This window comes from Streptomyces melanosporofaciens, from assembly GCF_900105695.1.
Taxonomy (GTDB): domain Bacteria; phylum Actinomycetota; class Actinomycetes; order Streptomycetales; family Streptomycetaceae; genus Streptomyces; species Streptomyces antimycoticus.
In genome coordinates this window covers 9,730,346-9,845,688 of the sequence record NZ_FNST01000002.1, presented here as the reverse complement: position 1 = coordinate 9,845,688, position 115,343 = coordinate 9,730,346, and the positions used below count along the sequence as shown (strand labels likewise).

Genomic DNA, 115,343 nt, shown 5'->3' with positions numbered 1-115,343 from the left:
CGCCCTTGACATGCGGATACCGGTACTCCGGCAACGGGATGCCATCGCGGATGACGCGATTGGCGAACGACCGCGGAGTGGCGAGAATCCGCCAGAACTCCGCCCCGGTCAGCGGCGCCTCGACAAGCGCGTCCGGCTCCAGTGCGGCGATCAGCTCGCTCACGCTGAGCAGATCCGGGTGCAGCCGCAGAACACGCGACAGAGCGGTCGAACCGCAGCGTCCGGTCCCCACGACGAAGGTCAGCGGCCGTAACGTCACCCCAGGTGCCCCTTCCGTCTCGACGGCTACCGCCGTTGTCTACCCATCGCCGCCACCACGCATCCCCGGCCACTTCCGTCACGGATGGGGTCCGCCGCCACGGATGGGATCCGCCCGCGCTCTTGAGGTCGGCTCTGCGTGACCGTACGTTCCACCGGACGGCCACCACAGGACACACCCCCCACACCGCGGGGTCCGACACTGGGTCCGTCACCGCACCTTCAAGACCTTGGAGGAGCCATGCCCGCACCTGTGTTCAGCCGCCGTCACGGTATGCGCGTCGCGGTCGCGGCGGCCGCCGCGCTTCCGCTCGCCTCCCAGCCGCAGTACGTGGCCACGGCGGTCGCCGCCGCCCCGGTCGCCCCCGCCGACGGTCCGCGGCTGGCCGCCATGACCTTCAATCTGCGCTACGCCGCCGACAGCGAGCCCAACTCCTGGGGCCGGCGCCGCCCCGTCATGCGGGAGCTGCTGCGCCGGGCCCGGCCCCATCTGCTGGGCACTCAGGAGGGGCTGTACGGCCAGCTCCGCGATATCGCCCACGACCTCGGACAGCGCTACGCGTGGATCGGCACCGGGCGGATGGGGGGCAGCCGCGACGAGTTCATGGCCGTCTTCTACGACACCGGACGGCTCGAGCCCGTGGAGTACGACCACTTCTGGCTCTCCGACACCCCGAATGTGATCGGCTCCAACACCTGGGGCGGGGCCGTGGTCCGGATGGTCACCTGGGTGCGCTTCCACGACCGGCGGACCGGCAGGGAGTTCTACGCCCTCAACACCCATCTGGACCACCGCAGCCAGAACGCCCGTGAGCGCGCCGCCGCTCTGATCACCGAGCGGCTCGGCGGGCTGGACTCCGCGCTCCCCCGCATCGTCACCGGCGACTTCAATGTGGCGGCCCATGGCAACCCGGTCTACGACGCCATGCTGAACGGCGGCACGCTGGTGGACTCGTGGGACACCGCCGAGCGGCGCGGCCCGCTGTACGGGACGTTCCACGGCTTTGGCCCGCTGGTCCCGGACGGCGACCGGATCGACTGGATCCTGACCTCACCCGGTGTGCGCACCCACCAGGCCGTCATCGACACCTACTCCGGGGACGGCCAGTACCCCAGCGACCATCTGCCGGTGCGGACCGTCCTGGAGCTGTGACGCGGGGCGGCCGCGCCGGTGCCGTGATGCCGTCGATCCGCTCCCGCCGGGGGCGGATCGAGCGGTTCGCGCCACGCTGTGCGGCGTCCCGCCACGTTCGCAGAGCCTGCTCAGCGGCTGGATGCCGCGGCGGAGATCCCCCGCAGCCGCAGCAGGGCCGCCGCGGCCAGCAGGGCCACACAGCCCGTGAAGATGAGCCCGGCGGAGCGCAGCCCGACCGCGAGCGACAGCGCCCCCACGCCGATCACCGGAATCGAGATCGCCAGATACATCAGCACGAACAGGGCGGAGGTGACCTCGGCGCGCCGGTCGGCCGGGCTGCGCTCCGTCACCACCCGTACGGCGGCCAGGAACGACAGCCCCTGACCCGTCCCCGCGATCACGGCGCCCAGTACCAGCAGCGCCAGCGACGCGATCGCCAGCGAGACCGCGATGGCCGCCATACCGGCCACCAGTACCGCGCACCCTCCGGGCAGCGACCGCCCCGGGCCCAGCCGGCGACCCAGCGCCTGCCCGGCGACCGAGGCGGCGAACACGGAGAACACCACGGCACCGGCCACCGCGAGATTGCTCTCCCCCTCCACCTCGCTCAGGAACGTGGGCGACACGGAGGTGAACAGGCCCAGCGTGGCGAAGCCCGCGAATCCCGCCATGGCCGCGGCCGCGAACGTCGCGCGCATCTCCTTGGGCACCCGCAGCCGCTGCGGCCTCAGCGGCGGGCGACCCCGGGTCCGTACGGTCTCCGGGAGAGCGAGCACCACGGCGGCGGCCACCGCCACCAGCACCAGGTCCACCACGAACACCACCTTCAGCGGCGCCGGGGCGTACTGCGCCAGCACACCCGCCAGCAACGGGCCGACACCGAGACCGCCCAGGTTGGCCCCGGTCGCGAGGAGGGTGGCGGCGCGGCGCCGGCGCTCGGGGGCCAGCTCGATCACCATCACGGTGGCGGTGCCGGTGGCCAGACCGGCGGACAGCCCCGACAGGGTGCGGCCCGTGAACAGCTCCGGCAGTCCGCCGGCGAGGAGGAAGCACACCGCGCTCAGGCCCGACAGCGCCAGCGCGGCCAGCAGGACGGGCCGTCGCCCGATGAAGTCGGACATGCGTCCGAGCAGCAGCAGCGCGACGATGACCCCCGCCGCGTACACCGCGAAGATCACCGTGACCATGAACGAGGAGAAGCCGAACTCCCGCTGATAGAGCGAGTAGAGCGGGGTGGGCAGCGTCGTACCGCACATCGTGACCACGAAGGCGTAGGCGGCCGCGAGGAACGGCCATCCCCTGTCCACGTCCTTGCGGCTGTCCATACGACCCGATTCCACCACACATCACCTGTCCGTCAAACGCGGTGGCGCGCCGCCGCCTTCCTGGCGGGTTACGTGCGGTAGCGGGGCATCCCGTCATTCGGCCCTGATCGCATGCGGCAGGATGGCACCTCATGCCGGAGCCGTACACCTGTACGCCCGGCGCAGCCCGTACAACCCAGGCACGAGCAGGTGACAACGTGATCCCACAGAACTCCAGACCGGGGGCCGCACCGACGACCGCGGGCCGCACGGCCGGTTCTGACGCGCTTTCCGGCATAGCGGACGGTGGCCGATGAACCGGGCCCTGACGTTGCACGATGTCATCATCGTCGGGGCTGCGCTGGTCTGCGGCGCGGCCGGTGGTGTGCTGTTGCGTGTGGCGCTGCGCTGGCTGGGTGAGCGGGCCCGCTCCACCCGGTGGAGCGGCGACGACATCATCGTCGACACCCTGCGCACACTGGCGCCGTGGGCGTCGATGGCCGCCGGTGTCGCCGCCGCGGCCGCCGCGCTGCCGCTGACCTCCACGGTCGGCCATGACGTCAATCAGACGCTGAAGGCCGTGCTGATCCTGGTCAGCACGGTCACCGCGGCGCGGGTGGTGGCCGGTATGGTGCGCTCGCTCGCGCTGTCCCGCTCCGGGGTGGCGGGAACGGCCACCATCTTCGTCAACATCACGCGGATCGCGGTGCTGGCGATGGGCGTGCTGATCCTGCTGGAGACGCTGGGCGTCTCGATCGCCCCGCTGCTCACCGCCCTGGGCGTGGGCGGTCTGGCGGTCGCCCTGGCCCTCCAGGACACCCTGGCCAATCTCTTCGCGGGGGTGCACATCCTGGCCTCCAAGACGGTGCAGCCCGGCCACTACATCCGGCTCAGCAGCGGGGAGGAGGGCTATGTGGTCGACATCAACTGGCGCAACACGGCGGTGCGGCAACTGTCGGACAACCTCGTCATCATCCCGAACGCCAAGCTGGGCAACACCATCATGACCAACTTTCACCAGCCCGAGCAGCAGATGTCGGTCATGGTCCAGGCGAGGGTCGGCTACGGAAGCGATCTGGACCATGTCGAGCGGGTGACCATCGAGGTCGCCGGGAAGGTGATGTCCGGCGTCGAGGGCGGGGTCGTCGACCACGAGACGAGCGTGCGCTTCCACACCTTCGGAGAGTCCGGCATCGACTTCTCGGTGTTTCTGCGGGCCCTGGAGTTCAGCGACCAGTACCTCATCAAGCATGAGTTCATGAAGGAGCTGCACCGCCGGTTCCGCGCCGAGGGCATCGAGATCCCGCTGCCCACGCGTACGCTCGTCCTGCCCGACCAGGACCGGCTGACGCTGCCGGACCGTTCGGCGATCTGACGCCGTCAGGGCAGCAGCCGCCGCTCGGTGGCCACCGCCACCGCCCCGGCCCGGGTCTCGACCCCCAATTTCCCGTAGATCCGTCCCAGATGGGTCTTGACCGTGGCCTCGCTGATGAACAGGGTCCGGGCGATCTCCCGGTTGCCCACGCCGCGGGCCAGGTGCCGGAGGATGTCACGCTCCCGCTCGGACAGCGCGGGGCGCGGGCTGCGCATCCGGGCCAGCACCCGGTCGGCGACCGGGGCGGAGAGCGCGGTACGGCCGGAGGCGGCGTTCCGGATCGCCGCGAACAGCTCCTCCGGCCGCTCGGCCTTGAGCAGATAGCCGGTGGCCCCGGCCTCGATGGCACGGGTGATGTCGGCGTCGGTGTCGAACATGGTGAGCACCAGGACACGGGGCGCGGGCGGGTCGCCGGAGACCAGCCGCCGGGTGGCGGTCACCCCGTCCATGCCCTCCCCGAGCTGCAGATCCATCAGCACCACATCGGGTCGGAGCCGGTCGGCCATGGCGAGGGCCTCCTCGCCGCTGCCCGCCTCGCCGACCACCTCGATGCCGTCGGTGCTGGCCAGCAGCGCCCGCAGCCCGGCCCGCACCACGGCATGGTCGTCGCAGAGCAGCAGCCTGATGGCGGAGACGGGCGGGAGCGGGCTCGCGGCCGCATCCGCGCTCGGGGCAGGGCCTGACGACGGGGACGGGATGGCACTCATGCCGTGGCCTCCACGGGACGGTCGGGGACGAGGGCGGGAAGGGGCTCGACGGGGATCGCGGCCGAGACGACCGTCCCCTCGCCCGGTGCGGATTCGACGGTGAGCGTGCCGCCCAGCTGCCGTACCCGGACCCGCATGGCCGGCAGCCCGTGCCCGCGCGACCGGTCCGCTTCGGAAGTGGGGACGGCGTCGGTGTCGAAGCCTCGGCCGTCATCGGCGATGTCCAGACAGATCTGGTCGCCCATGCAGGTCAGGGTGAGCGCGGCCCGGTTCGCCCCGGCGTGCTCCCGCACATTGGCCAGCGCGCCCTGGGCGATGCGCAGCAGCGCCGCCTCCACTCGCTCGGGCAACGGTCCGAGGGGTCCGTCGAGGTGGAAGTCCACCGTCTGCCCCGCGCCGCTCTCCCGTGCGGCGAGCGCGCCGAGCGCCTGGGCCAGGGAGCGCTCGGCGAGGTCGGCCGGGGCCAGGTCCTGGACGAACCGGCGGGCCTCGGCGAGGCTGCGGGAGGCGATCTCCGCCGCCTCGCGCATATGGCCTCTGGCCGCCTCCGGGTCCGTCTCCCAGGTGCGGTCGGCGGCCTGCAGCAGCATCCGCTGGCTGGACAGGCCCTGGGCGAGGGTGTCATGGATCTCCGAGGACAGCCGCTGGCGCTCGGCCAGGATTCCCGCCCGCCGCTCGGTCGCGGCCAGATCGCGGCGGGTGCGGACCAGATCGTCGATCAGCACCCGCTGCCGCGCCGACTGGCGTCGCAGATGGATGAGGACGGCGGCGGCCACGGCGGCGATGGCGGGCGGCGCGATCAGCGCGTTGGGGTCGAAGCCGTCGTGCATGAACCGCAGTTTCGAGGCGACGACGAGCGCGGTGAGCACGGCGGCCAAGGGCACCGCGAACCGGGTGGGCAGCGTGTGCAGACCGGTGAAGAACAGCGGCATGGCGCACCATGCGGCGCTCGGCGCGAGGACCAGCAGCGCGACCCAGGCGGCCAGTACCGCTGTCAGCCAGACCAGATAGCGGCCGGAGGGCCGGCCGCCGGGGCTCGGCGCGGGCGCCGGCCACCGGCCGGGCAGATAGAGCGCGCCGAAGGCCACGAAGAGGGCGACGACCCAGCCGTTCGGCGAGGTGCCGGTGTCCCGGATCAGATAGCGGACCAGCGAGGCGCCCAGCAGCAGGAAGAACGCGATGTGCAGGACCGCCGTCAGCCACCGCTCATCCGGATCGTCCACCCCGTCGGTCCCGGACCGCCCGGACCATGCCGACCACATGCCCGACCACCGCGCCCGCCCTGACCGCCCGACCGCTCCGACCGCCGACCACACCCCGGCCCCTCCCTGCTCTCCCGGTTTCACTCCGGACCTCTCCGGCTCTTCTGGGTTCACTCCCTCAGCCAGTCCTAACCCGCCGCACCGGACGCCGCATCATCCGATCGGTTGACATGGCGATCACCCGGACCGCCTCCGGACCAGGACCGCTCCGCTGATCCGCGCCGGCGCCACGGCGCCGAGGCTGGTACCGACAACAGCGACGCGGGAACGCATGGTGCGCCGCGTCCGTACGACGATCACGAGAGAGCCCACATGCCCGCCAAGAAACTCAGCGTCAACCGCTCCGCCCTCGGCCACCGGGTCTCCTACGCGCTGCGCCACCCGCAGCGGGTACCGCGCCATCTGGTCCGCGCCACCCGGGACGCCTGGCTGCGCTACCGCTACCCGGACCACGTCGCGTACTACCGCGCGGTGATGCGGTCCGACACCCGCACCAGCCCGGAAGCGGCGGTCGGCAGCCGCAGCCATGAGCGGTGGCTGGCGCTGGGCGCGATGCAGTTCGACTATCTGCTCGACCACGGTCTGCGGCCGGAACACCGGATGCTGGAGATCGGCTGCGGCAATCTGCGGGCAGGCTGGCGGTTCATCAGCCATCTGGAGCCGGGCCACTACTACGGCGTCGACATCTCGCCCGAGATCCTCGCCGCCGCGCAGGACACGCTGGTGCGCGAGGGGCTGCAGGACCGCCGTCCCACCCTCACCCCGGTGCGCGATCTGACGCTGCGTTTTCTGCCCGACGCCCACTTCGACGTGGTGCACGCGCACAGTGTCTTCTCGCACTCGCCACTGCCCGTCATCGAGGAGTGCCTGGCCCATGTCGGCCGCGTCCTGGCACCCGGCGGCTGGTTCGACTTCACCTTCGACCGCACCGAGGGCGTCGAACACCAGGTGCTGCGGGAGGACTTCTACTACCGCACCGAGACGCTCATCGCGCTGGCGGAGAAACACGGTCTGGCGGCCCGGTTCATGGCGGACTGGGAGGAGCTGCCGCACGGCCAGTCGAAGATCCGCGTCACCCACCGCGAGGGCGCGCGGACGTCCTGACCCGCCGTTCCTCAGCCGGTGCTCCCGCCGCGGAGGCCGACTATTCGGTGACGCAATACCTCAGGCATATGTTGACGTTCAATCGGGCCTTGAGGTTCCACTGGGATCCTGTGACACACTTCATATCGCAGCACAGAGGACAAAATCGTTGCTTGGGAGTGCCGTAGACTTTTAGTACGTACTGTTGCGTGGTGGATAGACGAATACATGGAGCACCAAGAGGTCACTCATGCAGCCCTTCGTACTGAAGCACGCAATCCCTGCCGAGCGGTCGTCGGGCAGTGTTCCCTACGCCTATAACGCCGCCCTGCAGTTGAATGTCCTCTCCGACGGCCGCCCGGCCATCGCCGACCGGGCGGTGCTGTTGGCCACCGGCACGACCACGTCCACAGCTGGTTCGAAGACGCACTTCGACGACTGACCTGCGCATACGTCGATGACGGTACTCATCCTGACCTGTCGCCAGGATGTCACGGCCGACTTGGTGGTGGCAGAGCTGCGCGAACAAGGCGTCCCTCTGGTGCGTTTCGATCCGGCCGACCTTCCGGATCAGGCCGGGCTGTCGGTCGAATTCGATCGCGGTGACTTCACGGGATATCTGTCGACCGAGGGACGCCTCGTCAGCATCCACGGTGTGCGGTCCATCTGGGTGCGCAGGCCGGGGCGGCCCGCGGCCCACGCGGCGAATCCATCGGAGTGGCTGACGGCCGAGTGCGGACAGGCGCTCTACGGGATGCTCTACGCGACAACGGCCCGCTGGATGAACCATCCGGCGGCCGCCGAACCGGCCCGGCACAAACCGTTCCAGTTGCGGGTCGCCCAGCACAGCGGTTTCGCCGTGCCCTCGACTCTGGTCACCACCTATCCGCGCGCGGCGCGTGATTTCGCCGTCCAGTGCACGGACATCGTGGTGAAATCCGCGTCCGGTCCGCCGACCGTCGATCCGCCGGTCGCACTGCCTACTACCCGTATCGGACCGGACACGGATTTCTCCGATGTCGCGGCCGGGGCGACCCTTCTTCAGCGGTACATTCCCAAAGCGGCCGACATCCGGCTGTTCTGCGTCGGCAGCGAGTTATTCGCCGCACGGAAGACCGCCGCCTCGGGGCAGGTGGACGGGCGCTATGGATGTCATGGACACCACTGGGAAGCCGTGGATGTGCCCGCCAGAATCTTGCGCGCCGTTCATGAGTACATGGCTCTCACCGGTCTCGCCTACGGGGCCTTCGACTTCGCCGAGGACGCCGAAGGTCTTTGGTGGTTCCTGGAGTGCAACCAGGGCGGCCAATTCGGCTTTGTCGAGCTGGAGACCGGTCAGCCCATCGCGGCGGCGGTCGCGTCCTGGCTGGCGGCGCCCGGTGCCACCCATCGGTGACGTCCGGGCCCGGAGCACCGTGCCTCCACAGGCGGGGCGGATGGTCACCGGGCCGGCGTGCGAGGGCGGTCCCGTCCCCGTTCGCGCCGGCCCGGGGCGCCCGCGAGCACCCCTGCGCACAGACCGTGACGGCCGGCTACGCAAAGGGTCGGCGCTGCGCCGGACCGGCCCGTCGGTCGTATGCTGAACCGAGAGTCCGCGTTACCCAGGGTTTCAAGCCCCTCCCTCAGCGCGGGAGGTTCCGATGACCGTCGCCGACAGCATCCGCCGCCCGACGGACGTGTCCCGCTATGTGCCGATCGCCGAACACGGTCTGATCGGCGATCTGCGCACCGCCGCGCTCGTCGATACCAGCGGCACCATCGACTGGTACTGCCCGGTCCGGTTCGACGCGCCCAGTGTGTTCGCGTCGATCCTGGACGCCGACCGCGGTGGTGCGTTCCGGCTCACACCGGAGGTGCCCGCCCGGACGAAGCAGTTCTACTTCCCCGACACCAACATCCTCATCACCCGCTTCTTCGCGGACGACGGGGTCGCCGAGGTCCAGGACTTCATGCCGATCGTGGACGACTCGCGCGAGGCGGACCGGCACCGGCTGATCCGCCGGGTGCTGTGCGTGCGCGGATCGCTGCCCTTCACCGCACGGGTGGCGCCCCGTTTCGACTACGCCCGGCAGTCGCATACGGTGCGCGCCGAGGAGGGGCTCACGATCTTCGAGTCCCCGGAGCTGTCGCTGGCGCTGACGTCCAGCGTCACCGTGGAGACCGACGGGGCCGATGTGGTCTCCACGTTCAAGCTGGTCGAGGGCGAGGCCGCGGTCTTCGCGCTCGACCGGATCGGCGGCACGGTGCAGCCGCGGCACTGCCCGCAGGCGGAGGCGGAGGAACTGTTCGACGCCACCGTGCGCTACTGGCGCCGCTGGCTCTCGCAGTCCCGCTACCGCGGGCGGTGGCGGGAGATGGTGCACCGCTCGGCACTCACCCTCAAGCTGCTCACCTACGCGCCGACCGGCGCCATCGTGGCGGCCCCGACGACCAGCCTGCCCGAGCAGATCGGCGGCGAGCGCAATTGGGACTACCGCTATGTGTGGGTCCGCGATGCCGCGTTCTGCATCTACGCGCTGCTGAGGCTGGGTTTCACTCAGGAGGCCGAGGCGTTCGTGCGGTTCCTGTCCGAGGACATCAGCTTCGATGACGGCCCCGGCGGCCCGATGCAGATCATGTACGGCATTGACGGCCGCAGCGAGATCCCCGAGCAGATGCTCCCCCATCTGGAGGGCCATCAGGGCTCCTCCCCGGTCCGGGTCGGCAACGCGGCGGTCCACCAGCTCCAGCTGGACATCTACGGAGCGCTGGTGGACTCCCTCTATCTCTACGACAAATGGGGGCAGCCGCTGGCCAGCGATCACTGGGACACCGTCAGCGACGCGGTCGGCTGGGTCTGCGACAACTGGGACCGGCCCGATATGAGCGTCTGGGAGACCCGCTCCGGCCCGCAGCATTTCCTGTACTCGCAGCTGATGTGCTGGGTCGCGATCGAGCGGGGGATGCGCATCGCCCGCCACCGCGGCCTGCCCGCGGACATGGCCCGCTGGTCGAAGGCGCGCGATGACATCTACCGCCGGATCATGCGCTGCGGCTGGTCGCCGCGGCGGCGCGCCTTCGTGCAGCGCGAGGGCGAGGAGGTGCTCGACGCCTCGGTGCTGATGATGCCGCTGTCCAAGTTCATCTCCCCCACCGACCCCAAGTGGCTGTCCACGCTGGACGCGCTGGGCGAGGAGCTGGTGTCCGATTCGCTGGTCTACCGCTACGACCCCACGGCCAGCCCGGACGGGCTGCGCGGTGAGGAGGGCACCTTCTCGATCTGCTCGTTCTGGTACGTCGAGGCGCTGTCCCGGGCCGGACGGGTGGACGATGCGCGGCTGGCCTTCGAGAAGATGCTCACCTACGCCAACCATGTCGGGCTGTACGCGGAGGAGATCGGCCGCACCGGTGAGCAGATCGGCAACTTCCCGCAGGCGTTCACCCATCTCGCGCTCATCAGCGCCGCGTTCAACCTGGACCGGGCCCTGGGCTGACCCCTCGGCCACGGCGGACCGCTGGATAGAGTGGTCGGCCATGGGAAACGGGGAGGCCGCCGTGCCGGAGCACGGCGGCCAGGGCAGCACACAGACCGCGTGGCAGGCGCCCAGCGCGATCGAGCGGGAGCTGTACGAGGCGAAGGCCCGCGGCGACTGGTCGGCGTACTTCGATGTGCTGGCGCGTACCGAACTCTTCGTCGCCGATGCGTACTCCCGTCTCCGGGCGCGCCCCGGGACGGTGCTGTTCACCCCGTACTGGTATCCCCAGGTGCAGGCCAACTGCCTGCCCCTCTTCACCGAGGGCATGCTCCCCGCGCCCCATCCGGAGACCGTCTATCTCTCCTACTCCTTGGGGTGGTTCGCCACGGAGTGGGAGCCCGGCGACCCGCCGTGGATCGTGGTCAACCCCGGCAGTCCGTGTGAGACGTTCTTCCCGACCTCCCCGGCGCACCGCGCGCTGTGGAGCGGCCACGCCGAGCACGCCGCCGACGGTGAGGGCCGCGCACACGCGCCCATGGAGCTGCGCGGGCTGTGGGTGGGCGGGCCGACACAGGGCCCGGTGGCCCATGGACTGGCCTGCGGGGCGTTGCTGTTCGTCAAGAACGGCGAGCTGTGGAACGCCATGGCCTACCACGGCGGCGGATACACCCGTGAGCGGACCCGGCTCAAGGAGTGGTGGGGCATCACCGGCCGGGAGGAGTGGCAGCGCATCCAGGAGCTGCTGCTGGGCGCCGAACTGATCAGCGGTGTCTGGGAGTTCGCGCTCGGGGTGCGCCGCACCCTGGCCCTGGACTTCGCCGGCCCGGTCGGGGTGGACCACTGGCGGACGGTGGCCGAGCGGGTACTGCGGCGCACCGCCGCCGAGCCCGGCGAGGTCCGGATCACCCCCGACGGGGTCACCAAGGCGGAGCCCCGGGACAGCGCGGAGGTGGAGGCGCAGGTGGCCGGTGTGCAGCGGCTCATCGGCCGGATCGCCCGCTATGAGGCCCGGTTCCGTGCGGACGGCCTGCTCGCCGAGGGGAAGTTCGTCCGCACGGTGGAGGCGTGGGACTACGGGCGGGCCTCGGGGATGGCCCGCTGGGGGCTCGCCGCACGGTTCTGCTCCCTCGACGAGGCCGAGCGCGCGGTGCTGCGCGCGGGACGGTCGGCGCAGGCCAACTACCGCTCCTGGGAGGAGTTCTCCGCCGCGTACATCCTCGGGCGGTGTCTCCACTTCGACGACGAGGAGTTCGGTGAGTGGTACGAGGACATGCTCACCGCGCATCGCATCCTCACCACCGATCCGGAGAGCCCCTGGCTCACCCTTCCCTGGAAGTGATCCGGGCGGAACCCGGGCGTCGGACCACGTGTCACCGGCCGCCGACGCGGTCCTCGGCCAGCACCCGGGCCATGGTGCGCTCGGCCAGAGCGGTGATGGTGACGAACGGGTTGACGCCGATGGAGCCCGGGATGAGGGATCCGTCGGTCACATAGAGCCCGTCGTAGCCGGTCACCCGGCCGTACGCGTCGGTGGCCCGGCCCAGGACACAGCCGCCCAGCGGGTGGTAGCAGAAGTCGTCGGCGAAGGCCCGGGTGTCGCCGAAGAGGTCATAGCGGTAGATGGTGGCGTTGGCGGAGTTGACGCGGTCGAAGAGGGCCTTGGCCGCGGCGACGGAGGGCGCGCTCTGGGCGCGGGTCCAGTCGAGCACGGTGGTGTCCTTGGCCGCGTCATAGGTGAAGGTGGCGCGCTCGGGGTTCCGGGTGATGGCGAGGTAGAGGCTGACCCAGGTCTCGAGGCCGGCGGGCAGCGGGGCGATCTCGGCGAAGACCGGGTTGGCGGTGTCGGACCAGTCGTCGATCGCCAGCACCGGGATGGTGGACTGCTGGGCGCCGGTCGGGTGCCACACATGGTTGGCGCGGCCGAGCATGACATTGCCGTTGCCGCCCCAGCCCCGGCCGACCTCCTCGCTCAGCTCGGGCAGGGCGCCGGTCTCGCGGGCGCGCAGCAGGAGTTCGGTGGTGCCGAGGCTGCCCGCACCGAGGAACAGCGAACCGCAGGTGATCTCGTCGGTGGAGACGACGGTGCCGGTGGTGTCGATGCGCTCCACGGTGAGGACATAGCCGCCGTCGGGTGCCCGGCGCAGGGACCTGACGCGGCTGAGGGTGTGCAGGGTGACCTGGCCGGTGCCGAGCGCGGACGCGAGATAGGTCTTGTCGAGGCTGCGCTTGCCGAAGTTGTTGCCGTAGATGACCTCCTGGGCGAGCGCGGACTTGGTCGCCGTTCCGTCGGCCTCGCGCCGCATGTAGCCGAAGTCGTAGACATTGGGCATGAGGACGGTCTTCAGGCCCGCCCTGGCGGCCTGGGCGCGGGCGACGCGGGCGTAGGTGTACCACTCCGTGGCCTCGAACCACGCGGAGGGCACGGTGGTGGCGCCGAGCATGCGGTTGGCCAGCGGGAAGTAGGTGTCGTACATCGGGTCCGCGGCCACCTGCGGCAGCATCTGCTGGAAGTACGCGCGCGACGGGGTGACCGCGATACCGCCGTTGACCAGCGAACCGCCGCCGACCCCGCGCCCCACGTAGACGGACATGCCGGGGAAGCGGACGCGGTCCAGGACGCCGGGGTAGGGGGTGATGTCCTTGTTGATGACGTCCAGCCACAGAAAGGTGGACAGGGGCGCCTCGGTTCTGCTCTTGAACCACATGGAGCGCTGATCGGGGGCGGTCATCGAACAGTGGACCCGGCCGTCGGAACCCGGGGTGTCCCATAACCGCCCCATCTCCACGACGAGGGTTCTGATGCCCGCCTCGCCGAGCCGGAGCGCGGCCACGGCCGCGCCGTAGCCCGAGCCGACGACGACGGCGGGGAAGTGGTCGGCGCGCTCGGCGGCGGCCGCCGGGGCGAGGCCGATGCGGGTGAGTCCGAGGGCCGCCGCGCTCTGCAGGGCGGCCAGACCGAGAATGTGACGACGCGTCAGATTTGCTGTCATGGCGGCATGATGGGTGGAATCGCCGGAGGTCGCCATGGTGTGGCGCAAGGTCCTTTTCGTCAGTCTTTTTCGCCGGTCTTTTCGGCACCGGAGGGCTTGCGCGACTTCTCGTTATTTATCAATTACTGTCGCACCCGAGCTCCTCGATCCCAGCGTCCGGAACGGCGCTCCGGGTCCACGTACGGCGCCACCCAGCGCGGTCGCAGGGCCACTCTCCGTATCCACTGCGACCATGGATGACGCGGACCGGGTGCCATCCCGTACGCCATCCACGAGAACTCGATCACACCCCGGGCGTCCTGCGTGGTACGCGGCAGTAGTGTTCGCCGACAAGCGTGTGTTGTAGGTACCGGGCAGGTAGAAGGGATCGGGCATGTTCCGCAAGGTGCTGGTCGCCAATCGTGGAGAGATCGCCATTCGCGCCTTCCGCGCCGGCTATGAGCTGGGCGCGAGAACCGTAGCCGTGTTCCCGCATGAGGACCGCAACTCGCTGCATCGGCTCAAGGCCGATGAGGCGTATGAGATCGGCGAGCCGGGCCATCCGGTGCGGGCCTATCTCTCCGTCGAGGAGATCGTCCGCGCGGCGCGCAGTGCGGGCGCGGACGCCGTGTATCCCGGATATGGCTTTCTGTCCGAGAACCCCGATCTCGCACGCGCGTGCGAGGAGGCGGGGATCACGTTCGTGGGGCCCAGCGCGCAGATCCTGGAGCTCACCGGGAACAAGGCGCGCGCGGTGGCCGCCGCCCGCGCGGCCGGGGTGCCGGTGCTCGGCTCCTCCGAGCCGTCGACCGATGTGGACGAGCTGGTCCGGGCCGCGGACGAGCTCGGCTTCCCGGTGTTCGTCAAGGCCGTCGCCGGTGGTGGCGGGCGCGGGATGCGCAGGGTCGAGAACCGGGAGACGCTGCGTGAGTCCATCGAGGCGGCGGCGCGGGAGGCCGAGTCCGCCTTCGGCGATGCCACGGTCTTCCTGGAGAAGGCGGTGGTGGAGCCCCGCCATATCGAGGTGCAGATCCTCGCCGACGGGCAGGGCGATGTCATCCATCTGTTCGAGCGCGACTGCTCGGTGCAGCGGCGCCACCAGAAGGTGATCGAACTGGCGCCGGCGCCCAACCTCGATCCCGAGCTGCGGGCGCGGATCTGCCAGGACGCGGTGAAGTTCGCCCGGCAGATCGGCTATCGCAATGCGGGCACGGTGGAGTTCCTGCTCGACCGTGAGGGCCGCCATGTATTCATCGAGATGAATCCGCGGATCCAGGTCGAGCACACGGTGACCGAGGAGATCACCGATGTCGATCTGGTCCAGTCGCAGCTGCGGATCGCCGCCGGCCAGACGCTGGCCGACCTCGGCCTCGCCCAGGACACCGTGTATGTGCGAGGTGCGGCGCTGCAGTGCCGGATCACCACCGAGGACCCGGCCAACGGCTTCCGCCCGGACACCGGGATGATCAGCGCGTATCGCTCACCGGGCGGCTCGGGCATCCGGCTGGACGGTGGCACCACCCACTCCGGTGCGGAGATCAGCGCCCACTTCGACTCGATGCTGGTCAAGCTGACCTGCCGGGGGCGGGACTTCGCGACCGCGGTCGGCCGCGCCCGGCGTGCGGTGGCCGAGTTCCGCATCCGCGGCGTATCCACGAACATCCCCTTCCTCCAGGCGGTGCTGGACGATCCGGACTTCCGGGCCGGGCAGGTCACCACGTCGTTCATCGAGCAGCGGCCGCATCTGCTGACCGCGCGTCACTCCGCCGACCGCGGTACCAAGCTGCTCACCTATCTCGCCGATGTCACGGTGAACAAGCCGCACGGCGAGCGGCCCCATCTGATCAACGCGACCACCAAGCTGCCCCGGTGCCGGACACCGAGCCGCCCGCCGGCTCCAAGCAGCGGCTCACCGAGCTGGGCCCGGAGGGTTTCGCGCGGTGGCTGCGCGAGTCGCCCACGATCGGTGTCACCGACACGACCTTCCGGGACGCGCATCAGTCGCTGCTGGCCACCCGGGTCCGCACCAGGGACCTGCTGGCCGTGGCCCCGGTGGTGGCGCGGAGCGTGCCGCAGCTGCTGTCGCTGGAGTGCTGGGGCGGGGCCACCTACGACGTGGCGCTGCGCTTCCTCGCCGAGGACCCGTGGGAGCGGCTGGCCAAGCTGCGCGAGGCGGTGCCCAACATCTGTCTGCAGATGCTGCTGCGCGGCCGTAACACCGTGGGCTACACGCCGTATTCCACCGAGGTGACCACCGCCTTCGTACAGGAGGCCACGGCCACCGGGATCGACATCTTCCGGATCTTCGACGCGCTGAACGACATCGGGCAGATGCGGCCCGCGATCGACGCGGTACGGGAGACGGGCTCGGCCATCGCCGAGGTGGCGCTCTGCTACACCTCCGATCTGTCCGATCCCTCGGAGCGGCTCTACACCCTCGACTACTATCTGCGGCTCGCCGAGCAGATCGTGGACGCGGGCGCGCATGTGCTGGCCATCAAGGACATGGCGGGGCTGCTGCGCGCCCCGGCCGCGGCCACGCTGGTCTCCGCGCTGCGCAGGGAGTTCGACCTGCCGGTGCACATCCACACCCATGACACCGCCGGCGGTCAGCTCGCCACCTATCTCGCGGCGATCCAGGCCGGCGCGGACGCGGTGGACGGCGCGGTGGCCTCCATGGCGGGCACCACCTCCCAGCCGTCGCTGTCGGCGATCGTGGCCGCCACCGACCACTCCGACCGGCCGACCGGGCTCGACCTCGAGGCGATCGGCGGCCTGGAGCCGTATTGGGAGGCCGTGCGCAAGATCTACGCACCGTTCGAGGCGGGCCTCGCCTCGCCGACCGGGCGGGTGTACCACCATGAGATCCCCGGTGGTCAGCTGTCCAATCTGCGCACCCAGGCCATCGCGCTCGGCCTCGGCGACCGCTTCGAGGACATCGAGGCGATGTACACCGCCGCGGACCGGATGCTGGGCCATCTGGTGAAGGTCACCCCGTCGTCGAAGGTGGTCGGCGATCTCGCGCTGCATCTGGTGGGGGCGGGGGTATCGCCGGAGGACTTCGAAGCGGATCCGGGCCGGTACGACATCCCGGACTCGGTCATCGGGTTCCTCCGCGGCGAGCTGGGCAATCCGCCGGGCGGCTGGCCCGAGCCGTTCCGCAGCAAGGCGCTGGAGGGCCGCGCCGCCGCCAAGCCGACGGCCGCGGAGCTGTCCACGGAGGACCGGGAGCAGCTGGAGAAGGATCCGCGGGCGACGCTGAACCGGCTGCTGTTCCCCGGCCCGACCAAGGAGTTCGAGGCGCATCGACAGGCCCACGGCGACACCAGCGTGCTGGACAGCAAGGACTTCTTCTACGGGCTGCGCCCGCGGCATGAGTACACGGTGGACCTCGAGCCCGGGGTCCGGCTGCTGATCGAGCTGGAGGCCATCGGCGACGCCGACGAGCGCGGTATGCGCACGGTGATGGCCTCGCTGAACGGGCAGTTGCGCCCGGTCCAGGTGCGGGACAACTCGGCGGCCTCCGACGTACCGGCCACCGAGAAGGCCGACCGGAGCAACCCCGGCCATGTGGCGGCGCCCTTCGCGGGTGTGGTGACACTGGCGGTGGCCGAGGGCGATCAGGTGGAGGCCGGTGCCACCGTGGCGACGATCGAGGCGATGAAGATGGAGGCCACCATCGCGGCCCCGAAGGGCGGGACCGTGTCGCGCATCGCCATCAGCGCGATCCAGCAGGTGGAAGGCGGCGATCTGCTGGTCGCCCTCGGCTGAGCCGCAGCGCCGACGAGCCGCCGCCACCGGTCCCCCGGCCCTCGGGTCAGGGGTGCTCGGTGGCGGCGGCTTCGTATGCCCGCAAAAAAGTGTCCACGGCGGACCGGGCGACCGTGCGCGTCTCGGCGGCGGAGACCTTGCGGGTGCCCAGCCGGGACCGCGCCTCCATGGGGCCGGTGAGCAGCGCGAGCAACTGCTCCGCCGCCTGCGCCGGATCGCCCGGCCGCAGCCGCCCGGCCAGCGACAGCCGGGCGAGCCGGTCCGCCAGCGCCTCACCGAGCCGGATGGCCGTACGTCCCTGGACGATCTCGATCAGATCGGGGAAGTCGGCCGCCTGGGCGTAGGTGAGCCGCCGCAGGGCACGGGACCGCTCACCGCAGCACACCTGGAGCATCCGGTACGCCATGTCCTCCAGGGCGGCGCGCAGATCGTCCCCGGGCTCGCGCAACCGCTCGACGACCGCGAGGTTCTCCGCCATCACGGCGTCGGCCGCGGCCTCCATGGCGTGGCGGAACAGGGTCTCCTTGTCGGTGAGGTGGTTGTACACCGTGGGCTTGGCGACACCCGCCTCATCCGCGATGTCCTGGACACACGCCTGTCCGTAGCCCCGGCGGGCGAAGACGGTGAAGGCGGCGTCGAGGATCGCCTGCCGCTTGTCGATACGTCCTCGCGAGACCTTCCGCCCGGACGAGGCTGTCACTGCCGTCATCGGCGCATCGTATCCCACAACAGGCCGCACTGAACTCGTCGGTTCAGATTTCCCAACTCCCTTGCCCATTGACGCAACGGGACATTAATTTGAACCGGCCAGTTCATCTACGAGGGGAACACCCCATGCTGCTCAATGTGTTGCGGTTCAGCTTCAAGGACGGCACGACCGAGGAGGACAAGGCCAGGGTGCTGGCGGCGATGCGCCGCACGGGCGCGCTGGAGTCGGTCGCGTTCTCCACCGCCGGCCAGTTCCTCGGCGACTCGGCCGAGGGCTTCACCCATGCCTACTGCGCGGCGGTGGCCGATCTGGCGGCACTGGACCGGTATCTCCACGACCCGTTGCATATCGCGGGCGACGACGAGATCCTTCCGCATCTCGCGAAGCTCTCGGCGTTCCAGCTGTCGGACGACATGGACCCGGCGCTCGGCGAACAGGTCATGGGGATGCATCTGAAGAAGGTGGCGATGTACCCGCAGTGGGGTCAGGCGCTCGACGCGATCTCCGACCTCGGGGGCCCGTCCGGGAGCTCTTCCACCGGCTGACCCCCGGGTGGCCGCGCCGCCGCACGGCCCGGCAGCCTGGCGGCCGGCAGCGCACCGGCCGCGGCCACGGCCGCGAGGACCGTCAGCGCCGGCCCCATCGCCGAGAGGAAGACGTCGGCCGCCCAGCCCGGCCCGTCGCCGGGCGGCCGTCCGGTGGCGCCGCCCGGCCCGGCCACGCTCATCAGCGTGGTCGCGGCCGCGACGCCCAGTGCGGGGCCGATGTTCATGGCGGTCTGCTGGAGCCCGCCCGCCACCCCGGCGGCGTCCACGGACGCGTCGCGCACCACGACGGTGGTCGCGGTGACCATCACGGTGGCGAAACCCGCGCCCAGCACGAGGAAACACCCTCCGATCGCCCCGGCGCCCGAGTCCCGGCCGAGACGGGACATCAGCAGCACACCGGCCGCCACCAGAACCATCCCCGCGACCGTCGTCCGGCGAGGTCCCTGACGGCGCATCAGCAGCGCCGCCACCGGCGCGCCCAGCACCATCATCACCGCCAGCGGGAGCGCCCTGAGCCCGCTGGCGAGCGGATCCAGCGCGAGCACGTCCTGCAGATAGTAGGTGCCGAGGAAGAGCGCCCCGAACAGTGCGGCCGACGCGGACACCAGCACGCCGAGCGCCGGGCCTGCGGTGGCCGACCGCAGCAGACCCGGCGGCACCAGCGGATGTTCCGTACGGCGCTCATGCCATACGAAGACGCCTCCGGCCACCACGGCGGCCGCCGGCCCGAGCGCGGTCGCCGCCGTCCAGCCGGTTCCGGGGACGCCGACGAGCGTGTGCACCAGCCCGGCCAGCGCCACCGCGAGCAGCGCGGCACCGGGCAGATCGAGCCGCGGCCGGGCGGTCTCGCGGGGCGCCATCGGGGCCCGGACGGTGAGTGCCGTCAGGCCCATGGCCAGGGCGGGCGCGACATTGAGGAAGAACACCGCCCGCCACCCCAGATGGGTGGTCAGCGCCCCGCCGACCAGCGGACCCGCCGCGGCCGCCAGCCCAATGGCGCCGGTGCGCACCGCGAGGGGCCTGCCGAGCCGGTCGGGCGGATACGCGGCGCGCAGCATGCCGAGGGTGGCGGGTTGGAGCAGCGCCCCGAAGACCCCCTGGGCGACCCGCAGCCCGATCACCCAGCCGATGCCGCCCGCGAGCCCGATGCCCGCCGAGGCGGCGCCGAAGCCCAGCATCCCGATGGCGAAGACACGCCGATGGCCGTAGCGGTCGCCGAGGCGGCCCGCGAACACCAGCAGACTCGCCACGGCGATCAGATATCCGGTACTGGTCCACTGGACCTGGGCGAACGTGGCATGCAGATCCCGCTGCAGCCGGGGCTGGGCGACGGTCAGCACGGTGCCGTCGAGAGCGACGATCACGGCCCCGGTGACACTGCCGGCGAGGGTGAGGCGTCGTGTGCGCGGGGCACTCATCGGGCCTCCGGGCCGAGGTGTGCGTCGAGCGCGGCCCGCAGCAGCGGCTCGACGTCATCCACTCCCACCGCGAGCTGAAGGCTGCCCCAGCCCCACAGTTGGGCGATGCCGTGCAGATTCGCCCACAGCGCGCCCGCGACGATCCGTGGCTCGGCGCCGGATTCCGGCCGCACTCCGGCCACCAGGTCGACGAGAGTGGCGAAGAGCGGCAGGCTCGTCTCCCGCAGGCCGAGCTGGTCGCTTTCCAGGAGATCGTGGCGGAACATCAGCTCGAACATGCCGCGGTTGGTCAGCGCGAAGTCGAGACAGCTCCGCGCCAGAGCCGTCAACTGCCCGCGTGGATCGCCCTCATGAGCGGCGATGGCCGCACCGGCCTGGTCGGCCAGGCTCTCGAAGCCGCGTCGCGCGATGGCGGACAGCAGGGCCAGATGCGTCGGGAAGTAGCGCCGCGGCGCCCCATGGGACACCCCGGCCTGACGGGCGATCTCCCGCAGCGAAAGGGCCTGCGCCCCCTCCGCCTCCACCAGCCCCACTCCGACGTCCACCAATCGGGACCGGAGACCCGAGTCCTGCTCACGCTCAGCCATAGACACTGTCTACCAGAGTGGAGTAGACAGTGTCTACGCGTTCAGAATCGCGAATGAATGACCATCATCAGAGACCAGCAGCTCTGCGAAGCATCTAAAAAGGGGCAACGATGTTCATCCATATGAATTCCATTCTGAGGCAAAGAACCGTCCGCGAGCCTTGACGGTCCATTTGGTCCGGTCCAATGTGCGTGGTGCGCCATGAGCACGCCGCTCCTTTACCGGATCAGGAAGGAAGTCAACGACCATGGCTGAACCCCTCGTTCCCCGCTCGTTAAGCCGCCGCCGGGTCCTCGGCTCGATGGCCGCGGCCGCCGTCGGAACACCGATCGCCCTCGGGCAACTGGCCTCGGGGCCCACCCCGGCCTCCGCCGCCTCCCGGGCCGCGGCCGCGCAGTTGCTCTGGCATCCGAACCCGTCCAGCGCCGGGCTCAAGGCGTTCGAGGGCATCGAGGCCGACCGGGGCAACGCACACCCCGACCGGGACTATGTGGTCGTCGAGGGCGGTGACCACTACCGCTTCAACATCTGGAAGGACGACCGGGACACCACCGGTGGCGGCGACCGCCAGCGCACCGAGTCCAAGGGCATGGTGCAGGACGGCACCACCCTGAAGATGCGCGACGGTGAGACATGGACCATCAGCTACGAGATGTTCATGCCCACCTCGCTGCACGGTACGAGCAAGTTCACACACATCTTCCAGACCAAGACCCCGGCGGACAACGGCGGTCCGTACATCACCCTGGACCTGGGTCGCAGCGGCAGCACGGAAACACTGCGGGCCCGTGCGTACGCCAACTCCGGCTCACCGGACATCGCCTCGACCAATCTGTCGCCGCTGCGCAACAAGTGGATCACCATCGAGTGGACGCTCACCATCGGCTCGAAGGGCAAGGCGGCCTTCGTGGCGCGCAACGGCACCGGGTCCGGCGCCCCGGTCGCGGTCCAGGGCAGTATGTCCAACGTGAAGATGCCGGACCAGGACGACTACCAGCGGCCCAAGTGGGGCATCTACCGCTCGGTCGAGAGCGCCTCGTCGGACATCCTCGACACCTATCTGCTGTTCCGGAACTTCCAGGCGTCCAAGGCCTAGCCGACGTCCGCTCCCGCGGCGGTGACACGGGGCCGGGGCGCCGCCGGCCCCGTGTCACCGGCCGTCGAACACGTCGGACACGTCACATACGTCGGACGCGCCGGTCACCGGCAGATGGCGCGCCACCGACGCGTTGAGCCGCTCCAGGAACTCCGTCAGCCGGGCGAGGTCCTCGTCCGGCCAGTCCGCGACGGCCTCTCCCAGCAGCCGTGTCCGCCGCTCGGCCGCCAGCGCGATATGGCGGCGCCCGGTGTCGGCCAGCTCCACCCTCCGTACCCGCCGGTCCACGGTGTCCCGCACCCGGGTCACCAGCCCTGCCGCCGTCAGCCGGTCGACGACACGCACGGCGCGGGCCCGGTCGGTCAGCAGCAGGGCGGCGATGTCGGACACGGCGGGGCGACACCGGAGGCGGGGTCGTTCAGCACCGGGCCCAGTGGCCGGGCACCGTTCACCTTCACCAGCTTCGGCGACCAGGGCACACCCACGGTGGGCAAGTTGAACGGGCCCAAGCCGCCGAAGATCACCGAAAAGCTCACCTATCTCGACGACAACCTGGGCTCGCCCACGCCAATGACGTGACCACCGCCGTCGAGCGGGTCGCGCCGCTGTTCCATCTCATCAACGGCGATCTGTGCTACGCCAATCTCTCCGAGGACCGGCGGCGCACCTGGTCGGACTGGTTCGACATGACCAGCCGGTCCTCGCGGTTCAGTCCGTGGATTCCCGCGGCCGGCAACCACGAGAACGAGCTGGGCAACGGACCGATCGGCTTCGCCGCCTGCCAGGCGTACTTCTCGCTGCCCGGCAACGGCGGCGACGCCGAGATCCAGGGGCTGTGGTACGCCTTCACCGTCGGCTCGGTGCGCGTCGTGAGCCTGGCCAATGACGACGTGGCCTCTCAGGACGCCGGGAACACCTATGTGCGGGGCTATTCCGGCGGCGCCCAGCGGCGCTGGCTGGAGGCCGAGCTCGCACGGGCCCGGGCCGACCGGGACATCGACTGGATCGTCGACACCCCGCGGTGCAATGTCATCACCGGTGTCGGAGCCACCGGTGCGAATGGCCATAAGACCCCGGTCTATGTGACGGAGGCGGCCCCGCGGCCGGCGGTGCGCGACCGGGTGAACCCCTACGGCTTCGCCGCGTTCTCCGGCGACCCCGGCACCGAACCGGGCGGGCACGGCGCCGATGAGGGCATGAGGTGATCCGTATCGGGAACGCGGGAGGGCATGCAGACGCTGAACCGATGGGAACGGGCGATAGAGCGCTGGGAGGAATCGCTGCTGGCCAAGGTGGTCCGCAGCGAGCCCGTCGAACTCCTCGGCGCGCTCAAACGTGAATGCGACAGCCACGCCGTGGTGTGCGGACCGACCCGGGTGGTGGTGCCCAACGTCTATGACGTCGAGCTGGCCGACGCGGTCCATGAGGAGCTCACCCGGCGTGGCTGTCAGGTGGGACAGGAGCTGACGGACCAGCTGGTGCGTCATGCGGAGGACAAGGGCTATGAGTGGGCCGGCCCGCTCACCGTGCACGTCTCCCGGTCCGGCCGGGTGCCCAACGGCAGGTACCGGGTGGCGGGCCGGCCCATGGCCCATATCCGCGCGGACACGTTCGCCGACGCGCCGGCCTAGTGCCTCAGCGGGGCAGTCCGCCCGGGTCGGTGGCCCAGGTGGTGTCGGGCCGGTCGGCCAGGTCGAAGGAGAGCGAACCGCCCTGGCGCAGGAACGAGCCGTCGAGCCATGAGGTGGCGTTGGGCCTGCCGTTCACCCGGACCGCGTGCACATAGAGATGGCTGTCCGACGCGTCCGGGGCGCCGATGGTCAGGGCGCGCCGCTGCCCCGCCGGGGCGATCACCGCGCGGGGGAAGAGCGGTCCGGTGAGCAGGGCCTCGGCACGCCCCGGGGCCTGGGGATAGATGCCGAGCGCCGCGAACACGTACCACGCGGACATGGTGCCCAGGTCGTCGTTGCCGGGCAGCCCCTTCGGCCCGGTTCCGTAGACGGTGGCGACGATCTGGCGCACCGTCTCCTGGGTCTTCCAGGGCTGCCCGAGCGCGTTGTAGAGCCAGGGCGCGTGGATGCCCGGTTCGTTGGTGGGGTCGTAGCGGAGCGGATCGCCACCGCGGACCGACCAGGAGCCGTCGGGCTGGTGGAAGAAGCCGTCCAGCCGGGCCGCCGCGCTCTCGCGTCCGCCCATGGCCCCGGCGAGGCCCTGGACGTCCTGCGGCACCATCCAGGTGTAGGTGGCCGCGCTGCCCTGGGCGAATCCCCGGTCGGACGCCGGGTCGAAGGGGGTCACCCAGGAGCCGTCCCGGTTTCTGGCCTGGATGTAGCCCGCCGTACCGGTGGCCTCGGGGTTGAACACATGGCGCCAGTAACCGCCGCGCGCGCCGAGCTCATCGGCCACCTTGGTCCGGCCGAGCAGCCGGGCCCAGCGGGCGAGCGCGTCGTCGGCGACGGAGTCCTCCAGGGTCTCCGCGGCGCCGCCCCAGCAGTGGCAGGCGTCCTGCGCCGCGTACCCCGAGTCCAGGTACTGGGCGAGGTTCGGGCGCTGGCCCTCGCACTGTCCCGGGCAGCCCTTGTCGGAGAGCCCGTCGGGATGGGGGACGGTGGCCTGGCGGTAGAGGGAGTCGAAGGCGCCCTTGGCGTCGAAGTTCCGTACCCCCATGGCATAGAAGGTGGCGAGCGTGGCGGCGGAGGGGTCGCCCGTCATCACATGGGTGGCGCCGCTGATGTGCACCCAGCGGTCCCACACCCCGCCGTTGTGCCGGGCGAAGTTGAACAGCGACTGGGCGAAGTCCCCGGCCACCCGGGGCTGGAGCAGGGCGAGCAGCTGCACCTGGGCGCGGTACTGGTCCCAGCCGGAGAAGTTGCTGTACTGCGCCGTCTGCCCGCGCTCGAGGCGGTGCGGTGTGCCGTCCATGCCCGGGTACCGGCCGTCGGCGTCGCTGATCAGGTTGGGCTGCTGCAGCGCGTGGTAGAGGGCGGTGTAGAACGCGGTGCGGCGCGGCTCGCTGCCGCCGCTGATCCGGATGGCGCGCAGCCGGCGGTCCCAGGCGGCTCGTCCGGCCGCCGCCACATCGGCGACGCTCGCCCGGGGCGCTATCTCGGCGCGGAGGTTGGCCTCGGCGCCCGCGAGGGAGACGTACGAGATGCCGAGCCGCATCCGGACATCGTTGTCCCGCGTGGTGTCGAAGCCGACGTATCCGCCGGAGCCACGCCCGGCCCGGTCGGCGCCGGTGAGATAGCCCTCGCCACCGTCGGCGGTGGTGGCGCCGGGCGAGAGCCGGTCGTTCTCCCAGGTGCCCACGGTGGAGAAGGCGCGGTCGAACGAGGCGCTGAAGTAGAGGCGGTAGTACGTCGTGCGGTTGTTCTCACCGCCGTTGGCGCGCCGTCCGCAGAACGCGCCGGTCAGCACCCAGCCGGTGACCTTGCGCCGCTCGGCGTCGATCTCGATATGGGCGTTCTCGCTGCCGTTGAGGGAGTTGGAGGTGCGGAACAGCAGACGGGCCGGGGCGTCCCGGGGGAAGGAGAAGTCGGCGACACCGGCCCGCTCGCTCACCGCGAGATCGGCGGCGGCACCCGAGTCGAGGCCCACCCGGTAGCGGCCGGGCTCGGCCTTCTCCTGGTCGTGCGAGAATCCGGCGGCGTACTTCTGGTCCTTGGTGTCGGCGGTGGGCGAGCTGTCGACCTCGCCCACGAACGGCATGATCGGCACATCGCCCGCGGCTCCGGGGTGGCAGCCCGCGCCGTTGACATGGGTGAGGCTGAAGCCCCGGACCCGGGTGGTGTCGTAGGAATAGCCGTTGGCCGCCGCGGTGTTGGTCTGGTCGCCCGCGGTGCTGGTCGGGGACCAGGCGATCATGCCGAACGGCAGATTGGCGCCGGGGTAGGTGTTGCCGCCGCCCGCCGAGCCGATCAGCGGGTCCACGTAGTCGACGGGGTGACGTACCTCGTCGGCCTGTGGCGCCGCGCTCGCCGCGGGGGCCTCGACGAGCGGGGCGAGCAGTGCGCCGATCGCCACCGCCACTCCCCCGCCGACCAGCGCCGATCGGCGCCCGAGTCTCTTTCGCCGCGTTCTGTGCGTCTCCATCGGGGATCACGCCCTTCCGTGTGTGGGTGTGAATCTAGAGGCGCACGGTGACGGTGGAGTGAACCGGAGGGCGGCGAGGGGCGGGTGGCATCGGGACCGGTCCCCGGGACCCGGGTCTACGGTTCCCGCCATGCGGATCACATGGAGACTCGGCCTCGGCTTCCTCGCCGTCTCGGTCCTCGCCCTCCTGGCCGCCCTGACGAGTCCGTCGTGGCCCCGGGAGCGGGTCGCGGACGGCGGCTCGGCCGCCGGCGCGCCGACGGGGTCGCCCGCCACCGTGCCGGGTGCCGTGCCCTGCACTCTGTACGCGGCCACCCCGCGGGAGGCGGCGCGCCGGGCGAGGCCGGGGGACACGGTCTGCTTCGACGGCGATCTGTCCCGGCAGCGGCTGGTGATCACCAAGGGTGGAAGCCGGAAGCACCCGATCACCTATGCCGGGGGCGGTGACGCCGTGGCCGGCATCACCATCGAGGCCGACGATGTGATCGTCGAAGGGTTCCGGTCCGTCCGCCCGGAGGCGCCCGGGATCGAACTGACCGGCCACCGCGTCACCGTGCGGAACAACACCGTGATCGGCCCGCGGGGCGGGGACGGCGACGGTATCCGGTTCTTCGGCGATGACCTGACCATCGCGTACAACACCGTCCGCGACACCGACAACAGCCATGGCCGGCACGCCGACTGCATGCAGACCTTCGCCAGCGACACCCCGCCCAGCCATCGGGTCCGCATCGAGAACAACCGCTGCGAGAAGGTGGACAACATGTGCCTGATGGCCGAGGGCCCGAACGACGGCGAGGGCGACGGCCTGGGCACCACCGCCGACTTCACCATCCGGGGCAACCACTGCGAGACGCTGCGCGCCTCCCAGGCCGTGATGTTCGAGGACGTACAGAACGCCACCATCACCGGCAATGTGTTCGCCGCCCCACCGACCACGCCATCGGCCTCGCCTACCACTCGACCGGCGCCCGGGTCGACGGCAACAGCCTGCACTCCGGTATCCGTTACGAGGTGGGCATCGACGATTCGTCCAGGGCGGGTTACCGGGGCCCTGAGCCGGGTGGTCTGCCGTAGGAGCCCCTGGGAGGAGGGGCCGGGGGGAGCGGGGGCGCGGGGTTCTCCCGCTCCCCCCGGTGAGCGGGACGCCCGGTCATGCGGCGCCCGCCGCGTCGCGTGCCGCCGCCAGATCGGCCACCAGGCGTTCCTCGACCGGGACGCCGGAGTCGGAGTACTGCCCGGACAGGCACACCGGGCCCGCTCCGCCGACTGGCCGAGCGCCGCCGACCAGTCGGCCAGCCCGTCGGGGCCCGGTACGAACAGAGAAATGTCATGGTGTCAGCGGCCTCCGAGCACGCTCATGGTGATGCCTTCCACTGGCTGATGAACTTGAACACCGCCAGGGTGGCGATGGCCGGGACGGCGAGCGGGATGATGACCCGGATGAAGGTCTGCCAGCGGTTCGCCCCGTCCAGGCGGGTGGCCTCCTCGTAGTCGCGGGGAACGCCCAGGAAGAACTGGCGGAGCAGGAACGCCCCGAGCGCGGCCACGGCGTCCGTTACCGCGAACTGGCCCCCGCCGACGCCCACTCCGTCACCCTCCACGCCTGCCGGAGTCCCGACAGCCCGAACCCGGCCCTCCAGCGGCTGGTGGACGTCCTCACCCGGGAGCGCCTGGGGAGCGGCGCCGTGACGCATGAGTTGGGAGGTGGCTGTGAGATAGGCCATACGCGGCCGAAGTAGCGGCTCAAAGACGTATAAACAACCGCTGCGCCATTGAGCACAGACCCTCCGCGGTCCGTATTCGCCGGTGCAAGCACGGGCAGACACTGCTCTGCACAACGACCGGCGTCCCCGCCAGGAGGCTCTATGCGATCCCGGTACTTCGTGACAGGTACCTCCCTCCTCATAGGTTCCGTGGTGGTCACCCTCGGCGTGATCATGTCGCCCGCCCTGACGGGTGTGCAGCAGGAGAACCAGACCAACCTGGCGAAGACGAACTCGACGCAGTACGGACCGCTCACCGGGGCCGACAAGGAGTTCGTGGTCAAGGTCCGGCTCGCCGGTCTGTGGGAGTACCCCGTCGGTGAGTTGGCCCTCAAGAAGGGCACCACGGCGGCGGTCAAGACAGCCGGTGAACATCTGATCGTGGGGCATGCGCAACTGGACGACGCCTCACGGGACATCGCACCCAAACTCGGCATCACCCTGCCCAACAAGCCCACGCCGCAGCAGCAGGGCTTCCTGGACACCCTCACGGCCGCCACGGGCAAGGACTTCGACAGCCAGATGGCCCAGATCCTGCGCATCACCCACGGCCAGATCTTCAGCTCCATCGCCAAGATCCGGGCGACCAGCAAGAACACCCTGGTGCGTCAGCTCGCCACCCAGGCCAACAACACGGTGCTGGACCACATCACGCAGATGGAGAACACCGGGATGGTCGACTACGAGCGGCTTCCCGCGCAGATCACCGAGACTCCGACCCAGGGTCCGGACTTCACCAAGCCGGTGATGCCCAAGCCCGGGGAGCCGATGGTGGTCCTGAAGAAGCCGGCCTCGCTCGAAGGCAAGGGCGAACCGCCCACACCGTCCCCGCCCGCCCCGGTCGACGACGCCCCGGGCTCCTCGGCCTCCCCGGCCACTCCGGGCGCCGCCGTCTCCCCCTCCGCACCCGCCGTTCGGTAACGCACCGTCAGGACAGCGCAGACAAGCCGGGTGAAACGCGGGCGGTTTCCGCCACATCGGTACCGTCAAATCTCGCCACTCTGTGCGGCACAGGGGTGCGAAACAGCCCCGGGAGAGCCTCGTGGGCACCCCTGTCGGGCACCGCGCCGCGTTCCGGCTCCCTGCGCATGCGTACTCGACCATCGCACGACCGTCTACTGACCCATCGACCATGCCTGCAATGTGACGGTGGAATATGCGCCCGTCCGTCTGTGGCCCGGTGGTCCCCGAAGCCGCTATGAATCCGTACAGAGGGCCGGTGACCGGGCCCGGCGTGGCACCGACAGGGGCTGCCGAGGCGTACGGGGCCCATGAGGCGGCGGACCCTACTACACGCCCTCCACCATTTCCGAGCATTACCGGATTTAACCCCCAACTGCTGAACCCTGCGTAACCTCTCCGTCACTGGCGAATCGCCCCCGGTGGGCGCCCGCCACGGGCGACGCAGGAAAGGGGAGGCCGCATGCCCGGAATCGACGAGTGCTTGCTGGAAGCGATGACCGTGAACGGCGCGCGCGCAGCCGCCGTGATCGAGTGGACCAGCGGACTCGCACTCGGCATGGTCGGCGAGGTCCGCGACGAGGACCCCGAGGCCACGGCGGCGGAGACGGCGGAGCTGGCCCGGATGGCCGCCGAGCAACGGGCGTTCGCCGCGCTGGGCCCCGGCGGCGCGAAGGGCGGCTCCGGGAGCGGCCCCGACGCGGACGATACGGACGGGGAGCCCGCCGTCGAGGACGTCATCGTCACCACCCGCACCTGCTACCACCTGCTGCGCTTCGTCGACACGGCCTTCGACAGCGGCGTCTTCTTCTATCTCTGGCTCGACCGCCGGGAGGGGAATCTGGCGCTCGCCCGGATGCGGCTGCGCGATATGTGCGGGCGTCTGGCGCTGATATGAGCATGCCTCGCCGGGCCGGTGGGCGAGCCGGCCACGCGCCCAGCCTCGCCGGGCTCGCCGCCGAGCGGGCCAGCGGCGCCCTGCTGTGCGACGCGGGCATCGTCTATCTCCGGGACGGCCAGGTGGTGCACGCCGAAAGCCCCGTGGCCCCCGGGATCGAGGTGCTGCTCACCACCGGTGGGCGGCTGACCGCCGACAGCTGGCGGGAGGCGGTGGGCCGGACGGGACCGGACGGCGGGGTCGGGCGGTTCCTCGTCGACAGCGGCCGGCTGTCGGACGCGGAGCTGGAGATCTGCCATCTGGGCGCGCTGTTCGACGCGGCGTACTTCGCCCTCGGGCACGGCAGCGGCCCCCGCGGCTTCCGGCGGGGCGCGGCCCACTGGCTCGGACCGGTGCGCGCGGTGGGCGCGGTCGCCGTCGAGCGCGAGACCCGGCGCCGCGGCAAACTGCTGGACTCCCTGTGGCCGTATCCGCAGGTGGACACCGAGGCGGTGGTGCTCCGCCGCCCCGATGGCCGCGCCCCGGCCGCGACCCCCCGTCAGCGCGCGGTGCTGGCGCTGGCCGACGGGGTGCGCACCCCCGCCCGTATCGCGCGGGAGCTGGGCCGTCCCGCCTTCCACACGCTGATCGACATACGGCGGCTGGCGGCGGCGGGCCATCTCGCCACACCGCGGCCCGCCCGTCCGGGGCCTCCGGGCCGCCCCGATCTGCCCGCCCGGTCCGGCGCCTGCGCGCCGCCCGCCCCGGACCGCGGTCCCGCCGCGGCCGCCTTCGCCGACCCCGATACCGACCTGCTGCGCCGGCTCCGCGACGCCTTGGAGGCAACGCTGTGATTCCCCCGACCGACCCGCCCGCCCCGTGCGCGGCGTCATGAGACGCAGCCTGCGGCAGCGCACGGAGCGGAAGTGGCTGCTGGCCGCCGAGCCCGACGTACTGGAGGAGCTGCGCCGGCTGCGGGCCCGGGTGACCCATGTGACCGGCGCCCTCGCCGCCACCAGCGACGGCGTGGTGCTGGCGCATGACACGGCCGTCGAGGCCGAGGGCGTGGCGGCGCTGACCGCCGCGGCGCTCGGGGTGGCGCAGTCGCTGGCGGGCGCCACCGGGCGGGGCGCCTTCCGTGAGCTGCTGGTCCGCGGCGAGAACGGCTATGTGGCCACCTATGCCGCGGGTTCCACGGCCGTGCTGACCGTGCTGGCCGGTGACCGCACCAACGTCGGCCGCCTCCATATGGAGGCCCGCCGCTCGGGCGCCCGGCTCGCCGACCTGGTGGGCGTCGCCCTCAGCAGGGCCGAGCAGCCGCAGCCCTGACCACCACGACCCTTCCCCGCCCGGCGCGAACACCCGCGCCGGCACCCGACCGGACATCAATGACATCGAAAGGAACAGCCACGATCATGGCGAACACCCAGACCGCGCTCAAAGAGGCGATGACGTCCATCGAGGGCGCCCTCGGCGCCGCGCTGGTCGACTACTCCAGCGGGATGGCCCTCGGCACCGTGGGCGGCGGAAAAGAACTCGACCTGACGGTGGCGGCCGCGGGCAACACCGATGTGGTGCGCGCCAAGGTGCGGACCATGGAACAGCTCGGTCTGCAGGACTCCATCGAGGACATCCTCATCACCCTCGGCACCCAGTACCACCTGATCCGGCTGCTGAAGGGCCGGGACAGCCAGGGCCTCTTCCTCTATCTGGCGCTGGACAAGAACCGGGCCAATCTGGCGATGGCACGGCACCAGCTGCGCAGGATCGAGGTCGAGCTGGAGGTCTGAGGCCCGGGCCGTACGGCCCCCGATACGGGCGCGGGGGGCCGCTCGACGAGCGGCCCCGCCGTCTGACCGGCCCGGTCGGCATGCGCGGGGTCACCGCACTCAACGCACCAGGCAGGGACGCTTGTTGTCGAAGGCCCAGCCCGGAATGAGATAGCGCATGCCGGCCGCGTCGTCCCGCGCCCCCAGCGCCTTCTCCTGGTAGAGGGCGTGGGCGGCGAGGAGCCGGTCGCGGTCGAGCCGGATCCCGAGCCCCGGGGCGTCCGGGATGGCGATCTCACCGCCGGTGATCCGCGGCGGCTCGACGGTGAGCCGCTCCAGTCCCTCCTGCCAGATCCAGTGGGTGTCCAGGGCGTTGTACTCGCCCGGGGCGGCGGCTCCGCAGTGGGCCACCATCGCCAGGGAGATGTCGAAGTGGTTGTTGGAGTGGCATCCCCAGGTCAGCCCCATCTCATGGCAGAGCTGGGCCACCCGTACCGACCCCTGCATGGTCCAGAAGTGGGGGTCGGCCAGCGGGATGGAGACGGACTGCAGCGCCAGTGCGTGGGTCATCTGCCGCCAGTCCGTGGCGATCATGTTGGTGGCGGTGGGCAGTCCGGTGGCGCGCCGGAACTCCGCCAGGATCTCCCGGCCCGAGTACCCGTCCTCGGCCCCGCACGGGTCCTCGGCGTAGGCGAGCGTGCCGAGCAGCGGCCGGCACAGCTCGATCGCCTCGCGCAGCGACCAGGCGCCGTTGGGGTCGAGGGTGATGCGGGCGTCGGGGAACCGCTCCTTGAGCGCGCGTACCGCCTTGACCTCCTCGTTTCCCTCCAGGACGCCGCCCTTGAGCTTGAAGTCCTTGAAGCCGTAGAGGTCGTAGGTGGCCTCGGCCTGGCGGACGATCGCCTCGGGGGTCAGCGCCTCCTCGTGGCGGATGCGGTACCACTCCGCTTCGGCGCCGGGTTCGCGGACGTATTCCAGGTCGGTCCGGTCGGGGTCGCCGACGTAGAACAGATAGCCAAGGACCCGTACCGCGTCCCGCTGCTGACCGTCGCCCAGGAGCGCCGCGACGGGCACCTCCAGATGCTGGCCCAGCAGGTCCAGCAGGGCCGACTCGACGGCGGTGACGGCGTGCACGGTGGTGCGCAGATCGAAGGTCTGGGTGCCCCGGCCCCCGGCGTCGCGGTCGCCGAACCGCCGCCCGATCTCGCCCAGCACCCGCTTGTAGTCGCCCACCCGCGCCCCGACGACGAGGGATTCGGCGTCGCGCAGCGTCTGGGTGATCTTCTCACCGCCCGGGACCTCCCCCAGTCCGGTACGGCCCTCGGAGTCCTCGAGGACGACCACGTTGCGGGTGAAGTAGGGGCCGTGGGCGCCGGAGAGGTTCAGCTCCATGCTGTCCCGGCCGGCGACCGGATAGACGGCGAACGAGGTGACGGTCGGCTGGCTCATCGTGGCGTCCTTGGGTCGATGTCGGAGGGGTCGAACAGGGAGGGTTCAGGTGTCGCACAGGGAAGGTTCAGACAATGGCCTCGATGGCCAGCACACCGCCGAGGCCGAGGACCGCGAGCACGGTGGTGTAGGTGGTGCGCGCCTTGATGGCGTCGATGACGGAGAGGTTGAAGTACTCCTTGAACATCCAGAAGCCGGGGTCGTTCACATGGCTGAAGGCGATCGATCCGCAGGAGACGGCGAGGACCATCAGCTCGGGGTGGACTCCGCTGTTCTCCAGGAGCGGCTGCACCACACCGGCGGCGGTGACCACGGCGACCGTAGCCGATCCGAGTGCCACCCGCAGGACGACGGCGATGAGCCAGGCGAGGATGATCGGCGAGATGGACCAGTCGTGCGTGAGGTCCTTGATGTAGTCGGAGATCCCGCCCTCGACCAGGACCTCCTTGAAGGCGCCGCCGGCCCCGATCACCAGCAGGATCATCGCCATCGCCTGGGCCGCCGAGTTGCAGGAGGCGCTGACCTCGGCCAGGCTCCGGCCGATCCGGGGGCCGAACGCCCACACCGCCAGCAGCAGGGTCAGCAGCAGGGCGATCGGCGCGGAGCCGATGAAGGTGATGATGTGCAGGGCGGGGCTGTCGCCGGATACGGCCATGTCGGTCACCGCGGCGCCGGCGATCAGCACCACCGGGACCAGGGCCACCGACAGCGACCAGCCGAGGCCCGGCATCTCCTCCTCGGTGAAGGTGCGCTCGCTGACCAGGCCCTTGGGGATCTCGGGGTCCATCCGCCGGACGAACGGAAGCCGCGGCCACACCAGGGCGATCAGCGCACCGGCCGGAACGGCGATGAACAGCCCGTAGAACAGGGTCAGGCCGACGGAGGCGTGAAAGGTCGAGGCCACCGCGGTGGGCCCGGGGTGCGGCGGCAGAAAGCTGTGCATGGTCGAGAGGGCGATCGACATCGGAAGCCCGACCCACAGCAGGTTCTTCCGGGTGACCCGGACGATGGTGAACGCCACCGGCACGATGATGACGAAGGCCACCTCGTAGAACATGGTCACGCCGATGAGCATGGCGGTGACCACCATCGCAACCTGGACCCAGCGCAGTCCGAAGGTGTCGATGAGGGTGTTGGCTATCCGCTGGGCCGCGCCGCAGTCGCCCATGACCCGGCCGACCATGGCGCCGAGACCGACGACGAGCATGGTGTCGCCGATCTGGCCCCCGACGCCCTCTCCGAGGACATCGGGGATCTTCTCCACCTCGACCCCCTGCACCAGCGCGACGCCGACGGCCACGAGGAGCAGGGCGATGAAGCCGTTGAGCTTCAGCTTGGTCATGAGGAACAGCAGGATCACCACGCTGATTCCGACGACGACGAGAGGCATGTCTTCAGTTCCCCTTTGAACTGCGGCCGGTGAGCTGGAGGCTCGAGCGGATCGCCACACGGGCCCAAGGAGTCCACGTACATGCACTCCGTCTATATATGAAGATGGAGGCTAGAGGGGTGAACACCGCCGGTCAATGGGTGTTGTCCGGGGATTCGCGATCGACGCCGGTGCGAACCGGACTTACCGGGCGCCGAATTCGGCCTTGGCACCCGTCCAGGCGCGGGCCTGCTCGCTGAGGGTGATGCCGAGGCCGGGCCGTGCGGACACCCGCATCCGGCCGTCGCTGATCTGCAGCCGCTCGTTGAACAGCGGCTCCAGCCAGTCGAAATGCTCCACCCACGGCTCATGCGGATAGGCGGCCGCGAGATGGAGGTGGATCTCCATCGCGAAGTGCGGGGCGAGTTGCAGATGGTGCTGCTCGGCGAGGGTGGCCAGCTTGAGGAACTGGGTGATGCCACCGATGCGCGGTGCGTCGGGCTGAATGATGTCCGCCGCGTCGTGGCGTATCAGCTCCCAGTGTTCGGCGACGCTGGCCAGCATCTCCCCGGTGGCCACGGGGGTGTCCAGCGAGGCGGCGAGGGCCGCGTGGCCCGGTGCGTCATAGGCGTCCAGCGGCTCCTCGATCCAGACCAGGCCGAACTCCTCGAAGGCACGCCCCATGCGCTGTGCGGTGGGCCGGTCCCACTGCTGATTGGCGTCGACCATCAGCGGCACATCGTCGCCCAGGTGCTCCCGTACGGCGGTCAGCCGGCGCAGGTCCTCCTTGCCGTCCGGCTGCCCGACCTTGATCTTGATACCGCCGATTCCGCTGGCCAGAGAGGCCGTGGCGTTCTCCAGAACCTGCTCGGTCGGCGTGTGCAGAAAGCCGCCCGAGGTGTTGTAGCAGCGGACGGTGTCGCGGTGCGCGCCCAGCAGCTTGGCCAGCGGCAGCCCGGCCCGCTTGGCCTTGAGGTCCCACAGGGCGATGTCGAAGGCCGCCACCGCCTGGGTGGACAGCCCGCTGCGGCCCACGGAGGCACCGGCCCACACCAGCTTGGTCCAGATCTTGCCGATGTCGCTCGGGTCCTCGCCGAGGAGGGTGGGCGCGATCTCCTGGGCGTGCGCGAACTGGCCGGGCCCTCCCGCGCGCTTGGAGTAGCTGAAGCCGATGCCCTCGTGTCCCTCCTCGGTGGCGAGTTCGACGAAGAGGAAGGCCACCTCCGTCATCGGCTTCTGGCGCCCGGTGAGCACCTTGGCGTCGCTGATGGGCGCGGCCAGAGGAAGGACGACCGAGGACAGTCGGATCCAGGAGACCCGGTCGAGGGTTGCCTCACCTGCCTGCTGCGCGGTGTGCGTTGCCGTATGCGATGTGGTCACCACGTGTTGTCCCTGTGTGTGGGCCCGTATGCGGGCGGTGGATATCGCCGGATCCGCCCCGGGGCGGCCGGCGAGCTCCTTTGCAAGCTAAGGTCGCCAGACGATCTACGTCTAACTTAAAATTGGCATGCGTTGATACCGGGAGAGCATCGTTGTTCACGCTCATGCAACTCATCAGCTTTGTGACGGTCGCCGAGGAGCTGCACTTCACCCGGGCCGCGGAGCGGCTGAAGATGACCCAGCCGCCGCTGAGCCGCCAGATCCAGCTACTGGAGACCGAGTTGCGGGTCCAGCTGCTGGAGCGCACCAACCGCTCGGTGCGGCTCACCCCCGCGGGACGTGCCTTCCTCACCGAGGCCCGCCGCATCCTGCGCCAGTCCGAGCACGCCGTTCTCGCCGCCCGGCAGGTGGCGACGGGCGAGGCGGGGTCCATCGCCATCGGCTTCACGGCGGCCAGCGCCCACTCCGTACTCGGCACCCTGCTGGAGATCGCCCGTGCGGCCATGCCGGGCGCGGAGATCACCCTGCGCGAGATGGTCACCCGGGACCAGCTCGAGGCCGTCACCGAACAGAGCCTGGACCTGGGCCTGGTACGGCCCTCGGTCACCGGACCGGATCTGCGGTCCCGGCCCGCGGCCCGGGAGCGGCTGCTCGCCGCCCTGCCGACGGGACATCCGCTGGCGGCGGGCGAAGGGCCGCTCCAGGTGGCCGACTTCGACGGGCAGGACCTGCTGATGTACTCGCCCATCGAGGCGCGCTACTTCAACGAGCTGCTCATCAGCATCTTCCGCGCCGCACACGCCACCCCGGTCTTCTCCCAGTACCTGAGCCAGGTCCACACCATCCTGGCCCTGGTGAACGGCGGCTGGGGCGTGGCCCTGGTCCCGGAGACCGCCGCCCGGCCGCGCTACCCCAACATCGTCTTCAGATCGGTGGAGCTGACCACTCCGGAGCCGGTAGAACTCAACCTCGTGTGGCGCAAGAACAACGACAACCCGGCCCTGCACGCACTGCTCCGCCACGCGGCCGCCCTCCTCCCCGCCCAAGAAGCCTGACCGCCGGGAAGTACGGTGCGGCCGTCACCGCAGTGGCGATGCCGCTGATCGCGGTCACGTCCTGAGGCCCCGACCAGTCATGAGTCCCGGCCACGCCATGGAAAGGAGCTCTTCCCATGACCACTCCCCCGGCCACTCCTCGCGCACGACGCGTCGCGGTGCCCCGGGCGCCGGCGGCCCGTGACGATCTCGCGGACGCCCACTACGCCTCGGCGTTCGCCTTACCGGTCCCGCGGGCCGGGGCCCTGACCGCCGAGCGGTGGGCGCGGGCCGCGCCGATCCACCACCGGACGGTTCCCCGGCTCCTCCGGCGCGCGGCGCGCGATGCCGTGTCGACCGGGGAAACCACCCGCGGTGACGGCCGGTTGCCGTAGCCCCCGGTCGCGTCGCCCGGCCCGGCGGCCCGAGCTACGCTCAAAAGGGAGGGACTCGGTTCGCCTTCGAAGGGAACGTTTCCGTGTCCGTCACATCACGCGCGTCGACTCCGGCGCCGCTGCCCAGACATCGCGACTGCCCCTTCGACCCGCCCGGTGCCTACGAGGCGCTGCGCGAGGAGGGCGGGGCCGGCCGGCTGGCCTTTCCGGACGGCAAGGTGGGCTGGCTGCTCACCCGGCACGAGGACGTGGCGCAGTTGCTGGCGGACGACCGGTTCAGCTCGGACCGCCGCCGGACCTCCTCGCCGGTGCACGCGTTTCCGGTCCGCCCGGACGATCGCCGCATGCTGGGCTCGTTCATCGGCATGGACCCACCCGAGCACACCCGCTACCGGCGGCTGCTGAGCAAGTGGTTCACCGCCCGGGGGATGCGGCGGCTGCAGCCCCGGATCGAGGAGATCGTCGACGGTCACCTGGCCGCGATGGAACGCGCCGGCCCACCGGCCGACCTGGTCACGGCCTTCGCCCAGCCGATCCCGTCGCTGGTGATCTGCGAGCTGCTGGGGGTGCCGTACGAGGACCGGGCCGACTTCCAGCGGTGGGCCACCGTTCTGCTCCGGATCGGCCAGGGCGAGGACGAGGTCTACGCGGCCCGGGACGCGCTGTGGGAGTACATGCGGGAGCTGATCGGCACCAAGCGGCACCGGCCGGACGAGGCGCTGCTCTCCCGTCTGGTCAACGGCGAGCACGGCGCGCCCGGCGGTTCCGGCACCGCCACGGCGGCCGGGCTGACCGACGAGGAGCTGACCGGTGTGGGGCTGCTGCTGCTCATCGCGGGCCATGAGACGACGGCGAACATGCTGGCCCTGGGCACCTACGCGCTGCTGCGCCACCCCGGGCAGTCGCGGCTGGTGCGGGAGCGGCCCGAGGTGATCGACCACGCGGTCGAGGAGCTGCTGCGGTATCTGACCATCGTCCAGTTCGGGACGGTACGGGTGGCCCGGGAGGATCTCGAGATCGCCGGGGCGCGGGTGCGGGCGGGGGAGACGGTCGTCGGGTCGCTCGCCTCGGCCAACCGGGACCCCTCGCGCTTCGCCGATCCCGACACCCTGGACGTCACCCGCGAGACGGCCGACCAGATCGCCTTCGGCCACGGCATCCACCAGTGCCTGGGCCAGCATCTGGCGCGGATGGAGATGCGGACCGGCTTTCCCGCCCTGCTGCGGCGCTTCCCCACGCTGCGCCTGGCGGTGCCGCCCGACGAGGTGCCCCTGCGCCACGACATGCTGATCTACGGTGTCCATCGGCTCCCGGTCACCTGGGACCGGGTCGTCGGTTAGGCGACCGGCAGGTCCGCCCACCAGGTGATGCCCTCATGGCAGGAGTGGCTGCCGTGGCGCGTGGACAGCGCGGTGACGATCCCGAGCCCGCGGCCGTGCTCATCGGGCTCGATGTCCTCGTCCGCCCGCTGACCGGCGGGCACCGGGCCGCCGTCGGTGACCTCGATGCGCAGGCCGGCGGAGCCCTCGCACTCGGTCCAGCGCAGCCGCAGCACGGCCGGGGGCAGGGCATGCAGGATCGCGTTGGTGACCAGTTCCGAGATCACCATGAGCGCTTCGTCGAGGCAGTCGGCCGACAGCTCCCATTCGGTCAGCAGCGCGTGCGCCCGCCGCCGCACGGTGGCGACGGCCTCGCAGATGTGCGGGACCGGGAGGACATGGCCGTCTCCCTCGTCAGCCGGGGGCCGTTCCGGGACCTCGTCGCGTGTCGCCACCGGCGCCAGCAGGGGGTCCGGTTCCGGCGCCTGGGAGCCGATGAGACGGGCGCCGGTGAAATCGACGGTCTCCGCGGCCTGCCCGGTGACGCCGGGCTTCGGGTAGCTCAGTTGTTCCGCCACGTCTCCTCCTCTCCGAGCCGGGTGGGTTGTCTGTGCCGGGCACCCTTCGGGTCACCTTTTGGCATCCTGGTCTTCTTGTCCCGATACGGACGCTATGGCCCCTATCCATCGGGGTCAACGAATCCGAGTCGGCATTACCGAACGTTTGGCGTTTTTGCCGACAGGCTGTGCCACTCACCGAAGAGCTACGATCGCGTCATGGCCGGCCCGGTGCAGTCCATCGAGCGGGCGGCGGCGATTCTGCGGCTGCTCGCCCAGGGCTCCGGTCGGCTCAGTCTGGGCGAGGTGGCCGCCTCGCTCGGCCTCGCGAAAGGCACCGCGCACGGCATTCTGCGCACGCTGCAGAGCGTCGACTTCGTCGAACAGGACAAGGCGACGGGGAAGTACCAGCTCGGCGCGGCGCTGCTGCACCTGGGGACCAGCTATCTCGACATCAACGAGCTGCGGTCCCGCTCCATCAACTGGACCGACGCCCTGGCCGCCCGCAGCGGTGAGGCGGTCCGTCTCGGAGTGCCCCTGGAGGGCAAGGTCCTCATCGTCCACCACGTCTTCCGGCCCGATGACACCTTCCAGACCCTGGACGTGGGCTCGCTGCTCCCCCTGCACGCCAGCGCGCTGGGCAAGATCCTGCTGGCGTACGGGGCGACCCCTCTGGAGCCGCTCATGGAAACCGAACCCGAGAACTACACCCGTCATACGCTCGTCTCTCCCCAGCAGCTCAGCCGGGCGATGGGCGAGATCCGCGAGAACGGGTGGGCGGTCGCGACCGAGGAGATGATGGTGGGCGAGGCCGATATCGCCGCGCCGATCCGCGGGCAGGGCGGCCTGGTGGTGGGTGCCGTCGGCATCTCCGGCGCCGTCGACCGCCTCTGCGACAGCAAGGGCCGCCCTCATCCCTCACTCGTCGGGCTGACGCGCGACGCCGCCCGTGCGATCTCCCGCGATCTCGGCGCGGCCCGCTGGTGACGCCCCATGCCCTGCTCGAACCCGCCCGAAGGCAGGCCAGGCCATGGTTGAACGCTATGTGATGTCCATCGACCAGGGCACCATGTCCACCCGGTGCATCCTCTTCGACCACCAGGGACGGCTGGTCTCGGTCGGCCAGCGAGAACATGAGCAGTACTTCTCCAAGCCCGGCTGGGCCGAGCACGACCCCGCCGAGATCTGGTCCCATCTGCGCCGTGTGGTCGTGCCCCGGGCCCTGGAGGGCGCGGGAATCCGGCCCGAGCAGATCGTGGCCATCGGCATCGCCAATCAGCGCGAGACCACGGTGGTCTGGGACCGGCGCACCGGCGTACCCGTGTGCCACGCCATCACCTGGCAGGACACCCGTACCAGCGGCTATGTCGAGGAGCTGCGGCGGACCACCGGTGACGACTTCTTCCTCGAACGCTGCGGACTGTCGCCCACGACCTACTTCTCCGCCCCACGGCTGCGCTGGCTGTTCGACCATGTCGACGGCCTGCGCGAGCGCGCGGGACGCGGGGACGTGCTGTTCGGCACGATGGAGAGCTGGCTGATCTGGAACCTCACCGGCGGGCCCGACGGCGGACTGCACCTCACCGACGCCACCAACGCCAGCCGCACCATGTTGATGAACATTCGCAGCCTGACCTGGGACGACGAGCTGCTGGCCTATTTCGATGTGCCCCGGGCGATGCTGCCGGAGATCCGCCCTTCCGCCGAGTGCTACGGCATGGCCCGCGCGCTGCTGCCGCAGGTCCCGATCTGCGCCGCGCTCGGCGATCAGCAGGCGGCGCTGTTCGGGCAGACGTGTTTCGCCAGCGGCGAGGCGAAGTGCACCTACGGCACCGGCAGCTTCCTCCTGCTCAACACCGGCACCGAGCTCGTACGATCCCGGCACGGGCTGCTGACCACGGTGGGCTACAAGGTGGGCGACGAGCCGACGGTCTACGCCCTGGAGGGCCCGATCGCCGTCACCGGCTCGCTGGTGCAGTGGTTCCGCGACCGCCTGGGCATGATCCACAGCGCCCCCGAGATCGAGACCCTGGCCCGCGGCGTCGAGGACAACGGCGGCTGCTATATCGTCCCCGCCTTCTCCGGGCTCTTCGCCCCGCACTGGCGCAGCGACGCGCGCGGGGTGATCGTCGGGCTGACCTCGTACATCACCAAGGGGCATCTGGCCCGGGCCGTGCTGGAGGCCACCGGGTGGCAGACCCGGGAGGTGGTCGACGCCATGAACGCCGACTCGCCCCAGCCGCTGCGGCAGCTGAAGGTGGACGGCGGGATGACGTCGAACAATCTGCTGATGCAGTTCCTGGCCGATGTCCTGGACCTGCCCGTGGTGCGCCCCATGGTCTCCGAGACCGTCTCCCTCGGGGCCGCCTACGCCGCCGGGCTCGCCTCCGGCTACTGGCCCGATCTGGAGGGGCTGCGCCGCAACTGGCACCGCGCGGCCCAATGGATGCCCACGATGGACCCCGCGCGGCGGGAGGCGGAGTACGAGAACTGGCAGCGGGCGGTGGAACGGTCACTGGGCTGGGCCGGGACGTAGCCCGGGGCACCTTCCCGGGCGGGCCGGGCCGGGCCCCGTCGGCCCCCCGGAGAAGAATCGACCGCGAGGGGGACGTGTGAGTTCCATGAGGCGGGGTATTCGAGCCAGCCGCGGCTGTTGAAACCAGTCGCTCTGGGACCCAGAAACCCATGAAGACCCAAAACCCGATCCATGGACGGAATCATGACCAGCCCTTCCGATGAAAACGTCTCCGCCACCCAGCAGGCCCTCGGCGAGCTGGCGGCCGACCGGGCGGACGAGTCGGCGCTGAACACCCTTGCCAACAGTGAGGTCCTCCTCCCCTCCGCCGAGAGCGCGGAGGAGACCGACCCCCAGGCCGTGACCCTGCCCGTGTTCCAGCAGGAGGACGGCGCTCAGCTGGTACCGGTCTTCACCACTCCGGCCCGGATGCACCAGGCCCTGCCCCAGATCGAGCGGTACCACCTGGTGCCGCTGGGCGCACTGGCCCAGGGATGGCCCTCCGAGGAGCTCTCCCTGACCATCGACGCGGGTGCCCCGGAGGCCGTCACCCTCTCGGCCACCGGCGTACGGAGCCTGCTCAGCGGCTCCGGTCCGGCCGCCTGACCTTTATGGCCGCGGCGGCCCGTGCCCCTCTCTCCACGGGCACGGGCCGCGGCGATGCCCGGAAACCGCGGCCGCCCCTCGTCCCTCCCCCGCGATGGCGACGGATCGCCGTGGGCCGCCCGTCGATTGGTCACCTTCCCGATCCATCGTCTACCGTCCCGTAGACATTCACTGGTTACGGAAACACCGGCGGGACGCATCACGTGAGCGCGATCAACATCGGACAGGCCGTGGTTCTCGGCGTCGTCGAGGGGGTCACGGAGTTCCTCCCGGTCTCCTCCACCGGTCACCTCAAGATCACTGAGGGGCTGATGGACATCCCGGTGGACGACAAGTCCGTCGTCGCCTTCACCGCGGTGATCCAGGTCGGTGCCATCGCCGCCGTCCTGCTGTACTTCTTCCGCGACATCCGGCGCTTCGCCACCGCATGGGGACGCGGACTGGTCAACCGCGAGGAGCGGTACCACCACGACTACAAGTTCGCCTGGTGGGTCATCTACGCCACCATCCCCATCGTGGTCGTGGGTCTGGCGGCCAAACCGCTGATCGAGGGCCCGCTGGCCTCCCTGTGGGTGGTGGCCGCCTCGCTGATCGTGGGCAGCGGGCTGATGTGGCTGGCCGACCGGATGGGCCGCCACAAGCGCGGGGAGGACGACACCAGCGTCAAGGACGCGATGCTGGTCGGCTCCTCGCAGATCCTCGCGCTGCTCTTCCCCGGCTTCTCCCGCTCGGGCGCCACGATGGCCACCGGCCTCCTGCTCGACCTGGACCGCCTGGCCGCCACCCGGCTCTCCTTCTTCCTGGGCATTCCGTCGCTGACCGGCGCCGGTCTCTACGAGCTCAAGGACGCCATGGGCGGTGGCGTGGACACGGTGCCGCTCGCGGTGGGCACGGTGGTGTCCTTCGCCGTGGCCTATGCCTCCATCGCCTGGCTGCTGAAGTTCGTCGCCAAGCATTCGTTCAACGCCTTCGTGATCTACCGGATCGTCATCGGCCTGGTGCTGTTCGGACTGCTCGGCTCGGGCGCCCTCAGCGCCTGACGCCGCCGGTGAGCGCTCTCACCCGCCGGACGCCGTCCCCCGGCCACTGACCGGATAGTCGACATAGCCGCCCGCCCCGCCGGTGTAGTACGTGCCCGGGTCGCCAGCCGCCAGCTCGTGGTCCAGGGCGAACCGGGCCACGAGATCGGGATTGGCCACGAAGTGCGTGGCATAGGAGACGGCGTCCGCGAGCCCCGCCTCGATCACGGCGTTCCCACTCTCCCGGTCGAAGCCGTGGTTGGCGATCAGCGGCCCGTCGAAGAGGCGCCGGTAGCGGGCGAAGGCGTCCTGGCCGGGGGCGGCGCCCGGGGCGGCGGGGGCCGGTCCCCGCAGGTGCAGATAGGCCACGGGGCGGTCGCACAGCTCCGCCACGAGCGCGTCGTAGTCGGCCAGCGTCCGCTCATCGGCGGTGAACCGCTCGGCGGTCCAGTACGGCGACAGGCGGACGCCCACCCGGCGGCCGTCCCAGGCCGCCGCCACCGCGTCGACGATCTCCATCAGCAGTCGTCGCCGTCCGGCCGGGTCGTGGCCGTAGGCGTCGTTGCGGCGGTTCAGCAGCGGATTGAGGAACTGCGGGATCAGGAACGAGCCGAGGGCGTGGATCTCGACCCCGTCGAAACCGGCGCGGCGGGCGTTCGCCGCGGCGGCGCCGTACTCCGCGACCGTGTCCCGGATGTCCGTGATCGTCATCTCCCGCGGGGTGACCGTCCCCTTGGGCCCGCCGGGCGTATAGGAGCGCTCCCGAGGGTCGACCGCCGAGGGACCGGCCGGAAGGGCTCCCCCGAGGTGGTCGGGGTGCGAGGCGGCGCCGGTGTGCCACAGCTGCAGCACGATCCGGCCGCCGTGGGCGTGGACGGTGTCGGTGACCCGCCGCCACCCGCCGACCTGCTCCTCGCTGTAGACACCGGGGACGTTCGGGAAACCGATGGCCCGCTCGCTGACCCAGGTCCCCTCGGTGATGATCAGCCCGGCCCCGGCCCGCTGGCCGTAGTAGGCCGCGTGCATACCGTTCGGGACCAGCCCCTCGCCCGTGGCCCGGGCCCGGGTCATGGGAGCCATCACCACCCGGTTGGGCAGCCGGAGGTCCCCCAGGTCCAGGGGGCGCAGCAGCGGCTGGTCCAGGGCGGTCGGCCAGCTGGTGGTGCTCATGGTGTCTCTCCTCGTCACCTCGGCCTGGTCACCCCGGCCGCGTGGGATACGTCTGAAGAGGTGACGGAGCGCGGCGAGGAAAGGTGACCGATGGACGGGCGGACGCCGGGGGACGGACAGCACCCGCAGGACGGGCTGGCGGAGCGGTTCGAGACGCACCGCGGTCAGCTGAGGGCGGTCGCCTATCGGATGCTCGGATCGCTCAGCGAGGCGGACGACGCCGTCCAGGAGACATGGCTGCGGCTCAGCCGCGCCGACGCCGAGGCGGTCGGGAACCTGTCCGGCTGGCTGCGCACGGTCGTCTCCCGGATCTGCCTGGACATGCTGCGCTCCCGCACCGCGCGCCGGGAGGAACCGGTCGGGCAGGAGCTGCCCGACCTGCCCCGGGAAAGCGGGGACGGCGGCGATCCCGAGGTGGAGGCGGTGCTGGCCGACTCGGTCGGCAGGGCGCTGCTCGTGGTGCTGGACACGCTGGGCCCGGCCGAGCGGATCGCCTTTGTACTGCACGATGTGTTCGCGGTGCCGTTCGACCGGATCGCGCCCATCGTGGAGCGCTCACCGGTCGCGGCGAAGAAGCTCGCCAGCCGCGCCCGCCAGAAGGTGCGGGGCAGCGCGGCGGTGCCCCGCGCCGAGCTGGACCGACAGCGGCGCACCGTCGACGCCTTTCTCGCCGCCGCCCGAGGCGGCGACATGGAGGCGCTGCTCGCGGTGCTGGACCCGGAGGTCGTACGGCGTGCCGACCGCGCCGCCCTGCCCGAGGGGGTGCCGACGGTGACCCGCGGTGCGCGGGCGGTGGCGGAGGAGACCGCCGGGTTCGCGCCGAGGTCGCGGTTGGCGGAGCCGGCACTGGTGAACGGGGCGGTGGGGATCGTCGTGGCCCCGCGCGGCCGGCTGCTGCTCGCCCTGACCCTCTCCGTCGAGGACGAGCGGATCACCGCGTACGAGGTGATCGCCGACCCCGGGCGGCTGAGCCGTCTCGAATTGGGTCTCCTCGACGACGTACGGCCTCACGTAATCTCGGCCCATGGGTGATGTGTTGCCGTATCTGATCGTCGCCGGGGTGCTCGCCGCGCTCATGGGCTTCCTCGGCTGGGTGGCGTCCCTCGCCCGCCGCCGCGGCGCGACCGGCGCTGCCCTGCGGGCGGCCCTGGCCTCGCATGACGAGGCGTTCCGGGTGACCGCCCATGACTCCCACCACGAGATCCTGGCGCAGGCGGAGCGCAAGGCGCCGATCCTCTCCCCCGACGGCCAGTGGACGCCGAGCCACGCCCTGGCCGGTCCGGGTGGCCGGCGGCCCTCCGGACCACGGGCTTCCCGGACCCGGCGGGGACTGCTGCGCCGGTGGGGCCGCCGGGTGCGGGGGCACTGACGGCCCCGGTGAGTCGGCGCGCCCGCGGGCGGCCACGGGGTGGTCGGCGGGGCCTGGGACGCGGCCACGAGGTAATCGGCGGGGCTAGGACGCGGCCGCGGGGTAGTCGGCTCCGAGGGTGACATCGCGCCAGGCGTCGAAGCCGGTCCTGAGGGAGTCCAGCCTGGCCTGGGCGATGTCGTAGGCGGCCTTGCCCAGCAGCAGCCGCAGTGGGGGCTCCGCCGCCTGCACCGCGCCGATGATGGCCTCGCTCGCCCGGGCCGGGTCCCCGGGCTGGTGGCCGTAGGTGGCGAGGGTGCTGGTGCGCCGCGCGCCCGCGCTCTCGGCGTAGTCGTCGATGGTGACGGCGGACTGCCGCATGGAGGGGCCGGACCAGTTGGTGCGGAAGGCGGCGGGTTCGACGATCGTCACCTTGATGCCCAGCGGGGCCACCTCGGCGGCGAGCGATTCGGAGAGGCCCTCCACGGCGAACTTGGTGGCGTGGTAGTAGCCGGTGGCGCCGAAGGCGGCCAGGCCGCCGAGGGAGGAGATGTTCACGATGTGGCCGGCGCGGCGGGCGCGCATGCCCGGCAGCACCGCCCGGGTGACGTCCACCAGGCCGAAGACATTGGTGTCGAACAGGGCCCGGACCTCCTCGTCCTCGCCCTCCTCCAGAGCGGCGAGATAGCCGTAGCCCGCGTTGTTGACCAGGACGTCGATCAGGCCGAAGGCGCTTTCCGCCTGCTTGACGGCCTCCGCCACCTGGTCCTTGTCGGTGACGTCGAGGGCCAGGGCCAGCGCGCGGTCCCCGTGCCCGGCGACGATGTCGGCCAGCCGGCCGGGGTCGCGGGCGGTGACCACCGCGCGGTGGCCGTGGTCGAGGACGGCGGTGGCGAGTGCCCGGCCCAGACCGGTGGAACAGCCGGTGATGAACCAGACGGGCGAGTCGATCACAGTCATACGGAAGAGTCCTTCGTCGTGGTGCTCATGGTGTCGTGAGTCGTCTCCACCGCGTCGGCGGCGAGGCTGCCCAGCAGGGACAGCGCCTGTTCGGACGGGCTGCCCGGTTCGGCCTGGTAGACGACGAGCTGCTGGCCGGGGGCGCTGTTCACGGTCAGTGCCTCGTACTCCAGCGTCAGCTCTCCGACCAGCCGGTGCCTGAAGCGCTTGGTCTCATGGGTCTTCTGACGGATGTCATGGCGGGCCCACAGCCGCCGGAACGCCTCGCTCTTGAGCGACAACTCACCGACGACCGCGATCAGTTCGGGGTCCTCCTCGTCGATTCCGGCCGCCGCGCGGAGTCCGGCGACGGTGTTGACCGCCACCCGCTCCCAGTCGGGATAGAACTCCCGCGCGTCCGGGTCGAGGAAGACCAGCCGCATCAGGTCCCGGCTGTGGGTGTGCCCGTCGAACAGGGCCCTGCCCAGGGTGTTGTGGGCCAGTACGGTCAGACAGCGCCCCAGGACGACGGCCGGTGTCCGCGGCCAGCCCTCCATCATCCGCAGCAGGGTCGGGCTCACCCGCTCCCGCCGCGCGGCCGGGCGGCGTCGGCCGGGGGCCGGACGGGCCAGCCGGTGCAGATGGGCGACCGCGTCCTCCTCCAGCACCAGGGCCCGGGCCAGCGCCTCGACCACCTGCGCCGAGGGATGCCGCTCCCGGCCCTGCTCCAGCCGGATGTAGTAGTCGGTGCTGACGCCCGCCAGCAGGGCGACCTCCTCGCGGCGCAGACCCGCCACCCGGCGCCGGCCACCGGGCAGGATGTCCACGTCCTCGGGCCGCACCAGTTCACGGCGGGCGCGCAGAAAACGCCCCAGAGGGTTCTCGCTGTCCATGAAATCGAGCCTAGACCTGGGAAAGCGGCATCCGGAGCCCGTAAGGTGGCCGCGCTACTCCTAGTCTGGGCCGGGAGGTGCCCGCCCATGGCCGGCGGATCGCACGACCGCGGATCGCACGACGACGGATTACGAGACCACCGAGCGCAGGACCACGGACCTCCGGGCCATGGACCACCGGGCCACGGAGCGCCGGAATTCGGGGAGCGCAGGGTCGACCGGGGCCCGTACGGAGACGGCTGCCCGGTGCGTCGGGGGCCCGACGGGATCTGGCAGGTGTCCGGCTACGAGGAGGCCCGCGCCGTCCTGCGCAGCACCGCCACCGTGCAGGCCGGGCTCGGCATCGAGACGGTGGAGAAGCTGCCGTCCCGGTTCCGGCGGCCGGTGCTCTACCGGGACGGTCCCGAACACCGCGAGGACCGGCGGCAGACCGCCCGGTTCTTCACCCCGCGCCGGGTCGACGAGCACTATCGCGAGGTCATGGTCCGGGTGGCGGAGGCACAGATCGACACCATCCGGGAGACCGGCCGGGGTCTGCTCGCCGATGCGGCCTTCCATCTGGCGATCGAGGTGGCCAGCGCCGTGATCGGCCTGACGGAGAGCCGGCCCGGGATCCGGCGGCGGTTGGAGCGCTTCTTCCCCGAGAAGTTCGGCACCCCGGGGCTGACCAGCCTGCACGGGGTTCGCTGGCTGCTGCGGCAGAACGCCGACTGGCTGCGGATCTACTGGGGCGATGTCCGCCCGGCCGTACGCGCCCGGCGGCGACGGCGGCGCGACGATCTGATCTCGCATCTGCTGGACGAGGGGTGTTCGGCCGGCGAGATCCTGGGCGAGTGCATCACCTTCGCCGCCGCGGGCATGGTCACCACCCGGGAGTTCGTCAATGTGGCCGCGTGGCATCTGTTCGGTGACGCCGCCCTGCTGGCGCGGTACCGGGCCGCCGACGAGCCCGGCCGGATCGCCATCCTGCAGGAGATCCTCCGGCTCGAACCGGTCATCGGCCGGCTCCGCCGTCGTACCACCGCCCCGCTTCGGCTGCCCGGCGGCAGCCAGGATCCGGGCGCGGAGGTGACGGTGCCGGCCGGGGAGCTGGTCGATGTCCTGCTCCACCGGGCCAATCTCGACGGCCGTACGGTGGGCGAGCGGCCGGAGCGGCTCCGCCCGGGCCGCCCGATGGCCGCGGGCGCGGGTGCGCCGGGGCTGTCCTTCGGTGACGGTGCGCACAAATGCCCCGGAGCCGCCATCGCGCTCCTGGAGACGGATGTCTTCCTCGGCCGGCTGTTCGCCCTGCCCGGTATCCGTATGGCGGCCCCGCCCAGGGTCGGCTTCAAGGACGAGATCGCGAGCTATGAGCTGCGCGGCTGCGAGGTCGTACTCGCGGGCCGACCCTGACCGCCACCGCCCCGCCGACCGCCCGAGCGACAGGAGGAACCATATGACCGAGTCCCCGGCCCCGATCCAGGGCCACTGCGACCCCCGGTTCACCGGAGTGCGGGCCGCCTTCGAGGCGAACTTCCGCGAACGCGACGAGCTGGGCGCCGCGGTGGCCGTGCGGATCGGCTCGGAGACCGTGGTGGATCTGTGGGGCGGCTGGGCCGACGGCGGGCGCACCCGCCCCTGGGAGCGGGACACCCTGGTCAATGTGTGGTCGACCACCAAGGGGCCGGCGGCACTGTGTGCCCATGTGCTGGCGGACCGCGGGCTGTTGGACCTGGACGCGCCGGTGGCCGCGTACTGGCCCGAGTTCGCCGCGGCCGGCAAGGGCTCGCTGCCGGTGCGGTATCTCCTCTCGCACCGGGCGGGGCTGGCCGGGTTGCGGGAGCCGCACAGCGTGGCCGAGCTGTACGACTGGGAGCTGACCACCGCCCGGCTGGCCGCGGCCGAGCCGTGGTGGGAGCCCGGCAGCCGGAGCGGCTATCACGCGCTCACCTACGGCTTTCTGATCGGCGAGGTGGTCCGGCGGGTCAGCGGGCTGCTGCCCGGCGAGTTCCTGCGGCAGGAGGTCACCGGGCCGCTGGGCATCGACTTCACCATCGGACTTCCGGAGAAGGAGGCCGGCCGGGCCGCCGAGCTGATCGGTCCGCGGGCCGGGCGGCCGGGCGGTGAACAGGCCGCGGCGGGGCTGCGGTTCACGCCCGTCGCCCTGGCGGCGCTGGCCAATCCGGTGGTCGGCGCGGCCGAGGCCAACAGCCGGGAGTGGCGCGAGGCCGAGCTGCCGGCCCTCAACGGCCATGGCACGGCCCGCGCCATCGCCGAGCTGTACGGCATCCTCGCCCGCCGCGGTGTGGCCGACGACCGCCGGGTGCTGTCCCCGGAGGCCGCCGAGCGGGCCCGCGAGGGCCAGGGTTCCTGCCGGGACCTGGTCCTGGGCGAGGCGCTCGGCCGGGACACGGAGGTGGCGCTGGGGGTGTGGCTGAGCGGTGCGCACGGCTCGTACGGCCCCAACCCGCGCGCCGCCGGCCATGACGGCTTCGGCGGCTCCTGCGGGCTCGCGGACCCGGAGGCGGAGCTTTCCCTGGGCTATGTGATGAACCGTATGGGCCCGCATATCGTCGACGACCCGCGGAAGATGGCCCTGGTGGAGGCGGTGTACGCGGCGCTGTGACCGGCGGGCGGCCCGGCCGTGGCTGTGCCGCCCCGCCCCAGCCGGGCCGCCCGGCCGTGGCTACGCCTCTCGTGAGCGTTTCAGCAGCGCCAGGGAGCAGACGAGGGACACCGCCACCAGCGCCATCTGGTAGATCACGACCGGCACGATCGAGCCGCCGGTCGAGCGCAGCAGCCACTCGCCGACCAGGGGTGCCGTACCACCGATGAGCGCCGAACACAGCTGGTAGGAGAGGGAGATACCGGTGTAGCGCACGGAGATCGGGAAGGCGGCGGCGAGCAGTCCCGCCAGGATCGCGTAGTTCATCGCGCCGGTGATGCCCAGCAGACAGATGCCGAGCGCCACGATGACCGGCTGGGTCGTCGAGACACAGGCGTACATCACGGGCACCAGAGCGAAGTTGAGGCTCAGCAGGGCCGCCACGGTGCGGCGCGGGCCGAAGCGGTCGGCCAGCAGCACCCCGAGGGGCTGGGTGAAGAACTGGATGACGCTGTAGACGAGCAGCACGTTCAGCATGGTGGAGCGATCCATGCCGAGGCTGCCGGTGGACCAGGACAGGACGAAGGTGGTGATGAAGTAGGTGGCGGCGATGCCGATGGAGCTGGCGAGCACGCCGAGGGCGAGGGTTCCGGGGTGGCGGGTGACCAGCTCCCGCAGGGGGACCTTCGCGACCCGCTTCTCATCCCGCAGCCGGGCGAACTCCGGGGACTCCTCGACCTTGAGCCGCACCACGAGGCCGATGACCACCATCACGGCGGAGAAGAGGAACGGAACGCGCCAGCCCCAGGCGTCGAAGTCGTCGTCCGGAAGCTGGGTGAGCAGCGCGAACATCCCGGTGGCCAGGATCGATCCGGCCGGTGACCCCTGCTGGGCGAAGGCGCCGAACGACAGCGCCTTCCCCTTGGGCGCGTGTTCGCTGGCGATGAGGACGGCGCCGCCCCATTCGCCGCCGACCGCGATGCCCTGCACCATGCGCAGCAGCACCAGCGCGATGGGCGCGGCGACGCCGACCGCGTCGTAGCCGGGGAGCAGCCCGATCAAGGTGGTGGCGATGCCCATCATGAGCAACGTGGTGACCAGGGTCTTCTTCCGGCCGATCCGGTCGCCGAGGTGGCCGAAGACGATGCCGCCGATCGGCCGGGCGAGGAATCCGAGCCACAGGCTGCCGAATGCCTCCAGCGCGCCGGTGGTGTCACCGCCGCCGCCGAAGAAGATCTTGCCGAGGACGAGCGCGGACGCGGTGGAGTAGATGTAGAAGTCGTACCACTCGACGGTGGTGCCGATGAACGAGGCGAGACCCGCCTTGCGGGCGGTCCGCTCGCGGTCGGTGGCCGGGGCGCGGTCCGTGGCCGCGGCGGTGGCGGTGGGCTTGCTCATGGTCAGCGTCCAGAGATGCGGTCGGCGAGACGGGCGATGGGCGAGGTGGTGGTGCGGCCGGAGGACTCGGAGCGGTCGGCGGCGCGGTACGCGGCGTACATGCTGTGCACTCCGATCCACCGGAACGGTTCGGGCTCCCATCGACGGGTGCGGTGGCCGACCCAGGGCAGCGCGGTCAGCTCGGTGGAACGGCCGAGCAGCAGATCGGACAGGGTGCGTCCGGCGAGGTTGGTGGCGGCCACGCCATGGCCGACGTATCCGCCGGCGGAGCCGAGACCGCTGGCCGGGTCGTAGTCGATCGAGGCGCACCAGTCGCGGGGCACGGCCAGCACCCCCGACCAGGTGTGGTCGATGGCGGCCTCGGCGGTGTCCGGGAAGAGGCCGGTGAGGATCCGCCGCAGGGCGCGCACGGTGTCCGCGCTGGTCTGTCCGGCCCGGTCGGTGCGGGAGCCGAACTTGTAGGGCACCCCGCGGCCGCCGATGGCGATGCGGCCGTCCGCGGTGCGCTGTCCGTAGGTGTAGGCGTGGGTGGCGTCGCTGAGGAGTTCCTGCCCCTCCCAGCCGAGCCGCTTCCACAGCTCGTCGGGGAGCGGCTCGGTGACGATCATCGAGGAGTTCATCGGCAGCCAGGTGCGGCGTTCGCCTTCGATGCCGCTGGTGAAGCCCTCGGTGGCGCGGACGATCCGGCCCGCGCCGATGGTGCCGAACGGGGTGCTGACCCGGCCGGGGGCGATGGCGGTGACGGGGGTGGACTCCAGGATCCGTACGCCCCGCGCCTCGACCGCGCGGGCCAGGCCCTGCACCAGCTTGGCCGGGTGGACCCGGGCGCAGTGCGGATTGTGGTAGCCGCCCAGCGCCCCGTCCAGGCGCAGCCGCTCGGCGACCCGGGGTGCGCTCAGCCACTCCAGGTCCTGTGCGCCCCAGTGCCGCAGCTGGTCGTATGCGGTGCGCAGCCGGGGCAGTTGGGCCGCGCCGTGGGCGACGGTGAGATAGCCGCTCTTGACGATGTCGGCCTCGATGCCCTCGGTACGGGCCACCGAGATCACCTCGTCCACGGTGTGGATCATCTCCCGCTGCAGGGCGATGACGGCCTCGCGTCCGCGCTTCCTCGCATAGGTCCCGGCCGACCCGGCGATCTTGCAGCTGAGCCAGCCGGCGTTCCGTCCCGAGGCGCCGAATCCGGCGAACTCCCGGTCCACGACGGTGATGTCGAGGTCGGGGGCGGCCTGCTTGAGGTAGTACGCGGTCCACAGCCCGGTGAAGCCCGCGCCCACGACGCACACATCGGTGGCGAGGTCGCCGTCGAGGGGCGGACGCCGTTCGGGGAAACCGGTCTGGCGGTACCAGAAGGACACATTTCCGTTCAGCACTGCGGCACTCAGCCAATCGTGGTCGTACGGCCGCTGGTCGGGCGGCCTGGGGATGGCCCCGGTTTCGTCGCGGATCGAGGAGAGTGGGTCGAGATGGGCGGACCGAGGAGCGTGGACCCAGGGGTGCGGGTCAGTAGCTGGGTGGGCTGATCACCCACAGCACCCGGGCGGCCGCCGCGGCCGTCTCGCTCAGCCGGTGCGGTACGGCGGAGGAGTAGCGGATGCTGTCACCGGCCCCGAGGGTGAAGGAGCGGTCGCCGAGCTGGAGTGAGACCGTGCCCTCGAGCACATACAGGAACTCCTCCGAGTCGCCGTGGCTGTAGAGGGTCTCCCCCGTGGAGCCATGGGCGTCGAACTCCCCCAGGAACACCTCGAGATGGTGCTGCGGCCCCGGGGTCAGCCGGAACTTGCGCCCGCCGAGCACCCCGAGGGCGAGCCGGGGCGCCTCCTCGGCGCGCAGCACGCTCGGGCCGCTGGTGAAGTCGTCGCCGAACAGGTCGGCCACTTTCAGGCCGAGCGCGGCGGCGACCTGCTGGAGGGTGGCGATGCTGGGGTTGGCCTGCCCGCGCTCTATCTGGCTCAGATAGCCCTCACTGATCGCGGCGGCCTCGGCGACGGTCCGCAGCGTCAGCCGGCGTGCCTTGCGCAGCGCGCGCAGCCGGTCGCCTACGGACTCGTCGCCGGTACCGGCGGCCCGGTCCGTGGGGTGTTCGTTCTCCATGGCCGGACACGCTAAGAGCGCTGAGCACCTGGCACAAGAGTCTGAACTGAAAACTCAGAAATCTTTACTGGCGGGGTCCGGCGCTACTGGCGGAGTCCGGCGCTCAGTCCGTCCAGGGTGAGATCCAGGAGGCGGTCGGCCTGCTCGCGCTGTTCGGGCTTCCCCGAGGCGAGGGCGATGCCGGTGAGAGCGGCGAACATGTCGGTCGCGCTGATGTCGGACCGGATCACGCCGGCCGTGACGGCGGCGTCCATCAGCCGCGAGAGGGCGTCCTGGATCAGCTCGTGGCTCTGGGCGTACGGATTGACGCCCGACGCGACGACGCCCCGCAGCGCGTCCGCCATGCCCAGCTTGGCGTTGGCGTAGTCCATGAAGCGGCCCAGCCACGCGCGCATGGCCTCGCGCGGGGGCAGGGCCGCCAGCAGCTCGGGGGCGGCGTCGCAGAGCCGGGCCAGCTCATTGCGGTAGGCGGCCTCGATCAGCAGCTCGCGGGTCGGAAAGTTCCGGTAGAGGGTGCCGGTGCCCACACCCGCCTCCTTGGCGATGCGCTCGAGGTGGGCGTCCAGCCCTTCCTCGGCGAACACCCGCACCGCGGCGGAGAGGATCTTCTCCCGGTTGCGCTGCGCGTCGGCCCGCAGCGGACGCCCTGGATCCCTGGCCATCGGCGACTCTCCTCATTCCCATGTTGCTAAGTGGAGGCGCATCCACTTAGTCTGTACCGAGTGAAGCGGAGGCGGCTCCGCTTCCTACTGTAGGCCATCGCCGCCTCCCCCCTTTTTCCTGCAATCCCCCTGGAAGGACTCCCCATGATGTCCGGTATCGAAGGCAAGGTCATCGCCATTACGGGCGCGAGCAGCGGCATCGGCGAGGCCACCGCGCTACTGCTGGCCGAGCGCGGCGCCAAGGTCGTCCTCGCCGCGCGGCGGTCGGACCGCATCGAGGCGCTGGCGGCCCGGATCACCGAGGCGGGCGGCGAAGCCGTCCCCGTCGTCACCGATGTGAAGCGCCGCGAGGATCTGTCCCGTCTGGTCGCGACGGCACGTGAGCGGTATGGAAAGCTCGATGTGCTGGTCAGCAACGCCGGTATCAGCCCGATCTCCGCCCTCGACGATCTGCGTGTCGAGGACTGGGAGGAGATGGTCGACGTCAACATCAAGGGCGTGCTCTACGGCATCGCCGAGGCCCTGCCCGTCTTCCGTGAGCAGGGCTTCGGGCATTTCGTCCACACCCTCTCCACCGCCGGGCTGGTCATCGTTCCGAAGATGTCGGTCTACGCCGGGACCAAGAACGCCGTACGCGCCATCTCCGAGGGGCTGCGCCAGGAGGCGGGCGAGGCGCTGCGGGTGACCACCATCTCGCCGGGGTTCACCGAGACGGAGCTCGCGCACTCCATCACGGACCCGGACGCGAAGAGCCAGATCCAGGACTCCATGGCCAAGATCGCGATGCCGCCGAACGCCATCGCCCGCGCCATCGCGTTCGCCATCGAGCAGCCGTCCGGTGTCGACGTCGGCGAGATCGTGGTGCGCCCCACCGCACAGAGCTGAGCCCCGCGCCCGACGGTCAACCGCCGGGCCTGCGGCCGGTGTCCAGCAGCGCGGCATGGACGGCCGCGGTGAGCACCACGGCCACCAGTGTCCATGAGATCCAGTTGCCCGGGTCGGGTAACCACTGGCGTCCGAGCGCGATCGGATAGATGGCCACCGCGTACCCGGCGGGTACGGGGCGCGGCACGATCCCCTTACGGGCGGCGCCGAGGAAGAGCAGCGGCGCCAGCAGCCCGGCGGAGAACACCACACCCGCCACCCACAGCACCTGGTGGCGCCGGCCGTTGTACAGAGGGGGCCGCGCGGACGTTCCGGTGGGATATTCCCTCACGATGGCCTTTCGCTCGGTGCGGCGTGCAGACGATTGAGTGCGTGGTGTGCGCTCACGGCGCCGATGCCTTCCAGATCGCGAAGCTGGCGGGCGGAGAAACTGGAGAGTAGTTCGAGATTATCGATACCAGCCCTGAGTAATGCATTGGCCAAACGATGTCCGATTCTGTCGTGTCCAAGGGCATCGAAGAGTTCGCCGCCCTCGCAGGAACCGCAGCGTCGTCCGGACTCGCTCGGCGCCTTTTCCCGGACGCCGCAGCCACCGCACATATCGATCACCCGGTCATCCCATCGCGCCCTGGACCAGCTCATTTTGACGATGGCCTCGCGAAGCGCACCGATGCTGTCGGCCGCGGAGGAGGAATGAGTGGCGCCACAGATGTCACATCGAATGGTGATCGAATGGCTCATGTGAGCATGATGGCAGAGCGGCTTCCAACGGGCCTTCCCCGTCATCGTTTTGCGGCCGTTCGGCCACCCATCGAGACGTGCGTTTCTCACAGCCGCTTGATGACAAATGCGACTGTTACGCCGCCCGGAGTGGTGAAAGCGTGAGCCATCAGTGAACAGCGAAGTGTCCGGGGGGCCGCGCGAGCCGTCGTCAGCGGCTTGAATCCCGTCGGTGCGGACGGGGAACGCACCAGCGACAATCCGGGATCCGGCCGAGTGCTGTCACCGCGAGCCCCACCGGGTTCTCCTGACCGACAACGGAAACGGCTGGGTGATGAGAGACAACGCCACTGACAGGGGCGCGCACGATACGAGGGGGCGCCGTCACCGGCGATGGCGCGTGTCCGCGGCGCTGGGTCTGACGGCGGTGCTGGCCGGCGGCGGGATCGCCGCCCTCCAGACGGCCGGATCGCCCGCGTCCGATGCCCCGGAGCCCGCGGCCGTCGTCGCCGCGCACTCCGGCCGGCTGACGCCCGGGGAATCGCGCGAGGCGTCCCGCATCGCCGTCGACGCCGCCACCCGCCCCGGGACCGCGCCCGCGCGCGGCGGCAAGGACGCGAAGAAGGACACCGCGGGCGGGGAGCGGAACGCCGCGGGCGGTTCCGGCGCCGAGCCGCTGGACACCCGCCGTCCGCCCCGGGCCAAGTCGGCCTCCTCCGCCCCGGACAGCCGGGCCGAGGTCCAGCTCTACGACTACGCCTCGGACACCCTCATCACCCGGCTGGTCGATCTGCGCTCCAAGAAGGTCCTCGACTCCGCGCGTCAGCACGGCGTCCAGCCGCCTCCCACCCTGACCGAGGCCCGTGAGGCGGTGAAGATCGTCCTGGCCGACCGCCGACTCGGCCCGGGGATGCGCGACTCCTACACCACGCAGACCGGGAAGCGGCTGACCTCGCCCTCCCAACTGCGCCTCCAGAGCATGTCGTTCCTCGGCTCCCGCGCCAAGGGGGTGGACGGCGCGCGGAAGGTGTCCCGGTGCGGTGAGCACCGGTGTGTGCAGCTCTTCGTGCGCCTGCCCGGTGGCAAGTGGATCGACACCAGCCGGATCGTCATCGATCTGTCGGCCAGGCGCGCCGCCGTCATCGGCCTGTGAGGGGAGCTCTTTCCGTGTCCAGTCTGTTTCGGCGTGCCCGTGTGCTGGTCGCCGCGGTGGGATTGCTGGCCCTGTGGGTGCCGGGCCCGGCGTCCGCCGCCCCCGCGAGGGCCTCGGCGGCCCCGTCCTGCCCCGCCGCGGATCGCATCGACGCCACCCTGAAGAACGGTGCCCGGTGGCAGATGTGCTGGGACATCGACCGCAACACCGGTGCGGTGCTCAGCGATGTGATCTACACCCCGAACCGCGGTGCCCCCACCCGTGTGCTCAAGAGCGCCTCGCTCGCCGAGGTGCATGTGCCCTACGACAGCGGTCAGCCGCGCTTCTACGACGTCTCCGCGATCGGCTTCGGAGATCTGGAGCAGGGCACACTCACCCGGCTCAGCGCCAAGGACTGCCCCGACGGGCGGCTGCACGACTTCCAGGACACCCCCGTGCTGTGCACCGAGGAACAGCCCCGGCCGTTCGCCTACAAGAGCGCGGTGGAGAAGGGTGTTCTGCACGGCACCGACCTGGTCGTCTTCTCGGTCTCGGAGATCGGCTGGTACGACTACATCACCGAATGGCGCTTCTCGGACGACGGTTCCATCACCCCCCGCTCGGGCGCCACCGGGAGCCTCTCGCCGTTCCAGTTCTCCGACGCGAGCAGCGGCTGGCCGACCGGGGTGGGCTCCACCCGGTTCAGCGAGAACCACTCGCACAACATCTTCTGGCGGCTGGACTTCGACGTCGACGGTCAGTCGGCGAACACCGTGGAGCAGTACGACTACCTGGGCAGCGGTACGGCCGAGCGCACCACCAAGCGCACCGTGCTCTCCCGTGAGACCGCGGCGGACCTCGCGCCCACCCGATTCTGGCGGGTGGTGAACCCCACGGCCGAGAACTCCGACGGCCACGCCAAGTCCTGGGAGATCGACAACCACCACAGCGATCAGTACCGGGGCCCGCACGAGACCGAGGAATTCACCCACCACGACATGTACTTCACGCAGTACCGGGAGTGCGAGCGGCTGGCCTACGGCAACACCGCCCCGGACTGCGCCACCTCGGTCGACAAGTACACCGGCGGCGAGAAGCTCACCGACCCGGTCGCCTGGGTCAGCGTCGACTTCCACCATGTGCCCAGGGACGAGGACCAGGACCCGATGCCCACCCACTGGCAGGGCTTCACGATCGTGCCCCGGGATGTCACGGCCACGAGCCGGCTGCCATGACCAGGCCCCTGTCGCCCATCCCGTTCCGTCCCCCGGCAAGGAGTGCACCGTGTTACGTCCGACCCCGGCACCGTCCGTCGAGCGGTCGAAGATACGCCGCGTCCTCGAGGACCGCCTGACCGCCCTGGCCCGCGCTCATCAGGTGCCCGGCGCCCAACTCGCCGTGCACGGCGACGGGATGACGCTCGCCGTGGAGACCGGCGTCCTGGACGCGGAGACCGGCGAGCCGTTCACCGCGGAAGCGGCCGTGCCCATCGGCTCCGTCACCAAGGCGTACACCGCGACCCTGGTGGCGCTCCTGGTGGCGGACGGCGACGTGGAGTTGGACGACCCGCTCGGCGAGCATGTGCCGGAGCTGCGGCGGGCGGGTCCGCCGTGCACGGTGCGCCAGGTGCTCAGCCACACCGCGGGGCTGCCGTCCGGGCCCGACTCGGACCAGGTGGCCTCGGTGACGGCCGCACGCTATCTGCTGGACCACTGCACCGACCGCAGCCTGGTGATGCCCCCGGGCACGGACTTCTCCTACTCCAACGCGGGCTATGTCGCGGCGGGCCGGCTGATCGAGACGGTCACCGGGATGAGCTGGCAGGAGGCCATGCGGTCGGTGCTGCTCGATCCGCTGGGCACCGTGCCGTCCTTCATCGGCACCGCCGCCACCCCGCACCGGCCCACCGCGCGCGGCCACTCGGCCAACACGGCCACGGGCAGGACGAGACCGGTGCGGCAGAACCTCGCCCCCGCCGAGGCCGCGGCCGGTGCGCTGCGGGCCAGTGCGCTCGATCTGGTGGCGCTGGGCCGGGCCCATCTCGGCGACGGCCCGCGGGGGGGCCGCCCCATGAGCTCGCGGAGGAGATGCGCCGCCCCGTGCCCGGCGCCGACCCCGGTGTGCTGGCCGACGGCTGGGGCCTGGGATGGGCGCTCTTCCGGCACGGCGAGACGCTGTGGTTCGGGCACGACGGCAACGCCCAGGGCACTTCCTGCTCGCTGCGGGCCGATCCCGCCACGGGGGTGGTGGTCGGCTTCACCGCCAACGCGGGCGGCGGCACCGAGCTGTGGAACGAACTGACCGATGTCCTCGGCGAGGTCACCGGCGTCCGGGTGCCCGCCGGCCCCACCCCGCGGCGCCTGGCCACCCCCATGCCCGTGACCTCGCAGTGCACCGGGATCTATCTCAACGGCGACATCGAGTACCAGGTGACCATCGGCGACGGCGGTGGCCTCGCTCTGTCCGTGGACGGCGACCTCCCCGCGCCACTGGTCTGCCATGAGGACCTCACCTGCGATCTGGTGGACCCCTCCTCCGGACGCCGGATCCCCGGCGGGCGCTTCGTCCGCGATCCGCGGACCGGCGCCGTCGACCGGATCCAGCTCTCGGGCCGGATGGCCCGTAAGAGCGCCCTGGTCTGAGGCCCCACCGCCCACCCGCACGGCCGTCTCCCCATATCTCCCCCGGCCGGGCGCGGGCGCCACGGCTCGGCGCCGGCACGGCCCGAACCGTCACCCATCCGCCCGTTCAACCGCTCCGAAGGGCCACACCCCGCCATGACGGACCACTACGCGACCTCATCGGTGTCCGCACCCCAGGATGTCCCGGACCTGCCTCCGGCGGCGTGGAACGCCACGGACCGCGCCGTCTCCCGTGCGCCGCTCGGCGAGCTCTTCGCCATATGGGCGAGGCGGACCCCCACGGCGCCGGCCCTGGTGGCGGAGGACCGCGAGTGGTCGTTCGGCGACGTCGAGCGCTGGGCGAACCGGCTGTCCCACCACCTCATCGGGCAGGGTGTGGGGCCGGAGCGGGTGGTGGCCCTGGTCCTGCCCCGCTCGGCCGAACTGGTGGTGGCCGAGCTGGCGGTGGCGAAGGCCGGCGGCGCGTACCTCCCGATCGATCCGGCGCATCCCGAGGAGCGCCGGGCCATGATGCTGGCCGACGCCCGGCCGGTGGCCGTGCTCGACGACCCGGCGCGGATCCGGGAGGTGGCGGCCGGGCCGGGCCCCGATCGCGCGCCCGGGCGGGCGGAGCTGCTCGGCCCGCTGCTCCCCGAGCATCCCGCGTATGTCATCTACACCTCCGGCTCCACGGGCGTGCCCAAGGGCGTGCTGGTGCCGCACGCCGGTCTGGGGAACTTCTCGGCCGCGACGACGGCCCACTACCGGGTCCGGCCGGGCGACCGGGTGCTGCAGTTCTCCTCGCCGAGCTTCGACGCCTCCGTCCTGGAGCTGTGCTCCTCCCTGCTCGCCGGGGCGGCGCTGGTGGTGCCCCCGGAGGGGCCCCTGCTGGGCGCCGAGCTGGCCGCGGTGCTGCGGGAGAAGCGGGTGACCCATGCCCTGATCCCCCCGGCGGCGCTCGCGACCGTACCCCCGGAGGAACTCCACGACGGACTGCCCGACTTCCGCACCCTGATCGTGGGCGCGGAGGTCTGCCCCGCCGATCTGGTGGACCTGTGGGCGCCCGGGCGGCGGCTGGTCAACTCCTACGGCCCGACGGAGGCCACGGTCGTGGCCACCTGGACGGACGCCCTGGCGGCGGGCTCCGGCGCCCCGCCGATCGGCCGTCCGCTTCCCAACACCCGGGTGTTCGTGCTGGACGAGGCGGCGCGACAGGTGCCGGTCGGCGCCACGGGAGAGCTCTGCGTCAGCGGCGCGGGCCTGGCCCGCGGCTACCTCGACCGGCCGGGGCTGACCGCCGAGCGCTTCACCGCCTGCCCCTTCGGCCCGCCCGGCTCCCGGATGTACCGCACCGGCGATCTGGTCCGCTGGAACGCCGACGGGGAACTGGAATTCCTCGGCCGGGCCGACCACCAGGTCAAGGTACGCGGCTTCCGCATCGAACTGGGCGAGGTGGAGGCCGCGTTGGCCCGCCACCCCCAGGTGGGCACGGCCGTGGTCACCGTACGGGAGGACGAGCCCGGCCAGAAGCGGCTGGTCGCCTATGTGGTGCCGCCCGGCGGCGGGAGCACGCCGAAGGCCGCGGAGGTGCGCGCCGCGGCGGCCCGGGTGCTGCCGGCGCATATGGTGCCGTCCGCCTACGTGGTGCTGGACGCGTTCCCCCTCACCCCGCACCGCAAGATCGACCGGCAGGCGCTCCCCGCCCCGCGCTCCGCGCCGGACGGCCACTCCCGCCAGGTCGCCCCGCGCACCCCCGCCGAGGAGGCCCTGGCCCGCATCTGGTCCGAGGTGCTGCCGGTGGACACGGTGGGCGTGGAGGACGACTTCCTGGGCCTGGGCGGCGACTCCATCCTCGGAGTGCGGCTGCTGACCCGCGTCCGGGCCGAACTGGGCGTGGAGCTCTCGCTGCGCGACCTGCTCGACGCCAGGACGGTGGCGCGGCTGGCCGGCCGACTGCCCGCCGGGGCCGCCGACGCGCCCGGCGCGCCCGAGGAGCCGATCCCGCCCGCGCCGCGCGACCGTCCGCTGCCGCTGTCCTCCGCCCAGCGGCGACTGTGGTTCCTGGACGATCTGACCTCCGGCGGCACCGAGTACAACACCGGGGCCGGGCTGCGGCTCGACGGCCCGCTGGAGGTGGCCGCGCTGCGCCGGGCGCTGGACCGGCTCGCCGCCCGCCATGACGCCCTGCGCACCACCTTCGCCACCGTGGACGGGCACGGGGTGCAGCAGGTGGCCGCGCACGGGACCGTTCCGCTGGACCGGGTCGACCTCGGCGGCCATCCGCCGCGGGAGCGCGCCGAGGCGCTCGACCGCACCCTGACCGGCGAGCTGAACCGCCCCTACGACCTGCGGCAGGGGCCGCTGACCAGGGCGCTGCTGATCCGGCTCACCGACCAGGAGCACATCCTGCTGCTGGCGCAGCATCACATCGTCACCGACGGCTGGTCGGTCGGGGTACTGGTGCGCGAGCTGGCCGCGCTCTACGCCGCCGAGGTGTCCGGAACCGACGCCGAGCTCCCCGAACCCGCCCTGCAGTACCCGGACTTCGCGGTGTGGGAGCGCGGCCGTCCCGCCACCGCCCGGGAGGACGCCGATCTGGAGTACTGGCGGGGCCGGCTGGCCGGGACGCAGACGCTGGAGCTGCCCACCGACCGCCCGCGCCCGCCGGTGCGCACCACGGCGGGCGCGGTGCACCGCCGTGAGCTGCCCGCCGAGCTGGTGGCCGGGCTGACCCGGCTCGGCAGGGAGCGGGACACCACGCTGTTCACCCTGCTCGCGTCCGCCGTCGCGGTGCTGTTCTCCCGCTACTCGGGCCAGCGGGACATCGCCTTCGGCACCGTCACCGCCGGACGCCACCGCAAGGAGCTGGAGTCGGTCGCCGGATTCTTCGTCAACACCCTGGTGCTGCGCGCCGATGTCGACGGGGACAGCACGGTCGAGCGGTTCCTGGACGCGATGCGCGAGACGGTGCTGGACGCCTTCGGCCATGACCGGCTGCCGTTCGAGCGGGTCGTCGAGGAACTGGCCCCGCGCCGCGACCCCAGCCGCAATCCGCTGGTGCAGGCGCTGGTGGTGCAACAGAGCGCCATGGTGCCCGCCCAGGAGGCGGGGGGCGTGCGGATCGGCGAGCACTCCCTGCCGCGCCCGGCCGCGCGATTCGATCTGGTGCTGGAGTTCCTGCCCCGCGACGACGGCTCGCTGGGGCTGACCGTCGAGTTCAACTCCGATCTGTTCGACACGGCCACGATCGAGCGGATGGCCGGGCATCTGCACCGGCTGCTGACCGCCATGGTGGCCGATCCGGGCGCCACCCTGGTAGAGCTGCGGATGCTCGCCGACGCCGAGTGGCATGCGATGCTCGACGCCTGGAACGGGCCGGAGCAGACCGCCATCGAGGCCACGCTGCCCGATCTCTTCGCCGCCCAGGTGGCACAGCGTCCGACCGCCACCGCCGTGACCTGCCAGAACACCAGCCTCTCCTACGACGAGGTGAACCGGCGCGCCAACCGGCTGGCGCGGCTGCTCATCGCCCGGGGCGCCGGTCCCGAGCGGCTGGTGGCCCTCGCCCTGCCGCGCTCGGCCGAGCTCGTCGTCGTCCTGCTGGCGGTGCTCAAAGCAGGCGCCGGATATCTGCCGGTGGACCCCGGCTATCCGGCCGAGCGCATCGCGTTCATGCTGGAGGACGCCGCACCCCCGACCGTCCTCACCACCACCGGGACGGCCGGCTGTCTGCCCGCGGACGCCGAACCGCTGGTGCTGGACGACCCGGCGGTCCGCGCCGAGTGGGACGGGCTCGCCGACGGCGACATCACCGACGGGGAGCGGATCCGTCCGCTGGACCCGGCCCATCCCGCGTATGTCATCTACACCTCCGGATCGACCGGCCGGCCCAAGGGCGTGGTGGCCACCCACCGCGGCGTGGCGGGGCTCGCGGCCTGGGCCGAGGCGGAGCTGGGCCGTGAGCGGCTGACCGATGTGGTGGCCTCGACCTCGCTCAACTTCGATGTGTCGGTCTTCGAGCTCCTCTGCCCGCTGCTGGCCGGGGGCAGCGTGGAGGTGGTGCGGGATCTGCTCGCACTCACCGATCCGGGCGGGCGGCCGCGGGCGCAGGGGCTGCTCAGCGGGGTGCCCTCGGTGTTCTCCCGGCTTCTGGGCGAGGAGCCCCCGACGGCCCGGGCCCGGACCGTCGTGCTGGCGGGCGAGGCGCTGCCCGCCCAGACCGTACGGGACATCCGGGAGGCCATGCCGTCCTGCCGGATCGCCAATCTGTACGGGCCGACCGAGGCCACGGTGTACGCCACCGCCTGGTTCTGCGACGGCCAGGCACCATCGCAGGCCCCGCCGATCGGCCGTCCGGTCGCGGGCACTCGCGCCTATGTCCTGGACCCGACGCTCCGGCTGGTGCCGCCCGGGGTGACCGGTGAGCTGTATCTGGGCGGGCAGGGCCTGGCCCGGGGCTATCTGAGGCGGCCCGGGCTGACCGCCCACCGCTTTCTCGCGGACCCCTTCGGGCGGCCCGGCAGCCGGATGTACCGCACCGGTGACCTGGTCCGCTGGAACGGCGAGGGCCGGCTGGAGTACCTGGGCCGGGCCGATGACCAGGTGAAGATCCGCGGCTTCCGGATCGAGCGGGGCGAGGTGGAGACGGCGCTGCTGCGCCACCCCGACATCGCCGAGGCGGCCGCGGTCGCCCGGGAGGCGGACGGTCATACCCGGCTGATCGCCTATGTGGTGGCCGCCGCGGGCGCCGCACCGGACCCGGCGGGGCTGCGGCGGTTCCTGCGGCGTTCGCTGCCCGACTACATGGTGCCCGCCTCGGTCGTCGTCCTGGAGCGGATGCCCCTGAGCCCCAACGGCAAGCTGGACCGCGGCCGGCTCCCCGAGCCGGATTGGGCCGAGGCCGCGGCACCGGGCTATGTGGCGCCCCGCACCGCCACCGAGCGGACCCTGGCGGCGGTCTGGGCCCGGGTCCTGCGGGTGGAGCGCGTGGGGGTCGAGGACAACTTCTTCTCCCTCGGCGGCGATTCGATCCTCAGCATCCAGTTGGTCTCCCGGGCACGGCAGGCCGGGCTCGCCGTCACCTCGCGCGATGTCCACCGCCACCAGACGGTCGCCGCGCTGGCCCTGCATCTGGACACCACCACGGCTCCGGCCGGGCCGCCCGGCTCCGACGGGGACGAGACGGCCACCGGGGAGCTGCCGCTGACCCCCATTCAGCACTGGCTGTTCACCACCGACCCCGAGCGGGCCGGCCACTTCAACCAGACCATCTCCCTGGTGCTGCCCGAGGACGTGGACGAGGACGCGCTGCGGCACGCCGTGGACGCGCTGGTGGCACACCATGACGCCCTGCGTTCCCGCTTCCACCGCAGGGACGACGGCTGGCACCAACGGATCGAGGACGCGGCGGCGGTCCGCGTACCGCTGGCGACCAGCGGCGGCGCGCATCTGGGCCGCTTCGACCTGGCCGGGGAGCCGCTGCTGCGCGCGGTGCTCGACCGGGACGCCGGGCCGCGCCCGGTCCTCCATCTCACCGTCCACCACGCGGTCGTGGACGGAGTGTCCTGGCGGGTCCTCCTGGAGGATCTCGACAGCGCCTACCGGCGGGCGGCCCGGGACGAGGGACCCGGGCTTCCCGCGAAGTCCTCCCCGCTGCGCCGCTGGGCGCTGCGGCTCACCGCCCATGCGGCCGAGGGCGGGTTCGCCGACGAGGAGGCGTACTGGACCGGCCTGGCGGGGGCCTGTGACCCCTCGCTGCCGATGGACCTTCAGGGGCCGAACACCTATGCCTCGACCCGGTCGGTCACCTTCCGGATCGGCCCCAAGGAGACCGCCGCACTGCTCCAGACGCTGCCCGAGGTCTACCGGACGCAGGTCAACGATGTGCTGCTGAGCGCGCTGGCCCGGGTGCTGCACCGCTGGACCGGGCGCGCCCGGGTGCCGGTGGACGTGGAGGGCCACGGCCGCGAGGAGCTCTTCGCGGACCTGGATCTGTCCCGTACGGTCGGCTGGTTCACCACCCGCTTCCCGGTGGCGCTCGACCTTCCGGACGGCGGCTGGGGCGCGGTCCTCAAGTCGGTCAAGGAGCAGATGCGGGCCGTGCCACGGCGTGGTCTGGGCTACGGCGTGCGGCGCCATCTGCTCGATGGCGAGGGCCTTCCGGACGGCCCCACGGCCGGGATCAGCTTCAACTACCTCGGCCGGTTCGAGGCGCCGGACGGGGGCGACGGGCTCTTCCGCGGTCTCCACCGGGAGCTGGCCCTGGACGCCGACCCGGCCTCGCCGCGCCCGCATCCGCTGGAGGTGGTGGGCCGGGCCTGGGGGGACGACCTGGAGTTCACCTGGTTCTACTCCGCGCATCTGCACCGGGAGGAGACGGTCGCCCGGCTCGCCGGGGAGTTCCGCGAGGCGCTGTGCGAGATCGCCCGGCACGGCAGCGCGCCAGGCGCGGGCGGCCGCACCCCGTCCGACTTCCCTCTGGCCGCCCTCGATCAGCCGGCCGTGGACCGGCTGGCCGGGAACGGCGGCACGGTGGAGGACATCTACCCGCTCACCCCCACCCAGGCGGGCATGCTGTTCCACAGCCTGGCCCAGGACGACCGGCGCGCCTACTTCCAGCAGCTGAGCTTCGTCCTCGACGGGGTGCCCGATCCGGCGGCGCTGGCCGCGGCCTGGCAGCAGGTCGCCGACCGTACGCAGGTGTTGCGCGCCCGCGTGGTGTGGGAGGGGGTGCCGGAGCCGGTCCAGGTGGTGGAGCGCGGGGTGCGGATGCCGGTCACCCTGCTCGACTGGCGTCGGCTGTCCGGGCCGGACGAGCGCGGGGAGGAGCTGCGCGGTTTCCTCGCCGAGGACCGGGAGCGCGGTCTCGACCTGGCCGCCGCCCCGCTGACGCGGCTGGCGCTGGCCCGGCTGTCGGCCACCGAGGTCCAGGTGGTGTGGACGTTCCACCATCTGATCCTGGACGGCTGGAGCCTCTTCCAGGTGCTCTCCGATGTCTTCCACTGCCATGCGCGGGCGCGTGACGGGGCGTCCGGCGCGGCCCTGGCCACCGGTCTGCCCGGCCGCCGCCCGTTCAGCGACTATGTGGCGTGGCTGCGGGAGCGCGACGGGGCCCTGGCCGAGGAGCACTGGCGGGCCCGGCTCGGCGACCTCACGGAGTCCACCCCGCTGCCGTACGACCGGGAGCCCACCGAGACCCATCACGCCGAGTCCACCGAGGACATCCGGCTCACCCTGCCCGCCGCCACCACCGGCCGCCTTCAGGAGCTGGCCCGGGGCGAGGGGCTCACCCTGAACACCGTGGTGCAGGGCGCCTGGGCGCTGCTGCTGGCCCGGCAGTCCGGGCGCGAGGACGTCGTCTTCGGGACCACGGTGTCCGGACGGCCGCCGGAGCTGCCGGGCGTGGAGACGATGAACGGGCTGTTCATCACGACCGTGCCGACCCGCCTCACGGTGCCGGCCGGCTCCACTCTGCTGTCCTGGCTGGGCGAGGTGCAGGCCGGGCAGACCGAGGACCGGCGGTTCGACTTCGTACCGCTCACCCGGCTGCGGTCCTGGACCGGTCTGCCCGAGCGGGTGAACCTCTTCGACTCCATCGTGGTCTTCGAGAACTATCCGCTCGGCGACGACCTCGCCGCCGCCCACGGCCTCGCCCTGCGCGAGCTGGACGGTGTGGAGACCACCAACTACCCGCTGTCCCTGGTGGTCTACCCCGGCGCTGAGCTGGCGCTGCGGCTCGGCTACGACCCGGCGCTGTTCGATAAGGCCACCGCCCGGCGGCTGGCGGAGTATCTGACAGTGCTGCTGACGGCCATGGCCGACGGCCCGGACCGGGCGCCCGCGCGCCTTCCGATGCTCACTTCCGTGCGGCGCCACCAGGTGCTGCGGGAATGGAACGACACCGCGGTCCCGCTGCCCGAGTCCACGGTGGCCGGGCTCTTCGCCGACCGGGTGCGGTGCGCGCCGGACGCGACGGCCCTGGACGGCGAGGCGGGTCCGGTGAGCTACCGGGAGCTGGATGCCCGCGCCAACCGGCTGGCCCACCGGCTCATCGGCCACGGCATCGGCCCGGAGCGTCCGGTGGCCGTCCTGATGGACCGGTCGGTGGAGCTGGTGGTGGCGCTGCTGGCCGTCGTCAAGGCGGGCGGGGTGTACGTACCGCTGGACACCCGCGCCCCCGGGGACCGGCTGCGGAGCGTGCTGGCGGAGGCGGGGGCGGAGCTGCTGCTGACCGACCGCGCCTGGGAGCGCACGGCGGCGGACATCTCGGCCGCCGGGCGGACCCTGGTGGTGGAGCCCGGCGACGACGGCCCCTCAGGGCCGCCGGGCGTGGCGCTCTCGCCCGACAACGCCCTGTATCTGATGTTCACTTCGGGCTCCACCGGGCGGCCCAAGGGGGTCGCGGTGCGCCACCGCGATGTGACCGCCCTCGTCGCGGACCGCGCCTTCGCGGGCCACGACCGGGTGCTGGTGCACTCGCCCCAGGCGTTCGACGCCTCGACGTACGAGCTGTGGGTGCCGCTGCTGCGCGGCGGACGGGCCGTGCTGGCGCCCGCCGGGGACGTGGACGCGGACACCGTGCGCCGGGCGATCGCGGAGCACGGGGTGAGCTGCCTGTGGCTGACCGCCGGGCTCTTCCGGCTGCTGGCCCAGGAGGCGCCGGAGGCGCTGCGCGGCGCCCGGGAGGTGTGGACCGGCGGTGAGGCGGTGCCCCCCGGGGCGGTGCGCCGGGTGCTCGCGGCCTGCCCGGAGCTGACGGTGGTGGACGGCTACGGGCCCACCGAGACCACGACCTTCGCCACCCGGCGCCCCTTTGGCGCCGGGGAGGCGCTTGCGCGCTCGCTGCCCATCGGGCGGCCACTGGACAACACCCGGACGTACGTCCTCGATGGCGCCCTCCAACCGCAACCCCCGGGCATTCCCGGGGAGTTGTACATCGCGGGCGCCGGGGTGGCCCGCGGCTACCACGGCCGTCCCGGCGCCACCGCCGAGCGGTATGTGGCCGACCCGTTCGGACCGGCCGGCTCCCGGATGTACCGCACCGGGGACATCGTGGCCTGGACCGACGACGGTGAACTCCGCTTCCAGGGCCGCGCCGACGACCAGCTGAAGGTCCGGGGCTTCCGCATCGAGCCGGGCGAGATCGAGGCCGCGCTGGCCCGCCACGAGGCCGTGGCACAGGCGGTCGTCGCGCTCGCCCGCGTGGGCGACCGCACGCTGCTGACCGGCTATGCGGTGCCGGTCCACGGGGCCGAGGTGCCCCGCGCCGGGGAGCTGCGGTCCTTCCTGGGCGGCCTGCTGCCCGACTACATGGTGCCCTCGGCCTTCGTCACCCTCGACGCGCTGCCGCTGACCCGCAACGGCAAGGTGGACCGCCGCAGGCTGCCCGCGCCCGACCCGGACGCGGCCGGGGCGGCAGGCTATGTGGCGCCCCGTACCGACACCGAGCGGACCCTCGCCGAGATCTGGGGCACCCTGCTGGGCCGGGAGCGGGTCGGCGCCGAGGACAACTTCTTCCATCTGGGCGGGGATTCGATCCTCAGCATCCAGGTGGCCTCCCGCGCCCGGCAGGCGGGGCTGGCCCTCACCCCCCGGGAGCTGTTCCGGCACCCCACGATCGCCTCGCTCGCCACCGTCGCCACCCCGACCGTGACGACCGCCGCCGACACCGGGCCGGTGACCGGTGAGATGCCGCTCACCCCGATCCAGCACTGGTTCTTCGGTATGCGGACCGCCCGGCCCGGCCACTTCAACCAGTCCGTGGTCGTCGAACTCCAGCGGGATCCGGACCTGCGCGCACTGCGCGCGGCGCTCGACGCGCTGCTGGTCCACCATGACGCGCTGCGGACGCGGTTCGAGCCCGAGGCCGATGGAGGCCCCCGGCAGTACTGCCCGCCGCCGGAGCTGACGGGCCCGGCGCTCTTACGGGAGGACGACCTGTCGGGGCTCGGCACGCCGGAGCGGCGGGCCGCCGAGGACGCGGCGATGGCGGAGGCACAGGCCGGATTCGAGCTGGCCCGGGGCCCGCTGCTGGCCGCGCGGCTGTTCCAGCACGGAGACGGGCAGCGGCCGACGCTCTTCCTGACCGCCCACCACCTCGTGGTCGACGGTGTCTCCTGGCGGGTGCTGCTGGAGGATCTGAACACCGCGTACCAGCAACTGCTCACGGGCGGGCGGGCCGACCTCGGCCCGCGCACCACCTCCGTGCGGGACTGGTCCCACAAGCTGACCGAGCACACCGCCACCGGCGGATTCGACGCCGAACTCCCCCACTGGCGGGCGGTGTCCGCGGAGTGCGCCGCCGGGCTGCCCGTGGACGGCGAGGGCGACAACACGGTGGCGTCCATGGCCCAGGTCACCGTCCGGCTGGACCGGGAGCGCACCGACGCGCTGCTGCGGCAGGTTCCCGAGGTCTATCGCACCCGCGTGGACGATGTGCTGCTCGCGGCGCTGGGCCGGGTGCTCGGCGACTGGACCGGACGGCGCCGGATCGCGGTGGACCTGGAGGGCCACGGCCGGGAGGAGCATCTGCTGGACGGGGTGGACCTGTCCCGCACCGTCGGCTGGTTCACCAGCCTGTATCCGGTCGCCCTGGACCTCGCCGAGGGCGGCTGGGGCGAGACGCTCAAATCCGTCAAGGAGCAGCTGCGGGCCGTCCCGGCACACGGAATCGGCTACGGCGCGCTGCGCCATCTCGACCCCGCCTCGGGGCTCCGGGGCGCGGCGGAGCCCGGCATCAGCTTCAACTACCTCGGCCAGTTCGACTGGTCGGCCACGGCCGAGGACAGCGAGGACTCCGGTCTCGTCCGCACCGTACGGGACGGTCTGGGCGGTGACGCCGCGCCCGACACGGTCCGCGCCCATCTGCTGGACGTCGTGGGCCGGGTGGAGCGCCGGTGCCTGGAGATCACCTGGTACTACGGCTCGGGGACGCACACCGAGGAGACGGTGGCCGGGCTGGCGCGGGGGATGCTCCACGCGCTGGAGGAGATCATCGGCCACTGCGCCGACCCCGCGGCGGGCGGCCGGACCCCGTCCGACTTCCCGCTGGCCCGGCTGGACCAGGCCGCGGTGGACCGGATCGCCGGCGACGGCCGGGCGGTCGAGGACATCTATCCGCTGACCCCGACGCAGGCCGGGATGCTCTTCCACGGGCTGATGGATCCGGCGTCGGACACCTATGTCAACCAGGTCCAGCTGACGCTGACCGGGGCGCGTGATCCGCAGGCGCTGGCCACCGCGTGGCGGCGCACGGTGGACGCCAATCCGATCCTGCGCACCCATCTGGTGTGGGCCGAAACCCCGGAGCCGCTGCAGGTCGTGACGCGCGGGGCGACGCTCCGGATCGTCCACCACGACTGGACGGAGCGGCCCGGGGAGTGGCGCGAGGCCGAGTTGCTCCGCATGCTCGCCGAGGACCGGGCGGAGGGGATCGACCTGGCCACGGCGCCGCTGATGCGGCTGGCGCTGATCCGGCTGTCCGCCGACGAGGTCCGGATCGTCTGGACGTTCCACCATGTGCTGCTCGACGGCTGGAGCGCGGCGCAGGTCTTCGACGAGGTCTGCGAGCGGTACGCGGCGCTCACCGCGGGCCGGACGCCCGTGGTGCCCGCCCGCCGGCCGTTCCGCGCGTACCTGGACTGGCTCGGCGAGCAGGACACGGCGGAGGCCGAGCGATACTGGCGTACGGCGCTGGCGGGGTTCGCCTCACCCACCGAACTGCCCCGCGACCGACCCCCGTCTGAGGCGCACCGCACCGCCTCGTCGGACTCGCACCGGGTCACCCTCGGCGCCGAGGAGTCCGCCCTGCTCCGTACGACGGCACAGCGGGGCGGGCTGACCATGAACACGGTGGTGCAGGGTGCCTGGGCGCTGCTGCTGTCCCGGTACAGCGGGTCCGAGGACCTGTGCTTCGGCACCACCGTCTCGGGGCGGCCGGCCGCGCTGCCGGGGGTCGAGTCCATGGTCGGGGTATTCATCAACACCATCCCCACCCGGGTCCGGGTGGCGGGCGGAGCAGGCTGCTGGACTGGCTGCGGGAGCTGCAGTCGGCGCAGTCGGAGGCCCGGCTCTTCGAGTCCGTGTCCCTGGCCCAGCTGGGGAGCTGGAGCGAGGTGCCCGGCGGGGTGAGCCTCTTCGACTCCATCGTGGTCTTCGAGAACTACCCGTTCGACAGCGAGGCCATCACAGCTCATGGCCTGGGCATCCGGCAGGAGCGGGATGTGGAGCCCACCAACTTCGCGCTCAGTGTCGTGGTGGCGCCCGAGGAGCGCCTGTCGATCTCGCTCGACTACGACCCCGCCGCCTTCGACGCCCCGACGATCGAGCGGCTGGGCGCGTATCTGCGCACACTGCTGGAGGAGATGGCGGCCGATCCGGAGCGTCGGCTGGACGACCTGCCGCTGATCGGCGAGGGCGAGACGCGCGGGATCCTCGACCGCTTCAGCGGCCCCGTCACAGCCGCGCCGCACGCGGTGCTGCCCGCGCTCTTCGAGGCACAGGCGGCCCGTACCCCGGACGCGGTGGCGGTGCTGGGCGACGGCGGACGGCTGACCTACCGGGAGCTGAACGAGCGCGCCAACCGGCTCGCCCGGCGGCTGATCGCCTCGGGCGCCGGGCCGGAACGGTTTGTGGCCCTCGCGCTGCCGCGCACCCCGGAGCTGGTGGTGGCCGTGCTGGCGGTGCTCAAGAGCGGGGCGGCCTATCTGCCGGTCGACCCGGCGTATCCGGCGGAGCGCATCGCCTTCATGCTCGGCGACATCGCCCCGGACACGGTGGTGACCACCGGGGACGTGGCCGACCGCATCCCCGCCGGGGTGGGCGGCCGGATCCTGCTGGACGACGTGGAGTGCGGCCGGCGGCCGGCCGAGCTGCCCGCGCGGGACATCGACGATGCCGAGCGGCGCTGCCCGCTGGACCCCGGCCATCCGGCGTACGCCATCCACACCTCGGGGTCGACCGGTACGCCCAAGGGCGTGGTGGTCACCCATGCGAGCGTGGCCGCGCTGGCCGCGTGGGCGCGGGAGGAGTTCGGCGCCCAGGGCTCTCCCATGTGGTGGCCTCGACCTCCCTCAACTTCGATGTGTCGGTCTTCGAGATCCTCTGCCCGCTGCTGGCCGGCGGCGCCGTCGAGATCGTCCGCGATCTGCTCACCCTGGCCGAGGGGACGGAAGCCTGGACGGCGAGCCTGATCAGCGCCGTGCCCTCGGCGCTCGGGCAGGTGCTCGGCAAGGGGTCGGTCTCGGTGACGGCCGGCACGGTGGTGCTGGCGGGCGAGGGGCTCGCCGCCCGCACCGTCCAGGAGGTCCGCGCGGCCATCCCCGGCTGCCGGGTGGCGAACATCTACGGGCCCACCGAGGCGACCGTCTACGCCACCGCCTGGACCTGCGACCCCGCCGATCCCGACCGCACCCCGCCCATCGGCGCCCCGGTCGCCGCCACCCGGGCGTACGCCCTGGACGCGCGGCTGCGGCCGGTGCCGGTCGGTGTGCCGGGCGAGCTGTACCTGGCGGGGCCGGGCCTGGCCCGGGGGTACTTCGGTCGGCCGGGGCTGACCGCGCAGCGGTTCACGGCCGATCCGTTCGGCCCCGCGGGCGGCCGGATGTACCGCACCGGCGACCTGGTCCGCTGGGACGAGCGGGGGCAGCTGGAATACCTCGGCAGAACGGACGACCAGGTCAAGGTGCGCGGCTTCCGGATCGAACTGGGCGAGGTCGAGGCCGCGCTGGCGCGTCACCCCGATATCGCCGAGGCGGCCGCGACCGTCGTCGACACCGGCGGTCACAAGCGTCTGGCCGGCTATGTGGTCCAGGTCCCCGGCGCCCCGCCGGTGGACACCGCCGCGATCCGCGCCTTCCTCGTCACGAGCCTGCCGGACCATATGGTCCCCTCGGCCCTGGTCGTCCTGGACCGGCTGCCGCTGGGGTCCAGCGGCAAGCTGGACCGGCGTGCGCTGCCCGCACCCGTCTGGGCGGCCCGCGCCACCGGCCACGTCGAGCCGCGCACGGAGACCGAGAAGGCCCTCGCCGCCATCTGGGCGGAGGTCCTCGGGGTGGAGCGCATCGGCGTGGAGGACAACTACTTCACCCTCGGCGGCGATTCCATCCTCAGCATCCAAATCGTCTCCGCCGCCCGGCGGGCCGGTATCGAGCTGACCCCGCGCCACCTCTTCGTCCACCAGACCGTGGCGGAGCTGGCCACCGCCGCGCGGGAGGCCCCGGCCACGGCGCCCGCTCACGAACAGGACCCGGTCGTCGGGGAGGTGCCGCTGACGCCGATCCAGCACTGGCTCTTCGAGCAACTGTCCGGCACGGCGGGTCACTTCACGCAGTCGGTCTCGGCCGAGCTGACCGCGCCGGTGGACGAGCACGCGCTGCGGGCCGCCCTGTCCACGGTGGTGACCCACCATGACGCCCTGCGGCTGCGCTTCGAGCGCACCGAGGACGGCGCCGTACGCCAGCACAACGCCCCGCCGGAGGGCCGGCCGATGCTGGACCTCCACGATCTGTCCTCCTTGGAGCCGGGGCGGCGGGACGCGGTGATGCGGGAGACGGCAGCGCGGATACGAGCCGGGTTCGACCTGGCCCGGGGGCCGCTGCTGCACGCGGCGCTGTTCAACCGGGGCGAGGGGGAGCGGCCCGTCCTGCTGCTGACGGCCCACCATCTGGTGGTCGACGCCGTCTCCTGGCGCATCGTGCTGGAGGACCTGGACACCGCCTACCGGCAGATCGCCGCGGGCCGGACGGTGGAGCCGGGCGCCAAGACCACGTCGTTCCGCACCTGGGCACGGCGCCTGAGCGAGCACGCGGCCGCCGGGGGCTTCGACGCGGAACGCGACCACTGGGCGGCCGCCCACGGCTGCACCGACCTGCCCACGGACGGCGAAGGCCCCAACACCGCGGCCTCCGAGGAGGAGGTGACCGTCCGGCTCGGCGCCGAGGAGACCCGTCTGCTGCTCCAGGAGGTGCCGGGCGCGTACCGGACCCGGGTCAATGACGTCCTGCTCTGCGCCCTGGGCCGGGTGCTGGCCCGCTGGACCGGCCGGGACCGGGTGGCGGTGGCCCTGGAGGGGCACGGCCGGGAGGAGATCTTCGAAGGCGTCGATCTGTCCCGTACGGTCGGCTGGTTCACCAGCATGTACCCCGTCACGCTGGAGACACCCGCCGACTGGGGGCTGGAGCGGACGCTCAAGGCCGTCAAGGAGCGGCTGCGCGCGATCCCCGGAAACGGCCTGGGCTACGGCGCGCTGCGCCATCTGTCCGGCGCGGCCACCGCCGGCCTCCCCGCCGCCCCGGAGATCAGCTTCAACTACCTCGGGCAGCAGGACTGGGAGCCGCCCGCGGCGGATGGTCTGCTGCACGCCCTGACCGGTGGGCTGGAGGGCGATATGAGCCCCGAGGCGGACCGGCCGCATCTCCTCGATGTGATCGGCCGGGTGGCGGACCGCCGGCTCGAACTCAGCTGGTCCTACTCCCGGTCGCGGCACCGGCGCGCCACCGTCCACCGGCTCGCCGAGGAGATGGTGGACGAGCTGCGCGCCATCGTGCGGCTGTGCACCCGCCCCGACACGGGCGGGCGCACGCCCTCGGACTTCCCGCTGGCCGCGCTGGACCAGGCGACCGTCGACCGGCTGGCGGGCGACGGCCGGGACGTGGCCGATATCCATCCGCTGACCCCGACCCAGTCCGGGCTGCTCTTCCACGCACTGGCCCAGCGGGACCAAGGGCTCTATCTGGAGCAGGCGACGTTCGTCCTCGACGGGGTCGCCGACTTTGGGGTGCTGGCCGCCGCCTGGCAGCATGTCGTGGACCGCACCCCGGTGCTGCGCGGCGAGGTGGTGGTGCACGATGTGGCCGAGCCCCTGATGGTCGTGCGCCGCACCGCGGTCGTACCGGTCGAGGAACTCGACTGGACCGGCCTCACGGAGGACGAGCGCACGGCCGCGCTGGAGCGGCTGCTGGATCAGGACCGCGCCCGTGGGATCGATCTCGGCGCGGCCCCGCTGCTGCGCGTCACCCTGGCCCGGCTCTCACCCGGTGAGGTGCGGGTGCTGTGGACCTTCCACCATGTGCTGCTGGACGGTTGGAGCGTCTTCCAGGTGCTCGGCGATGTCTTCGCCGCCCATGCCGCCCTGGCCGCCGGTGAGCAGCCGAGGCTGCAAGCCCGCAGGCCGTTCGCGGACTATGTCGCCTGGCTCGGCCGTCAGGACCACACGCGCGCGCACGCGCACTGGCGGCAGGCCCTGGAGGGATTCACCGCCCCCACTCCCCTCCCCTATGACCGCAGGCCGACGCCGGAGATCGCGACCCGGTCCTCGCACTGGCTGTCGCAGCGACTCGGTGAGCAGGACACCGCCGCCCTCCAGGACTTCGCCCGGCGGCACCGGCTCACCATGAATACGGTCGTCCAGGGCGCTTGGGCGTTGCTCGTATCCCGCTTGAGCGGCGAATCGGACGTCTGCTTCGGGACGACGGTCTCCGGGCGGCCGGGGGAGCTGCCCGGCGCGGACGACATCACCGGCATCTTCATCAACACCCTCCCGGTGCGGTGCGCGGTGCCGGGCGCCACCGGGGCCGCCGCCTGGCTGCGGGAGCTGCAGGCCGAGCAGGCGGACGCGCGCGGCTTCGGCCATGTGCCGCTGTCCGAGCTGCGGGGCTGGAGCGAACTCCCGGCCGGGGTGAACCTCTTCGAGAGCCTGGTGGTGTTCGAGAACTACCCCATCAACAGCGCCGCCGCGGCCGAGCACGGACTGCGGGTGCGCGATCTGCACGCCCTGGAGTCCACCAACTACGCGCTGACCGTGGTGGTCTCGCCCGGATCCGAACTGTCGGTGGAACTCGGCTACGATCCGCGGCTGTTCGAGGAGGCCACCGCCGAGGCGCTGGCGGACCGGCTCACCCATCTCCTCGGCGCGCTGGCCGCGGCCCCCGACGAGCTGCCGCTGGACCACATCGACGTCCTCCCGGCCGCCGAGCGCCACCGGCTGCTGGTGGACTGGAACGACACCGCCCGGCAGGTGCCCGAGTCGACGTGGGCCGAGCTGTTCGAGGCGGCGGCGGACCGCGACCCGGACGCGGTGGCGGTGGACTCCCTGCGCCTGCGGCTGACCTACGCGGAGCTGGACGGCCGGGCCAACCGCCTCGCCCACCACCTCATCGGGCAGGGCGTGGGCCCGGGGCGGATCGTCGCGCTGGTGCTGCCCCGGTCGGTGGAGTCCGTCGTCGCCCGGCTCGCGGTGGCCAAGGCCGGGGGCGCCTATCTGCCCATCGATCCCGACTACCCGGCCGAGCGCATCGAGTTGATGCTCAAGGACTCCGCCCCGCATCTCGTGATCGAGCGGGCCGCCGAGGTCCGGGCCCCGGACGGCCCGGCACACCGCCCCGGGGACGAGGACCGCCTCGGCGCCGTCCACCCGGACGACCCCGCCTATGTGATCTACACCTCCGGGTCCACCGGAACCCCCAAGGGAGTGGTCGTCACCCACCGCGGGATCGCCGGGTTCGCCGCCGCCGAGGCCGAGCACTTCCAGGTGCGGCCGGGCGACCGCGTGCTGCAGTTCTCCTCGCCCGGCTTCGACGCCTCCGTGCTGGAGCTGTGCATGGCGCTGCCCTCCGGGGCCGCCCTGGTGGTGCCCGAGCCCGGCCCCCTGCTGGGCGGCCATCTCGCGGAGATCCTGCGGCGGCAGCGGATCACGCACACCCTCATCCCGCCCGCCGCGCTCGCGACACTGCCCGCCGGCACCGAGCGGGAGCTGCCCGACCTGCGGACACTGATCGTGGGAGGGGACGCCTGCGGGGCGGAACCGGCCGCCCGATGGGCGCCGTTCCACCGCATGATCAACGCGTACGGGCCCACCGAGACCACCGTCGTGGCCACCTGGTCCGAGCCGCTCGACGCCAACGGCGCCCCGCCGCCGATCGGGCGGCCCATCCCCAACACCCGGGTCCAGCTGCTCGACGCGCGGCTGCGCCCGGTGCCGGTGGGTGTGCCCGGCGAGCTGTGGGTCAGCGGTCCCTCGCTCGCCCGCGGCTATCTGGGCCGCGCCGGGCTGACCGCCTCCCGCTTCCTCGCCGACCCCTTCGGGCCGCCCGGCTCCCGGATGTACCGCACCGGCGACCTCGCCCGCTACGACGCCCGGGGCCGCCTCCACCATCTGGGCCGCGTCGACCACCAGCTCAAGCTGCACGGCCATCGCATCGAGGCCGGAGAGGTGGAGACCGCCCTGTGCGGCCACCCCGCCGTCGCGGAGGCCGTGGTGACGGTGCGGGAGGACGAGCCCGGTGTGCGTCGGCTGGTGGCCCATCTGGTCCTCGCGCCCGGGGCCGCCGCCCCGGCCGAACCCGAGCTGCGCACCCATCTGGGCCGGACGCTTCCCGGCCCGATGGTCCCGTCGGCGTTCGCCGTGCTGGACCGGCTGCCGCTCACCGAGAACGGCAAGACCGACCGCGCGGCACTGCCCGCTCCCGGCCCCGGCACCACCGCCGCCGCCGCACCGGCCGGCCATATCGCCCCGCGCACCCCCACCGAGGAGGTCATCGCGGAGATCTGGTCGGAGGTGCTGGGGGTGGCGCCGGTCGGCGCGGAGGACGAGTTCTTCGCCCTCGGCGGTGACTCGGTTCGCAGCCTGCTGATCGCCTCCCGCGCCAAGGAGGCGTTCGCCGTCGACCTGACCCCGCGGGACATTCTGACCGCGCGCACCGTCTCCGCCCTCGCCGACCTGGTCGAGGAGCACATCCTGCGTGAACTCGAAGACGCCGCTTCCGGCGGCAGCGACCACGACGACCGGTGAGGAAGGACGACATGACGTCTTCGAGGAACGATCGCGCTTCCGCGCTGCCCGAGGAGCTGCGGGAGGCCCTTCGCCGTCGCCTCGCGGGCAAGGCCGGGCGCGCCGACGCCATCCCCGCGCGGACCGCGCGCGGCCGCTGCCACTGTCCTTCGCCCAGGAACGGCTCTGGTTTCTGCACACCCTCCAGCCGGAGGAGGCGGGGTACAACAGCGCGCTGGCACTGCGGCTGACCGGCGCCCTGGACGTGGCGGCGCTCTCCGGCACGCTGGATGCCCTGGTGGAGCGCCATGAGGCGCTGCGGACCACGTTCGACGACATCGACGGCCGACCCGCCCAGGCGGTGCACCCGGCCGCGCCCGTCCCCCTGCCGGTGGCCGACCTCACCGGCGCGGACCGGGAGCCGGGGGCGCTGGACCAACTCCTCCTGGCCGACTACGCCCGGCCGTTCGATCTGCGGACCGGCCCGCCGCTGCGGGCGCTGCTGATCCGCCTGGCCGAGGACGAGCACGTGCTGCTGCTCACGGCCCATCACATCGTCACCGACGGCTGGTCGATGGGGGTGCTGCGGGACGAGCTGTGCGCGCTGTACGCCGCGGAGCCGCTGCCTTCGGTGCCGGTGCAGTATCCCGACTTCGCCGTGTGGCAGCGGGAACGGCTCGCGGGGGCCGCCCTGGACCGGCAGCTCGACTACTGGAAGGGGCGGCTGGACGGCATCGTCCCGCTGGAGCTGCCCACCGACCGGCCCCGGCCTCCGGCGCCCACCTCGGCGGGGGCGATCCATGAGTTCACCGTGGACCGCGGCACCGCGGACCGGCTGCGCGCGCTTGCCGCACGGGAGCGGACCACGCTGTTCACGGCGCTGGTCGCCGCCTGCCAGGGGCTGTTCGCCCGCTGGTCCGGGCAGGACGACATCGCCATCGGCACCGTCACCTCCGGCCGTGGCCGCACCGATCTGGAGCGAGCCGTCGGCTTCTTCGTCAATACGGTGGTGCTGCGCTCCGCGGTGGACACGGGCCGTTCCTACCGTGAGCTGCTGGCCGACGCCGGGGCCACGGTGCTGGACGCCTTCGCCCATGACGAGACGCCGTACCAGCGGCTGGTGGAGGCCGTGGGGGCGCGCCGGGAGGCGGGCCGCAATCCGCTGTTCGATGTGATGGTGCTGCTGCACAGCGCCCCGCGAAGCGCGCCCCGGCTGTCCGGGCCGGCCGCGACGAGCGTGGAGGTGCCCCGGCAATCGGCCACCTTCGACCTCAGCGTCGAGTTCGTCGAGGACGGGGAGGAGCTGCGGGGGCTGCTGGAGTACAGCACCGAGCTGTTCGACACGGCGACCGCCGAGCGGATGGCGGGCCATCTGCTGGTGCTGCTCGACGGGATGGCCGCCGAACCGGACCGGCCGGTGCGGGAGCTGCCCCTGATCACGGACGGCGAGCGGCGGCGGATGACGGCCGCCGGGCGCGGCCCCGCGCTCGCGGTCGCACCGGCCACCTTCCCGGCGATGTTCGAGGCGCAGGCGGCCCGTACGCCGGAGGCGACGGCGCTGGTGGCCTCCGACGCCAGCTACGACTTCGCGGGGCTGAACGCGGCCGCCAACCGGCTGGCGCACCATCTGATCGCCCAGGGTGTGGGACCAGAGCGCGTGGTCGGGGTGAAGCTGCCGCGGACCTCCGACATGGTCGTGGCGATCCTGGGGGTGCTCAAGGCGGGCGGGGTCTATCTGCCCCTCGACCCACAACTCCCCGCCGAGCGCCTCGCGTTCCTCCTGGCCGACGCCGAACCGGCGCTGGTGCTCGACGAGGCCGCCCTGCGCGCCGTCCCCGCCACACTGCCGACGGCCGATCCCACGGCCGCGGACCGGACCGCCGCACTCCACCCCGACAGCGCCGCCTACGTCCTCTACACCTCCGGCTCCACCGGCCGCCCCAAGGGGGTGGCCGTGGAGCACCGGTCGATGGTCAATCTGCTGGTGAGCCACCGGCAGGGCTTTGTGGCGGAGGCGGGCGGCGGGCCGCTGCGCGCGGCGCTGACGGCGTCGTTCTCCTTCGACACCTCGCTGGAGGGGCTGCTCCTGCTGGCGGACGGCCATGAGCTGCACATCATCGACGAGGCAACCCGGCTCGATCCGGCCGCGCTGGTGGCGCGCATCGCCGAGCACCGTATCGACTTCCTCGACCTCACCCCCTCCTATCTGCGGCAGCTTCTGCCGGCGGGGCTGCTGGACCACCCCCGGCACCGCCCGCGGGTGCTGATGCTGGGTGGCGAGGCCCTCGGCCCGTCGCTGTGGCGGCGGCTCGCGGACGCCCCTGGCACGACGGCGTACAACTTCTACGGTCCGACCGAGTGCACCATCGACGCGCTCGCCGCCCGGATCGGCGGTGCCGGGCGGCCGGTGGTGGGCCGGCCACTGGGCAATCTGCGCGCCTATGTGCTCGACTCCCGGCTCCGGCCGGTGCCGGTGGGGGTGGCGGGTGAGCTGTATCTGGCCGGTGCGCAGGTGGCCCGGGGGTACCGGGGCCGTCCGGGGCTGACCGCGTCCCGCTTCGTGGCCGACCCGTACGGGCCCGCCGGGAGCCGGATGTACCGCACCGGCGACCTGGCCCGGTGGACCGCGGAGGGGGAGCTGGACTGCCTCGGCCGCGCGGACGACCAGGTGAAGATCCGGGGCCACCGGATCGAACCGGGCGAGATCGAGGCGGCGTTGCTCGATCTGCCGGCCGTCGCCGAGGCGGCGGTCGTCGCGGTGACCGACGACCGCGGCCACACCCGGCTGGCCGCCTACTACGTGCCCGCCCCGGGCGGTGAGCCGCCCGCCTCCGCCGATCTGCGCGCGGCCCTCGGGCGCACCCTGCCCGGCCATATGGTCCCCGGTGCGTTCGTCGCCCTCGACGCCATGCCGCTCAACTCCAGCGGCAAGCTGGACCGCCGGGCGCTGCCCGCCCCGCGGCCCGACGCGGACCGTCCGGAGGGGACCGCCACGGCCCCGCGCACCGAAACCGAGCGGGAGCTCGCCCGGATCTGGGCCGAGGTGCTGGGCGCCCGGACGGTGGGGGTGAGCGACAACTTCTTCGAGCTGGGCGGCGATTCGATCCTCAGCATCCAGATCGTCTCCCGCGCCCGCCAGGCCGGACTGGCGCTCACCTCGCGGGATGTCTTCCTGCACCAGACCATCGCCGAGCTGGCCGCCGCCGTGACGCCGCGCAGCGCGCCCGGAGGCGCCGAGGAGGAGCGGGCGGACGCGGCGGGTCCGGCGCCGCTCACGCCGATCCAGCACTGGTTCTTCGCCACCCATGGCCCGCTGCGCCACTTCACCATGTCGATGGTCCTCGATCTGCCGCCCGACCTGGACGAGGGCGCGCTGGAGGCCGCGCTGGACGCCGTGGTCGCGCACCACCCGGCCCTGCGCACCCGGTTCGTCCAAGGCGACGACGGCGGGTGGCGCCAGTTCGCGGACGGCGCGACGGGTGGGCCGCTGCTGCGCCACCACGATCTGGCCGGGCTCGACGAGGCCGAGGAGACGGCCGCCGCCGAGGCGGCCGCGGAGGCCGCCCGCGCCGAACTCGACCTGACCACGGGGGCGTTGCTGCGGGGTGCCCTGCTCCGGCGCGGGGCGGGGGCCCGGCCGCGGCTGTTCCTCACCGCACACCATCTCGCCGTGGACAGCGTCTCGTGGCGCATTCTGCTGGGCGATCTGGAGAGCGCCTACCGGCAGGCCGCCGCCGGGGAGCCGGTGCGCCTGGAGCCCGCCTCCACCGCCTTCACCACCTGGGCCCACCGGCTGGGCGAGCAGGTGCGGGAGGGGCTGCTGGACGGCGATCTGGCGTACTGGGAGGACGTACGGGAGGCGGGCGGCGCGGACCTTCCGGTGGATCGCCCGGGCACGGCCACGGCCGGGTCCACCCGCACCGTGCGGGTGACGCTCGACCGCGAGGTCACCGACGGGCTGTTGCGCCGGGTGCCCGGGGTGTACCGGACGCAGATCAACGATGTGCTCCTCAGCGCGCTGGGGCGGGTGCTCGCCGGCTGGACGGGCGAGGACCGGGTGCTGGTGGCCATGGAGGGCCACGGCCGGGAGGAGCTGGACGGGGCCGTCGAGCTGTCCCGGACCGTGGGCTGGTTCACCACGCAGTACCCGGTGGCGCTGACGCTGCCCGCGGGCGGCTGGGGCGCGGTGCTGAGGTCGGTGAAGGAGCAGCTGCGCGCGCTGCCGCGCCGGGGGCTGAGCCATGAGGCACTGGCGTATCTGAGCGCCCCGGACTCCCCCGCGCGGGCGCTCGCCGACGCGCCGCTGCCGGGCATCTGCTTCAACTACCACGGCCAGTGGGGCTCGGGCGGGGACGGTGGCGCGTTCACGCTCACCGGGGAGAGCCTGGGGCGGGATCTGGCCGCCGACGAGCCCTCGGTGTATCCGCTCGATGTGTCCGCGGTGGTGGCGGACGGTGAGCTGGAGCTGACCTGGCTCTTCTCCGACCTGGTCCACGACGCGGCCACGGTGCGGCGGCTCGCGGACGGCATGCTCACGGCGCTGCGGGAGATCGTGGCGCACTGCGACGGACCGGGCGCGGGCGGCCGGACGCCCTCCGACTTCCCCCTGGCCCGGCTGGACCAGGCCGCCGTCGACCGGCTGGTGGGCGACGGACGGGAGATCGAGGACGTCTATCCGCTGACCCCGCTTCAGGAGGGCATGCTCTTCCACCGGCTGGTCGGCGGCGCGGAGGACGTCTACCTCGACCAGGCCGTGCTGACCCTGGAGGGGGTGCGCGACCCGGAGGCGTTCGCCCGAGCCTGGCAGGAGACGGTGGACCGCACGCCGGTGCTCCGCAGTGGCGTCGTCTGGGAGGGCGTGGCACGGCCGCTGCAGATCGTCCGCCACCGGGCCGAGGTGCCCGTGACCCATCTGGACTGGCGCGGGCTGTCCGATGAGCGGCGCGAGGCCGAGCTGGAGCGGTTCCGCGCCGAGGACCTGGCCCTGGGCATCGATCTGGCCGCGCCACCGCTGATGCGGCTGGCCCTCGTCCGGCTGACCGACGCCCGCGTGGCGCTGATCTGGACCTCGCACCATCTCGTCCTGGACGGCTGGAGCCTGGCGCAGGTGTTCACCGAGGTGTGCGAGCGGTACACCGCGGCCGCCCGGGGCCATGCCCCGGCGCTCCCGGCCCGCCGGCCGTTCCGCGACTATCTGCAGTGGCTGGACGGGCAGGACGGTCAGGAGGCCGAACGCCACTGGCGGGACCTGCTCGCGGGCTTCACCGCGCCGACCCCGCTCCCCCGCGACCAGGTGGCCGTGGAGTCCCACCGGGCCCGCTCCTCGGCGACAGTGGCGGTGGCGCTCACCCCCGAGGTGTCGGAGGAGCTGCGCCGTACGGCCCGCGGCGGCGGCCTGACCGTCAACACGATCGTGCAGGGCGCCTGGGCGCTGCTGCTGTCCCGGTACGGCGGTGTGCAGGACGTGGTCTTCGGCACCACCGTCTCGGGCCGTCCGGCGGAGCTGGCCGGGGTCGAGTCGATGGTGGGGATGTTCATCAACACCCTGCCGACCCGGGTCCGGGTGGACGCCGCCCGGAACACCGGTGACTGGCTGCGGGAGCTCCAGATGGCGCAGTCCGCGTCCCGGCGCCATGAATCCGTCTCGCTGGCGCAGGTGTCGGGCTGGAGCGAGCTGCCGGCCGGGACCCCGCTCTTCGACTCCATGGTGGCCTTCGAGAACTATCCCTTCGACGACTCCTCGGCGCGCGAGGCGGGGCTGCGGATCCTCGAGGTGCAATCCGTCGACGCGACCAACTTCGGGCTGAGTCTGCGGGCGCATCTCTCCGACCGGCTGGGCTTCGACCTCGGCTATGACCCGGGGCTGTTCGACGCCCGGACCGCGGCCGCGCTCGCCGACCGGCTGTGCCTGCTGCTCACGGCGATCGCGGCGGACACCGACCGTCCGCTGCGGGCGCTGCCGTGGACCACCGGCGGGGAGCGCCGGCGGATTCTGGTGGAGTGGGGCGGCGGCGCGGCCCCGGCGACACCGGAGCGGACCTTGGTGGAGTTGTTCGAGGAGCAGGCCGCCCGTACCCCCGGGGCCATCGCCGTCTCGTGCGCCGGGGAATCGCTGTCGTACGCCGAACTCGACGCGCGGGCGAGCCGGTTGGCGCATCGGCTGATCACCGAGGGTGCCGGGCGGGAGCGGTATGTGGCGCTGGCGCTGCCCCGTTCGCCGGAGATGATCGTGGCGATCGTGGCGGTGCTGAAGACGGGGGCGGCCTATCTGCCGCTCGACCCGGACCAGCCGTCCGGCCGGATCGCCCGGATGCTCGCCGACGCCGCACCGGTCGTCCTGCTGACCACCACGGCCCGGCAGGCACGGCTCGACGAGGAGGACGACGCCGTCACCGGCGTGGCCCGGCTGTGCCTGGACGACCCCGCCCTGATCGCCGATCTGGAGCGCCGGCCCGCCGCCGTCCCGGCCGGTTCGGGGCCGCTGCCGGACAGCCCCGCCTACGCCATCTACACCTCCGGGTCCACGGGCGTGCCCAAGGGGGTGGTGATCCCGCACGCCAATGTGGTCCGGCTGTTCTCCCGGACCCATGCGTGGTTCTCGTTCGACGCGAGCGATGTGTGGACGCTGTTCCACAGTTACGCCTTCGACTTCTCCGTGTGGGAGATCTGGGGGCCGCTGCTGCACGGCGGCCGGCTCGTGGTCGTGCCGTACGCCGTCTCCCGCTCCCCGGAGGAATTCCTGCGGCTGCTGGTGGACGAGCGGGTGACGGTGCTCAGCCAGACGCCGTCCGCCTTCCAGGGGCTGATGCGCGCGGACGAGGAGAACCCCGGGGCCCGGCTCGCCCTGCGCCGGGTGGTGTTCGGCGGTGAGGCGCTCGACACGCGGCGGCTGGCGGGCTGGTACGCGCGGCATCCGGACACCGCGCCGGTGCTGGTCAACATGTACGGGATCACCGAGACCACCGTGCATGTCACCTACGCCCCACTCGACCGCGCCACCGCGTCCGTCGCGGCGGCCACCGGAAGCGCCATCGGCACCGGCATCCCCGATCTGCGGGTGTATGTGCTGGACGAGGGTCTTCGGCCGGTGCCGCCCGGGGCGGTCGGCGAACTGTTTGTGGCGGGGGCCGGGCTCGCCCGGGGCTATCTGCGCCGCCCGGGGCTGACCGCGTCCCGTTTCGTGGCCGATCCGTACGGGCCCGCGGGGAGCCGGATGTACCGCACCGGCGACCGGGCCCGGTGGACCGCGGACGGGGAGCTGGAGTATCTGGGCCGCGCCGACGACCAGGTGAAGATCCGCGGATTCCGGATCGAGCCCGGGGAGATCGAGGCCGCGCTGGCCGCCCATCCGCGGGTCGGCGACGCGGTGGTGACCGCGCGGGAGGACCAGCCCGGGGTGCGGCGGCTGGTGGCCTATGTGGTGGCCGCCGGTGCGGCCGCGCCACCGGACGCCGCCGAGCTGCGGGAGTTCCTCCAGCGGTCGCTGCCCGCACAGATGATTCCGGCGGCGTTCATGCCGCTGGACGCGCTGCCGCTGACCGTCAACGGCAAGCTGGACCGGGGCGCGCTGCCCGCGCCCGGCCCGGACGGCTTCGCGGCGAGCGCCGAACGGATCGCCCCGCGCACCGAGGCCGAGCGTACGGTGGCGCGGGTGTGGGCCGAGGTCCTCCCGGTCGAGGAGGCCCGGGCGAGCGACGACTTCTTCGCCCTGGGCGGCGATTCGATCCTGGCCATCCGGGTGGCTTCCCGGCTGCGGACGGCCTTCGGCGCGGACGTCACCCCGCGCGCGCTGTTCACCCACACCACCGTGGCCGAGCTCGCCGCCGCGCTGACCGCGTCCACGGAGGGCGGGAGTGCGGCCATCATCCCGGCCGTGCCACGGGACGGGGAACTGCCGCTGTCCTTCGCGCAGGCGCGTCTGTGGTTCCTGGACTCCTTTGACGACGGCGGTACCGAGTATGTGACACCGTTCGCGCTGCGGCTGCGCGGCCGTCTGGACACCGCCGCCCTGCACACCGCCCTGGACGGTCTGGTGGCCCGGCACGAGCCGCTGCGCACCACCTTCGCCGAGGTGGACGGCCGCGGGGTGCAGCGGGTGCACGACCCGTACCCGGTGGCACTGCCCTCGTGCGACCTCACGGACCGTCCCGCGGCCGACCGCGAGCGGGAGCTGGCGCGGCTGCTGGAGCGGGAGGGCGCCACCCCCTTCGATCTGCGCACCGGGCCGCTGCTGCGGGCGTCCCTGATCCGGCTGGACGACGAGGAACACGTGCTCACCCTGACGATGCACCACATCGTCACGGACGGCTGGTCCACCGCTGTCATCGGCGCCGATCTGAGCGAGCTGTACGGCGCGGCGGTCATGGCACGCCCGCCCGCGCTCGCCCCGCTGCCGCTGGGTTACGCCGACTACGCGGCGTGGCAGCGCGATCCGCTCGGCGGCGCGGCGGCGGTGGAGCCGCAGCTGGAGTACTGGCGGGCGCGGCTGGCCGACCTGGAGCCGCTGGAGCTGCCGACCGACCGTCCGCGGCCGGCCGTGCAGACCAGACGCGGGGCACTACTGGAGTTCACCCTGCCCGCCGACCTTGTGGAGCGTCTGCGCGCGGCCGGGCGGCGCGGCGACGCCACCCTCTTCATGACGCTCCTCGCCACCTGCCAGGTGCTGCTCGCCCGCTGGTCGGGCCGGCAGGACATCGCGGTGGGCACCGTGACCTCGGGACGGGAGCGCCCCGAACTGGAGCATCTGGTCGGGATGTTCGTGAACACGCTGGTGCTGCGCACCCGGGTGGACGCCGACCGGTCGTTCCAGGAGCTGCTCAGCCGGGTGCGGGGCACCGTGCTGGACGCCTTCGCCCACCAGGACGTGCCGTTCGAGCGGATCGTGGACGCGCTCCAGCCGGAGCGGGACACCAGCCGCACCCCGCTCTTCCAGGTCATGGTGGCGCTGCACAATCTGGGCGCCGAGGTGCCGGATCTGCCGGGTCTCACCGTGGAGGCCGTCCGGGTCCCGGGCCGGACCGCCGGTTTCGATCTGGGCTTCGACTTCGTGGAGCACCTCGGCGCCCTGACCGGTTTCGTGGAGTACAACACCGATCTGTTCGACGCGGCCACCGTGGAGCGGATGACCCGCCATCTGCGGCTGCTGCTGGAAGCGGTGGCCGAGGACCCGGGGCTGCGGGTGGGCGAACTGCCGCTGCTGACCGCCGAGGAGCGGCGGACCGTGCTGGAGGAGTGGAACGACACCGCGCTCGCGGTGGCGGACACCACCTTCCCCCGCCTCTTCGAGGAGCAGGCCGCCCGCACCCCGGGCGCCACCGCGCTGGTGGCCTCCGACGCCACCTACGACTTCGCTGGGCTGGGTGCCCGCGCCAACCGGCTGGCCCACCATCTGATCGCCCTCGGCGTGGGCCCGGAGAAGGTGGTCGCGGTCAGCCTTCCGCGCACCGCCGATCTGCTGGTGGCCCTGCTCGCCGTCCTCAAGTCGGGCGGTACGCATCTGTACGTCGACCCCGAATTGCCTGCCGAGCGCGCGCGATTCCTGCTGCGGGACGCCGCACCCGAGGTCGTCCTCACCCCCGAGGTCCTGCGGGACGCGCCCCTGGACGGGCTGCCGGACACCGATCCCACCGACGCCGACCGGCTGTCCCCGCTGCTCCCCGGGCACACCGCGTACATCACCTACACCTCGGGGTCCACTGGCCGCCCCAAGGGCGTCGCCGTCGAGCACCGACAGCTGGTCAACCTCTGCCTCGACCACGCGGCCGAGCTCATCGCACCGCATCAGGCCGAGGCGGGCCGTCCGCTGCGCGCGGCGCTGACCGCCGCGTTCACCTTCGACACGTCCTGGGAGGGCGCGGTGTTCCTGGCCGCGGGCCAGGAGGTGCATCTGGTCGACGACGCGGTACGGCTCGACCCGGCCGCCCTCGTGGCGCTGATCGACGCCCGTGGCGTGGACTTCGTCGACCTCACCCCGTCGTACCTCCATGAGCTGATGGCGGCCGGGCTGTTCGCCCAGGGGCGCCACCACCCCCGGATCGTCATGGTGGGCGGGGAGGCCCTCGGGACGGCGCTGTGGCGGGAGCTGCGAGCGGTGCCGGGCGTGGCGGCGTACAACTTCTACGGGCCCACCGAATGCACCGTGGACGCGGTCTACGGCGACCTGGCCGGTCTCGGCGAGCGCCCGCTCATCGGACGGCCCGGCCGCAATCTGCGGGCGTACGTCCTGGACGGCGCGCTGCGGCCGGTGCCGCCCGGTGTCCCCGGTGAGCTCCATCTGGCCGGGGCCCAGGTCGCCCGCGGCTATCTGCGCCGCCCCGGGCTCACCGCGAGGCATTTCGTCGCCGATCCGAACGGCCCTCCCGGCAGCCGGATGTACCGCACCGGCGACCGGGCGCGCTGGACGGCGGACGGGGCGCTGGAGTTCCTCGGCCGCGCCGACGAGCAGCTCAAGATCCGTGGGTTGCGGATCGAGCCCGGGGAGATCGAGGCCGCGCTGCTGGACCATCCGGCGCTCCAGGAGGCGGTGGTGGTGGCCCGCGAGGACACCGGCCACCGGCGGCTGGTGGCCTATCTGGTGCCCGCCGGTCCCGCCGACTCCCCCGCCCCGGCCGCCGTAGCGCCCGATGAGGCCGACGTTTCGCCCGCTCCGGCCGTCGATGCTCCCGATCCGGTGGAGTTGCGCGCCCTGCTCAAGCGCACCCTGCCCGACTACATGGTCCCGGCCGCCTTCGTGACGCTGGAGCGGATGCCCCGCACCGACAGCGGCAAGGTCGACCGGCGCGCGCTGCCCGCTCCCCCCGACCGGCCGGAGCAGGGCTCGCCGTATGTGGCGCCCCGCACCCCTGCCGAGACGGTGCTGGCGGGCGTCTGGGCCGAGGTGCTGGGCGTCCCCCGGGTGGGTGTGGAGGACAACTTCTTCGCCCTGGGCGGCGATTCGATCCTCAGCATCCAGATCGTCTCCCGCGCCCGCCGGGCCGGGCTGACCCTCACCTCCAAGGACGTCTTCCGCCACCAGACCGTCGCCGAGCTCGGGTTGAGCGTCGAGACCGCCCGGCGGCAGCCGCTTCCCGAGCCCGCCGGGGCGGTGGCCGGACCGGCGCCGCTGACCCCGATCCAGCACTGGTATCTGGACGGGCGGCGGCCCGGCGAGCGACACCACTTCACCATGAGCCACCGGCTGGAGCTCACCGGCGACCTCGACGAGGCCGCCCTGCGGCAGGCGGTGGACGCCCTGGTGGCGCAGCACGCGGCGCTGCGCACCCGCTTCCTGGCCGTCGACGGACAGTGGCGGCAGGAGGTCCTTCCCGCCGCCCCCGACGGTGTCCTGGAGCGGCACGACCTGTCCGGACTGGACGAGGCGGCACGCGCCGCCGCCGTACAGGAGGCCACGGTCGCGGCGCAGGCGGGGCTGGACATCACCGAGGGGGCCGTACTGCGGGTCCTGCTGTTCACCTTCGGCCCCGGGCGGCCGCCCGAGCTGCTGCTCACCGCCCACCATCTGGTGGTGGACGGCGTCTCCTGGCGGGTGCTGCTCGGCGACCTGGAGACCGCCTACCGCCGCGCCGCCGCCGGTGGCCCGGCCACTCTGCCCCCGGCGAGCAGCGCCTTCACGCGGTGGGCGGCCCGGCTGGCGGAACACGTGCGCTCCGGCGGGCTCGACGGCGATCTGGCGTACTGGACGGGCGTGGCGCGCTCCGGGCCCGCCGCGCTCCCCGTCGACCGCGAGGGCCCGAACACCCATGAGACGGCGGCCACGGTGACCACGGTCCTCGGCCGGGCCGAGACCGCGGCGCTGCTGCGTCAGGTCCCCGGTGTCTACCGGACGCGGATCAACGATGTGCTGCTGGGCGCGCTCGGCCGGGCGCTCGCGCGCTGGACCGGTGGGGACACGGTGCTGATCGGCGTGGAGGGACACGGCCGCGAGGATCTCTTCGAGGACCTGGATCTCTCCCGTACGGTCGGCTGGTTCACCTCCGAATACCCGCTCGCGCTGGCCGTCGACGCCGAGGCGGGGTGGCGCGACATCCTCCGGTCCGTCAAGGAACAGCTCCGCGCCGTCCCGCACCACGGGCTCGGCTACGGCGCGCTGCGCCATCTGGCCCCCGAAGGCTCCCCGGCCGGGGAGCTGCGGGGCCACGCGTCGCCGCAGATCGTGTTCAACTACCACGGCCAGTGGGAGGTGGTGGCGGACGACGGCGGCGCGGCCCCCGGTCTCTACCGCGCCGCTCTCCCCGTGACCGGCCAGGACGCCCCGCCCGGGGAGACCCGCCCATGTCTGCTGGAGGTCACCGGCGCGGTCCAGGACGGCCGTCTGGAGCTGGGCTGGAGCTATCCGGCCCGGAGGTACGACGAGGCGACCGTGCGGCGGCTCGCGGACGACTGTCTGGCCGCGCTGAAGGAGATCGTCGCGCACTGCGCGGAGCCCGGCGCGGGCGGGCGCACACCGTCCGACTTCCCGCTCGCCCGGCTCGACCAGCGCCAGGTGGACCTGGTCGCCGGTGACGGCGGCGCGGTGGAGGACGTCTATCCGCTGACCCCGCTCCAGGCCGGCATGCTCTTCCATGGGCTCGTGGACAGCGGTGCCACCGGTGGCGCCTACTTCGACCAGATCGCGATCCGGATCGGCGGGATCGCCGACCCGGACGCCTTCGCGGCCGCGTGGCAGCGGGTGGTGGACCGTACGCCGGTGCTGCGCAGCTCCGTCCGCTGGGAGGGGCTCGCCGAGCCCGTCCAGCTCGTCCACCGCCAAGCCGAGTTGCCCACCACCCGGCTGGACTGGCGGGGGCTGACGCCGTCCGCGCGGGAGGAGGCGCTGGGCCGGCTGCTGGCCGAGGACCGCGCCGCCGGGATGGAGCTCACCTCCGCCCCGCTGAGCCGGATCGCGGTGGCCGGACTGCCCGATGACGAGGTCATGCTGGTGTGGACCTCGCACCATCTGATGCTGGACGGCTGGAGCACCGGGCAGATCTTCGCCGAGGTGTGCGAGACCTACGCGGCCCTCGTCGCCGGGCGCACACCGCGGCCGACCGCGCGCCGGCCCTTCCGGGACTTCCTGCGCTGGCTGCGCGGGCAGGACCAGGAGCGGGCGGAGCACCACTGGCGCGGGGTGCTGGCGGGGTTCGGCGCCCGCACGCCGCTGCCGTACGACCGGCCGCCCCGGGAGGCGCATCGCACCACCTCGACCGCGCTGACCCGGCTGGAGCTGACCGAGGAGGTGTCCGCCCGGCTGCGGGAGACGGCGCGCGGCGGCGGGCTGACGGTCAACACGGTGGTGCAGGGGGCGTGGGCGCTGCTGCTGACGCGGTACGGCGGTGAGCGCGATGTGGTGTTCGGCACCACCGTCTCGGGCCGTCCGGAGGGGCTTCCGGGCGTGGAGACGATGGTCGGCATGTTCATCAACACGGTCCCCACCCGGGCCGTGGCCGAGGGCGGCCGTGAGGTCGTGGAGTGGCTGCGGGAACTTCAGGCGCAGCAGAGCGAGTCGCGCCGATTCGACTTCGTCGCCCTCCCCCGGATCCAGGCCCTCAGCGCGCTTCCGGCCGGTGAGGCGCTCTTCGACAGCATGGTGGTGTTCGAGAACTACCCCTTCGACGAGGCGTCGGCGGCCGGTGCCGGGATTCGTGTCCGGGAGGTGCGGGCCGAGGACGCCACCAGTTTCCCGCTGTGTCTGCGCGCCTATCTCGGCGACCGGCTGGGCTTCGACATCGCCTACGATCCGGCGCTGTTCGACGCGGCCACGGTGGAGCGGGCGGCGGCCCATCTTCGGACGCTGCTGACCGGGATCGCGGACGGCGCCGGACGGTCGCTGGACGAGCTGCCGCTGCTGACGGCGTCGGAGCGCCTCCGGGCGATGGGCGAGTGGAACGCCACCGCCCGGCCGCTGCCAAAGGACTCGCTGGCCGGGTTGTTCGCCGAGCGGGTCCGCCGTGCTCCGGACGCCGTGGCCGTTACCGACGGCGCCACTTCGCTCAGCTATGCCCAACTCGACGACTGGTCGGGCCGGTTGGCGGGTCACCTGGTGCGGTCCGGGGTGCGGCCGGAGGATCGGGTGGCGCTGCTCATGGACCGGTCGGTGGAGCTGGTCGTGGCCCAGCTGGCGGTGGTCAGGGCCGGTGGGGTGTACGTCCCGGTGGACGTCCGCGCTCCGGGCGATCGGCGGCGGACGCTGCTGGACCAGGCGGGCGCCGTGGTCGTGCTGACGCCGGAGGAGGTGGCCGCCGCGCGGGAGGGCGAGCCGATGGCGCAGGTGGTGCCGGTGCACCGGGACCAGTTGGCGTATGTGATGTTCACCTCCGGGTCGACCGGTGTGCCCAAGGCCGTGGGGGTGCGCCATCGCGATGTGGCGGCGCTCGCCCTCGACCGTGCCTTCGCCGGTGGCGGCCACGAGCGGGTGCCGCTGCATTCGCTGGTGGCGTTCGACGCCGCCACCTACGAGATGTGGGTGCCGCTGCTGGGCGGTGGCCGGGTGGTGGTGACATCGGGCGAGCTGGACGCGGCGGCGGTGCGCCGGCTGGTGGCCGGGCAGCGGATCACCGGACTGTGGCTGACCGCCGGGCTGTTCCGGCTGCTGGCGCAGGACGCGCCGGACTGCTTCGCGGGGCTGCGCGAGGTGTGGACGGGTGGCGATGTGGTGCCCGCGGCCTCGGTGCGCCGGGTGCTGGAGCGCTGCCCCGGGCTGACCGTGGTGGACGGGTACGGGCCGACCGAGACGACGACCTTCGCCACGGCCTTCCCGATGTCCCGCGCCGACGAGGTGCCCGAGGTGGTGCCGATCGGCCGGCCGCTGGACAACATGCGGGTCCACGTCCTGGATGCGCGGCTGCGGATCGTGCCGCCGGGGGTGGTCGGGGAGCTTTTCATCGCCGGGGAAGGGGTGGCGCGTGGCTACCTCGGCCGTCCCGGTCCGACCGCCGCGGCGTTCCTCGCCGATCCGTACGGGCCCGCCGGGGAGCGGATGTACCGCACCGGCGATCTGGCGCGCCGGCGGCCGGACGGCACGGTGGAATTCCTCGGCCGCGCGGATGACCAGGTCAAGGTCCGTGGCTTCCGGATCGAACCGGGCGAGGTGGAGGGGGTGCTGGCCGGGCATCCGGAGGTGGCGGACGTCGCCGTGGTCGCCCGCAGCGGCGGGCCCGGCGGGAAACGGCTGGTGGCCTATGTGGTGGCCGGTGGCGCCGCCGCGGTGGACGGAGAGCGGCTGCGGGCGTACGCGGCGGAGCGGCTGCCGGACTACATGGTGCCGTCCGCCGTCGTCCCGTTGGAGGCGCTGCCGCTCGGCGCCACCGGGAAGCTGGACCGCGCGGCACTGCCCGCCCCGGGCCCGGACATCCGCCGCACGCCCTACCGCGCACCGCGCGAGGGGACCGAACAGGCCGTGGCGGCGGTGTGGGCCGAGGTGCTGGCGGTGGAACGGGTCGGCGCCGGGGACAACTTCTTCGAGCTCGGCGGCGACTCGATCCTCTCCATCCGGCTCACCTCACGGCTGCGGGAGGTGCTCGGGGTGGAGCCCTCGCCCCGCCTGGTGTTCACCCATCCGACCGTCGCCGCCCTGGCCGAGGCGCTCGGTGGCGCGGACGGCCGCACCGGGGACCGGCCCGCCCCGATCACACCGGTGGCCCGGGACGGCGAGCTGCCGCTGTCGTATCCGCAGCAACGTCTGTGGTTCCTGGACTCCTTCGCACCGGACAGCGCCGAGTACATCACCCCGCTGGCGCTGCGGATGCGCGGTGCCCTCGATGTGGACGCGCTCGGTGCGGCGTTGACCGCGCTGGTGGCCCGGCATGAGTCGCTGCGGACCACCTTCGACGCGGTGGACGGCCGTGGCGTGCAGATCGTGCACGACCCCTGGGAGATCCGGCTCGAGCCGTACGACCTGTCCCACCTCCCCGCCGACGGTCGGGAGGCGGAGCTGGTGGAGCTGCTGGCGTACGAACGGGCGCGCCCGTTCGATCTGCGGCGCGGACCGCTGCTGCGGACCGGGCTGATCCGGCTCGGCGTCCAGGAGCATGTGCTGAGCCTGACGCTGCATCACATCATCACCGACGGCTGGTCCACCGGTGTGCTCACCGGCGATCTGCGGGAGCTGTACCGGGCGGCGCTGAGCGGTGAGCCCGCGGCGCTGCCCCCGCTGCCGGTGCACTACGCGGACTTCGCCGCCTGGCAGCGCACCGAGCTCACCGCTCCCCGCGCGGATGAGGAACTGGCGTACTGGACACGCCAGTTGGGCGGGGTGCCGCCGCTGGAGCTGCCCACCGACCGGCCCCGGCCCGCGGTGCGGACGAAGAACGGCGCGACCGTGGAGTTCACGGTGCCCGCCGAGGTGAGCCTGCGCCTCAAGGAGTTCGGGCACACGCGGGGGGCCACCCTGTTCATGACGCTGGTGGCGGCGTCCCAGATCCTGCTGGCCCGGCTGTCGGGCGGGCGGGACATCGCCGTGGGCACCGTCACCTCGGGGCGGGAGCGCCCCGAGGTGGAGCGGCTGATCGGCTTCTTCGTCAACACCCTGGTGCTGCGCTCCACGGTCGATCCGCGGGCCCGGTTCGGGGACTTCCTGGCCGAGGTGCGCGGCACCGTCCTGGACGCGTTCGCCCATCAGGCGGTGCCGTTCGAGCGGGTGGTGGACGAGGTGCGGCCGGTTCGGGACACCAGCCGGACCCCGCTGTTCCAGGCGATGGTGGTGCTGCAGAACGCCCCGGGTCGGGCGCTGGAGCTGCCCGGTCTGGAGCTGGCGGACGTGGAGCTGGAGACCGACACCGCCGCCTTCGACCTCACCTTCGAGTTCGCCGAGGCCGAGGGAGGCGTGCTGCGCGGGCTGATCGGCTACGGCACCGATCTGTTCGACGCCTCGACCGTGGAGCGGATGGGCGCGGCCCTGCGGGCGCTGCTCACCGGGATCGCCGAGGATCCGCGGCGGCCGGTGGGCGCGCTGCCGCTGACCACCCCCGCCGAGCTGCGGCGCACCCTGATCGAGTGGAACGACACCCGGCGGGAGGTGGACCGGGCCACGCTGCGCGAGCTGTTCGAGCGGCAGGCGGCCGTCTCCCCGGACGCCACGGCCGTGCGGTACGGGAAGGGCGATCTCACCTTCGCCGAGCTGGAGACGGCCGCGAACCGGCTGGCGCACCGGCTGATCGGCCAGGGTGTGGGGCCGGAGCGCCTGGTGGCGCTGGTGCTGCCGCGCTCGGTGGAGATGCTGGTGGCGCAGCTGGCAGTGGCGAAGGCGGGCGGTGCGTTCCTGCCGGTCGACCCCGGCTATCCCGAGGAGCGGGTGGCGTTCATGCTGCGGGACGCCGCGCCCTCGGTGGTGCTCGACGACGCGGCCTCGGTATGGGCCGAGGAGGGTCCCGCCGGGCCACCGCCCGGCCGTGGCCTGACGCCGGACCATCCGGCGTATGTCATCTACACCTCCGGATCCACCGGGGTGCCCAAGGCGGTCGTGGTCACCCATGCGGGGCTGGCCAGTTTCTCGGCGGCCGCGGCCGCGCACTACGACGTGCGGACCGGGGACCGTGTGCTGCAGTTCTCCTCCCCCAGCTTCGACGCCGCCGTCCTGGAACTGTGCGTCTCGCTGCCCCGTGGCGCGGCGCTGGTGATCGGTGACGAGGGCCCGCTGCTGGGCGAGCGGCTGGCCGAGGTGCTCGGCGGGCAGCGGATCACCCATGCGCTGATCCCCCCGGCCGCGCTGGCCACCGTGCCGGAGGCGGCATGGCGGGCGGGGCTGCCGGATCTCAAGACCCTGATCGTCGGCGGTGACGCCTGCTCCGCCGAGCTGGTGGACCGCTGGGCACCGGGCCGCCGCCTGGTCAACTCCTACGGCCCGACGGAGGCCACGGTGGTGAGCACCTGGTCCGGGCCGCTCACGACGGGGTCGGGGGCGCCACCGATCGGCCGGCCGATCCCGAACACCCGGGTCTATGTACTGGACGAGGCGCTGCGCCCGGTGCCGGTGGGCGTGGCCGGGGAGCTGTATGTGGCGGGCGTGGGTCTGGCGCGCGGCTATCTGGGCCACCCGGGGCTGACCGCCGCACGGTTCGTGGCCGATCCGTTCGGCCCCGCGGGCGGCCGGATGTACCGCACCGGCGATGTGGTGCGGTGGAGCGGCGACGGTGAGCTGAGGTTCCTGGGCCGGGCCGACGACCAGGTCAAGGTGCGGGGCTTCCGGATCGAACTCGGCGAGGTGGAGAGCGCGCTACGGCGCAGTCCGGAGGTGCGGGAAGCGGTGGTCGCCGTACGGGAGACCGCCCCGACGCCGGAGCAGCCCTCCGGTGGGAAGCGCCTGGTGGGCTATGTCGTCCCGGCGCCGGGCGCCTCGCCGACCGCCGCCTCGCTGCGCGACGCCCTGGGGCGGACCCTTCCCTCCCATATGGTGCCGTCGGCGTTCGCCACCCTGGACGCCCTTCCGCTCACCGCCCACGGCAAGGTCGACCGGCGGGCGCTGCCCGATCCGGACCCGGCACCCGTCACCTCCGGTGGGGGCCATGTCGCCCCACGCACCCCGATGGAGCGCCGGATCGCGGACATCTGGGCGGATGTGCTCGGTCTGGAACGGGTGGGCGTGGAGGACAACTTCTTCGACCTCGGCGGGGATTCCATCCTCAGCATCCAGGTGGTCTCCCGCGCCCGCCAGGCCGGGCTCCGGCTGACCACCAAGGATCTGTTCGCCCATCAGTCGGTGGCCGCGCTCGCCACCGTGGCCACGGCCGAACGGGACGAGGGCCCCGCGGCGCCGGTGACCGGGACGCTTCCGCTCACCCCGATCCAGCGCTGGTTCTTCGCCACCCACACCGTGAATCCACGCCACTTCAACCAGTCCACCCTGCTGGAGCTGCACCAGGAACCGGACGAGAAGGCGCTGGAGGGGGCGCTGGCCGCGCTCCTGGTCCACCATGACGCGCTGCGCACCCGGTTCACCGAGGACGGCGGCGAGTGGCGGAGCCACGTCCCCGAACCGGAGGCCGGGATCGACGTCCTGGACCGCCACGACCTGTCCGGTCTCCCGGCGCGGGAGGCGGACGCGGCGATGGAGAAGGCGGCCGACGCGCTCCACGCGGACTTCGACCTCGGCCGGGGGCCGCTGCTGAAGGCCGCGCTGTTCCGCTTCGGCGCGGACCGGCGGCCGTTCCTCTTCCTGACCGCGCACCATCTGGTCATCGACGGGGTGTCCTGGCGGATCCTGCTGGACGATCTGGACATCGCCTATCAGCAGGGCGCGCGGGGCGAACCGGTGGACCTCGGCTCCAGGACCACCGCCTTCCGCGACTGGGCGAGGGGGCTCGCCGAGCATGTCGCGGGCGGCGCCCTGGACCATGAGACCGACCACTGGTGCGGGGCGCTCGACGCCCGGCCACTGCCGGTCGACCATCAGGTGGCCGCGCCGGGGGCCGAGATCCGTACGGTGCCGGTCGAGCTCGGTGAGCGGGACACCGAGGCGCTGCTGCGCTCGGCGCCCACCGCCTATCGCACCCGGATCAACGATGTGCTGCTCGCCGCCCTCGCACTGGCGCTGTCCCGCTGGACAGGCCAGGAGCGGGTCTCCGTGGAGCTGGAGGGCCATGGGCGCGAGGACATCCTGGACGGGGTCGATCTCTCCCGCACGGTGGGCTGGTTCACCACCATGTACCCGGTCTCCTTCGAGCTGCCGGAGATCCCCGAGGGCGGGCCGGCCGACTGGCGCGGTCTGGTCAAGTCGGTCAGGCGGCGGCTGCGGACCGTCCCCGGCAACGGCTTCGGCTTCGGGGCGCTGCGGGCCTTCGGCCCACCGGAGCTGCGCGAGCGGCTGTCCCGCGACGGCACCGGGCCACAGATCGTGTTCAACTACCTGGGCCAGTGGGACGCCCGGTCGGCGCGGTCCCAGGGCGGTCTGGTGCACGCCGAACACGGGTCGTTCGGCCAGGACCACGACCCGCGCGAGGGCGGTTCCCATCTGCTGGAGGTGGTGGGCGCGGTGCAGGACGGCCGGCTCGGCTTCACCTGGCGCTACCGCCCCGATGTGCACGAGAGGGCGACCGTGGAGGCGGTGGCCGGGGACTTCGCGGAGGCGCTGCGCCGGATCGCCGAGGACTGCCGGAGCGCCGTATGACCGCGGCCCCGCCGGTGTCCCCGCCGGTCCCCCTCTCGCGCAACCGGGACTACCGACTGCTGTGGGGCAGTCAGGCGCTCTCGGAGTTCGGCTTCCACGCGGCGGTGATCGCGTTTCCGCTGCTGGTCCTCGCACTCACCGGCTCCGGCGCCGCCTCCGGTCTGGTCATGGGCACCATCGCCGCCGCGCAGATGGTGGTGGGGCTTCCGGCGGGTGTCCTGGTGGACCGCTACGACCGCAAGGCCATCATGCTGGGCTGCGAGGCGGCCCAGGCGGTCTCCGCGATCAGCCTGGTGGTCGCCGTGTGGGCCGGTGCGGCCACCGTCTGGCACATGGTGGCGGTGGCGGCGGTGTTCGGGGCGAGCGCGGCGCTCTTCGAACCGGCGGAGAACGCGTCGCTGCCGGCCCTGGTGGCGGACGACCATCTGCCCACGGCCGTGGCGATGAACACGGCACGTGCCTCGATGGGCCAGCTGGCGGGCACCGCGACCGGAGGATTCCTGTTCGCCGTGGGGCGGTTCGTCCCCTTCCTGGTGGACGCCGTGACGCATACGCTCTCCTTCGTCGCACTGCTCTTCGTCAGGCTGCCCCGGCGCGAGCGGCCCCCCGGCGGGGCTGGCCCGCTGGGCCGTGAGGCGCTGGCCGGGCTGCGGTGGGTGTGGCGGGAGCGCAGGATCCGGGTCACCGTGGCGTGCGCGGTGGTGCTCAATCTGTTCTTCAGCGCCTTCTACCTCGTCGTCATCGTGCTAGCCGAGTCCCGGGGGTGCCCTCCGGGGAGGTCGGTGTGATGGCGGCCATGCTCGGGGTGGGCGGGGTGGCCGGCGCACTGGTGGCGCCCGTACTGCACCGGCGACTGGGTTCGTACGGCGCCATCGTCGCGGTGTTCTGGGCCCTGGCCGTGTTCGCCCCGGTCACCGTGCTGGTGGACAGCGGCTATCTCATCGGGGTGCTGTTCGCCCTGATGGCGCTGTTCCCGTCGACGGCGAACACCGCGATCATGACCGATCAGCTGCTGCGCACCCCGGACGAGCTGCGCGGCAGGCTCACCAGCACGCTCGTGCTGGCCTGTGGTGCCGCGGGCGCGGCCGGTCCCGCGCTGGGCGGATCGCTCGCCCAGGTCATGCCGGGCGACCGGGCGATCCTGCTCTGCGCGGCGGGGATGACCGCCGCGGCCGTCCTGGCCACCGCCAGCCCGACCCTGCGCACGCTGTCCCGGCGCCATGAGGAGGGGCGGCCGACCCAAGCCGACTGACCGTCATCCGCTACCTCACCGACCATCCCCGACCTGACCGATCACCGACAGGAGAGAACGACCATGGACGACAACGCCCGCTACCAGGTGCTGCGCAACGACGAGGACCAGTACTCGCTGTGGCCCGCCGACCTCGAGGTGCCCGAGGGCTGGCGCCCCGTCGGCAAGGAGGGCACCAAGGACGAGTGCTCCGCGTACGTCGACGAGGTGTGGACCGATATGCGGCCGCGCAGCCTGCGCGAACGCATGGACAACGTGGCCTCCTGACCGGGGCCCCATCGGGCGGTGCGGCCGGCGCGTCATGGCGCCGGCCGCGACCGGGACCCTCAACTTCCCCGTTCCGGCACGCGGTTTACCATCCTGGGAACAGTCGGCCGTGGCGCGAGCGATCGCGCCCGGATACGGAGGAGAACCACGTGACCGCGCAAGGGGTAGCATCCCAGACCGGAAGCGGGCCGGAGCCCCCCAACACCCCTCTCAACCAGGGGCGACCGCACAGCGCCCGGATGTACGACTACTTCCTGGGCGGCAAGGACAACTACGTCGCCGACCGTGAGGCCGCGGCCAAGGTGCTCACCCTCTGGCCGGGTGTCATGATCGCCGCCCGCACCAACCGGGCCTGGATGCACCGCGCGATCCGCTTCCTCGCCGCCGAGCGGGGCATCCGCCAGTTCCTCGACATCGGCACCGGCATTCCCACCCGGCCCAATCTCCACGAGGTCGCCCAGGGAATCACCCCGGACGCCCGGGTCGTCTACGTGGACAATGACCCGATCGTCCTCGCCCACGCCCAGGCCCTGCTCAAGAGCAGCCCCGAGGGCCGCACCGCCTATGTGCACGGGGACATCACCGAGCCCGGGAACATCCTCGCCTCGCCCGATCTCACCGAGGTGCTGGACCTGTCCCGGCCCGTCGCGCTGAGCCTGGTCTCGCTGCTGCACTTCGTCCCCGACGAGTGGGGCCCGTACGAGATCGTCCAGCAGCTGGTCGACGCGCTCGCCCCCGGCTCCTTTCTGGTGCTCAGCCACATCACCCCGGACTTCGACCCCGAGGCCACCCAGAAGACCGTGCAGGTCTACCGCAGCGGGGGCATCGCGGGGCAAATCCGCACCAGGGACGAGGTGGAACGCTTCTTCACCGGGCTGGAGCTGGCCGAACCGGGCCTGGAGGTGCCGCACCGGTGGCGCACCGACCTGGCCGAAACGGACTCCCAGGTGGAGACCGGCGATGTGACCGACGAAGAGGTGTCCTTCTGGGCGGGTGTCGCCCAGAAGCTCTGACGCGGGGTGTGCGGAGCGGGTTCAGGGACGCGGTCCGACGGTCGTGGTGCCGTCGCGGATGGTGATCGCCAGCGCGGGACAGGAGTCCGCCGCGTCCAGCACCCGCTCCTCCTCCGGGACCTCCTCGTGTCGCGGCCTGGCGTGCTCCTCGTCGAGGACGAACAGGTCGGGGGCGATTCCGGCGCACATGCCGGACGCCATGCACCGGCCAGGGTCGATCTCCGCCTTCCAGGTCATCCCGCTCACCACGCGATCGGCATGACACGGGGCCCGCGGACCAGCATCTGGCCCTTCCACTCCACATCCCCGGCCGCCCGCAACTCCGGGAAGCGGGTGATCAGCGCGCCGAGCGCCTCCTGGAGCTCCAGCCGGGCCAGCGGCGCGCCCAGGCAGTGGTGCACACCGTGGCCGAAGCCGAGGTGCTGGGTGGCGGGGCGGGCGACGTTCAGAACGCCCGGCTCGTCGAAGCGCAGCGCGTCGCGGTTGGCCGAGCCCACCGCGACCAGCACGGGCTCCCCGGCGCGCACCAGGGTGCCGCCCACCTCGACGTCCTCGGTGGCGTAGCGGGCCTGGGAGGCCGCCATGCCCAGCGGGACGAAGCGCAGCAGCTCCTCGACGGCACCGTTCAGCAGATCGGGGTTCTCGCGCAGCCGCCGCAGCTCCTGCGGATGCTCCAGCAGTGTCAGTACGAAGTTGGGGATCTGGGTGGCCGTGGTCTCGTGCCCGGCCACCAGGATGGCCACGCACAGATCGACGAGTTCGAGCTCGGACAGCCGGTCGCCCGCGTCCCTCGCCTCGATGAGCGAGGTCATGATGTCGTCCTGGGGGCTGCCACGATGGGCCTCGATCAGCCCGGCCATATAGGCGCGCAGCTCATCGGTGTTGCGGGCGGACTCCTCGGCGGTCAGCGAGCTGGTGGACAGCGCGGCGTCGCTCCAGGTCCGGAACTTCGGCCGGTCCTCCTCCGGGACACCGAGCATGGCGCAGATGACCCCGACCGGAATGGGCAGGGCATAGCGGTCCACGAGATCGGCCGGTGGCCCCGCCGCCTCCAGGTCGTCGAGCAGGTCATGGGTCAACTGCCGGACCCAGGGCCGGAGTTTCTCCACCTGGTGAACGGTGAACGCCTTGGCGACGAGGGTGCGCAGCCGGGTGTGGTCGGGCGGGTCCATGGTCAGGATGCCGCTGTCGCGCCGGCCCTCGGACTGCCGTGGCTCGTCGTGGTGGAGCGCCTCCGCACGGCTGAAGCGCCGGTCGCCGAGCACCAGCCGGGCGTCGGCGTACCGCGTGGCCAGCCAGGCGGGCTCGCCGTAGGGCAAGCGCACCCGGAGTAATCCCGTGCGGTTCCTGGCCTCTTCGTACGCCTCGCTGAGCGCCAGCCCGTCGGAGGAGTTGAAGGGATAGGTGAGGGGTGTCGTCTCCGCTGTGGTCACCGTGGCCTCCCTTGCGTAAGCACGTGCTTACAAACGTAGGAGCCGTCGGCTGGTACGGTCAACGGCCCCTTTGCGCCGTTGATCTGACGGTCCGACGGGTACATCGCCGCAAGCTGACGAGAGGGGTGTGTCGTGATGGGGACGACCGTGTCCGAGGGACAGCGGCGGGACGCGCGGAACACACGTCGGCGGCTGATGGAGGCCGCGGCGGCGCTCTTCGCCGAGCGGGGCTATGAACGGGCGACGGTGCGGGACATCGCCGATCGCGCGGGAGTCAACCAGGCGCTGCTGTTCCGCTATTTCGGCTCGAAGAGAGCGCTGTTCGGCGAGGTGATCGCGCACAACGGGGAGGAGCAGCTGCGCACCACCCCGCCCCATGAGCTGCCGGAGACCGCCCTGCGCGGGCTGCTGGGCCACGGCGCGAAGGAACCGGGCACCCGCGCGCTGGCGACGCTCCTGCGCTCGGTGGACAGCGGTGACGAGATCGGTACGGCCGTGCGCGCCATCAGCGACGACTACGCGCGGGTGCTGGCCTCCCTGTCCAGCGCCGACAACCAGGAGCTGCGGGCGGATCTGGCGCTGTCCTGGTTGCTCGGCATAGGGATGATGCGGGTGCTCGTGGGCAAGGAGCCGCTGGCCGACGCGGACCCGGACGAGGTGTGCGCGCTGGTGACGGCCGCGCTCGGCACCCTGCTGGACGGCCTTCCGGCGGCGGACGGCAGGCCGTAGGAGAGCGGGCCACAGGAGGGCGGGGGCCTACTCGCGGAACTCTCCCCGGGGCGTGGTGACGACGCGACGGGCCCGGGCCGGGGTGATCACCTCGCGGAACGCCGGATCGGTGAGAAGGACGACCGGGGCGATGCGGTGCGGGGAGTCGGAGTGCCAGTGGGGCAGGGCGGCCTCGATCACGGCCCAGGACTGATCGATGGCGCCGCGGTCGGCCAGCGCCCTGGCCAGGTCCAGCGCCTGCTGGAAGGTGCGGGATTCGGGCAGGGCCGGGGGGACGAAGGCGGCGGCCCTGGCCACCCAGGCGGCGGTGTCGTCGCCCTCGGCGGCGGCGCTCCCCGCGGACACACCGCCCGCGCCCACGACCCCGTCCACGCCGTCCGGGAGCCGGGGCAGGATGTCACCGAGGGCCGAGACATAGCCTCCGGGGGCCCCGGTCCATTCCTCGGCCGCACAGCGCAGATAGAGCGGGGCGGCCTCGGCCCGTATCTGTTCCATGCCGATCACCTCGATGACGTGCGGGTCCCCGAGGACGCGGTTGCGGATCCAGTGGTGGGCGACGCTGATGTCGAGGAACGCCCCCAGGATGGTCCCCAGGTACGCGCCGGCGCCCGAGCCCTTGACCGCGGCCTGCTCGAAGGTGGCCATCGCCTTGCGCACCTCGCCCCGCAGGGCCTGCGCCCGGCCCTCGGCCACCAGCTCCCCGGCGCTCCCGGGGCGCGCCATGCGGATCTCCAGGGCCGCCTGGTCCTCGAAACCGGTGCGCTCCTCGGCGACCAGCTCGGCGAACGAGGCGTGCCGGTCGCCCAGGGCCGGATACCAGCTCGCCCAGATGTACGCGGCCCACTCCCCGTCCTCGGACACATCCGCGGGGTCCAGCAGCCAGTGCTGGGCGTCGCCCTCCTCGGAGACCAGCAGCGCCCGGTCCATGAACGCGGTGTCGTCCCAGTCCTCGCCCTCGCCGCCGCGGATGACGGCCCAGGTCTCGGGGTCGGCCTCGCGCAGCCAGCCGACGGTCTTGGCCGCCCGCATCCGCCACATGAACGGGCTGATGTTCAGCCAGCCGTCGGAGGCGCCCAGGAAGGCCCGGTAGCTCGGGGGAGCCGGGTGCCGAGCCGCTCCTCCAGGGTGAGGACGCTCTCCTCGTCCGCGCCCTCGAACCCGAGCCAGCCGGCCGCCCGCTGGTCGTCGCCGACCTCGCTCAGGTCCTCGTCGTCGGCCACCCGCAAGATGGCCGCGCTGTACTCCGCCAGATAGGACCGCCACTGCTCGACGGTCCGCGGCAGCGCCTTCGCCGAATCCGGCTCCGGGGCGGCCGACAGCGAGGTGCCGTGGTATCCGGTCGGCGCCTCGCCCGCCCGCTGGTAGTGGCCGATGAAGCCCCGAGGGTGGGGGGCGGAGGTGAAGAACCGGACCTGGGAGAGCTGGACATGGTCCTCCCCCGCGTTCCGGGTGATCTCCAGGCGGTAGTGGCCGTAGGCCGTGTGGGCGGGGAAGGTGAACCCGCGGGGCTGATGGCGATGGGCGAAGCTCTCCTCGACGCGGGTGTCGAGGTCCACCCAGTGCTCGCCGTCGTTCGAACCCTTGAGGGTCCAGTCCCTCGGGTCGCGGCCGGGGACGTCGTTCGCCGAGGTCAGGACGTAGTGGCCGACGGCGATGGGTCGCCGCAGGGTGAACTCCAGCCAGGCGCGGCCGCCATGGCCCAGCCACTTGTGCCATGAGTCGTGCAGCAGGTTCTCCGCGACCTCGCCCGCGTCGGTGAACTCGCTGTGCGCCCGGACCCTGGTGACCAGGTCGGTCACCTCGGCCTCCGGACCGGGCTCGGCGGCCAGCAGCGACACCGTGCCCGAGTGTCCCGACGGGTCGCCCCAGATCACCCGCTCGACGGGCGGCCCCCCGTCCTCGATCAGCAGGCGCAGCTCCCGGCGGAGGTGGCGGCCGCCCCCGGCCGCACCGCCCTCCTCCGTACGGAAGCGGTGCATCACCTCTTCCAACGCACTGTCCCGGAGGGCCGAGCGGCCCTCCAGCGCCCCCCGGTATTCGGTGAGCGTGCCGTCGGCGGCCCGGCGGTGTCCGTAGAACTCCGTCATCGCCGGCTGGAAGCCGATCGAGGCCTCCGCGCCGTCCTGCCCGCGCCAGGCGAGCCGGGCGGGGAGCGAGCCCTCGCCCCGGTCGAGATGGACCAGCAGCCGCGGGGCGGGCCGCCATTCGGCGGAGCCCGGGGCGCACCACTCGGTGCGGTAGACGCACACAGCGGCCTCGGCGGGCTGCTCCTCCGTCATGAGATGGACACGGGCGCAGATACGGGAGGGCTCGACGGTGATGCGGTACAGCCAGAGCAGGCCGCGTGCCTCGGCGCAGCCGCGGACGCACAGCGTGTTCGTGCCCGCCACCAGCGCCTCACCGGGGACCGCGAAGGCCACCTCCCGGGGGCGGGCGCCGCCGGGCACGGTGAACTGCTCGATCACCGCATGCCCGTTGACGGTGATGTCGATCGGCGCGCATCCTAGTGATTCGCCCAGCGGTGAGACCCGTGCGATCAGGGTCAGCGTGAGCTGTTCCGGCAGTTCGCCGTCGTCCAGCGCGAAGTCGAGTTCGACCCGTCCGCCCGCGCCGATCGCGAGGCGGTCACGGTCGGGATGGCATCGCTCGTACCGGGCCGTGCCATTGCCGAATCGAGGCGGATCGATGGTGAAATCCGCGAAAGTCGCTCGCACGCTGTGCTCCTGATGGGGCCGTCTGGACGTCCGTTGACGTGTCGTCGGGGCAGGGGTGCGGGTGGCCTCAACACCCGGATGCTGTCGATGCTAGGGCGGTCCACCGGCACCGTCCGGCTGCTACGACGATCACTAGGGGGATGCGGGTCGGCCGCCCCCTCCCCCGCGCAGCACGGCTCCCAGGATGGCGGGCCGCATCAGCGCGGTGGGGGCGGCGACCAGCGACATCACCTCGTGCAGGGCCTTGCAGACCCGCGGGTCGACGGTGGCACCCCGGATGACCCGGTCCAGGTAGCGGTGCTGAGCCCGTACCGACACTCCGGCCGGGCCGCCCGTGGTGGCGGGGAAGCGCACATCCTCGCTGGAGGACAGCATCCAGGCGGTGTTCGTGGCGGCCGCGATGCCCTTACGGGCGGTGTGCGCCGTACGGGGGCCGATGCCGCCGTGGCGCTCGGCGGCGGCCCGCAGGGCGCGGGCGCCGAGCGCGGCCACGGTGATGCCCTGGCCGTAGACCGGGTTGAAGGTGCACACGGCGTCGCCGACGACGACCAGCCCCCGCGGCGCCCGGCGCTCGTAGTGCCGCCGCACACTGGGGCCGGGCCAGAAGCCGCGGACCGCACCGGCGGGCTCGGCCCCGGCCAGCAGCTCGCGCAGGCTCGGGTCCCGCAGCAGCCGCAACTGCCGGTCGAAACCGGCCGCACCGGGCTCGGCCTGCGCCCCGCGCATACTGCCGACGCTGGCGATCCACCGCCCGTCCTCCACGGGCAGCACCACACCGAGCCTCGGCGCGTCCGGGGCCTTGGTCTGCAGATAGAGCGCGGGGAAGCCCGGATCCGGCCCGGCGGGGCGGTGGTAGAGCCGGCTGACGTAGGACACGCCCGCGTCGACGCGCTCCTCGGCGGCGGGCGGGCAGCCCAGCCGGGTCAGCCAGGACGGGAGCGAGGAGGTGCGCCCGGAGGCGTCGACCACCAGCTCCGCGCGCACCTCGCGCACCTGGGCGCGGGCGTCGCCACGCGCCCTGACCTGGACGCCGGTCACCTCGCCCGGTGCGCCGAGGAGCCCGACGACGTCCGTGTTCTCCAGCCATCGCACCGTGGGCTCGCCGCGCACCCGGCGCAGCACCGTATGGTCGAGCAGCGGTCTGGTGCACGAGAGGAACGCGACCTCGCTCCCGTACTTGGCGAGCCATCCGGCCGCGCTCAGCCAGCGCACGCCCGACATGGGGACGCGCACCGCGCCGGCGGCCGTCAACTCCTCGCGCACACCGGGCATCAGCGCCTCCAGCGCCCGATGCCCGGCCTCCAGCAGCAGATGTGCGTGGCGCGCCTGTGGAACCCCCGAGCGGAACGCGGGCCGCTCGGGATAGCGGTCGCGCTCGACTATGACAATGCGCTCGGCATATCCACGCAGCGCCCATGCGGCCAGCATCCCGGCGAGACCTCCGCCGATCACCACCGCGGCCCCTCGCCCCGTACTTTCCCCCTGTACCCCCATACTACGGAGCGTAGTGCACAATCATCCGAGCGTCACCACCCTCGTCGGGAGACACCGCTTCGGAGGCTCAGGCGGTTGGGGAGGGCCGGCCCGCTTCGGCCGCCTCGGCGATGAAGGTGTCGAGCACCCCGTCGGCGATGCGCACCGGTCCCTCGGGGCGGGTCTCGCCCGGGATGGTGCGGATCTCACCGGCGCGCTTCGCGTCCTCCGCCGCTTCGGCGAACCACCGTGCGGCCTCGGCGTCGTGGCCGTCGAGACGGGCGCCCAGCGCGTCCAGGGTGCGCTCGAAGGCGCTCCCCCACAGCGACAGCGCGTCCAGCCAGGGCGCGCAGTCGGCCACGAATCCCTGGTCCGCGACACCGGCCCGGATGCGCTCGGGGGCGGTGGCGAGCAGCCGGGCGTACGGGCGCAGATCCCGCAGCGCCGTTCGTTCGTGCCCCGCCTCCCAGGCGGTGCGGAACCGGTCCAGCCGGGCGGCGAGTTCGGGGGCCTGCGGCTGCCACGGTTCGGCGCCGAAGGTGGGCGCGAGATGCTGGGTGTCGAAGAAGGCCAGCAGTGAGCGAACGGTGGAGGCCGTACGGTCCGCACGCTCGCCGGGGCCGTCCCCGGCGAGGTAGCGGGCGGCGGCCCCCCAGGTGCGGGTGGCGTCGTAGCCGGTGTCGTTCCAGGCGAAGTCCGCCCCGCCGAAGAGGGCGACCTTGCTGGCGGCGGCCTGGTTCATCGGGTTGAGCACCAGTCCGGAGAGCTGCCGGTGCAGGCCGGGCTCGCGGGCGTCGTAAGGGGCGAGCAGCAGTCGGCCCTCGGCCTGGCCGTAGTCGTTGACCGGGTAGTTGTCCCAGACGAAGACCTTGCGCCCCCATACGGCCGCGGCCCGCTCCGCGTCGGCGACGGTGATGTGTGGCGGCACCACATCGGTTCCGGTCCACATCACCTCGACCCGCGCGTCCAGCCGCTCGCGCAGCACGCGCTTGTACGGGGTGTCGGTGACATCCCCGTACTCGGTCGGCACCATCTGGAGCGGCCTGGTGTCCGCCCGCTCGTCCAGGAACTCCTTCTGCACCGCGTTGAGCAGGTCGGACTGCGCCTCGGCGGCCGCCTCCGACGAGGGGTCTCCGTAGGTGGCGCGGTCGGCCTCGCAGTTCCAGCGGGTGTAGCTGATGTCGTCCAGCGGCATGGAGAAGCTGCGCACCCCGAGGTCGTAGACCGCGTCCAGCTTGGCCTCCAGCGCGGCGGTGTCGGCGGGGTCGCTGTAGCAGATGGAGTTCCCCGGCGAGACGGCGAAGGTGAACCGCACATGGTGGTCGGTGGCCTGCCGGACGAGCTCGCCCAGCTCGGCGAGTTTGGCGGCCGGATACGGCTCGCGCCACTTCTCCCGGTGGTAGGGGTCGTCCTTCGGCGCGTAGATGTAGGTGTTCATCTTGACGTCCCCGTAGAACGCCAGCTGGTCCATGCGCTCGGCATGGGTCCAGGGACTTCCGTAGAAGCCCTCGATCACCCCGCGCAGCGGCATCAGCGGATGGTCCGCGACGGAGACGGACGCGATGGTCCGGTGGCCGGATACGAGCTGACGCAGCGTCTGCGCCGCGTAGTACGTCCCGTCCGAGTCGGCGCCCGCGAGCGCCACCGAGGCGCGTCCCGCGGCCAGTGCGTAGCCCTCGGCGGGAAGCTCGCCGGGCACCCGGCCCCCGGCGGCCCGGAGCGCCCGCGCCACCCGGGCGTCGGTGATCCGGCCGACGGTCACGGTCAGCGTCGGCCCCGGGCCGTCCTGGATCCGCGAGGCCCCCGCGCGGCGCAGCACGGAGGTGACGAGTTCACGTGTCGGACGGTCCACACCGTCCGCGACGACGAGGCGGACACGGGCGGGGACGTGGACGTCCGCTCCGATGCGGGACATCTCCTGCGGGTGCGGGGTGACGACCGGCAGCGGCCCGGGGGCGGCGGCAGTGGCCGCGGTGGCGGCCGCGCCGGTGGGCAGCAGCAGGGCGAGGAGGGTGAACAACACCGTGACGCGGGCCAGGGTGCTGGAGCGACTGCGCATGGGACATCTTCTCCGTGGCGTTCGGTGGCCTTCGGGGGGGCGGTGCGGTGCCGTGCGGTGATGCCGGGCGTGTGCGGGGTGCCGTGCGCGGTACGGGCCCGGTGGGGCCCGGCGTATCCCTACCCAGCGGTGAGCGCGAATGATCGGACCTGTCGCCGGTCGTCGATTGCCGTGCCGGGCGGGCGGTTTGAGAGCCGGGCACGGGGCGGGAACAACGCGCCCGTCAGTCCTCGATCAGCGCGTCGACCACCCGGCCGAAGAGCAGCCGGCCGGACCAGGCCGTGGGCGGGTCGAACAGCCTGGGCAGCCCCCGTAGCCGCGCCTCCTCGCGCCACACCACCTCGGACCCGCCGTCCCGGGGGCGCACCTCGATCTCGGCCCATCCGAGGACCACCGAGCCGCGCTTCTCCAGCCTGCAGATGCCGGGAGTGTCACCGCCAGAAGTGTCGTCGGCGGGCGGGTCCCAGCGCACGACCTCCATGGGGTCGTCGAATCCGGCGCGGCCGACGCCGGTGCGCACCACGACCACGGTGCCCACCCGGGTCGGCCCCGCCGGACGGACGGTGACGCCGCTCAGTGGTACATGGGCGCCATGGCGCGACCAGTCGGTGAGCCGTCGCCAGGTCTCGCCGACGGGCAGGGGGGTGCACCGCTGGATGCGGAAGTGGGCCACAGCGCGATCGTAGGTGATCGGCGGCCGGAGGCCATTGACAGCTCATATCCGCCTGTTACTTTCCACAGAGAGGGAGAGATCCTACCTTTCCTGGCCCGCATCGAGAAAAGTCACCCCGACAAGGGGATCATTGCAGGTCAAATAGGTCCAGACCTAGCAACACGTCGGATCTCCACGGCTCCATAGGAGAAGGAGAACGAGAGATGAAGAGACTCGCCGCAGGCGCGGCGCTCGCACTCGCCGCCGTCTTCGGGTTAGCGCAGGTGCCCCAGGCGACCGCCGCCCCCGCCCCCGAGGAGGCCGCCGCCGCGGCCCCGGCGTTCAGCGTGATGGACTACGGCGCGAAGGCCGACGGTTCGAGCAATGACTCCGCCGCCATCGAGAAGGCCATCACGGCGGCCAACAGCGCCGGAGGCGGGATCGTCCGCTTCCCGTCGGGACAGTACAAGTCCAAGAACACCGTCCACCTCAAGAGCGAGGTGACCCTTCAGCTGGACTCCGGGGCCACCATCCTCGGGTCGAGCGCGGACACCTACGACAAGCCCGAGTCCAATCCGAACGACGACTACCAGGACTACGGCCACAGCCACTTCCACAACGCGATGTTCTACGGCGACAAGCTCACCGACATCGGGTTCACCGGCTCGGGAACCATCGACGGCGCGGGCAACCTCATCACCGGCAACCCCGACTCCGGCGAGGCGGACAAGATCATTTCTCTGACCCGCTGCGACGGGCTGACCCTCGACGGGATCACTCTGCGGCGCGGTGGCCACTTCGCGGCCCTCATCAACGGCTGCAAGAACGTGACCTCGGACCATCTCACCATCGACACGGCGAGCGACCGCGACGGCTGGAACATCATCAGCACCACCAATGTCACGGTCACCAACGCCAATATCGCCGCCAATGACGACGCACTCGCCTTCAAGAGCGACTACGCCCTGGGCGCCAAGCTGCCCAGCGGCCATGTGCGGGTGACCGATTCACATCTCTCCGCGAAATGCTGCAACGCCCTGATGTTCGGCTCCGAAACCTGTGGTGACTTCACGGACTACGTCTTCCAGGGCATCACCATCACCGGTGCGGACAAGTCCGGGCTCGGCATGGTCTCCATGGACGGCGCCAACATCTCCGATGTGCACTATCGCGACATCACCATGACCAATGTGCACTCCCCCATCATGCAGAAGATCGGGACGAGAAAACGGTGCGGGGGAAATCCGGGAGTCGGCCACATCAGCGACATCACCTACGACAACATCACCGGCGCCGGGAACACCCCCTCCTTCAGCCCGACGCTGTGGGGCGAGTCCGGTGGAAATCACATCAGCGGCGTGACCTTCCATCACGTCAATCTCACCGTGCCCGGCGGCAACGGCACCATGTCCACCGGTGTTCCCAGCAACGACTCCGACGACTACAACCCGAAGAGCATCGGCACCCGTCCCGCCTTCGGCTGGTATCTGCACAACGCGGACCACATCACGTTCAACGACAGCTCGGTCAGGTTCGCCAAGAACGACGGCCGTCCGGCGGTCATCGCCGACTCCGGGACCGCGCTGAGCTTCAACCGCTTCACCGCACAGCGCGGCAGCGACAGCCCGGCGGACGTCATCCTCCAGAACGTGTCCGGCTACTGCCTCGCCGACAGCGCCGACACCACCGGCGGCGCGCTGCGGGTGAGCGCCAGCGGCTCCAGCGAGAACTGCTCGTCATCACGACGCACGTCATAACCGACGGCAGTTGACCACACCCCCGTCACCCCCGCCACCAGCGGCGCGGCACCTGCTCGGCGGCGGACGGCGACGGCGGCGGTGACCGCCGCGGTCGCCCGCCTTTCTCCTATGCGGCGCTTGGCTCGGACAGGTCGGTCAGGTCGCGCAGCCCCTCCGGCAGCGGCCCGGTGTGCACCACGCCCAGCCGCTGGGTGGCCCGGGTGAGCGCCACATAGAGGTCGCTGGTGCCGAACTCATCGGGCTCGGCCACGATCACCGTGTCGAACTCCAGCCCCTTGGCCTGCCGGGGGTCGAGCAGCACCACCGCGCTGGTCAGGTCCGGGGACCGGCCGGTGGACGCCTCCGGGAGGGCGGCTGACAGCGCGTCAAGGCGGTCCCCCGGGGCGATCACCGCGACACGGCCCTCGGTGCGGGTCTCCCGCGCCACGGCCGCGGCCACCGCTCCGGGCAGATCGCCGGTGTGCTCCGCCCAGGGCCGTACCCCCGTGGCGCGGACCGAGCGCGGCGGCTGGAAGGCGGGGTCGACGGTGCGGGCCACCCGCGCCGCGATCTCCATGATCTCGGTGGGGGTGCGGTAGTTGACGCCGAGCCGGGTGTGCTCCCAGCGGTCGCCCACGTACGGCTCCAGGATCGAGGACCAGGAGCCGCAGCCGCCCGGTTCCGCGGTCTGCGCGGGGTCGCCGACCAGTGTCATCGAACGGGTCGGGCTGCGCCGCATCAGCAGCCGCCACGCCATCACGGACAGCTCCTGGGCCTCGTCCACGATGATGTGGCCGAAGGCCCAGGTGCGGTCGGCGGCGGCGCGTTCGGCGGCGCTGCGGTGGTCGCGTTCCTCGGAGCGGTCCGCCAGCCGTTCGGCGTCGATGAGGTCGTGGGCGGCCAGCACCTCCGACTCCTCGTCGTCGCGGTCCTCGAACTCCAGGGTGCGGGATCCGTAGGAGAGGTCGAGCACGCCCTGGGCGTAGTCGATGCGCTCCTGGCGCTCGGCCTCCGCGGCGGCGCGGGCGGCCGAGTCGTCGTGGCCGAGGAGTTCGGCGGCCTCGTCCAGCAGCGGGACATCGGCGGGGGTCCACTCGCCGTCGGTGCGGCGGATCGCCGCGGCGTCGGCGGCGGAGAGGTGGACGGGGTCGCTGAGGAAGTCGGCCACGAGCTGCTGCGGGGTGAGGGCCGGCCACAGCTGCTCGATGGCGGCGTGCACCTCGGGGTTGACCGCGATCGCCTTGCCGAGCTGGGCGACGTCGTCCGCGCCGAGGAGGTTGGGCCCGCCGTAGGGGTCGGCGCCGATCCGGTCGACGAGCTGATCGGTGAGGTCGTCGATGATACGGAACGCGAAGTGCGGACGGGCGAGGTTGTGCGGCAGCCCGGTCTCCCGGGCCTTGTGGCCGGCCTCGGACGCGATGTCCCGGTCCAGCACCAGTTCGCCGTCGTCGTGCTCGATCACGATCGCGGGGTCGGGCAGCGTCTGCCGGTCCCGTACGAAGCGGGCCAGGGCATCCGCCATCTCGGCGCGGCCCTTGACCTCGGCGGCCTCGGGGGTGTCGGTGCCGGTGGCGGTCACCCCGGGGAAGAGCTCACCGAGCGTGGCGAGGAGCACGCCCGTCTCGCCGAGCGAGGGCAGCACCTCTCCGATGTAGCCGAGGAACGCCGGGTTGGGCCCGACGATCAGCACCGCGCGACGGGCCAGCAACTCCCGCTGCGCGTAGAGCAGATACGCGGCGCGGTGCAGCGCGACAACGGTCTTCCCGGTGCCGGGGCCACCCTCGACCACGTGGACGCCCTGGTGCGGGGCGCGGATGATCTGGTCCTGTTCGGCCTGGATGGTCTGCACGATGTCGTGCATCCGGCCGGTGCGCGCGGCATCGAGCGCGGCGAGCAGTACGGCGTCCGCGTCGGACCCCTCATGCCCGGTCCGTATGGTGTCCGCGAGATCCAGGATCTCGTCGTGCAACCCCGTGACCTTGGGGCCCTCGGTGGTGATGTGGCGCCTACGGCGCAAACCCATGGGGGTGTGCCCGGTGGCGAGGTAGAACGGACGTGCCACATCGGCCCGCCAGTCGATGACCAGCGGGGTGCGGTCCTCGTCATCGCGCCGGATGCCGATGCGGCCGATGTGGTGGTCCCGGCCGTCGCGGAACATCAGCCGGCCGAAGCACAGCCCCCGCTCCCCCGCCTCGAACGCGGCGAGCAGACCGGACCGCTCGGCCACCAGCACATCGCGCTCCAGCCGAGCCTGGAAGGTGGTGCCCTCCAAGGACAGCGCTTCGGTCACCGACTCCTCGGCTCGTGCCCTGAGCTCGGCGAGGCGCCCGTTGAGCAGATCCAGGAATTCTTGCTCACGGTCCCATTCCTCGTTTGACAATTCGACTCCCGCCGGGATACGATGACTTCATCAGGTTTCCCTATGCCATAAATTCATTGGCACATGGAAATCCCCAATATACGCCGAGAAACGCCCCGGCCGTCAAGGCAGCCGGGGCGTTTCTCTGTTTTATGGCCCTCAGACCACCTGGATGACGTGTTTGCCGCGGACACCGCCGGCTTCCATGGCGCGGTGGGCCTTCGCGATGTCGGAGAGCGGATGAACGGTGTCGACGACCGGCCGGATCGCCCCGTTACCCACATAGGCGGCGAGGTCCGCGAAGAGCTCATGCGTGGGATTGCCGGAGAAGGCCCGCACCCGCCGTGAGCCATGCAGGGTGGAGACGAGGATGGAGCCCAGCGAAGCCAGCGGACGGTCTGCGTCGAAGGCGATGGACACCATGCGACCGCCGGGCGACAGCAGCCCGCGGTACGCGCCGAGCCCGGTGCCCACTGTGTCCAGTACGGCGTCGAAGGGGCCGAGGTCGGTCGGCCCGGTGGTCCGGTAGTCATACGCCTCATCGGCTCCGAGCTCCCGGACGAGGTCGAGCGCCTTCGCTCCGGCGAGCGCGGTGACATGGGCGCCGAGCGCGTGTCCGAGCTGCACGGCGACGCTGCCGACACCGCCGGCCGCCCCGCGCACCAGCAGCCGCTCCCCGCTCCTCAGGCCGATCTTGTCGCGCAGCGCCGTGATGGCCGTGGTGCCGACTCCGGGCAGGGCAGCGGCCCGGACCAGATCGATACCGTCGGGCGCGAAGGAGAGCTGACGTGGCCGGACGACCACGTACTCGGCAGCCGCCCCGAACGTCCCGCGCGGCGTCGCCCCCCACACCCGGTCGCCCACCGCGAGATGGCCCACGGAGGAACCTACCTCGGCGATTTCCCCGGTGATGTCGATACCGGTGCCCTTGGGGAACTTCCGCCCGGTCACCAGCTTCAGCTTGCCCGCCCGGCCCGACAGCTCGCCACCGTTCACACTCGTCGCGTGCACCCGCACCAGCACCTCCCGCGGACCGGCCACCGGCTTGGGCAGTGTGCCCTCGTACAGCACCTCGGGAGGCCCGTACCGGTCGTACCGCGCCGCACGCATCTCACTCATCGCCCTCATCGTCCCTTTCGCACATCGGGGTGGCCGCCACGCTAATGCGCACAAAGGGTCGAACCGCCGGGGCGGCGTAATGTAAGAAACATGCCTTCCCGCGTCTCTCACATAGCGCCCGTCACCGGGGATCCGGCCGTCCAGAGCTCAGGGTTGCGGTCCGATGCGGAGTCCAATCGCCGGCGCATCCTCGAGACGGCCCGGGCGCTGTTCGTCTCGCGCGGGATCGATGTGCCGATGGCCACCATCGCCCGCCATGCCGGAGTCGGGGTGGCCACGCTCTACCGGCGCTTCCCCACCCGCGAGACACTGGTCACGGCGGTGTTCTCCGATGAGTTCGCCGCCTGTTCGGCGATCGTCGACGACGCCCTGGCCGACGAGGACGCGTGGCGGGCCTTCCGCCGGACCATCGAGACGGTGTGTGCCTCACAGGCCCAGGACCGGGAGTTCAACGACGCCGTACT

Annotated in this window: 74 protein-coding genes and 2 pseudogenes (2 of these 76 running past the window's edge); 43 read left to right on the top strand and 33 right to left on the bottom strand. The window is 72.2% G+C overall.

Annotated elements, in window-relative coordinates:
- Nucleotides 1–259, bottom strand: partial view of a sulfotransferase gene (locus tag BLV72_RS50825; protein WP_244321316.1) — the 5' portion only. Its footprint begins 41 nt before the window's first position; only the first 259 of its 300 coding nucleotides appear in the window; the start codon lies at nucleotides 257–259; its stop codon lies off the left edge, out of view.
- 240 nt (nucleotides 260–499) lie between these two features.
- Between BLV72_RS50825 and BLV72_RS44405 the strand changes: the two genes are divergently transcribed.
- Nucleotides 500–1,411, top strand: a complete 912-nt coding sequence (locus BLV72_RS44405) for an endonuclease/exonuclease/phosphatase family protein (protein WP_093469595.1) — start codon at nucleotides 500–502, stop codon at nucleotides 1,409–1,411.
- Between the two features lie 110 nt (nucleotides 1,412–1,521).
- On the opposite strand, the gene BLV72_RS44400 is transcribed toward BLV72_RS44405, so the two are convergent.
- A complete protein-coding gene (locus BLV72_RS44400) occupies nucleotides 1,522–2,718 on the bottom strand; it encodes an MFS transporter (RefSeq protein WP_093469593.1) in 1,197 nt (398 codons plus the stop codon).
- Nucleotides 2,719–3,010: 292 nt separating this feature from the next.
- Here BLV72_RS44400 and BLV72_RS44395 point away from each other — a divergent pair, with 292 nt between their 5' ends.
- Nucleotides 3,011–4,072 (top strand): mechanosensitive ion channel family protein, encoded by a 1,062-nt coding sequence (locus BLV72_RS44395; RefSeq protein ID WP_093469592.1) that lies wholly within the window; start codon nucleotides 3,011–3,013, stop codon nucleotides 4,070–4,072.
- A 5-nt stretch (nucleotides 4,073–4,077) separates the two neighbouring features.
- Here the strand turns inward: BLV72_RS44395 and BLV72_RS44390 are convergent, their stop codons facing one another.
- Nucleotides 4,078–4,779, bottom strand: a complete 702-nt coding sequence (locus BLV72_RS44390; RefSeq protein WP_093469590.1) for a response regulator — start codon at nucleotides 4,777–4,779, stop codon at nucleotides 4,078–4,080.
- Entirely contained in the window at nucleotides 4,776–6,041 is a 1,266-nt protein-coding gene (locus tag BLV72_RS44385; protein ID WP_093469589.1) for a sensor histidine kinase, read from the bottom strand. The genes BLV72_RS44390 and BLV72_RS44385 overlap by 4 nt, the downstream gene beginning before the upstream one ends.
- A gap of 312 nt (nucleotides 6,042–6,353) precedes the next feature.
- Between BLV72_RS44385 and BLV72_RS44380 the strand changes: the two genes are divergently transcribed.
- The 5 genes from BLV72_RS44380 (at nucleotide 6,354) to BLV72_RS44360 (ending at nucleotide 11,918) form a co-directional block, all read left to right on the top strand.
- Nucleotides 6,354–7,145: a class I SAM-dependent methyltransferase gene (locus tag BLV72_RS44380; protein ID WP_093469587.1), complete on the top strand. Its 792-nt coding sequence runs from the start codon at nucleotides 6,354–6,356 to the stop codon at nucleotides 7,143–7,145.
- A gap of 229 nt (nucleotides 7,146–7,374) precedes the next feature.
- Entirely contained in the window at nucleotides 7,375–7,566 is a 192-nt protein-coding gene (gene tgmA / locus BLV72_RS44375) for a putative ATP-grasp-modified RiPP (RefSeq protein ID WP_093469586.1), read from the top strand.
- A gap of 15 nt (nucleotides 7,567–7,581) precedes the next feature.
- Nucleotides 7,582–8,520 carry an ATP-grasp ribosomal peptide maturase gene (gene tgmB / locus BLV72_RS44370; protein ID WP_093469584.1) on the top strand — a complete coding sequence of 313 codons (939 nt, stop codon included), beginning with the start codon at nucleotides 7,582–7,584 and terminating at the stop codon, nucleotides 8,518–8,520.
- A 244-nt stretch (nucleotides 8,521–8,764) separates the two neighbouring features.
- Nucleotides 8,765–10,597, top strand: coding sequence for a glycoside hydrolase family 15 protein (locus BLV72_RS44365; protein WP_093469583.1), 1,833 nt, complete (start codon nucleotides 8,765–8,767; stop codon nucleotides 10,595–10,597).
- A gap of 40 nt (nucleotides 10,598–10,637) precedes the next feature.
- Nucleotides 10,638–11,918 carry a DUF1266 domain-containing protein gene (locus tag BLV72_RS44360; protein WP_093469581.1) on the top strand — a complete coding sequence of 427 codons (1,281 nt, stop codon included), beginning with the start codon at nucleotides 10,638–10,640 and terminating at the stop codon, nucleotides 11,916–11,918.
- 31 nt (nucleotides 11,919–11,949) lie between these two features.
- Here BLV72_RS44360 and BLV72_RS44355 read toward each other — a convergent pair whose 3' ends face one another.
- The gene (locus tag BLV72_RS44355) at nucleotides 11,950–13,569 is read right to left on the bottom strand and encodes a GMC oxidoreductase (RefSeq protein WP_093470893.1); all 1,620 of its coding nucleotides are present in this window, start codon (nucleotides 13,567–13,569) and stop codon (nucleotides 11,950–11,952) included.
- A 373-nt stretch (nucleotides 13,570–13,942) separates the two neighbouring features.
- On the opposite strand from BLV72_RS44355, the pseudogene BLV72_RS44350 reads away from it, so the two are divergent.
- Nucleotides 13,943–17,319: pseudogene (locus BLV72_RS44350) on the top strand (pyruvate carboxylase).
- Nucleotides 17,320–17,365: 46 nt separating this feature from the next.
- Here BLV72_RS44350 and BLV72_RS44345 read toward each other — a convergent pair.
- Nucleotides 17,366–18,028: a TetR/AcrR family transcriptional regulator gene (locus BLV72_RS44345; RefSeq protein WP_093469580.1), complete on the bottom strand. Its 663-nt coding sequence runs from the start codon at nucleotides 18,026–18,028 to the stop codon at nucleotides 17,366–17,368.
- Between the two features lie 125 nt (nucleotides 18,029–18,153).
- On the opposite strand from BLV72_RS44345, the gene BLV72_RS44340 reads away from it, so the two are divergent.
- Nucleotides 18,154–18,573, top strand: a complete 420-nt coding sequence (locus BLV72_RS44340) for a Dabb family protein (protein WP_093469578.1) — start codon at nucleotides 18,154–18,156, stop codon at nucleotides 18,571–18,573.
- On the opposite strand, the gene BLV72_RS44335 is transcribed toward BLV72_RS44340, so the two are convergent.
- Entirely contained in the window at nucleotides 18,513–19,994 is a 1,482-nt protein-coding gene (locus BLV72_RS44335; RefSeq protein ID WP_093469577.1) for an MFS transporter, read from the bottom strand. The two genes, BLV72_RS44340 and BLV72_RS44335, sit on opposite strands and share 61 nt — an antisense overlap.
- The gene (locus tag BLV72_RS44330) at nucleotides 19,991–20,581 is read right to left on the bottom strand and encodes a TetR/AcrR family transcriptional regulator (protein ID WP_093469575.1); all 591 of its coding nucleotides are present in this window, start codon (nucleotides 20,579–20,581) and stop codon (nucleotides 19,991–19,993) included. Before BLV72_RS44330 ends, BLV72_RS44335 begins: the two co-directional genes overlap by 4 nt.
- Before the next feature lie 247 nt (nucleotides 20,582–20,828).
- Here BLV72_RS44330 and BLV72_RS44325 point away from each other — a divergent pair, with 247 nt between their 5' ends.
- Nucleotides 20,829–21,677, top strand: coding sequence for a hypothetical protein (locus tag BLV72_RS44325; protein ID WP_093469574.1), 849 nt, complete (start codon nucleotides 20,829–20,831; stop codon nucleotides 21,675–21,677).
- A 54-nt stretch (nucleotides 21,678–21,731) separates the two neighbouring features.
- Here the strand turns inward: BLV72_RS44325 and BLV72_RS44320 are convergent, their stop codons facing one another.
- Complete coding sequence (locus tag BLV72_RS44320) at nucleotides 21,732–22,067, bottom strand: MarR family transcriptional regulator (protein ID WP_167746532.1); 336 nt, start codon at nucleotides 22,065–22,067, stop codon at nucleotides 21,732–21,734.
- A gap of 185 nt (nucleotides 22,068–22,252) precedes the next feature.
- Here BLV72_RS44320 and BLV72_RS44315 point away from each other — a divergent pair, with 185 nt between their 5' ends.
- A complete protein-coding gene (locus BLV72_RS44315; protein WP_093469571.1) occupies nucleotides 22,253–22,882 on the top strand; it encodes a metallophosphoesterase family protein in 630 nt (209 codons plus the stop codon).
- Nucleotides 22,883–22,906: 24 nt separating this feature from the next.
- The gene (locus tag BLV72_RS44310) at nucleotides 22,907–23,308 is read left to right on the top strand and encodes a DUF3662 domain-containing protein (protein ID WP_059148329.1); all 402 of its coding nucleotides are present in this window, start codon (nucleotides 22,907–22,909) and stop codon (nucleotides 23,306–23,308) included.
- A gap of 4 nt (nucleotides 23,309–23,312) precedes the next feature.
- Here the strand turns inward: BLV72_RS44310 and BLV72_RS44305 are convergent, their stop codons facing one another.
- Nucleotides 23,313–25,769 carry a GH92 family glycosyl hydrolase gene (locus tag BLV72_RS44305; protein WP_093469569.1) on the bottom strand — a complete coding sequence of 819 codons (2,457 nt, stop codon included), beginning with the start codon at nucleotides 25,767–25,769 and terminating at the stop codon, nucleotides 23,313–23,315.
- Nucleotides 25,770–25,899: 130 nt separating this feature from the next.
- Here BLV72_RS44305 and BLV72_RS44300 point away from each other — a divergent pair, with 130 nt between their 5' ends.
- A complete protein-coding gene (locus BLV72_RS44300) occupies nucleotides 25,900–27,153 on the top strand; it encodes a right-handed parallel beta-helix repeat-containing protein (RefSeq protein ID WP_244321315.1) in 1,254 nt (417 codons plus the stop codon).
- Here the strand turns inward: BLV72_RS44300 and BLV72_RS50820 are convergent.
- Nucleotides 27,128–27,496 carry an ABC transporter permease subunit gene (locus BLV72_RS50820; protein ID WP_244321314.1) on the bottom strand — a complete coding sequence of 123 codons (369 nt, stop codon included), beginning with the start codon at nucleotides 27,494–27,496 and terminating at the stop codon, nucleotides 27,128–27,130. The genes BLV72_RS44300 and BLV72_RS50820 overlap by 26 nt on opposite strands.
- A 141-nt stretch (nucleotides 27,497–27,637) precedes the next feature.
- On the opposite strand from BLV72_RS50820, the gene BLV72_RS44280 reads away from it, so the two are divergent.
- The 5 genes from BLV72_RS44280 (at nucleotide 27,638) to BLV72_RS44260 (ending at nucleotide 31,162) form a co-directional block, all read left to right on the top strand.
- The gene (locus BLV72_RS44280; RefSeq protein WP_093469568.1) at nucleotides 27,638–28,456 is read left to right on the top strand and encodes a DUF4142 domain-containing protein; all 819 of its coding nucleotides are present in this window, start codon (nucleotides 27,638–27,640) and stop codon (nucleotides 28,454–28,456) included.
- A gap of 502 nt (nucleotides 28,457–28,958) precedes the next feature.
- On the top strand, nucleotides 28,959–29,393 hold the full coding sequence (locus BLV72_RS44275) for a hypothetical protein (RefSeq protein WP_093469566.1): 435 nt from the start codon (nucleotides 28,959–28,961) through the stop codon (nucleotides 29,391–29,393).
- Nucleotides 29,390–30,226, top strand: a complete 837-nt coding sequence (locus BLV72_RS44270) for a hypothetical protein (protein WP_093469565.1) — start codon at nucleotides 29,390–29,392, stop codon at nucleotides 30,224–30,226. Before BLV72_RS44275 ends, BLV72_RS44270 begins: the two co-directional genes overlap by 4 nt.
- Nucleotides 30,227–30,263: 37 nt before the next feature.
- On the top strand, nucleotides 30,264–30,701 hold the full coding sequence (locus BLV72_RS44265; RefSeq protein WP_093470892.1) for a roadblock/LC7 domain-containing protein: 438 nt from the start codon (nucleotides 30,264–30,266) through the stop codon (nucleotides 30,699–30,701).
- Between the two features lie 86 nt (nucleotides 30,702–30,787).
- Entirely contained in the window at nucleotides 30,788–31,162 is a 375-nt protein-coding gene (locus BLV72_RS44260) for a hypothetical protein (protein WP_093469563.1), read from the top strand.
- Nucleotides 31,163–31,261: 99 nt separating this feature from the next.
- Here the strand turns inward: BLV72_RS44260 and BLV72_RS44255 are convergent, their stop codons facing one another.
- The 3 genes from BLV72_RS44255 to BLV72_RS44245 form a co-directional block, all read right to left on the bottom strand.
- Entirely contained in the window at nucleotides 31,262–32,590 is a 1,329-nt protein-coding gene (locus BLV72_RS44255) for an enolase C-terminal domain-like protein (RefSeq protein WP_093469562.1), read from the bottom strand.
- A 67-nt stretch (nucleotides 32,591–32,657) separates the two neighbouring features.
- Nucleotides 32,658–33,980, bottom strand: a complete 1,323-nt coding sequence (locus BLV72_RS44250) for a gluconate:H+ symporter (RefSeq protein WP_093469560.1) — start codon at nucleotides 33,978–33,980, stop codon at nucleotides 32,658–32,660.
- A 183-nt stretch (nucleotides 33,981–34,163) separates the two neighbouring features.
- Nucleotides 34,164–35,342: an L-talarate/galactarate dehydratase gene (locus tag BLV72_RS44245; protein ID WP_093469558.1), complete on the bottom strand. Its 1,179-nt coding sequence runs from the start codon at nucleotides 35,340–35,342 to the stop codon at nucleotides 34,164–34,166.
- A 149-nt stretch (nucleotides 35,343–35,491) separates the two neighbouring features.
- Between BLV72_RS44245 and BLV72_RS44240 the strand changes: the two genes are divergently transcribed.
- The 3 genes from BLV72_RS44240 (at nucleotide 35,492) to BLV72_RS44230 (ending at nucleotide 38,108) form a co-directional block, all read left to right on the top strand.
- Nucleotides 35,492–36,394 (top strand): LysR substrate-binding domain-containing protein, encoded by a 903-nt coding sequence (locus BLV72_RS44240; RefSeq protein ID WP_093469557.1) that lies wholly within the window; start codon nucleotides 35,492–35,494, stop codon nucleotides 36,392–36,394.
- A gap of 116 nt (nucleotides 36,395–36,510) precedes the next feature.
- Nucleotides 36,511–36,768, top strand: coding sequence for a hypothetical protein (locus tag BLV72_RS44235; RefSeq protein ID WP_093469555.1), 258 nt, complete (start codon nucleotides 36,511–36,513; stop codon nucleotides 36,766–36,768).
- An 83-nt stretch (nucleotides 36,769–36,851) separates the two neighbouring features.
- The gene (locus tag BLV72_RS44230; protein ID WP_093469554.1) at nucleotides 36,852–38,108 is read left to right on the top strand and encodes a cytochrome P450; all 1,257 of its coding nucleotides are present in this window, start codon (nucleotides 36,852–36,854) and stop codon (nucleotides 38,106–38,108) included.
- Here BLV72_RS44230 and BLV72_RS44225 read toward each other — a convergent pair.
- Nucleotides 38,105–38,665 carry an ATP-binding protein gene (locus tag BLV72_RS44225; RefSeq protein ID WP_244321313.1) on the bottom strand — a complete coding sequence of 187 codons (561 nt, stop codon included), beginning with the start codon at nucleotides 38,663–38,665 and terminating at the stop codon, nucleotides 38,105–38,107. The genes BLV72_RS44230 and BLV72_RS44225 overlap by 4 nt on opposite strands.
- 198 nt (nucleotides 38,666–38,863) lie before the next feature.
- On the opposite strand from BLV72_RS44225, the gene BLV72_RS44220 reads away from it, so the two are divergent.
- The 4 genes from BLV72_RS44220 to BLV72_RS44205 all read left to right on the top strand — a co-directional run bounded on the left by BLV72_RS44220 (nucleotide 38,864) and on the right by BLV72_RS44205 (nucleotide 42,805).
- The gene (locus tag BLV72_RS44220; protein WP_093469552.1) at nucleotides 38,864–39,631 is read left to right on the top strand and encodes an IclR family transcriptional regulator; all 768 of its coding nucleotides are present in this window, start codon (nucleotides 38,864–38,866) and stop codon (nucleotides 39,629–39,631) included.
- 43 nt (nucleotides 39,632–39,674) lie between these two features.
- A complete protein-coding gene (gene glpK, locus BLV72_RS44215) occupies nucleotides 39,675–41,180 on the top strand; it encodes a glycerol kinase GlpK (protein WP_093469551.1) in 1,506 nt (501 codons plus the stop codon).
- Between the two features lie 183 nt (nucleotides 41,181–41,363).
- On the top strand, nucleotides 41,364–41,765 hold the full coding sequence (locus tag BLV72_RS44210) for an SseB family protein (protein WP_059148422.1): 402 nt from the start codon (nucleotides 41,364–41,366) through the stop codon (nucleotides 41,763–41,765).
- 203 nt (nucleotides 41,766–41,968) lie between these two features.
- The gene (locus BLV72_RS44205; RefSeq protein WP_093469549.1) at nucleotides 41,969–42,805 is read left to right on the top strand and encodes an undecaprenyl-diphosphate phosphatase; all 837 of its coding nucleotides are present in this window, start codon (nucleotides 41,969–41,971) and stop codon (nucleotides 42,803–42,805) included.
- Between the two features lie 18 nt (nucleotides 42,806–42,823).
- On the opposite strand, the gene BLV72_RS44200 is transcribed toward BLV72_RS44205, so the two are convergent.
- On the bottom strand, nucleotides 42,824–43,954 hold the full coding sequence (locus tag BLV72_RS44200) for an alkene reductase (protein ID WP_093469548.1): 1,131 nt from the start codon (nucleotides 43,952–43,954) through the stop codon (nucleotides 42,824–42,826).
- Between the two features lie 90 nt (nucleotides 43,955–44,044).
- Between BLV72_RS44200 and BLV72_RS44195 the strand changes: the two genes are divergently transcribed.
- Complete coding sequence (locus tag BLV72_RS44195; protein WP_093469546.1) at nucleotides 44,045–44,986, top strand: sigma-70 family RNA polymerase sigma factor; 942 nt, start codon at nucleotides 44,045–44,047, stop codon at nucleotides 44,984–44,986.
- Complete coding sequence (locus tag BLV72_RS44190; protein WP_093469545.1) at nucleotides 44,979–45,323, top strand: hypothetical protein; 345 nt, start codon at nucleotides 44,979–44,981, stop codon at nucleotides 45,321–45,323. The genes BLV72_RS44195 and BLV72_RS44190 overlap by 8 nt, the downstream gene beginning before the upstream one ends.
- Nucleotides 45,324–45,407: 84 nt before the next feature.
- On the opposite strand, the gene BLV72_RS44185 is transcribed toward BLV72_RS44190, so the two are convergent.
- A complete protein-coding gene (locus BLV72_RS44185; protein ID WP_093469543.1) occupies nucleotides 45,408–46,262 on the bottom strand; it encodes an oxidoreductase in 855 nt (284 codons plus the stop codon).
- Nucleotides 46,259–47,134: a helix-turn-helix transcriptional regulator gene (locus tag BLV72_RS44180; protein ID WP_093469542.1), complete on the bottom strand. Its 876-nt coding sequence runs from the start codon at nucleotides 47,132–47,134 to the stop codon at nucleotides 46,259–46,261. The genes BLV72_RS44185 and BLV72_RS44180 overlap by 4 nt, the downstream gene beginning before the upstream one ends.
- A 246-nt stretch (nucleotides 47,135–47,380) precedes the next feature.
- On the opposite strand from BLV72_RS44180, the gene BLV72_RS44175 reads away from it, so the two are divergent.
- Both BLV72_RS44175 and BLV72_RS44170 read left to right on the top strand, forming a co-directional pair.
- Nucleotides 47,381–48,526 (top strand): cytochrome P450, encoded by a 1,146-nt coding sequence (locus BLV72_RS44175; protein WP_093469540.1) that lies wholly within the window; start codon nucleotides 47,381–47,383, stop codon nucleotides 48,524–48,526.
- Nucleotides 48,527–48,569: 43 nt separating this feature from the next.
- A complete protein-coding gene (locus tag BLV72_RS44170) occupies nucleotides 48,570–49,739 on the top strand; it encodes a serine hydrolase domain-containing protein (RefSeq protein WP_093469539.1) in 1,170 nt (389 codons plus the stop codon).
- Between the two features lie 60 nt (nucleotides 49,740–49,799).
- Here the strand turns inward: BLV72_RS44170 and BLV72_RS44165 are convergent, their stop codons facing one another.
- The 4 genes from BLV72_RS44165 to BLV72_RS44150 all read right to left on the bottom strand — a co-directional run bounded on the left by BLV72_RS44165 (nucleotide 49,800) and on the right by BLV72_RS44150 (nucleotide 53,869).
- Nucleotides 49,800–51,116 carry an MFS transporter gene (locus BLV72_RS44165; RefSeq protein ID WP_093469537.1) on the bottom strand — a complete coding sequence of 439 codons (1,317 nt, stop codon included), beginning with the start codon at nucleotides 51,114–51,116 and terminating at the stop codon, nucleotides 49,800–49,802.
- A gap of 2 nt (nucleotides 51,117–51,118) precedes the next feature.
- The gene (locus BLV72_RS44160) at nucleotides 51,119–52,486 is read right to left on the bottom strand and encodes an NAD(P)/FAD-dependent oxidoreductase (RefSeq protein ID WP_244321312.1); all 1,368 of its coding nucleotides are present in this window, start codon (nucleotides 52,484–52,486) and stop codon (nucleotides 51,119–51,121) included.
- Nucleotides 52,487–52,616: 130 nt separating this feature from the next.
- A complete protein-coding gene (locus tag BLV72_RS44155) occupies nucleotides 52,617–53,207 on the bottom strand; it encodes a helix-turn-helix domain-containing protein (protein ID WP_093469534.1) in 591 nt (196 codons plus the stop codon).
- A gap of 83 nt (nucleotides 53,208–53,290) precedes the next feature.
- Nucleotides 53,291–53,869, bottom strand: a complete 579-nt coding sequence (locus tag BLV72_RS44150) for a TetR/AcrR family transcriptional regulator (protein ID WP_093469533.1) — start codon at nucleotides 53,867–53,869, stop codon at nucleotides 53,291–53,293.
- A 147-nt stretch (nucleotides 53,870–54,016) separates the two neighbouring features.
- Between BLV72_RS44150 and BLV72_RS44145 the strand changes: the two genes are divergently transcribed.
- On the top strand, nucleotides 54,017–54,754 hold the full coding sequence (locus tag BLV72_RS44145; RefSeq protein WP_093470890.1) for an SDR family oxidoreductase: 738 nt from the start codon (nucleotides 54,017–54,019) through the stop codon (nucleotides 54,752–54,754).
- Nucleotides 54,755–54,770: 16 nt separating this feature from the next.
- On the opposite strand, the gene BLV72_RS44140 is transcribed toward BLV72_RS44145, so the two are convergent.
- Entirely contained in the window at nucleotides 54,771–55,085 is a 315-nt protein-coding gene (locus BLV72_RS44140) for a hypothetical protein (protein WP_093469531.1), read from the bottom strand.
- Nucleotides 55,082–55,495 carry a helix-hairpin-helix domain-containing protein gene (locus BLV72_RS47585; protein WP_143059873.1) on the bottom strand — a complete coding sequence of 138 codons (414 nt, stop codon included), beginning with the start codon at nucleotides 55,493–55,495 and terminating at the stop codon, nucleotides 55,082–55,084. The genes BLV72_RS44140 and BLV72_RS47585 overlap by 4 nt, the downstream gene beginning before the upstream one ends.
- Before the next feature lie 379 nt (nucleotides 55,496–55,874).
- Between BLV72_RS47585 and BLV72_RS44135 the strand changes: the two genes are divergently transcribed.
- From BLV72_RS44135 to BLV72_RS44100, 10 genes and pseudogenes are all read left to right on the top strand, one after another.
- On the top strand, nucleotides 55,875–56,627 hold the full coding sequence (locus BLV72_RS44135; RefSeq protein ID WP_093469530.1) for a hypothetical protein: 753 nt from the start codon (nucleotides 55,875–55,877) through the stop codon (nucleotides 56,625–56,627).
- A gap of 14 nt (nucleotides 56,628–56,641) precedes the next feature.
- A complete protein-coding gene (locus BLV72_RS44130; protein ID WP_093469528.1) occupies nucleotides 56,642–57,841 on the top strand; it encodes a copper amine oxidase in 1,200 nt (399 codons plus the stop codon).
- A 49-nt stretch (nucleotides 57,842–57,890) separates the two neighbouring features.
- Complete coding sequence (locus tag BLV72_RS44125; protein ID WP_244321311.1) at nucleotides 57,891–58,907, top strand: serine hydrolase domain-containing protein; 1,017 nt, start codon at nucleotides 57,891–57,893, stop codon at nucleotides 58,905–58,907.
- The gene (locus BLV72_RS50815; protein ID WP_244321310.1) at nucleotides 58,853–59,248 is read left to right on the top strand and encodes a hypothetical protein; all 396 of its coding nucleotides are present in this window, start codon (nucleotides 58,853–58,855) and stop codon (nucleotides 59,246–59,248) included. The genes BLV72_RS44125 and BLV72_RS50815 overlap by 55 nt, the downstream gene beginning before the upstream one ends.
- A 135-nt stretch (nucleotides 59,249–59,383) precedes the next feature.
- Nucleotides 59,384–78,014 (top strand): annotated as a pseudogene (locus tag BLV72_RS52380) (non-ribosomal peptide synthetase).
- Nucleotides 77,965–98,070 (top strand): non-ribosomal peptide synthase/polyketide synthase, encoded by a 20,106-nt coding sequence (locus BLV72_RS44115; RefSeq protein ID WP_244321308.1) that lies wholly within the window; start codon nucleotides 77,965–77,967, stop codon nucleotides 98,068–98,070. Before BLV72_RS52380 ends, BLV72_RS44115 begins: the two are co-directional and overlap by 50 nt.
- Nucleotides 98,067–98,858 (top strand): MFS transporter, encoded by a 792-nt coding sequence (locus BLV72_RS51320; protein WP_280143044.1) that lies wholly within the window; start codon nucleotides 98,067–98,069, stop codon nucleotides 98,856–98,858. The genes BLV72_RS44115 and BLV72_RS51320 overlap by 4 nt, the downstream gene beginning before the upstream one ends.
- The gene (locus BLV72_RS51315; protein WP_280143043.1) at nucleotides 98,858–99,322 is read left to right on the top strand and encodes an MFS transporter; all 465 of its coding nucleotides are present in this window, start codon (nucleotides 98,858–98,860) and stop codon (nucleotides 99,320–99,322) included. Before BLV72_RS51320 ends, BLV72_RS51315 begins: the two co-directional genes overlap by 1 nt.
- A 63-nt stretch (nucleotides 99,323–99,385) precedes the next feature.
- Nucleotides 99,386–99,589: an MbtH family protein gene (locus BLV72_RS44105; RefSeq protein WP_046086618.1), complete on the top strand. Its 204-nt coding sequence runs from the start codon at nucleotides 99,386–99,388 to the stop codon at nucleotides 99,587–99,589.
- Between the two features lie 149 nt (nucleotides 99,590–99,738).
- On the top strand, nucleotides 99,739–100,602 hold the full coding sequence (locus BLV72_RS44100; RefSeq protein WP_093469527.1) for an SAM-dependent methyltransferase: 864 nt from the start codon (nucleotides 99,739–99,741) through the stop codon (nucleotides 100,600–100,602).
- A 21-nt stretch (nucleotides 100,603–100,623) separates the two neighbouring features.
- Here the strand turns inward: BLV72_RS44100 and BLV72_RS44095 are convergent, their stop codons facing one another.
- Together BLV72_RS44095 and BLV72_RS44090 are read right to left on the bottom strand one after the other, a co-directional pair.
- On the bottom strand, nucleotides 100,624–100,839 hold the full coding sequence (locus BLV72_RS44095; RefSeq protein WP_093469525.1) for a ferredoxin: 216 nt from the start codon (nucleotides 100,837–100,839) through the stop codon (nucleotides 100,624–100,626).
- A gap of 5 nt (nucleotides 100,840–100,844) precedes the next feature.
- Nucleotides 100,845–102,035 (bottom strand): cytochrome P450, encoded by a 1,191-nt coding sequence (locus BLV72_RS44090; protein WP_093469524.1) that lies wholly within the window; start codon nucleotides 102,033–102,035, stop codon nucleotides 100,845–100,847.
- Nucleotides 102,036–102,170: 135 nt separating this feature from the next.
- On the opposite strand from BLV72_RS44090, the gene BLV72_RS44085 reads away from it, so the two are divergent.
- Nucleotides 102,171–102,764 carry a TetR/AcrR family transcriptional regulator gene (locus BLV72_RS44085; protein ID WP_093469522.1) on the top strand — a complete coding sequence of 198 codons (594 nt, stop codon included), beginning with the start codon at nucleotides 102,171–102,173 and terminating at the stop codon, nucleotides 102,762–102,764.
- Between the two features lie 27 nt (nucleotides 102,765–102,791).
- Here the strand turns inward: BLV72_RS44085 and BLV72_RS50805 are convergent, their stop codons facing one another.
- The 5 genes from BLV72_RS50805 to BLV72_RS44065 all read right to left on the bottom strand — a co-directional run bounded on the left by BLV72_RS50805 (nucleotide 102,792) and on the right by BLV72_RS44065 (nucleotide 109,683).
- Nucleotides 102,792–103,802, bottom strand: coding sequence for a hypothetical protein (locus BLV72_RS50805; RefSeq protein ID WP_244321307.1), 1,011 nt, complete (start codon nucleotides 103,800–103,802; stop codon nucleotides 102,792–102,794).
- A gap of 14 nt (nucleotides 103,803–103,816) precedes the next feature.
- Complete coding sequence (locus BLV72_RS50800) at nucleotides 103,817–105,478, bottom strand: discoidin domain-containing protein (RefSeq protein WP_244321306.1); 1,662 nt, start codon at nucleotides 105,476–105,478, stop codon at nucleotides 103,817–103,819.
- A 132-nt stretch (nucleotides 105,479–105,610) separates the two neighbouring features.
- Complete coding sequence (locus BLV72_RS44075) at nucleotides 105,611–106,933, bottom strand: NAD(P)/FAD-dependent oxidoreductase (RefSeq protein WP_093469521.1); 1,323 nt, start codon at nucleotides 106,931–106,933, stop codon at nucleotides 105,611–105,613.
- Nucleotides 106,934–107,039: 106 nt separating this feature from the next.
- Nucleotides 107,040–109,010, bottom strand: coding sequence for a glycoside hydrolase family 84 protein (locus BLV72_RS44070; RefSeq protein ID WP_093469519.1), 1,971 nt, complete (start codon nucleotides 109,008–109,010; stop codon nucleotides 107,040–107,042).
- A gap of 223 nt (nucleotides 109,011–109,233) precedes the next feature.
- Nucleotides 109,234–109,683 carry an Immediate-early protein 2 gene (locus BLV72_RS44065; RefSeq protein ID WP_093469518.1) on the bottom strand — a complete coding sequence of 150 codons (450 nt, stop codon included), beginning with the start codon at nucleotides 109,681–109,683 and terminating at the stop codon, nucleotides 109,234–109,236.
- Between the two features lie 203 nt (nucleotides 109,684–109,886).
- On the opposite strand from BLV72_RS44065, the gene BLV72_RS44060 reads away from it, so the two are divergent.
- Complete coding sequence (locus BLV72_RS44060; protein ID WP_107417538.1) at nucleotides 109,887–111,419, top strand: glycoside hydrolase family 28 protein; 1,533 nt, start codon at nucleotides 109,887–109,889, stop codon at nucleotides 111,417–111,419.
- A 109-nt stretch (nucleotides 111,420–111,528) separates the two neighbouring features.
- On the opposite strand, the gene BLV72_RS44055 is transcribed toward BLV72_RS44060, so the two are convergent.
- Both BLV72_RS44055 and BLV72_RS44050 read right to left on the bottom strand, forming a co-directional pair.
- On the bottom strand, nucleotides 111,529–113,781 hold the full coding sequence (locus tag BLV72_RS44055) for a HelD family protein (RefSeq protein ID WP_093469516.1): 2,253 nt from the start codon (nucleotides 113,779–113,781) through the stop codon (nucleotides 111,529–111,531).
- Between the two features lie 138 nt (nucleotides 113,782–113,919).
- Entirely contained in the window at nucleotides 113,920–114,879 is a 960-nt protein-coding gene (locus BLV72_RS44050; protein WP_208905938.1) for an NAD(P)-dependent alcohol dehydrogenase, read from the bottom strand.
- A gap of 90 nt (nucleotides 114,880–114,969) precedes the next feature.
- On the opposite strand from BLV72_RS44050, the gene BLV72_RS44045 reads away from it, so the two are divergent.
- Nucleotides 114,970–115,343, top strand: partial view of a TetR/AcrR family transcriptional regulator gene (locus tag BLV72_RS44045; RefSeq protein WP_093469515.1) — the 5' portion only. The gene runs 310 nt beyond the window's last position; the window shows 374 of its 684 coding nt (coding positions 1–374); its start codon is at nucleotides 114,970–114,972; its stop codon lies beyond the right edge, outside the window.

Excerpts from the sequence above, each read along its gene's own strand:
- BLV72_RS44405 (WP_093469595.1), top strand. The coding sequence starts at position 500 with ATGCCCGCACCTGTGTTCAGCCGCCGTCACGGTATGCGCGTCGCGGTC.
- BLV72_RS44400 (WP_093469593.1), bottom strand. The coding sequence starts at position 2,718 with ATGGACAGCCGCAAGGACGTGGACAGGGGATGGCCGTTCCTCGCGGCC.
- BLV72_RS44395 (WP_093469592.1), top strand. The coding sequence starts at position 3,011 with ATGAACCGGGCCCTGACGTTGCACGATGTCATCATCGTCGGGGCTGCG.
- BLV72_RS44390 (WP_093469590.1), bottom strand. The coding sequence starts at position 4,779 with ATGAGTGCCATCCCGTCCCCGTCGTCAGGCCCTGCCCCGAGCGCGGAT.
- BLV72_RS44385 (WP_093469589.1), bottom strand. The coding sequence starts at position 6,041 with ATGTGGTCGGCATGGTCCGGGCGGTCCGGGACCGACGGGGTGGACGAT.
- BLV72_RS44380 (WP_093469587.1), top strand. The coding sequence starts at position 6,354 with ATGCCCGCCAAGAAACTCAGCGTCAACCGCTCCGCCCTCGGCCACCGG.
- tgmA (WP_093469586.1), top strand. The coding sequence starts at position 7,375 with ATGCAGCCCTTCGTACTGAAGCACGCAATCCCTGCCGAGCGGTCGTCG.
- tgmB (WP_093469584.1), top strand. The coding sequence starts at position 7,582 with ATGACGGTACTCATCCTGACCTGTCGCCAGGATGTCACGGCCGACTTG.
- BLV72_RS44365 (WP_093469583.1), top strand. The coding sequence starts at position 8,765 with ATGACCGTCGCCGACAGCATCCGCCGCCCGACGGACGTGTCCCGCTAT.
- BLV72_RS44360 (WP_093469581.1), top strand. The coding sequence starts at position 10,638 with ATGGGAAACGGGGAGGCCGCCGTGCCGGAGCACGGCGGCCAGGGCAGC.
- BLV72_RS44355 (WP_093470893.1), bottom strand. The coding sequence starts at position 13,569 with ATGACAGCAAATCTGACGCGTCGTCACATTCTCGGTCTGGCCGCCCTG.
- BLV72_RS44345 (WP_093469580.1), bottom strand. The coding sequence starts at position 18,028 with ATGACGGCAGTGACAGCCTCGTCCGGGCGGAAGGTCTCGCGAGGACGT.
- BLV72_RS44340 (WP_093469578.1), top strand. The coding sequence starts at position 18,154 with ATGCTGCTCAATGTGTTGCGGTTCAGCTTCAAGGACGGCACGACCGAG.
- BLV72_RS44335 (WP_093469577.1), bottom strand. The coding sequence starts at position 19,994 with ATGAGTGCCCCGCGCACACGACGCCTCACCCTCGCCGGCAGTGTCACC.
- BLV72_RS44330 (WP_093469575.1), bottom strand. The coding sequence starts at position 20,581 with ATGGCTGAGCGTGAGCAGGACTCGGGTCTCCGGTCCCGATTGGTGGAC.
- BLV72_RS44325 (WP_093469574.1), top strand. The coding sequence starts at position 20,829 with ATGGCTGAACCCCTCGTTCCCCGCTCGTTAAGCCGCCGCCGGGTCCTC.
- BLV72_RS44310 (WP_059148329.1), top strand. The coding sequence starts at position 22,907 with ATGCAGACGCTGAACCGATGGGAACGGGCGATAGAGCGCTGGGAGGAA.
- BLV72_RS44305 (WP_093469569.1), bottom strand. The coding sequence starts at position 25,769 with ATGGAGACGCACAGAACGCGGCGAAAGAGACTCGGGCGCCGATCGGCG.
- BLV72_RS44300 (WP_244321315.1), top strand. The coding sequence starts at position 25,900 with ATGCGGATCACATGGAGACTCGGCCTCGGCTTCCTCGCCGTCTCGGTC.
- BLV72_RS50820 (WP_244321314.1), bottom strand. The coding sequence starts at position 27,496 with ATGGCCTATCTCACAGCCACCTCCCAACTCATGCGTCACGGCGCCGCT.
- BLV72_RS44280 (WP_093469568.1), top strand. The coding sequence starts at position 27,638 with ATGCGATCCCGGTACTTCGTGACAGGTACCTCCCTCCTCATAGGTTCC.
- BLV72_RS44275 (WP_093469566.1), top strand. The coding sequence starts at position 28,959 with ATGCCCGGAATCGACGAGTGCTTGCTGGAAGCGATGACCGTGAACGGC.
- BLV72_RS44270 (WP_093469565.1), top strand. The coding sequence starts at position 29,390 with ATGAGCATGCCTCGCCGGGCCGGTGGGCGAGCCGGCCACGCGCCCAGC.
- BLV72_RS44265 (WP_093470892.1), top strand. The coding sequence starts at position 30,264 with ATGAGACGCAGCCTGCGGCAGCGCACGGAGCGGAAGTGGCTGCTGGCC.
- BLV72_RS44260 (WP_093469563.1), top strand. The coding sequence starts at position 30,788 with ATGGCGAACACCCAGACCGCGCTCAAAGAGGCGATGACGTCCATCGAG.
- BLV72_RS44255 (WP_093469562.1), bottom strand. The coding sequence starts at position 32,590 with ATGAGCCAGCCGACCGTCACCTCGTTCGCCGTCTATCCGGTCGCCGGC.
- BLV72_RS44250 (WP_093469560.1), bottom strand. The coding sequence starts at position 33,980 with ATGCCTCTCGTCGTCGTCGGAATCAGCGTGGTGATCCTGCTGTTCCTC.
- BLV72_RS44235 (WP_093469555.1), top strand. The coding sequence starts at position 36,511 with ATGACCACTCCCCCGGCCACTCCTCGCGCACGACGCGTCGCGGTGCCC.
- BLV72_RS44220 (WP_093469552.1), top strand. The coding sequence starts at position 38,864 with ATGGCCGGCCCGGTGCAGTCCATCGAGCGGGCGGCGGCGATTCTGCGG.
- glpK (WP_093469551.1), top strand. The coding sequence starts at position 39,675 with ATGGTTGAACGCTATGTGATGTCCATCGACCAGGGCACCATGTCCACC.
- BLV72_RS44210 (WP_059148422.1), top strand. The coding sequence starts at position 41,364 with ATGACCAGCCCTTCCGATGAAAACGTCTCCGCCACCCAGCAGGCCCTC.
- BLV72_RS44200 (WP_093469548.1), bottom strand. The coding sequence starts at position 43,954 with ATGAGCACCACCAGCTGGCCGACCGCCCTGGACCAGCCGCTGCTGCGC.
- BLV72_RS44195 (WP_093469546.1), top strand. The coding sequence starts at position 44,045 with ATGGACGGGCGGACGCCGGGGGACGGACAGCACCCGCAGGACGGGCTG.
- BLV72_RS44190 (WP_093469545.1), top strand. The coding sequence starts at position 44,979 with ATGGGTGATGTGTTGCCGTATCTGATCGTCGCCGGGGTGCTCGCCGCG.
- BLV72_RS44185 (WP_093469543.1), bottom strand. The coding sequence starts at position 46,262 with ATGACTGTGATCGACTCGCCCGTCTGGTTCATCACCGGCTGTTCCACC.
- BLV72_RS44180 (WP_093469542.1), bottom strand. The coding sequence starts at position 47,134 with ATGGACAGCGAGAACCCTCTGGGGCGTTTTCTGCGCGCCCGCCGTGAA.
- BLV72_RS44170 (WP_093469539.1), top strand. The coding sequence starts at position 48,570 with ATGACCGAGTCCCCGGCCCCGATCCAGGGCCACTGCGACCCCCGGTTC.
- BLV72_RS44165 (WP_093469537.1), bottom strand. The coding sequence starts at position 51,116 with ATGAGCAAGCCCACCGCCACCGCCGCGGCCACGGACCGCGCCCCGGCC.
- BLV72_RS44155 (WP_093469534.1), bottom strand. The coding sequence starts at position 53,207 with ATGGAGAACGAACACCCCACGGACCGGGCCGCCGGTACCGGCGACGAG.
- BLV72_RS44150 (WP_093469533.1), bottom strand. The coding sequence starts at position 53,869 with ATGGCCAGGGATCCAGGGCGTCCGCTGCGGGCCGACGCGCAGCGCAAC.
- BLV72_RS44145 (WP_093470890.1), top strand. The coding sequence starts at position 54,017 with ATGTCCGGTATCGAAGGCAAGGTCATCGCCATTACGGGCGCGAGCAGC.
- BLV72_RS47585 (WP_143059873.1), bottom strand. The coding sequence starts at position 55,495 with ATGAGCCATTCGATCACCATTCGATGTGACATCTGTGGCGCCACTCAT.
- BLV72_RS51320 (WP_280143044.1), top strand. The coding sequence starts at position 98,067 with ATGACCGCGGCCCCGCCGGTGTCCCCGCCGGTCCCCCTCTCGCGCAAC.
- BLV72_RS51315 (WP_280143043.1), top strand. The coding sequence starts at position 98,858 with ATGGCGGCCATGCTCGGGGTGGGCGGGGTGGCCGGCGCACTGGTGGCG.
- BLV72_RS44105 (WP_046086618.1), top strand. The coding sequence starts at position 99,386 with ATGGACGACAACGCCCGCTACCAGGTGCTGCGCAACGACGAGGACCAG.
- BLV72_RS44095 (WP_093469525.1), bottom strand. The coding sequence starts at position 100,839 with ATGACCTGGAAGGCGGAGATCGACCCTGGCCGGTGCATGGCGTCCGGC.
- BLV72_RS44085 (WP_093469522.1), top strand. The coding sequence starts at position 102,171 with ATGGGGACGACCGTGTCCGAGGGACAGCGGCGGGACGCGCGGAACACA.
- BLV72_RS50805 (WP_244321307.1), bottom strand. The coding sequence starts at position 103,802 with ATGTGGCGGATGCGGGCGGCCAAGACCGTCGGCTGGCTGCGCGAGGCC.
- BLV72_RS44070 (WP_093469519.1), bottom strand. The coding sequence starts at position 109,010 with ATGCGCAGTCGCTCCAGCACCCTGGCCCGCGTCACGGTGTTGTTCACC.
- BLV72_RS44060 (WP_107417538.1), top strand. The coding sequence starts at position 109,887 with ATGAAGAGACTCGCCGCAGGCGCGGCGCTCGCACTCGCCGCCGTCTTC.
- BLV72_RS44050 (WP_208905938.1), bottom strand. The coding sequence starts at position 114,879 with ATGAGTGAGATGCGTGCGGCGCGGTACGACCGGTACGGGCCTCCCGAG.